General features: G+C 66.6%; 114 protein-coding genes (2 of these 114 cut by a window edge). 69 read left to right on the top strand and 45 right to left on the bottom strand.

The features are described from left to right. Positions 1-852: the 3' portion of an ABC transporter substrate-binding protein gene (locus H7F35_RS09735; protein ID WP_187112683.1), read on the top strand. 192 nt of this gene lie to the left of the window's left edge; 852 of the gene's 1,044 nt are visible here — the last part of the coding sequence; the start codon falls outside the window, past its left edge; the stop codon is at positions 850-852. A gap of 116 nt (positions 853-968) precedes the next feature. Here H7F35_RS09735 and H7F35_RS09730 read toward each other — a convergent pair whose 3' ends face one another. The 7 genes from H7F35_RS09730 to H7F35_RS09700 form a co-directional block, all read right to left on the bottom strand. Continuing rightward, on the bottom strand, positions 969-1,493 hold the full coding sequence (locus H7F35_RS09730; protein WP_187112682.1) for a DUF3761 domain-containing protein: 525 nt from the start codon (positions 1,491-1,493) through the stop codon (positions 969-971). Positions 1,494-1,570: 77 nt separating this feature from the next. Continuing rightward, positions 1,571-2,236, bottom strand: coding sequence for a hypothetical protein (locus tag H7F35_RS09725; RefSeq protein WP_261803580.1), 666 nt, complete (start codon positions 2,234-2,236; stop codon positions 1,571-1,573). Then, entirely contained in the window at positions 2,233-3,087 is an 855-nt protein-coding gene (locus H7F35_RS09720) for a hypothetical protein (RefSeq protein WP_261803579.1), read from the bottom strand. The genes H7F35_RS09725 and H7F35_RS09720 overlap by 4 nt, the downstream gene beginning before the upstream one ends. Then, on the bottom strand, positions 3,084-3,575 hold the full coding sequence (locus H7F35_RS09715; RefSeq protein WP_187112681.1) for a hypothetical protein: 492 nt from the start codon (positions 3,573-3,575) through the stop codon (positions 3,084-3,086). The genes H7F35_RS09720 and H7F35_RS09715 overlap by 4 nt, the downstream gene beginning before the upstream one ends. Further along, positions 3,572-4,204, bottom strand: a complete 633-nt coding sequence (locus tag H7F35_RS09710; protein ID WP_187112680.1) for a hypothetical protein — start codon at positions 4,202-4,204, stop codon at positions 3,572-3,574. The genes H7F35_RS09715 and H7F35_RS09710 overlap by 4 nt, the downstream gene beginning before the upstream one ends. Continuing rightward, positions 4,204-4,818: a hypothetical protein gene (locus H7F35_RS09705; protein ID WP_187112679.1), complete on the bottom strand. Its 615-nt coding sequence runs from the start codon at positions 4,816-4,818 to the stop codon at positions 4,204-4,206. Before H7F35_RS09705 ends, H7F35_RS09710 begins: the two co-directional genes overlap by 1 nt. A 92-nt stretch (positions 4,819-4,910) precedes the next feature. Further along, the gene (locus H7F35_RS09700) at positions 4,911-7,172 is read right to left on the bottom strand and encodes an SdrD B-like domain-containing protein (protein WP_187112678.1); all 2,262 of its coding nucleotides are present in this window, start codon (positions 7,170-7,172) and stop codon (positions 4,911-4,913) included. A gap of 281 nt (positions 7,173-7,453) precedes the next feature. Here H7F35_RS09700 and htpG point away from each other — a divergent pair, with 281 nt between their 5' ends. The 9 genes from htpG to H7F35_RS09655 all read left to right on the top strand — a co-directional run bounded on the left by htpG (position 7,454) and on the right by H7F35_RS09655 (position 21,183). Further along, a complete protein-coding gene (gene htpG / locus H7F35_RS09695) occupies positions 7,454-9,499 on the top strand; it encodes a molecular chaperone HtpG (protein ID WP_187112677.1) in 2,046 nt (681 codons plus the stop codon). Further along, positions 9,499-10,071 carry a hypothetical protein gene (locus tag H7F35_RS09690; protein ID WP_261803578.1) on the top strand — a complete coding sequence of 191 codons (573 nt, stop codon included), beginning with the start codon at positions 9,499-9,501 and terminating at the stop codon, positions 10,069-10,071. Before htpG ends, H7F35_RS09690 begins: the two co-directional genes overlap by 1 nt. A 52-nt stretch (positions 10,072-10,123) precedes the next feature. After that, complete coding sequence (locus H7F35_RS09685; RefSeq protein ID WP_187112675.1) at positions 10,124-11,476, top strand: SWIM zinc finger domain-containing protein; 1,353 nt, start codon at positions 10,124-10,126, stop codon at positions 11,474-11,476. 55 nt (positions 11,477-11,531) lie between these two features. Next, positions 11,532-13,082, top strand: a complete 1,551-nt coding sequence (locus H7F35_RS09680) for a DUF5691 domain-containing protein (RefSeq protein ID WP_187112674.1) — start codon at positions 11,532-11,534, stop codon at positions 13,080-13,082. Continuing rightward, on the top strand, positions 13,079-14,158 hold the full coding sequence (locus H7F35_RS09675; protein ID WP_187112673.1) for an ATP-binding protein: 1,080 nt from the start codon (positions 13,079-13,081) through the stop codon (positions 14,156-14,158). The genes H7F35_RS09680 and H7F35_RS09675 overlap by 4 nt, the downstream gene beginning before the upstream one ends. A gap of 28 nt (positions 14,159-14,186) precedes the next feature. After that, a complete protein-coding gene (locus tag H7F35_RS09670; RefSeq protein WP_187112672.1) occupies positions 14,187-16,508 on the top strand; it encodes a DUF5682 family protein in 2,322 nt (773 codons plus the stop codon). Beyond that, positions 16,505-17,719 carry a VWA domain-containing protein gene (locus H7F35_RS09665; protein WP_187112671.1) on the top strand — a complete coding sequence of 405 codons (1,215 nt, stop codon included), beginning with the start codon at positions 16,505-16,507 and terminating at the stop codon, positions 17,717-17,719. Before H7F35_RS09670 ends, H7F35_RS09665 begins: the two co-directional genes overlap by 4 nt. A gap of 265 nt (positions 17,720-17,984) precedes the next feature. Next, a complete protein-coding gene (locus H7F35_RS09660; protein WP_187112670.1) occupies positions 17,985-18,977 on the top strand; it encodes a Bug family tripartite tricarboxylate transporter substrate binding protein in 993 nt (330 codons plus the stop codon). A 505-nt stretch (positions 18,978-19,482) separates the two neighbouring features. Beyond that, complete coding sequence (locus H7F35_RS09655; RefSeq protein ID WP_187112669.1) at positions 19,483-21,183, top strand: hypothetical protein; 1,701 nt, start codon at positions 19,483-19,485, stop codon at positions 21,181-21,183. On the opposite strand, the gene H7F35_RS09650 is transcribed toward H7F35_RS09655, so the two are convergent. The 4 genes from H7F35_RS09650 to H7F35_RS09635 are packed head-to-tail and all read right to left on the bottom strand — an operon-like array spanning position 21,173 to position 25,118. Further along, complete coding sequence (locus tag H7F35_RS09650) at positions 21,173-22,294, bottom strand: hypothetical protein (RefSeq protein WP_187112668.1); 1,122 nt, start codon at positions 22,292-22,294, stop codon at positions 21,173-21,175. The genes H7F35_RS09655 and H7F35_RS09650 overlap by 11 nt on opposite strands. Positions 22,295-22,298: 4 nt before the next feature. Next, positions 22,299-23,063 carry a hypothetical protein gene (locus tag H7F35_RS09645; RefSeq protein ID WP_187112667.1) on the bottom strand — a complete coding sequence of 255 codons (765 nt, stop codon included), beginning with the start codon at positions 23,061-23,063 and terminating at the stop codon, positions 22,299-22,301. Beyond that, entirely contained in the window at positions 23,053-24,060 is a 1,008-nt protein-coding gene (locus H7F35_RS09640) for a hypothetical protein (RefSeq protein ID WP_187112666.1), read from the bottom strand. The genes H7F35_RS09645 and H7F35_RS09640 overlap by 11 nt, the downstream gene beginning before the upstream one ends. A 32-nt stretch (positions 24,061-24,092) precedes the next feature. After that, complete coding sequence (locus H7F35_RS09635; RefSeq protein WP_187112665.1) at positions 24,093-25,118, bottom strand: glycosyltransferase; 1,026 nt, start codon at positions 25,116-25,118, stop codon at positions 24,093-24,095. Between the two features lie 96 nt (positions 25,119-25,214). Here H7F35_RS09635 and H7F35_RS09630 point away from each other — a divergent pair, with 96 nt between their 5' ends. After that, entirely contained in the window at positions 25,215-26,555 is a 1,341-nt protein-coding gene (locus H7F35_RS09630) for a UDP-glucose dehydrogenase family protein (RefSeq protein WP_187112664.1), read from the top strand. Here the strand turns inward: H7F35_RS09630 and H7F35_RS09625 are convergent. The 3 genes from H7F35_RS09625 to H7F35_RS09615 all read right to left on the bottom strand — a co-directional run bounded on the left by H7F35_RS09625 (position 26,541) and on the right by H7F35_RS09615 (position 30,768). After that, complete coding sequence (locus H7F35_RS09625; RefSeq protein WP_187112663.1) at positions 26,541-27,692, bottom strand: CaiB/BaiF CoA transferase family protein; 1,152 nt, start codon at positions 27,690-27,692, stop codon at positions 26,541-26,543. The two genes, H7F35_RS09630 and H7F35_RS09625, sit on opposite strands and share 15 nt — an antisense overlap. 335 nt (positions 27,693-28,027) lie before the next feature. Continuing rightward, complete coding sequence (locus H7F35_RS09620; RefSeq protein WP_187112662.1) at positions 28,028-29,005, bottom strand: Bug family tripartite tricarboxylate transporter substrate binding protein; 978 nt, start codon at positions 29,003-29,005, stop codon at positions 28,028-28,030. A 35-nt stretch (positions 29,006-29,040) separates the two neighbouring features. Further along, complete coding sequence (locus H7F35_RS09615; RefSeq protein WP_187112661.1) at positions 29,041-30,768, bottom strand: acyl-CoA dehydrogenase family protein; 1,728 nt, start codon at positions 30,766-30,768, stop codon at positions 29,041-29,043. 92 nt (positions 30,769-30,860) lie between these two features. On the opposite strand from H7F35_RS09615, the gene H7F35_RS09610 reads away from it, so the two are divergent. Further along, positions 30,861-31,763 carry a LysR family transcriptional regulator gene (locus tag H7F35_RS09610; protein ID WP_187112660.1) on the top strand — a complete coding sequence of 301 codons (903 nt, stop codon included), beginning with the start codon at positions 30,861-30,863 and terminating at the stop codon, positions 31,761-31,763. Here the strand turns inward: H7F35_RS09610 and H7F35_RS09605 are convergent. The 4 genes from H7F35_RS09605 to H7F35_RS09590 all read right to left on the bottom strand — a co-directional run bounded on the left by H7F35_RS09605 (position 31,754) and on the right by H7F35_RS09590 (position 35,097). Further along, positions 31,754-32,788 carry a serine/threonine protein kinase gene (locus H7F35_RS09605; RefSeq protein ID WP_187112659.1) on the bottom strand — a complete coding sequence of 345 codons (1,035 nt, stop codon included), beginning with the start codon at positions 32,786-32,788 and terminating at the stop codon, positions 31,754-31,756. The genes H7F35_RS09610 and H7F35_RS09605 overlap by 10 nt on opposite strands. Before the next feature lie 33 nt (positions 32,789-32,821). Continuing rightward, positions 32,822-33,937: a DUF2855 family protein gene (locus tag H7F35_RS09600; protein ID WP_187112658.1), complete on the bottom strand. Its 1,116-nt coding sequence runs from the start codon at positions 33,935-33,937 to the stop codon at positions 32,822-32,824. 187 nt (positions 33,938-34,124) lie between these two features. Further along, the gene (locus H7F35_RS09595; RefSeq protein ID WP_187112657.1) at positions 34,125-34,550 is read right to left on the bottom strand and encodes an organic hydroperoxide resistance protein; all 426 of its coding nucleotides are present in this window, start codon (positions 34,548-34,550) and stop codon (positions 34,125-34,127) included. Positions 34,551-34,641: 91 nt separating this feature from the next. Then, entirely contained in the window at positions 34,642-35,097 is a 456-nt protein-coding gene (locus H7F35_RS09590; RefSeq protein WP_187112656.1) for a MarR family winged helix-turn-helix transcriptional regulator, read from the bottom strand. A gap of 127 nt (positions 35,098-35,224) precedes the next feature. Here H7F35_RS09590 and H7F35_RS09585 point away from each other — a divergent pair, with 127 nt between their 5' ends. Continuing rightward, positions 35,225-36,820, top strand: a complete 1,596-nt coding sequence (locus H7F35_RS09585) for a glycosyltransferase family 39 protein (protein WP_261803577.1) — start codon at positions 35,225-35,227, stop codon at positions 36,818-36,820. Positions 36,821-36,850: 30 nt separating this feature from the next. On the opposite strand, the gene H7F35_RS09580 is transcribed toward H7F35_RS09585, so the two are convergent. Together H7F35_RS09580 and H7F35_RS09575 are read right to left on the bottom strand one after the other, a co-directional pair. Continuing rightward, positions 36,851-37,699, bottom strand: coding sequence for an ABC transporter permease (locus H7F35_RS09580; RefSeq protein WP_187112655.1), 849 nt, complete (start codon positions 37,697-37,699; stop codon positions 36,851-36,853). Positions 37,700-37,702: 3 nt separating this feature from the next. Continuing rightward, complete coding sequence (locus tag H7F35_RS09575; RefSeq protein ID WP_187112654.1) at positions 37,703-38,644, bottom strand: ATP-binding cassette domain-containing protein; 942 nt, start codon at positions 38,642-38,644, stop codon at positions 37,703-37,705. A gap of 173 nt (positions 38,645-38,817) precedes the next feature. Here H7F35_RS09575 and H7F35_RS09570 point away from each other — a divergent pair, with 173 nt between their 5' ends. Both H7F35_RS09570 and H7F35_RS09565 read left to right on the top strand, forming a co-directional pair. After that, the gene (locus tag H7F35_RS09570) at positions 38,818-39,660 is read left to right on the top strand and encodes a hypothetical protein (RefSeq protein ID WP_187112653.1); all 843 of its coding nucleotides are present in this window, start codon (positions 38,818-38,820) and stop codon (positions 39,658-39,660) included. Continuing rightward, entirely contained in the window at positions 39,657-40,337 is a 681-nt protein-coding gene (locus H7F35_RS09565; protein WP_187112652.1) for a hypothetical protein, read from the top strand. The genes H7F35_RS09570 and H7F35_RS09565 overlap by 4 nt, the downstream gene beginning before the upstream one ends. A 5-nt stretch (positions 40,338-40,342) precedes the next feature. Here H7F35_RS09565 and H7F35_RS09560 read toward each other — a convergent pair whose 3' ends face one another. Continuing rightward, complete coding sequence (locus tag H7F35_RS09560; protein WP_187112651.1) at positions 40,343-41,233, bottom strand: LysR family transcriptional regulator; 891 nt, start codon at positions 41,231-41,233, stop codon at positions 40,343-40,345. Between the two features lie 111 nt (positions 41,234-41,344). Here H7F35_RS09560 and H7F35_RS09555 point away from each other — a divergent pair, with 111 nt between their 5' ends. Next, a complete protein-coding gene (locus tag H7F35_RS09555; protein WP_187112650.1) occupies positions 41,345-42,007 on the top strand; it encodes a glutathione S-transferase family protein in 663 nt (220 codons plus the stop codon). Further along, positions 42,004-42,975, top strand: coding sequence for a pyridoxamine 5'-phosphate oxidase family protein (locus H7F35_RS09550; RefSeq protein WP_187112649.1), 972 nt, complete (start codon positions 42,004-42,006; stop codon positions 42,973-42,975). The genes H7F35_RS09555 and H7F35_RS09550 overlap by 4 nt, the downstream gene beginning before the upstream one ends. 18 nt (positions 42,976-42,993) lie before the next feature. Here the strand turns inward: H7F35_RS09550 and H7F35_RS09545 are convergent, their stop codons facing one another. Next, entirely contained in the window at positions 42,994-44,163 is a 1,170-nt protein-coding gene (locus H7F35_RS09545; protein ID WP_187112648.1) for a cytochrome P450, read from the bottom strand. A gap of 82 nt (positions 44,164-44,245) precedes the next feature. Between H7F35_RS09545 and H7F35_RS09540 the strand changes: the two genes are divergently transcribed. Next, complete coding sequence (locus H7F35_RS09540; RefSeq protein WP_187114210.1) at positions 44,246-44,950, top strand: ArsR/SmtB family transcription factor; 705 nt, start codon at positions 44,246-44,248, stop codon at positions 44,948-44,950. Positions 44,951-44,974: 24 nt separating this feature from the next. On the opposite strand, the gene H7F35_RS09535 is transcribed toward H7F35_RS09540, so the two are convergent. The 7 genes from H7F35_RS09535 to H7F35_RS09505 all read right to left on the bottom strand — a co-directional run bounded on the left by H7F35_RS09535 (position 44,975) and on the right by H7F35_RS09505 (position 52,298). Then, on the bottom strand, positions 44,975-45,985 hold the full coding sequence (locus H7F35_RS09535) for a Bug family tripartite tricarboxylate transporter substrate binding protein (protein WP_187112647.1): 1,011 nt from the start codon (positions 45,983-45,985) through the stop codon (positions 44,975-44,977). A 114-nt stretch (positions 45,986-46,099) separates the two neighbouring features. Then, positions 46,100-47,617: an AMP nucleosidase gene (locus tag H7F35_RS09530; RefSeq protein WP_187112646.1), complete on the bottom strand. Its 1,518-nt coding sequence runs from the start codon at positions 47,615-47,617 to the stop codon at positions 46,100-46,102. Between the two features lie 356 nt (positions 47,618-47,973). After that, positions 47,974-48,522: a TIGR00725 family protein gene (locus H7F35_RS09525; protein ID WP_187112645.1), complete on the bottom strand. Its 549-nt coding sequence runs from the start codon at positions 48,520-48,522 to the stop codon at positions 47,974-47,976. Next, positions 48,473-49,294, bottom strand: a complete 822-nt coding sequence (locus H7F35_RS09520; RefSeq protein ID WP_187112644.1) for an ABC transporter permease — start codon at positions 49,292-49,294, stop codon at positions 48,473-48,475. Before H7F35_RS09520 ends, H7F35_RS09525 begins: the two co-directional genes overlap by 50 nt. A 19-nt stretch (positions 49,295-49,313) precedes the next feature. After that, complete coding sequence (locus H7F35_RS09515) at positions 49,314-50,390, bottom strand: extracellular solute-binding protein (RefSeq protein WP_187112643.1); 1,077 nt, start codon at positions 50,388-50,390, stop codon at positions 49,314-49,316. Between the two features lie 32 nt (positions 50,391-50,422). Continuing rightward, a complete protein-coding gene (locus tag H7F35_RS09510) occupies positions 50,423-51,451 on the bottom strand; it encodes an ABC transporter ATP-binding protein (protein WP_187112642.1) in 1,029 nt (342 codons plus the stop codon). Between the two features lie 61 nt (positions 51,452-51,512). Next, positions 51,513-52,298: an ABC transporter permease gene (locus H7F35_RS09505; protein ID WP_187112641.1), complete on the bottom strand. Its 786-nt coding sequence runs from the start codon at positions 52,296-52,298 to the stop codon at positions 51,513-51,515. 165 nt (positions 52,299-52,463) lie between these two features. Here H7F35_RS09505 and H7F35_RS09500 point away from each other — a divergent pair, with 165 nt between their 5' ends. Both H7F35_RS09500 and H7F35_RS09495 read left to right on the top strand, forming a co-directional pair. Further along, a complete protein-coding gene (locus tag H7F35_RS09500) occupies positions 52,464-53,372 on the top strand; it encodes a LysR substrate-binding domain-containing protein (RefSeq protein WP_187112640.1) in 909 nt (302 codons plus the stop codon). A gap of 57 nt (positions 53,373-53,429) precedes the next feature. Beyond that, entirely contained in the window at positions 53,430-54,332 is a 903-nt protein-coding gene (locus H7F35_RS09495) for a ketopantoate reductase family protein (RefSeq protein WP_187112639.1), read from the top strand. A 114-nt stretch (positions 54,333-54,446) separates the two neighbouring features. Here H7F35_RS09495 and gorA read toward each other — a convergent pair whose 3' ends face one another. Further along, a complete protein-coding gene (gene gorA / locus H7F35_RS09490) occupies positions 54,447-55,805 on the bottom strand; it encodes a glutathione-disulfide reductase (RefSeq protein ID WP_187112638.1) in 1,359 nt (452 codons plus the stop codon). A gap of 105 nt (positions 55,806-55,910) precedes the next feature. Here gorA and H7F35_RS09485 point away from each other — a divergent pair, with 105 nt between their 5' ends. Beyond that, on the top strand, positions 55,911-56,330 hold the full coding sequence (locus tag H7F35_RS09485; protein WP_315970475.1) for a zinc ribbon domain-containing protein: 420 nt from the start codon (positions 55,911-55,913) through the stop codon (positions 56,328-56,330). A gap of 68 nt (positions 56,331-56,398) precedes the next feature. Next, the gene (locus H7F35_RS09480) at positions 56,399-58,468 is read left to right on the top strand and encodes a PEP/pyruvate-binding domain-containing protein (protein WP_187112637.1); all 2,070 of its coding nucleotides are present in this window, start codon (positions 56,399-56,401) and stop codon (positions 58,466-58,468) included. 6 nt (positions 58,469-58,474) lie between these two features. Here the strand turns inward: H7F35_RS09480 and ubiG are convergent, their stop codons facing one another. Together ubiG and H7F35_RS09470 are read right to left on the bottom strand one after the other, a co-directional pair. Next, complete coding sequence (gene ubiG / locus H7F35_RS09475) at positions 58,475-59,176, bottom strand: bifunctional 2-polyprenyl-6-hydroxyphenol methylase/3-demethylubiquinol 3-O-methyltransferase UbiG (RefSeq protein WP_187112636.1); 702 nt, start codon at positions 59,174-59,176, stop codon at positions 58,475-58,477. A gap of 20 nt (positions 59,177-59,196) precedes the next feature. Further along, positions 59,197-59,583, bottom strand: a complete 387-nt coding sequence (locus tag H7F35_RS09470; protein WP_187112635.1) for a thiol-disulfide oxidoreductase DCC family protein — start codon at positions 59,581-59,583, stop codon at positions 59,197-59,199. 93 nt (positions 59,584-59,676) lie between these two features. Between H7F35_RS09470 and H7F35_RS09465 the strand changes: the two genes are divergently transcribed. Further along, positions 59,677-60,000 (top strand): metalloregulator ArsR/SmtB family transcription factor, encoded by a 324-nt coding sequence (locus H7F35_RS09465; protein ID WP_187112634.1) that lies wholly within the window; start codon positions 59,677-59,679, stop codon positions 59,998-60,000. A 272-nt stretch (positions 60,001-60,272) separates the two neighbouring features. Then, the gene (locus H7F35_RS09460) at positions 60,273-60,683 is read left to right on the top strand and encodes a rhodanese-like domain-containing protein (RefSeq protein ID WP_187112633.1); all 411 of its coding nucleotides are present in this window, start codon (positions 60,273-60,275) and stop codon (positions 60,681-60,683) included. A 349-nt stretch (positions 60,684-61,032) separates the two neighbouring features. Here H7F35_RS09460 and lysM read toward each other — a convergent pair whose 3' ends face one another. After that, positions 61,033-61,497 (bottom strand): peptidoglycan-binding protein LysM, encoded by a 465-nt coding sequence (lysM, locus tag H7F35_RS09455; protein WP_187112632.1) that lies wholly within the window; start codon positions 61,495-61,497, stop codon positions 61,033-61,035. 134 nt (positions 61,498-61,631) lie between these two features. On the opposite strand from lysM, the gene H7F35_RS09450 reads away from it, so the two are divergent. Further along, a complete protein-coding gene (locus H7F35_RS09450) occupies positions 61,632-62,408 on the top strand; it encodes a type III pantothenate kinase (RefSeq protein WP_187112631.1) in 777 nt (258 codons plus the stop codon). A gap of 34 nt (positions 62,409-62,442) precedes the next feature. On the opposite strand, the gene H7F35_RS09445 is transcribed toward H7F35_RS09450, so the two are convergent. From H7F35_RS09445 to H7F35_RS09435, 3 genes are read right to left on the bottom strand one after another with little or no spacing between them, the layout of a single operon-like run. Continuing rightward, the gene (locus tag H7F35_RS09445) at positions 62,443-63,777 is read right to left on the bottom strand and encodes a serine hydrolase domain-containing protein (RefSeq protein WP_187112630.1); all 1,335 of its coding nucleotides are present in this window, start codon (positions 63,775-63,777) and stop codon (positions 62,443-62,445) included. A gap of 35 nt (positions 63,778-63,812) precedes the next feature. Continuing rightward, positions 63,813-64,628, bottom strand: coding sequence for a crotonase/enoyl-CoA hydratase family protein (locus tag H7F35_RS09440; protein WP_187112629.1), 816 nt, complete (start codon positions 64,626-64,628; stop codon positions 63,813-63,815). A 35-nt stretch (positions 64,629-64,663) separates the two neighbouring features. Next, a complete protein-coding gene (locus H7F35_RS09435) occupies positions 64,664-65,512 on the bottom strand; it encodes a 3-hydroxybutyryl-CoA dehydrogenase (protein ID WP_187112628.1) in 849 nt (282 codons plus the stop codon). Between the two features lie 174 nt (positions 65,513-65,686). On the opposite strand from H7F35_RS09435, the gene purT reads away from it, so the two are divergent. The 10 genes from purT to H7F35_RS09385 all read left to right on the top strand — a co-directional run bounded on the left by purT (position 65,687) and on the right by H7F35_RS09385 (position 76,536). Then, positions 65,687-66,889, top strand: coding sequence for a formate-dependent phosphoribosylglycinamide formyltransferase (purT, locus tag H7F35_RS09430; RefSeq protein ID WP_187112627.1), 1,203 nt, complete (start codon positions 65,687-65,689; stop codon positions 66,887-66,889). 165 nt (positions 66,890-67,054) lie between these two features. Further along, positions 67,055-67,996, top strand: coding sequence for an alpha/beta hydrolase (locus tag H7F35_RS09425; RefSeq protein ID WP_187112626.1), 942 nt, complete (start codon positions 67,055-67,057; stop codon positions 67,994-67,996). Positions 67,997-68,106: 110 nt separating this feature from the next. After that, the gene (locus H7F35_RS09420) at positions 68,107-68,937 is read left to right on the top strand and encodes a helix-turn-helix domain-containing protein (protein ID WP_187112625.1); all 831 of its coding nucleotides are present in this window, start codon (positions 68,107-68,109) and stop codon (positions 68,935-68,937) included. A 15-nt stretch (positions 68,938-68,952) separates the two neighbouring features. Beyond that, entirely contained in the window at positions 68,953-69,828 is an 876-nt protein-coding gene (locus H7F35_RS09415) for a branched-chain amino acid ABC transporter permease (RefSeq protein ID WP_187112624.1), read from the top strand. Between the two features lie 7 nt (positions 69,829-69,835). Continuing rightward, positions 69,836-70,912 carry a branched-chain amino acid ABC transporter permease gene (locus tag H7F35_RS09410; RefSeq protein ID WP_187112623.1) on the top strand — a complete coding sequence of 359 codons (1,077 nt, stop codon included), beginning with the start codon at positions 69,836-69,838 and terminating at the stop codon, positions 70,910-70,912. Beyond that, complete coding sequence (locus tag H7F35_RS09405; protein WP_187112622.1) at positions 70,909-71,730, top strand: ABC transporter ATP-binding protein; 822 nt, start codon at positions 70,909-70,911, stop codon at positions 71,728-71,730. The genes H7F35_RS09410 and H7F35_RS09405 overlap by 4 nt, the downstream gene beginning before the upstream one ends. 343 nt (positions 71,731-72,073) lie before the next feature. Further along, entirely contained in the window at positions 72,074-72,847 is a 774-nt protein-coding gene (locus tag H7F35_RS09400; protein ID WP_187112621.1) for an ABC transporter ATP-binding protein, read from the top strand. 5 nt (positions 72,848-72,852) lie between these two features. Then, complete coding sequence (locus H7F35_RS09395; RefSeq protein ID WP_187112620.1) at positions 72,853-74,709, top strand: AMP-dependent synthetase/ligase; 1,857 nt, start codon at positions 72,853-72,855, stop codon at positions 74,707-74,709. 54 nt (positions 74,710-74,763) lie between these two features. Next, positions 74,764-75,930: an ABC transporter substrate-binding protein gene (locus H7F35_RS09390; RefSeq protein ID WP_187112619.1), complete on the top strand. Its 1,167-nt coding sequence runs from the start codon at positions 74,764-74,766 to the stop codon at positions 75,928-75,930. 144 nt (positions 75,931-76,074) lie between these two features. Further along, entirely contained in the window at positions 76,075-76,536 is a 462-nt protein-coding gene (locus H7F35_RS09385) for an EVE domain-containing protein (RefSeq protein ID WP_187112618.1), read from the top strand. A gap of 23 nt (positions 76,537-76,559) precedes the next feature. Here the strand turns inward: H7F35_RS09385 and H7F35_RS09380 are convergent, their stop codons facing one another. Next, on the bottom strand, positions 76,560-77,213 hold the full coding sequence (locus tag H7F35_RS09380; RefSeq protein ID WP_187112617.1) for a MarC family protein: 654 nt from the start codon (positions 77,211-77,213) through the stop codon (positions 76,560-76,562). A 2-nt stretch (positions 77,214-77,215) separates the two neighbouring features. Further along, on the bottom strand, positions 77,216-77,962 hold the full coding sequence (locus H7F35_RS09375) for an SDR family oxidoreductase (RefSeq protein ID WP_187112616.1): 747 nt from the start codon (positions 77,960-77,962) through the stop codon (positions 77,216-77,218). Positions 77,963-78,035: 73 nt separating this feature from the next. Between H7F35_RS09375 and H7F35_RS09370 the strand changes: the two genes are divergently transcribed. Together H7F35_RS09370 and H7F35_RS09365 are read left to right on the top strand one after the other, a co-directional pair. Continuing rightward, positions 78,036-78,641 carry a 2-hydroxychromene-2-carboxylate isomerase gene (locus H7F35_RS09370; protein ID WP_187112615.1) on the top strand — a complete coding sequence of 202 codons (606 nt, stop codon included), beginning with the start codon at positions 78,036-78,038 and terminating at the stop codon, positions 78,639-78,641. Between the two features lie 49 nt (positions 78,642-78,690). Further along, positions 78,691-79,374 carry a dienelactone hydrolase family protein gene (locus H7F35_RS09365; protein WP_187112614.1) on the top strand — a complete coding sequence of 228 codons (684 nt, stop codon included), beginning with the start codon at positions 78,691-78,693 and terminating at the stop codon, positions 79,372-79,374. Between the two features lie 49 nt (positions 79,375-79,423). Here the strand turns inward: H7F35_RS09365 and H7F35_RS09360 are convergent, their stop codons facing one another. Next, positions 79,424-80,329, bottom strand: coding sequence for a LysR family transcriptional regulator (locus H7F35_RS09360; RefSeq protein WP_187112613.1), 906 nt, complete (start codon positions 80,327-80,329; stop codon positions 79,424-79,426). Between the two features lie 174 nt (positions 80,330-80,503). Between H7F35_RS09360 and H7F35_RS09355 the strand changes: the two genes are divergently transcribed. Together H7F35_RS09355 and H7F35_RS09350 are read left to right on the top strand one after the other, a co-directional pair. Next, the gene (locus tag H7F35_RS09355; protein ID WP_187112612.1) at positions 80,504-80,830 is read left to right on the top strand and encodes an alpha/beta hydrolase; all 327 of its coding nucleotides are present in this window, start codon (positions 80,504-80,506) and stop codon (positions 80,828-80,830) included. 222 nt (positions 80,831-81,052) lie between these two features. After that, positions 81,053-81,421, top strand: a complete 369-nt coding sequence (locus tag H7F35_RS09350; RefSeq protein ID WP_187112611.1) for a DUF4148 domain-containing protein — start codon at positions 81,053-81,055, stop codon at positions 81,419-81,421. A 92-nt stretch (positions 81,422-81,513) separates the two neighbouring features. On the opposite strand, the gene H7F35_RS09345 is transcribed toward H7F35_RS09350, so the two are convergent. The 3 genes from H7F35_RS09345 to H7F35_RS09335 form a co-directional block, all read right to left on the bottom strand. Continuing rightward, positions 81,514-82,668: a magnesium transporter CorA family protein gene (locus H7F35_RS09345; protein ID WP_187112610.1), complete on the bottom strand. Its 1,155-nt coding sequence runs from the start codon at positions 82,666-82,668 to the stop codon at positions 81,514-81,516. 70 nt (positions 82,669-82,738) lie between these two features. Continuing rightward, entirely contained in the window at positions 82,739-83,728 is a 990-nt protein-coding gene (gene hemB, locus H7F35_RS09340) for a porphobilinogen synthase (RefSeq protein WP_187112609.1), read from the bottom strand. 94 nt (positions 83,729-83,822) lie between these two features. Beyond that, positions 83,823-84,119 carry a hypothetical protein gene (locus H7F35_RS09335; protein WP_187114525.1) on the bottom strand — a complete coding sequence of 99 codons (297 nt, stop codon included), beginning with the start codon at positions 84,117-84,119 and terminating at the stop codon, positions 83,823-83,825. Between H7F35_RS09335 and H7F35_RS09330 the strand changes: the two genes are divergently transcribed. The 23 genes from H7F35_RS09330 (at position 84,096) to H7F35_RS09220 (ending at position 101,154) form a co-directional block, all read left to right on the top strand. Further along, positions 84,096-84,524: a CopD family protein gene (locus tag H7F35_RS09330; RefSeq protein WP_187112608.1), complete on the top strand. Its 429-nt coding sequence runs from the start codon at positions 84,096-84,098 to the stop codon at positions 84,522-84,524. The two genes, H7F35_RS09335 and H7F35_RS09330, sit on opposite strands and share 24 nt — an antisense overlap. 14 nt (positions 84,525-84,538) lie before the next feature. Continuing rightward, positions 84,539-85,666, top strand: coding sequence for a VanZ family protein (locus H7F35_RS09325; protein WP_187112607.1), 1,128 nt, complete (start codon positions 84,539-84,541; stop codon positions 85,664-85,666). A 24-nt stretch (positions 85,667-85,690) separates the two neighbouring features. After that, complete coding sequence (locus tag H7F35_RS09320) at positions 85,691-86,044, top strand: (2Fe-2S) ferredoxin domain-containing protein (protein ID WP_187112606.1); 354 nt, start codon at positions 85,691-85,693, stop codon at positions 86,042-86,044. Between the two features lie 72 nt (positions 86,045-86,116). Beyond that, on the top strand, positions 86,117-86,749 hold the full coding sequence (locus tag H7F35_RS09315; RefSeq protein WP_187112605.1) for an alpha/beta hydrolase: 633 nt from the start codon (positions 86,117-86,119) through the stop codon (positions 86,747-86,749). 42 nt (positions 86,750-86,791) lie between these two features. After that, positions 86,792-87,961 carry a D-alanyl-D-alanine carboxypeptidase family protein gene (locus tag H7F35_RS09310; RefSeq protein WP_187112604.1) on the top strand — a complete coding sequence of 390 codons (1,170 nt, stop codon included), beginning with the start codon at positions 86,792-86,794 and terminating at the stop codon, positions 87,959-87,961. Positions 87,962-88,146: 185 nt separating this feature from the next. Then, entirely contained in the window at positions 88,147-88,524 is a 378-nt protein-coding gene (gene rpsL / locus H7F35_RS09305) for a 30S ribosomal protein S12 (RefSeq protein ID WP_013543948.1), read from the top strand. Positions 88,525-88,673: 149 nt separating this feature from the next. Next, complete coding sequence (rpsG, locus tag H7F35_RS09300) at positions 88,674-89,147, top strand: 30S ribosomal protein S7 (protein ID WP_101491328.1); 474 nt, start codon at positions 88,674-88,676, stop codon at positions 89,145-89,147. A gap of 96 nt (positions 89,148-89,243) precedes the next feature. After that, a complete protein-coding gene (gene fusA, locus H7F35_RS09295) occupies positions 89,244-91,343 on the top strand; it encodes an elongation factor G (RefSeq protein WP_187112603.1) in 2,100 nt (699 codons plus the stop codon). A 168-nt stretch (positions 91,344-91,511) separates the two neighbouring features. Then, entirely contained in the window at positions 91,512-92,705 is a 1,194-nt protein-coding gene (gene tuf, locus H7F35_RS09290) for an elongation factor Tu (protein ID WP_187112602.1), read from the top strand. Between the two features lie 21 nt (positions 92,706-92,726). Continuing rightward, complete coding sequence (rpsJ, locus tag H7F35_RS09285; RefSeq protein WP_007838118.1) at positions 92,727-93,041, top strand: 30S ribosomal protein S10; 315 nt, start codon at positions 92,727-92,729, stop codon at positions 93,039-93,041. A 143-nt stretch (positions 93,042-93,184) separates the two neighbouring features. Next, positions 93,185-94,771 (top strand): hypothetical protein, encoded by a 1,587-nt coding sequence (locus H7F35_RS09280; protein ID WP_187112601.1) that lies wholly within the window; start codon positions 93,185-93,187, stop codon positions 94,769-94,771. A gap of 11 nt (positions 94,772-94,782) precedes the next feature. Then, positions 94,783-95,319, top strand: a complete 537-nt coding sequence (locus tag H7F35_RS09275) for a hypothetical protein (protein WP_187112600.1) — start codon at positions 94,783-94,785, stop codon at positions 95,317-95,319. A 224-nt stretch (positions 95,320-95,543) separates the two neighbouring features. Continuing rightward, positions 95,544-96,224: a 50S ribosomal protein L3 gene (rplC, locus tag H7F35_RS09270; RefSeq protein WP_187114208.1), complete on the top strand. Its 681-nt coding sequence runs from the start codon at positions 95,544-95,546 to the stop codon at positions 96,222-96,224. Continuing rightward, complete coding sequence (gene rplD / locus H7F35_RS09265; protein ID WP_013543942.1) at positions 96,224-96,844, top strand: 50S ribosomal protein L4; 621 nt, start codon at positions 96,224-96,226, stop codon at positions 96,842-96,844. The genes rplC and rplD overlap by 1 nt, the downstream gene beginning before the upstream one ends. Further along, complete coding sequence (rplW, locus tag H7F35_RS09260) at positions 96,841-97,176, top strand: 50S ribosomal protein L23 (protein WP_007838129.1); 336 nt, start codon at positions 96,841-96,843, stop codon at positions 97,174-97,176. Before rplD ends, rplW begins: the two co-directional genes overlap by 4 nt. 2 nt (positions 97,177-97,178) lie before the next feature. After that, positions 97,179-98,003 (top strand): 50S ribosomal protein L2, encoded by an 825-nt coding sequence (gene rplB, locus H7F35_RS09255; protein ID WP_093247294.1) that lies wholly within the window; start codon positions 97,179-97,181, stop codon positions 98,001-98,003. 10 nt (positions 98,004-98,013) lie between these two features. Beyond that, positions 98,014-98,292, top strand: a complete 279-nt coding sequence (rpsS, locus tag H7F35_RS09250; protein ID WP_007838132.1) for a 30S ribosomal protein S19 — start codon at positions 98,014-98,016, stop codon at positions 98,290-98,292. Positions 98,293-98,301: 9 nt separating this feature from the next. Continuing rightward, positions 98,302-98,634 (top strand): 50S ribosomal protein L22, encoded by a 333-nt coding sequence (gene rplV, locus H7F35_RS09245; protein WP_007838134.1) that lies wholly within the window; start codon positions 98,302-98,304, stop codon positions 98,632-98,634. A gap of 17 nt (positions 98,635-98,651) precedes the next feature. Then, positions 98,652-99,578, top strand: coding sequence for a 30S ribosomal protein S3 (gene rpsC, locus H7F35_RS09240; protein WP_187112599.1), 927 nt, complete (start codon positions 98,652-98,654; stop codon positions 99,576-99,578). Between the two features lie 28 nt (positions 99,579-99,606). After that, on the top strand, positions 99,607-100,023 hold the full coding sequence (gene rplP, locus H7F35_RS09235; protein ID WP_021012789.1) for a 50S ribosomal protein L16: 417 nt from the start codon (positions 99,607-99,609) through the stop codon (positions 100,021-100,023). 55 nt (positions 100,024-100,078) lie between these two features. After that, complete coding sequence (gene rpmC / locus H7F35_RS09230) at positions 100,079-100,288, top strand: 50S ribosomal protein L29 (RefSeq protein WP_093443910.1); 210 nt, start codon at positions 100,079-100,081, stop codon at positions 100,286-100,288. A 9-nt stretch (positions 100,289-100,297) separates the two neighbouring features. After that, positions 100,298-100,567: a 30S ribosomal protein S17 gene (gene rpsQ / locus H7F35_RS09225; protein ID WP_187112598.1), complete on the top strand. Its 270-nt coding sequence runs from the start codon at positions 100,298-100,300 to the stop codon at positions 100,565-100,567. Between the two features lie 80 nt (positions 100,568-100,647). Then, positions 100,648-101,154, top strand: coding sequence for a peroxiredoxin (locus H7F35_RS09220; protein ID WP_187112597.1), 507 nt, complete (start codon positions 100,648-100,650; stop codon positions 101,152-101,154). A 13-nt stretch (positions 101,155-101,167) separates the two neighbouring features. On the opposite strand, the gene H7F35_RS09215 is transcribed toward H7F35_RS09220, so the two are convergent. Next, positions 101,168-101,755 (bottom strand): GNAT family N-acetyltransferase, encoded by a 588-nt coding sequence (locus tag H7F35_RS09215; RefSeq protein WP_187112596.1) that lies wholly within the window; start codon positions 101,753-101,755, stop codon positions 101,168-101,170. Beyond that, positions 101,752-102,462 carry a cytochrome b/b6 domain-containing protein gene (locus tag H7F35_RS09210; RefSeq protein ID WP_187112595.1) on the bottom strand — a complete coding sequence of 237 codons (711 nt, stop codon included), beginning with the start codon at positions 102,460-102,462 and terminating at the stop codon, positions 101,752-101,754. The genes H7F35_RS09215 and H7F35_RS09210 overlap by 4 nt, the downstream gene beginning before the upstream one ends. Positions 102,463-102,629: 167 nt before the next feature. Between H7F35_RS09210 and H7F35_RS09205 the strand changes: the two genes are divergently transcribed. Continuing rightward, positions 102,630-103,076 carry a c-type cytochrome gene (locus H7F35_RS09205; protein ID WP_187112594.1) on the top strand — a complete coding sequence of 149 codons (447 nt, stop codon included), beginning with the start codon at positions 102,630-102,632 and terminating at the stop codon, positions 103,074-103,076. A 60-nt stretch (positions 103,077-103,136) separates the two neighbouring features. Here the strand turns inward: H7F35_RS09205 and H7F35_RS09200 are convergent, their stop codons facing one another. Beyond that, positions 103,137-103,634: a TlpA disulfide reductase family protein gene (locus tag H7F35_RS09200; RefSeq protein ID WP_187112593.1), complete on the bottom strand. Its 498-nt coding sequence runs from the start codon at positions 103,632-103,634 to the stop codon at positions 103,137-103,139. Positions 103,635-103,733: 99 nt separating this feature from the next. Here H7F35_RS09200 and H7F35_RS09195 point away from each other — a divergent pair, with 99 nt between their 5' ends. From H7F35_RS09195 to H7F35_RS09170, 6 genes are all read left to right on the top strand, one after another. Further along, a complete protein-coding gene (locus H7F35_RS09195; protein ID WP_187112592.1) occupies positions 103,734-104,270 on the top strand; it encodes a hypothetical protein in 537 nt (178 codons plus the stop codon). A 215-nt stretch (positions 104,271-104,485) separates the two neighbouring features. Further along, entirely contained in the window at positions 104,486-104,941 is a 456-nt protein-coding gene (locus H7F35_RS09190) for a PTS sugar transporter subunit IIA (RefSeq protein ID WP_093247285.1), read from the top strand. Next, positions 104,910-105,179 (top strand): HPr family phosphocarrier protein, encoded by a 270-nt coding sequence (locus H7F35_RS09185; protein WP_187112591.1) that lies wholly within the window; start codon positions 104,910-104,912, stop codon positions 105,177-105,179. The genes H7F35_RS09190 and H7F35_RS09185 overlap by 32 nt, the downstream gene beginning before the upstream one ends. A 2-nt stretch (positions 105,180-105,181) precedes the next feature. Continuing rightward, positions 105,182-106,369 (top strand): hypothetical protein, encoded by a 1,188-nt coding sequence (locus H7F35_RS09180; protein ID WP_187112590.1) that lies wholly within the window; start codon positions 105,182-105,184, stop codon positions 106,367-106,369. Continuing rightward, entirely contained in the window at positions 106,366-108,165 is a 1,800-nt protein-coding gene (gene ptsP / locus H7F35_RS09175; RefSeq protein ID WP_187112589.1) for a phosphoenolpyruvate--protein phosphotransferase, read from the top strand. Before H7F35_RS09180 ends, ptsP begins: the two co-directional genes overlap by 4 nt. Before the next feature lie 64 nt (positions 108,166-108,229). Continuing rightward, a protein-coding gene (locus H7F35_RS09170) for a YoaK family protein (protein ID WP_187112588.1) crosses the window boundary here: on the top strand, positions 108,230-108,577 show its 5' portion. 372 nt of this gene lie beyond the right edge of the window; 348 of the gene's 720 nt are visible here — the first part of the coding sequence; the start codon lies at positions 108,230-108,232; its stop codon lies off the right edge, out of view.

Raw genomic sequence — 108,577 nt, 5'->3', positions numbered from 1 at the left:
GGCACCGGCGAGATCGGTGCGCAACTGCGTGCCGAGGCCGCCAACCCCAAGACCGACATCTGGTGGGGCGGCACCGGCGATCCGTTCCTGCAGGCGGCCGAGCAGGGCCTGCTCGACGCCTACCGGCCGGCCTACATCAACGACCTGCACGAATGGTCGGTGCGGCAGTACGCGATGTCGCAGAACATGGTGGGCGGCTTCTACACCAGCGCCATCGGTTTCGGCTTCAACACCGACCTGCTCAAGAAAAAGAAGCTGCACGAGCCCAGGTGCTGGGCCGATCTCATCAAGCCCGAATACAAGGGCGAGATCGAGATCTCGCACCCGGCCTCCAGCGGCACGGCCTACACCGTCATCGCGGGTCTGGTGCAGCAGATGGGCGAGGACGAGGCCTTCGACTACCTGAAGAAGCTGCACCGTAACATCACCAGCTACACCCGCAGCGGCCAGGCGCAGGCGCCCAACGTGGCCAAGGGCGAGGTGGCGATCGGCGTGAGCTTCATCTTCGGCTTCGAGCGCTGGCGCTTCGACAAATTTCCGGTGAAGACCGCCGCACCGTGCGAAGGCACGAGCTATGAAGTTGGCGGCATTGCACTGGTGAAGGGCGCACGCAACAAGGAGAACGCCAAGCGCTACTACGACTGGCTCATGAGCCCCGCGGGCCAGTCCATCGGCGCGAAGGCGGGCAGCCTTCAGACGCCGGCCAACAAGACTTTCAAGCCCGATGCCCGCATCGCGTCGATGGCCGATGTGAAGCTCATCAAGTACGACTTCGAGAAGTATGGGAAAGCGGCCGAGCGCAAGCGCCTGATCGACCGCTGGACCCGCGAGGTCGAGTCCCAGCCGAAGTAGCCGACGCTAGGCTCTTTTCGTGAAACACCGCGGAACCGGCTTTGCCGGGCCGCTGGTGTTGCCCCCGGTAGGGGGTTGGAGAAGCGACACGAAGTGCGCGAAGCCTGGGGGCGAGCCTATGAACAGGTTTTGTTGTGCGAGGCGTGCATGCCCTTGGCCTTCGCATCGGCTTCGCTCAGGTACTCGCCCTTCTTGGTCTTGCCGTAGTAGCGGTCGCCCATGCAGTGATAGACCTTGGTTTCGTCGTTGGCCCACACCTTGCCGGCACCGCCGCCGGGTGCGGCTGCCATCTTCGTGAGGTCGGGCGCGCCCGGTGTCTTGGTCGCCGTGCCGGTGCTCGGGGCCACGCCGGTCTTGTCGACGCTGGCCGACTGGGTTTCCACGGCGGGAGCGGCTGCAGCAGGCGCAGCGGCGGCGGCTGCCGGCGCTGCCTTGGCGTCGGCGGTCTTGCCGAACCAGGTCTTGATGCCCTTGTGACCCCGGCAGGCGCCGGATTTGGTGTCGGGCGAGGCATAGCTGCCGTCCTTGCATTGCACGGTGGTGCCGGCGGGCGCGTCAGCGGGCACCTGCGCCTGGGCGGCAAAGGCGGCCAGCCCGAGGCAAGCGGCGATCCACAGCATCTTCTTGGGGTTCTTGTTCATGCAAAGCTCCTGAGGGGTTGAAAGGCAACTGCGCAGCTTTGGGGATCAATCCCAGCGGAAGCTGACTTGGCGCAGATTCAGGGCGAGCTGGCGGTAAAAGTCACCACGCCCAGGTAGGTGCCGGCGGTGCGGCTGGCCAGGTTGGCGTACAGGAAGGTCCAGTTCGCGGTGCGCAGGGTGACGAGGCCGGTGGCGTCGGTGGAGGCCACGTTGACGGTGGCGCCGCTGCCCGTGACCGGAATCACCGGCGCGGGCAGGTTGCCGTCGCTCGATGTGATGGTGATTTCCGACATCGGGATGGTGTGCGCGCCGTTCGTGAGCGGCGTGGTCACCGTGGCGTGCAGGCCGATCTGCCCGGCGTTGCTGCGTACCTCGACCGGCAGGATGTTGCCGCTCGGCGTCACGCCCAGTGTGGGCGCGGCGCCGCTCCAGTTCACCGGCTTGTTGTTGCCGGCCGTCGGCGTGGTGGGGCCGCCGGGAATCGTCGGCGCCACCGTGAAGCTCACGCTGCTCGTGGTGCCACCCGGCGTGGGCCAGGCGCCGTCGCCGATGCGAAAGAAGATGAACTTGTCGATCGCGAGGGTGAAGTTCAGCGCCACGGTGCCCGTGGTCAGCGGCACCGAACTGCTCGGGCCCGCGGTGCTGGAGGCGGCGTGCGCGGCCATCGGTGCGACGGCCGCCGTCGCCAGCAGGCAGGCAGCGGCAACCGCACCATGCAGGCGCAGGCCGCTGCCGTGTTTCACTTCAGCTCCACGTCCACTTTGAAGCTGCCCTTTTCCCAGTCCAGCGCGCCACTGGCCTTCACCGGGTAGACGGGCGGCGGCGCGGGTGGCCCGCCGTCGCCCTTGGGCACCAGCGCCAGCGTGCGGGTCTGGCCGGGCAGGATCGGCGTGCCTTCGGGCACCAGCTCGAAGGCGCGGCCCTTGCTGTCGGTCGCGTCCAGGCTGCCTTCGAGCCGGCCGTGCGCGTCGCCGGTGTTGGCCACCGTGATGAGCGCGCGGCGGGCACCGGTGGCTTCGCTGCTGGCGATCTGCCGGATCTCGAGCTTGGGTTCGGCGCCGTTGAGCAGCACATACACCGCCACCGCGATGCGGCCCGTGACCGGCAGGTTCAGGCTCGCGCCGCCGCCGCGGATGACGGTCTGCTGCGCGGGCTCCGTGCCTTCGATGGCGATCATGAAGCGGCACTCGCCGCGCGGTGCATCGGCTGGCGGATCGACCTGGAAGCGGAACGACTTCTTGCTGCGCGCCGGCACGGAGACGATGCGCCGCTCGAGCATCACCCACGGCCGGCAACTGCCGGGCAGCAGCTCGTCGTGATAGCTGATGTCGCCTTCGGGCGAATAGCTCCAGTCGATGCTGCGGATCGCCACCTCGGTCGTGGCCGACCCCAGGTTGTGGATGTCCAGCGACTGCCCCAGGCGGGTGCCGCCCTTGGCAGCAAGCTCGAAGCGCGACGGCGTGACGGCGATCTCGAACGGGGCGGCCACCGCGTGGTGCCCGGCCACGGCCGTAACCAGCAACGCGAGCACGGCAGCGGCGCGCAGCCGGCCGAAGCGAGGGTGGCGAGGGGGGGCGAAGGCGTCGTCGTTCATGGCAAGGTCTCGATCTCGAAGGTCGACTCGAAGCTCAGCGCCGCACCCGTGGGCACGCGCAGCTCGCGCGGGTCCACGCGCAGCGTCAGGTCGAAGGTTTCGTTCATCCACGGCGTCTGCACGACGCCGTTCCACACCTGCACCCGGTCGCCGGGGCGGCCCGAGCCGCTCGCGAAGGCGCCGTTGCCGCGCCAGTCGATGCGCAGGCCGGTCGGCGAGCGCAGGCCCACGATGGCCGGCGGGATCACGTAGAAGATGCGCGCGCGCCGTCCGGCGTAGGGCGCCGTGGCCAGCCGGTATTCGACGCGCCCGAAAGGCAGGACCAGCAGGTTGCCGTCCATGCCCTGGGCGCTGCTGAAATCGCCGCGCACCTGCGCGCGCGGCGAGGCCGAGTCGTCCAGCCGCGCCACCTGCGCCCAGGCCGCCACGGCCGTGCCAAGGCACGCCGCGCAGGCGGCCGTTCGCAGGCACAGGCGCCGCGCGCTCATTCCATCGACGCCGTGAAGCGCACGGTGCCCATGTAGGTGCCGCCGGGGTAGACGGTGTCGTTGGCGTACTTGAACTGCAGCGTCGTGGACGACAGTTGCCGGGACTGGTAGGTCCAGGTGCCGATGCCCAGCACGCACGGCAGGCCCAGCAGGCCGGTGCAGAAGGTGGCATTGGCGTTGTAGCTCGCGATCGTCTGGTTGGCCGTGGTGTCGAAGCTGCCGCTCTGGATGTCGCCCGACGCGGCGTTGTCGTTGCCCGTGGCGGTCCAGCTGACCTTGCTGAAGGGAATGGCAATCGAGCCGCAGCCGACCCATTGGCAGAGCAGCCCCGAGGACGAATCCACGCGCAGCGTCACCGGGCGCGCGGTGGTGTTGTTGGCGATCGGTCGCACCGGCGTGACCCAGACCGTGATCGACGGCGTGCCGGTCACCGGCGTGGGCGTGAGCCCGGCGTTGGCGCCGGTGACGCTGAAGGCCACGGTGTCGACCGTGGTGCCGGCCGAGCCCACGCGCAGCACGAGTCCGTAGCTGCTGCCCGTGTCCGTCACGATGGTGATGACGGCGCGCGCCGGCGCCGCCGCGCCCGCCAGCACCAATGCCGCCGCGCCCGCGACTGCGGCACCGCGCATCAGATGCCTTGCGCCGTGTAGGTGATGGTGTTGGTGTAAACGCCGGCGACCCAGGAAGAGGGTGTGCCGCCCAGCGTATAGGCCCAGGTGCTGGTGGCCACCACGTTGGAGTTGAACGAGGTCGAGGCGCAGGCGCCGAGGTTGGCGCCCGGATGCGGCAGATTGCCGGTCGCCGTCACGGCAAAGTCCCCGTTGGCCGGACCGCCGGCGGCGCTCCAGGCGCCCAGGGCGCAGTTGATGGTGCCCGCGCCCGCATTGGTCCACGCGTACACCGTGAGCGTGCCTCCCGCCGTGCTGGTGGTGACCGTGGGCGCGGTGCCGTTCCAGTCGACGTTGGTGTTGTTGACGCCGGCCAGCGGCGTGGTGGGGGTGGCGCCGGGAATGCTGAGGGCAGAGGTCCAGGCCACCGTGTCCACCGTGGCGTTGGTCGAGCCCACGCGCAGCAGGATGAGTTTGGGCACCGTCACGCTGAGGTTGACCTTGGCCTGCGCGGTGATCGTGCCCGTACCGGAGCCGTACTGGCTCTCCGCCAGGGCGCCACTGCCCGGCAGGGCCAGGGCGAATGCGGCCAGCGATATGGCCAGCAGGCGGGGGGTGGATTCTCTTCGGGTCATGGCGTCTCCTTTTATTGAACGCAGGTGGGAACAAACCGGACGAAAGCGCTGCTCATTCATGGATTCATTCATTCATTCATTCATTCATTCATTCATTCGGCCACCTTGACCACGGGGATCTCGGTGGTGGCCTGGCCACGCAGGGGCACGTCGACGCTCACGCCGCTGTCGCCCCTGGCACCCCATGGCAGGGGCACGCTCTCGAGCGTGAGCGTCAGCTGGTGGCGGCCGGTCGTGACCAGCGGAAACTCGAAGCGGCCGTCGCGGTCGGTGATGGCGCGGTAGCGGCCGTCGAGCAGCACCTCGACCCCGGCCACGCCGCCCTCGCCGGCCTGCTGCAGGCCGTCGCGGTTGGCATCGAAGAACACATGGCCCGACACGCTCCCGCCGCCCGCGCCGTTGCCGCGCATCCCGGCCGTCTGGTAGGCCGTGCCGGTGCTGCCCTCCCAGCGCAGGTAGATGTAGGCGGACTTCTCTTGACTGCGATAGAGGTTGGTGCCGGAAAACGTGGTCGGCACCAGCGCCGCGCGCGCCTGGTTGAAGCTGGCCGCGAAACCGAGGCGCCAGCCCGGCGCCAACTCCTTCTCGGCGGTGAGCGTGCCCGACAGGCCGCGGCTGGTGTACAGGCCACCGCTCTGCGAGGTGTAGCGCAGGTTGCCGCCCAGCTGCAGGCCGCCATCCATCCAGTAGCGGAACTGCACGCCGGCCGTCGGGTAGTTGCGCGCGATGCCGCCGCTGCGGTCGCGCGCGTAGCCGAGGGTGGTGGTGAGTTCGGGGCGCATCCTCTCGAAGCGCCCGCCGATCCAGTCCTGCTCCCATTGCAGTTCCTGGCCGGTGGCGGCCTCGTCGTTGCGCACGAGCAGTTCGTTGCGCCGCACCGTCAGCGTGAAGCGGCTGCGAGGCCAGTCGAAGAAACGTGTCTGGTAGAAGGCGTTGCCGTAGAGGCTGCGCGCATCGGACGCGATCGCGGCGTTGCTGACGGCGGCGGGGTCCGTGCTTTTGTCGTAGCGCGTGCGGTACACGTTCAGGCTGCCGCCGATCGAGGTGTCGCGGTCGAACAGGTACTGGAAGTTGCCGTTCACGCCCACCCGCGAATAGCCCGCGAGATGGTAGTTGGGGTCTGCCTGGTTGCGCTCCTGGTCCAGGCCCGCGCCCCAGCTCATGCGGCTCGTGCTGCGGTCCACGCGCCAGTAGGCGCCGCCCGTGCCGGTGGACAGCGCGTAGTCGCCGAAGTGCAGGTTCGGCCGCGCCGTGTACACGCCGAACTCGTGCCGGTAGAGCCCGGAACGCGCGCTCGCTTCGAGGAAAAGGCCCTGCGAGCCACCTGTTGCCACGCCCGCCGTGGGCGAGCTCACGCTGCTGCCCACCAATGTGGCGCGCGCCTTGAAGTCGCCGTCGCGCACCACCTCGCGGCCGTAGCCCAGCGAGGCGGCCCAGCTCGTGACGTCCTTGCGGCCGAAGCCCTGCGCCGTGAGCGGGTCGAAGTAGTAGGCCGGGACGTCGCGCGCCTGGTCCAGCTGCAGCGCCGTGAACCACGAATCGCCCAGCCGCTGCGTGAACCCGAGCCAGCCGAGCGTGCCCTGGCTCTTCTCGAAGCCTGGGTAGGGGCCGCCTGCCAGGTTGCCGCGCTGGCCGAAGCCGGCGCGCACGTCCAAGTCGGAATTGAAGATGCGCATCGAGGCGCCGCGCACCGTCGTCGAGCCCAGCGAGAGCCGGTAGTTGCGGCCCAGGCCGTCGGTCAGCTCGCTGTAGATATCGCCCACCGCGCTGTCGGCAAAGGTCTGCGTGGTGATCGGGAAGCCCAGGTTACGCAGCGTGAAGCGCCCGCTGGTGGGTTCGCGCGCATAGCCCAGCGCACCGATGCCGCCGCCGTCCACGAGGTTGTCGCCGCTCAGGTGGCGGCCGTCGGCCTGCAACACGAATTCGCCGTAGTTGAGCGTCTCGCGGCGGTATTCGAAGCGCTGGCCGAACTCGGTCGCGCGCTGGCTGCCGTAGCCGGAGGCCGACGCGGAGCCGAAGCCGATGCGGCTTTCCACCATCCAGGCGCGAAAGCCCTGCGGCTGTTCGGCCTCCGGCGCGGCATCGTCGGCCGGCTCGGTGCCCGGGTTCATGAAACGGTCTTCGTAAGCCTTGGGGGCGGACTCGATGAGCGCCTTCAGCTTCGCCTGCTCTGCCTGGGCGCGGTTCATCGATTCGATGTGCGCATCAGCCACGACAGGCCCGGTGGCGGATTGGGCGAGTGCCGGCGGGAGCCCGCACAGGGCCATCGCGCATCCGAGCCACACCTGCACCACAGTCGGGCGCCAGATGGCTCTGGCGGGGTCGACCGCGGTCCGCAGTGTCACTCGAATCATCAAACGACATCCCTGGTTCCCGGGGCATTGCTGCCCAGTTCAGTTTCGGAACCTAGGATATTGGATAAATGTTAACTACGGTAACTTTCCGTGTTACAGCGTGGTCGGAGGGCCGTCGGAGCCTGTGGATAACTCTTCCGGCGAATGAGCAATTTTTTCCGGACCTAACCCCGCGCGGTTGTTTAGGTAGACAAAGGCCTTACCTGAGAAAGTTCGCGCGGCATCACCGTATGGCCGCGTTGCCGACTTAGAATTTTTTCGATCCGATATCTCTCTTTCCAATGGCTGATTCCTCCAATACCAAACTCCCGTTCCAGGCTGAAGTCGCGCAACTGCTGCACCTCGTCACGCATGCGCTTTATTCCAACAAGGAAATCTTCCTGCGCGAGCTGATCTCGAACGCATCGGACGCGTGCGACAAGCTGCGCTTCGAGGCGCTCGACCATCCCGAGCTGTACGAAGACCAGCCCGAGCTCGACGTGCGCCTGTCCTTCGACAAGGCCGCCCGCACCCTCACCATCACCGACAAGGGCATCGGCCTGTCGCGCCAGGAGGCCATCGACAACCTCGGCACGATCGCCAAGAGCGGCACCAAGGACTTCATGAGCAAGCTCAGCGGCGACCAGAAGGCCGACGCGCAGCTCATCGGCCAGTTCGGCGTGGGCTTTTACTCGGGCTTCATCGTGGCCGACAAGATCAGCGTCGAGTCGCGCCGCGCGGGCCTTCCGGCCGACCAGGGCGTTCGTTGGGTCAGCGGTGGCGCCGGCGACTTCGAAGTGGCCGACATCACGCGCGCCGAGCGCGGCACCCGCATCACGCTGCACCTGCGCGACGATGCCGACGAATACCTCAACGCCTACAAGCTCAGGCAGATCGTCGGCAAGTACTCCGACCACATCTCGCTGTCGATCCTCATGGAAAAGGAAGAGTGGAAGGAAGGCGAGAACGACCAGCCCGGCGACATGGTGAAAACCGGCGAGTGGGAAACGGTCAACAAGGCCAACGCCCTGTGGAGCCGCCCCAAGAAGGACATCACCGCCGAGCAGTACGAAGAGTTCTACAAGAGCATCAGCCACGACTACGAGGCGCCGCTCGCCTGGAGCCACAACCGCGTCGAAGGCAGCACCGAATACACGCAACTGCTGTACATCCCCGCGAAGGCCCCCTTCGACCTGTGGAACCGCGACAAGGGCGCGGGCGTCAAGCTGTACGTCAAGCGCGTCTTCATCATGGACGACGCCGAGGCGCTGCTGCCCAGCTACCTGCGCTTCGTCAAGGGCGTGATCGACTCGGCCGACCTGCCGCTGAATGTGAGCCGTGAGCTGCTGCAGGAAAGCCGCGACGTGAAGGCCATCCGCGAAGGCAGCACCAAGCGCGTGCTCTCCATGCTCGAAGACCTGGCCAAGAAGCAGAAGACCGCCCCCGAGAGCGCCGAAGGCAAGATCGACGTGGGTTCGGGCGAGTCGGTGCCGGCGCCCGAGCCGACCGAAGCGCTGAGCGACATCAGCGACGTGGTCGACAAGAACGCCACGCCGGCCGCCGAGGCTGCGGCCGCGCACGCCGACGAATCGGGCAAGTACGCCAAGTTCTACGCCGAGTTCGGCGCGGTGCTCAAGGAAGGCCTGGGCGAGGACATGGGCAACCGCGACCGCATCGCCAAGCTGCTGCGCTTCGCATCGAGCACCACCGACGGCGTGAGCGTGAGCTTTGCCGACTACAAGGCGCGCATGAAGGAAGGCCAGGACGCGATCTACTACATCACGGCCGACACGCTCGCCGGCGCCAAGAACAGCCCGCAGCTCGAAGTCTTCAAGAAGAAGGGCATCGAAGTGCTGCTCATGACCGACCGTGTGGACGAGTGGTCGCTCAACTACCTCACCGAGTTCGACGGCACGCCGCTGCAAAGCGTGGCCAAGGGCGCGGTCGACCTGGGCAAGCTGCAGGACGAGTCCGAGAAGAAGGCCGCCGAAGAGGCCGCCGAATCCTTCAAGCCGATGCTCGAACGGCTCAAGGAAGCCCTCAAGGACAAGGCCGACGATGTGCGCGTGACCACGCGCCTGGTCGACTCGCCCGCCTGCCTCGTGGTGCAGGACGGCGGCATGAGCACGCAGCTCGCGCGCATGCTCAAGCAGGCCGGCCAGCCCGCGCCCGACCTGAAGCCGGTGCTCGAAGTCAACGCCGACCATCCGCTGGTGAAGAAGCTCGAAAGCTCCGCGCATTTCGACGACCTCGCGAACATCCTGTTCGACCAGGCGCTGCTCGCCGAAGGCGGCCTGCCGGCCGACCCCGCCGCTTACGTGAGGCGCGTCAACGCGCTGCTGGTGTGATGGCACGGCCGCGCATCCGTGCAGCAGCAACGGCCACCGTTCCGGCGGCGGTGCTGCTGCTCCTGATGAGCGGCTGTTCTCACTACCAGATCGGCATTCCGCTGGTTCCCGGGCTCTCGCTGGGCCTGGGTGCCACCAGGGACGGCAGTTTCTCGATGGGCCTGAACACCGGCTTCGGCCCGCTCGGCGCGGGCGTGGCTGTCAACAACGGCGGCGTGGTGTCGGGGTCTGCCGGCGTCGGCGTGGGGGTTGCCCTCGGACCGGTGGGCACGGGCGTCGGTGTCGGCAAGAGCGTGGTGCTGCACGATCCCAAGACCGGGGCGGTGGTGCCGGCTGCAAATACGGCCACCACGGCGAGCGCCGGCACCGAGCCTGTCGCGCCGATGCCGGTCGCATCGGCCGCGCCCGTCACGATCACCAAAGCCGGCGTCACCAAGGTCGCCGCTGGCAGCACTGCGTCGCCATCGACGCAACAGCCGGCGGTGCGCATCTCCCGCCGCACGCCGACCGTGGCCAACGCCACGGTCCCGGCGGGCGAAGCCGGCACGCCCGGCAATCCCATCGCGCCTTGATGGGCGCGCCTTTCAATCCATCCGCGCCGCGGGCCGGCGCGAGGGTGCCCCGATGAGTCTCAGCACAGAAGCCGTTCTTGCGCTTGCGCCCGACGATGCGTCGGCCAAGGCTGCCAAGGGCCTGCTCGCACCGGCCAAGTGGCCCACGCTCGCCTACTCCGACGATGCTGTCTGGGGTGAGTGCCAGGGCAGCGGCAGCAAGCCCTACCAGGCCCAGGTCGACCTGACGGGCCCGGTGTTCCGCTGCTCCTGCCCGAGCCGCAAGTTCCCCTGCAAGCACGGCCTGGCGCTGATGCTGCTGCGCGCCCAGAGCGAGGCCAGCTTCACCGCCGGCACGCCGCCGCCCTGGGTGGCCGACTGGCTCGCCTCGCGCCGCGAGAAGGCCGAGAAGAAGGAAGCGCGTGCCGCCGAGCCGGCCGCCGCACCCGATCCCGCCGCGGCCGCCAAGCGCGACGCGCAGCGCTGGAAGCGCATCGACACCGGCGTGCAGGAGCTTGCACGCTGGCTCGACGACCAGACGCAGCGCGGCCTGGCCTCGCTCGGCAGCGAGCAACAGCAGGCCTGGGGCTCGATGGCCGCGCGCATGGTCGATGCGCAGGCGCCCGGCCTGGGCCAGCGCATCACGCAGGCGGCCGAACTCATCGGTGCCGGCGAAGGCTGGCCGGCACGGCTGCTCGACCGGCTGGGCCGGCTGCAACTGATCGTCGATGCGGTGCCGCGCCGCGACACGCTGTCGGCCGCCACGCTGGCCGACCTGCGCACCGCCCTCGGCTGGCCGCAGGACCGCGATGCCCTGCTCGTGGACGGCGAGCGCATCAGCGACCAATGGCTCGTGCTGGGCCAGTGCACCGACGAGCGCGACAGCAAGCTGGTCGAGCGCCACGTGTGGCTGCAAGGCCGCGCGAGCGGCCGGCGTGCGCTGCTGCTCGACTATTCGCATGGCGGCCGTGGCTTCGAAACCGCCTGGATCAGCGGCAGCGAGCGCGCCGCAGTGCTGTGCTTCTACCCCGGCCATGCCTCGCAGCGCGCGCTGCTGGCCGAGCAACTGGCCGACGCGCCCGCTGCATCGGCCGGGTCCGCTCAGGACACCTCCGACGAATGGCAACGCATGGCACAACAGATCGCCGCCAACCCCTGGCAACCGCTGCTGCCGATGGTGTGGGCCGAGGCCGTGCCAGCGCGGCACGGCGACCAATGGTGGCTGCGCCTGGACGCCGCGCCGCAGGCCTTGCCGATGCAACTGGCCACGCAGGAAGCGTGGCAACTGATGGCGCATTCGGGCGGCGCGCCGCTGCGCGTTTTTGGCGAGTGGGACGGAGAACAGTTCGCGCCGCTCACCGCCTGGGCCTCGGGCGCCGCAGTCGGAAGTGCGCCGGTCTGGGCCCTTGCGGGAGTGCGTACATGAACCGCCGGGCCGCTCCCAAGGCGTATGCCGCAGCGCGCAGCGCGAAGGTCATCGAATGAGTCACTGGAACACATTGCTGCAGACCGCGCTGGTCGGCACAGCCCGCCAGCCCGTGCCGGCAGCCGAAGGCATGGCGGGCGAATTTGGCGGGCTTCTGCAGGCGATACAAGGCGGCGAAGCACAGGGCCAACTGTTGCGCGCTGCAGGTGCCGTGGCCATCGGCCGCCGTGCCGGCTTCGTGGCACCGGGCCTGTCGCCATCCGACGCGCCGGTCGCCGCCGCAGACGAGCGGCCCGTATTGAAAGAACCCGCGCTGCAGGCGGCCATCGCCGATGCGCTTGCCAGCGGCCCGCTGCGCCTGCAGCACGAAGGCCTTGCCGCGTTGACCGCCGCCGGCCTGCGCCTGCCGCACAACCTCTTGCCCACCGCGCTCGACGCCGGCCGCCGTGCCATCGACGTGCGCTCGGCCGTGATCCCCGCGCTCGGCGAGCGCGGCCTCTGGCTGGCCGCACACAACGACGACTGGCGCTATGCCGTCGGCGCCAGCGAGCAGGCCGATGCGCAGACGCGCTGGGACGAGGGCAGCCTCGAACAACGCCGCGCGGTGCTCGCCGAGCAGCGCCGCAGTGAGCCTGCCGCCGCACGCGAACGTCTCGCTGCTGAACTGCCGCAACTTCCCGCCAAGGAGCGCGCTGCGCTGCTCGGCGCTCTGGCCGAGAACATCGGCCCCGACGACGAAGCACTGCTCGATGCCCAGCTCAAGGACCGCGCCCGCGACGTGCGCCAGGTCGCGGGCGAACTTCTGCAGCGGCTGCCCGCAAGCGCCCACGTGCAGCGCATCGAAGCCTTTCTCGCGCCGCTGCTGTTGCAAGCAGGCGGCGCATGGCAGATGAACGCCCCCGAGGCCGCCGACCCGCGCTGGAAGGACGACGCCATCGACCCCGCGCGCCCTACCCACGAAAGCCTCGGCGAACGCGCCTGGTGGCTCTACCAGCTCGTGCGGCAAACGCCGCTCGCGTGGTGGACCGCGCGCACCGGCATGACACCCGCCGCGCTGCTCGGCTGGGCCACGAAGAGCGACTGGAAAGACGCCCTGTTCCGCGGCTGGAACGAGGCCATCCTCGCCGTGTCCGATGTCGACTGGTGCGATGCGATGCTCGACCACCATCACACCCAATACAGCCAGCGCGCCTGGGTCGGCCAGTTGCTGGCGCTGCTGCCCCGCGAACGGCGCGAGCGCCACTGGTTGATCGAACTCGGCCTGGCGGGCAGCGGCGTGCAGAACGTGATCGCCTTTGCTGACCAGGCCTGCGCGCCCGGCGAAACACCATCGGCCGAACTCTCGCTCCAGCTCGCGGCCGCGCTGCGCACCCGCGTCGAGCGCGGCGACCTCGCCAACGACTACGTGCTGCGCCAGGTGCTCGGCAACGCGGCCGCGCTGCTGCACGCCAGCGCGCTGCACCTGCTGGCCGGCCTGCCGCGCACGGCCGAGGAAAGCCCCGGCCTGGCCAGCGCATTGAGCGACACCGCGCGCATCGTGCGTGCGCGCCAGTTGTTTTCTTCTCTTCTTCCCCAGTCAACCTCTTCATCCCAAGGCCGTCCATGAGCAATGTCCTGCGCCAGCATGCCGAACATCAATTCGCCGAAGAACTCGATGCGCTCCAGAAGGTCGACGACCGCCAGCGCCCGGCCAACTGGAAGCTCTCGCCCTGGGCCGTGCTCACCTACCTGATGGGCGGCAAGCTGGCCAACGGCTTCGAGGTCAGCCCCAAGTACATCGGCAATTCGCGCCTGATGGAAATCGCCGTGTCCACGCTCGCCACCGACCGCGCACTGCTGCTCTACGGCGTGCCGGGCACGGCAAAGTCGTGGGTGTCCGAGCACCTGGCCGCGGCCGTCAGCGGCGACTCGACCATGCTGATCCAGGGCACCGCCGGCACCAGCGAAGAGCAGTTGCGCTACGGCTGGAACTACGCCGAGCTGCTGGCCAACGGACCGTCGGAAAAAGCACTGGTGCCCAGCCCGCTGGTGCACGCCATGCGCCTGGGCAAGATCGCGCGCGTCGAAGAGCTCACGCGCATTCCGGCCGACGTGCAGGACACGCTGATCACCGTTCTGTCCGAAAAGACGCTGCCCATTCCCGAACTCGGCAGCGAGGTGCAGGCCGTGCGCGGCTTCTCGGTGATTGCCACCGCCAACAACCGCGACAAGGGCGTGAACGAGCTGTCGAGCGCGCTCAAGCGCCGCTTCAACACCGTGGTGCTGCCCGTGCCTTCGAGCGAGGCCGAGGAAGTGCAGATCGTGGTCAAGCGGGTGGCCGAGCTGGGCCGTGCGCTCGCGTTGCCGGCGGAGCCACCGGCGCTGCAGGAAGTGCGCCGCGTGGTGCAGATCTTTCGCGAGCTGCGCAACGGCCAGACCGAAGACGGCAAGACCCGCATCAAGTCGCCCAGCTCCACGCTCTCCACGGCAGAGGCCATCTCCGTCATCAACAGCGGCATGGCGCTGGCCGGCCACTTCGGCGACGGCGTGCTGCGCTCGGCCGACGTGGCCTCGGGCCTGATCGGCGCGGTCATCAAGGACCCGGTGCAGGACCACGTGGTGTGGAAGGAATACCTGGAGACCGTGGTGAAGGAGCGCACCGACTGGAAGGACCTGTACCGCGCCTGCCGTGAGCAGCTCTGAGCCCTGCGCGCCGATCACGCGATTGCACATGGCTTCACCGCTGCACTACTTCGGCATCCGCCACCACGGGCCCGGCTGCGCGCGCAGCCTGCTGCGCGCCTTCGAGTCGCTGCAGCCCGACTGCATCCTGGTCGAAGGGCCACCCGAGGCCGAGCCGCTGCTGTCCTTCATGGCGCATGCGGACCTGCGTCCGCCCGTCGCGGTGCTGGTTCATGCGAGCGAAGACACAGGCCTTGCGGCCTTCTACCCCTTCGCCGAGTTCTCGCCTGAATGGCAGGCGCTGCAATGGGGCGTGAAGCACGCGTTGCCCACGCGCTTCATCGACCTGCCACAGGCGCACCGCATGGCCATCGAACAGGCCGCGCGTGCGGCCGATGAGGCCAAGGCCGAAGCACCCGTCGAAACACCGCTCGACGATGACGAGACCGACACGGTGCCCGCATCCGAAACGGTCGAAGAGCCCATCGCCACCGCACTGCCCGACGACCCCTTCGACTGGCTGGCCCACGCCGCCGGCTATGCCGACGGCGAGAGCTGGTGGAACCACATGGTCGAGGAGCGCGGCGACGGCCAAGACCTGTTCGGCGCCATCGCCGAAGCCATGACGGCAGTGCGCGCTGAAACGCCTGAAGACCGCCGCGGCCAGCGCGCGATGGAGCGCGAGCAGTTGCGCGAAGCCTTCATGCGCCAGTCGATCCGCGAAGCCGTCAAGGCCGGCCACCAGCGCATCGCCGTGGTCTGCGGCGCATGGCACGTGCCCGCGTTGCAGGGCACGGTCACTGCGAAGGCCGATGCCGCCCTGCTCAAGGGCCTGCCCAAGCTCAAGGTGCTCGCCACCTGGGTGCCGTGGACCTATCGCCACCTCACGAGCGCCAGCGGCTACGGCGCGGGCATCGATTCGCCGGGCTGGTACGAACACCTGTGGCAGCAGGGTGAGCAAGTGGCCGGCCGCACGACCGGCTGGCTCGCGCGCGTGGCACGGCTGCTGCGCGAACACGACCTCGACTGCTCCTCCGCCCACCTGATCGAAGCCACCCGTCTGGCCGAAACGCTGGCCGCGCTGCGCGAGCGTCCCGCGCCCGGCCTGCCCGAACTCGACGAAGCCGTGCGCAGCGTGATCTGCATGGGCGAGCAGGCGCCGCTCACGCTGATCCGCGAGCGCCTCACCGTGGGCGACCGCATGGGACAGGTGCCGGCCGACGTGCCCACCGTGCCGCTGCAGCGCGACATCGAGCAGGCGCAAAAAAGCCTGCGCCTGAAGCCCGAGGCGACCGCGAAAACACTCGACCTCGACCTGCGCCAGGCCAACGACCTGGCGCGCAGCCATCTGCTGCACCGGCTGCGGCTGCTCGACCTGGACTGGGGCGAACCCAGGGCCGGCCAGCGCGCGAGCCGCGGCACCTTCCACGAGGTGTGGCAGTTGCAGTGGCAGCCCGAGTTCGCGCTGCGCATCATCGAAGCCAGCCGTTTCGGCGCCACCGTGGCCCACGCCGCGAGCGCGCGCGTGATGGAACGCCTGGCCGCCGAGACTTCGCTCACCGCGCTGGCCGAGCAGGTCGACACCGTGCTGCTGGCCGACCTGCCCGTGGCCGTGCAGGCCGTGACCCGCGCGCTCGAAGACCGCGCCGCGCTCACCGGCGACGCAGTGCAGCTCATCGGCGCCGTGCCGCCGCTGGCCAACGTGTTCCGCTATGGCAGCGTGCGCCAGACCGACAGTGCGCTGCTCTCGCATGTGCTCGACAGCCTGATCGTGCGCGGTGCCATCGGCCTGCCCATTGCATGCGGCGCGCTCGACGCCGAGGCCTCGGAAGCACTGCGTACCTGCCTCATCGCGGCGCACGATGCCGTGCGCCTGCGCGACGGCGAAGAAACCACCGCTGCCTGGCGTGCCGCGCTGCGGTCCATCGCCTTCGGCGAAAGCGCCGCCTCGCTGCTGCGCGGTGTGAGCTGCCGGCTGCTGCTCGACGATGCACAGCTCGACAGCGACGGTGCCGCGCAACAACTCGCGCGCAACCTGTCGGCCGGTGCACCGCCGACCGAGGCGGCCGCGTGGCTCGAAGGTTTTCTCAACCGCAACGCGATGGTGCTGCTGCACGACGAGGCGGTCTGGTCGCTGGTCGACCGCTGGCTCTCCGGGCTCGGCGAAGAACACTTCGTGCAGGTGCTGCCGCTGGTGCGCCGCAGCTTCGCGGATTTTTCAGGCGCCGACCGGCGTGCGCTCGGCGAGCGCGCAAAACGCGGCGCGGTGGGCGGCACGGCACAGGTCGCCACGGCCGCCTCCGATTGGGACGAAGCGCGCGCGGTGCTCGCACTGCCGCTGTTGCGGGAACTGCTGGGAGTCAAGGCATGAGCGTGAATCAGGACCCTGTCGATACAGAAGAAGCGGCACTGCCACCCACCGACCGCCTGCAGCGCTGGCGCCTCGTGCTCGGCAGCGAAGCCAATGCCAGTTGCGGCGCCATCGACGGCCGTGTGCGCGAGATCGACATGGCGCTCGCCGCGCTCTACGAATCCGACGGCCGGCGCGGCCTGGGCCAGGGCGGCCAGCGCGGTGGCCGCGGCGATTCGGCGCCCAGCGTGGCGCGCTGGCTCGGCGACATCCGCAAGTACTTTCCGAGCCAGGTGGTGCAGGTGATGCAGCGTGACGCGATGGAGCGGCTCAACCTGCGCCAGATGCTGCTGCAGCCCGAGATGCTCGAAAGCGCGCAGCCCGACGTGCACCTGGTCGCCAACCTCGTGGCGCTGTCCAGCGTGATCCCGGCCGGCACCAAGGACACCGCGCGCGCCGTGGTGCGCAAGGTGGTCGACGAACTCATGAAGCGGCTGGAAGAGCCGATGCGCAGCGCCGTGAGCGGCGCGCTCAACCGCAGCCAGCGCAACCGCCGCCCGCGCCATTCCGAGATCGACTGGAACCGCACCATCCGCGCCAACCTGCGCCACTGGCAGCCCGAGTACCGCACCGTGGTGCCGCAGACGCTGGTGGGCTACGGCCGCAAGGCGCGCCAGCCGCAGCGCGAGGTGATCCTGTGCATCGACCAGAGCGGCTCCATGGCCGCCTCGGTGGTCTATTCGAGCATCTTCGGCGCCGTCATGGCCAGCCTGCCCGCGGTGGCGACCAAGCTGGTGGTGTTCGACACCGCCGTGGTCGACATGACCGAGCAGCTGCAGGACCCGGTGGACCTGCTGTTCGGCGTGCAACTGGGCGGCGGCACCGACATCAACGGCGCGGTCGGCTATTGCCAGACCCTGGTGCGCGAGCCGCGCAACGCCATCCTGATCCTGATCTCCGATCTCTACGAAGGCGGCGTGGAAGACGGGCTGCTGCGCCGCGCCCACGAGCTGGTCGAGGCCGGCGTGCAGTTCATCGCGCTGCTGGCGCTCAGCGACGAAGGCGCGCCGGCCTACGACCGCGACCTTGCCGCCAAGCTGGCTGCCTTGGGTGTGCCCTCGTTCGCCTGCACGCCCGACGCCTTCCCGGGCCTGATGGCGGCCGCCATCAAGCGCGAGGACGTGGCGACCTGGGCGGCGGGCCAAGGCCTGAAGACGAGCAGGGCGGCCTAGGGCCTGTTCACACTACACAAGGGGTCGCGAAGCTCGCCACAGCCCGCCCATCAAGGAGCGCAACGCCGAGGGGCGAGCTTCCCTTCGGGTTGCTTCGCCAAGGGGCCGTCTGCGGCGTTGCCCGTGCTTGCAAGGCACCGGCCTTGCTGCGCCCGGGCGCCTTGCAGCCAGCCCCTTGGCGAAGCAACACGACCCCTTGCGTAGTGTGAACAGGCCCTGATCCCGTCCTAATATCGGGGCCGGCCTCCGCTGGAGACAGATGCCCATGATCCGCAAACTGCCGCTGCATGTTCTGGCCATGGCCCTGATGGCGATGGTCGCTGCGGTGTTGCCCGCCGCCGTGCAGGCCCAGCAGTTCGCCTACCCCGCCAAGCCCATCCGCTGGATCGTGCCCTACCCGGCCGGTGCCGGCGCCGACATCGTTGCGCGCACCATCGGCACCCAACTGGCCGTCGATGCGGGCCAGCCGGTGATCATCGAGAACCGTGCGGGCGGCAACACCGCGCTCGGCGCCATCGAGGTGGCGCGCGCACCGGCCGATGGCTACACGCTGCTGTCGGCCGACAACGGCACGCTGGTGTTCAACCCCGCGCTGTACCGCAACCTCAGCTACAACCCCGTGCGCGACTTCGCCCCCGTCACCTTGCTGGGCCGGCTGCCGATGGTGCTGCTGGTCGGGCCGTCCAGCGGCGTCAAGGACGCGCGGGCTTTCATCGAGGACGCGCGCGCCTTTCCCGGCAAGGTCAGCTTTGCCTCGGCCGGCACTGGCAGCCCGCAGCACCTGGCGATGGAACTGCTGGAACGGCAAGCAGGGCTGGAGATGGTGCACGTGCCTTACCGGGGCGCTGCACCCGCGCTGGCCGATGTGGCGGGCGGCCAGCTGCCGGTGATGATGTGCGACCTGGCGGCCGCCCGCCGCTTCATCCAGAGCGGCAAGCTGCGCGCGCTGGCGGTGGCCCATTCCACCCGCCTTGCGCAGTTGCCCGGCGTGCCGACTTTCGCGGAGCTGGGCATGCCGCAGGTCGAGGCCGCTGCGCTCATGGGCCTCGTGGTGCCGGCCGGCACGCCGCCCGAGGTGGTGGCGCAGTTGCAGCAATCGGTGGCGAGCGCCATCCACAACCCGGCCGTGCGACGCAAGCTGGCCGAGTTCGGCGTGGAGCCCGTGGGTGACGCGCCTGCCCAGTTCGCGGCGCTGCTGGAGGACGAGTCTGCACGCTGGCGGCCGCTGATTCGCGAGCTGAATCTGTCGCTCGACTGAGGGGCTGTCTGCGGCCTGTTTGGTGTTGGGGGTGCTTTTCAGGGCGTCGCTCCCGCCGACACGGTGCTCTTTTTCGCGAATGTCCCCCGCTTCGCTCCTCCTTTATTTCGCGAAAAAGAGCCCCGTATCGACGTGAGCGGTCAGAGCCGTCGTTGATCGGCGATCCACCAGCAGCGTGTCCCTGTGCGAATGACGCCGGGTGCTCCCCGCAGCGAAATAAAGGAGGAGCGAAGCGGGGGACATTCGCGGAGGGGAGCACCCGGTGTCATTCGCACGCGCCCCGAACAGCAACGTCCCCAAAGCCCCTGCGTGAGCCAGAACTCTGACCGCCGGAGGCACTCGCGGTGCTTGTGTATCGCCCCGCTTTACGGAGCCTTTGCATGAACTTTGCTTGGGCTCCATGCCTTCCTCATTCTTTGCTAAGAGTTGCTGCCTAGATTGGCACATCGCTCAGGAAAGGTCGGCGGGATGGTCTGCAAAGGGCAGGCCACACCCCCCGAAACCGATGACAACTCGCCGGTTCCATCACGTTATTTTTGCGGACGATTTCTTCCGCTCGCCCGCCAACGGGCTTCAGTACCACGTCGCAAACCGGCGATTTCTCCGTGGCTTTTTCGATTCCGCATTGGGCCGGCTGGGCCTGCCGATGCGTGAAGTGGCGCCGCTGTCCGAAGGCGGGCGCATCGACGTCGCGCGCCTCATGGACCGGCTCGAACTGCCCTGCACGCAAGCCGGCTGGGCCCGCGCCTGTGTGGCCGACCTGCTGCCACTGGCCGGGCGCGACGGCATGCCGGCGTTCGACCCTGGCTGCCTCGTGATCGGCTGGGGCCTCACGCCGGCGCTGCAGCATTGCATCCACCGCAGCGGCGCGAGCTACCTGGACATCGAGATCGATCCGCGCCGTTTCACCGAACACCTGCACTTCTGCGCCCGCACCAACGACCCCGTCATCGAGGCCGCGCTGCGGGCCCGCTGCGTGGACGAAGAACTGTTCTGGAACCACGCGGCCGTGCTCAAGGGCTACTTCGCACGGCGTGGCGCCGCCTCGCTGTTCGACCCCCGCCTGCGCGTGGGCCTGTTCTTCGGCCAGAGCCTGGTGGACCTGTCGCTGGTCAGTGGCGGGCGCACCATGCACCCGGCCAGCGTCGTCGCGCCGCTGCGCGAACTGGCGCAAAGCGTCGATCTGCTGGTCATCAAGCCGCACCCCTATGAGCCCGCGCTGCATGACCTCGCGCCGATTGCGCGCGCCATTCCGAACGTGGCCTGGACGCACGAAAACACCTATGCGCTGCTGTCGGCGTCGAACGTGCATTTCGCCGCCAGCCTGTCGTCGAGCGTGCTGACCGAGGCGCGCTACTTCCGCAAGCCCGGCCATGCGCTGATCGAGGCCGACCGCAACGCGGCCGGCCAACTGCCGCTGGCCTGCTCGGACTGGATCGCGATCGGCGCCGGACTCGGCGCGATGGACTTCATGGCGGCCGCATGCGCAGGCGGCGACGAAGAAAAAGGCCGCGACGCGGCGCCCAGCACCGCGGCCTGGCCCGCTGCGACCATCGAGCGTGCATTCGGTGCGCGCTGGGGCTTCGACGCGCAGGCCCCCGGCCTGGGCGAAGTGTCCGAGCTGCAGTTGGGGCGACCCTACATGTTTCACCCCGGCAGCCCCGCGCTCGGCTGGCTCAGCCACGGCTGGTCGGGGTTCCACGACGAAGGCGTGCGCAGCCAGGGCGAGCTGGCCTGCCTCGTGATTCCGCTGCCGGCGCTGTCGCCGTCGTCGTCGCACCAGCAGCCGCATCGCCTCGAAGTCCGCATCGACTTTCGCAGCAACGCCAAGGCCACCAGCGTCCATGCGATGTTCGATGGCGTGGTGCTGCCGGGGCAGCGCACGATCGGTGCGCGGCGGCGCAGTCTGGTCTTCGAGTTGCCGCCCACCGCGGGGCGCAAGTGCCTGGTGCTGCAGTTCGTGGTCGCCGATGCCGGAACTGCCGCAGTCGCCGGTGCCCCGGTGACCCTGCGGCGGCTCATGGCAGCCCGGCCGAGCTTTGCGATCCGCCGGCTGCAGGTGTCGCTGCGCATGGGCCGGGGCGTGATCTCGGCACCGCCGAAGGTCACGGCCTCGAAGCAGTGGTCCGAGATGTACCCGGTGCGCGCGGTTGCGCGGGTGTTTCGCGCGCTGGTCGATTCGGCGCGCGGGGTTATCAGCGGCTAGGCGGCGCGACCAGCGCAGACAGCAGCGTGACCCAGTGCTGCAGCCGGTCGATGGCTCCCTGCCGGCCCTGCGCGGCGTTCGTCGCGCTCTCCGGCAATGCCAGCAATTCGCCAGCCGCCGCCGTCACGGCCCGTGCAAACTTCTGCGCATCGCCGCGCCACACCACCACACGGTGCGCCAGACCCAACTGCGTCGCGCGTCCCGCATTGATCGCCTGCTCCGGCTGGTCGGTCAGTAGAAGCAGGATGGGCTTGCGGTAGACCGCGGCGATCGAGAGCGCCGCCATGCCCGGCGCCGAGACGATGAAGGCGCCACGTGCGGCGGTCTCGATCCAGTGTTCGTCGCGCGCATGCCAATGTGGCCGATGGGCATAGCCCTCGCCGACAAGGTGTGCCGGCAGGCCCGCGGCGGCCAGGCCTTGCTCCAGGCCATCGGCCAGCGCGGGTTCCTCGAAGTGCGGGTTGAGGTACACGGCGGCCGGCCGCGTTGCGCTGTCTTCTTCGCCGTAAGCGGGTGCCACCACCGCGATGGGCGTGGCCAGCCGGTGGCCGCCGCGTCCGTCGTGCTGCGGCGCGTCGTAGGCGAAGTCGTGTTCGATGCGCGCCCGGCTGCGGTCGATCTGCCAGGCCACGATGCCGCCGAACACCTTCGCGATGGGGCCCGGCATGCGGCCGCGGAAATTGGTCTGCAGCGCATGCCGCAGGCTGGCGCCGTACACATGCACCACCTTGCGACGCCATCCCGGCAGCCAGCCCATGAACAGCAGCGCGGGGTGGAAGGAGTCGTTCACCACCAGGTCCGCGTCGCGGAACCAGCCGCGCAGCCGCACGACGTCGCGCAGCATGCGTTCGGGGCGGAACATGTAGTGGGCGACGTTGCGGTCGGTCTCGCGGCGCAGCATGTTCTGCTCGTGGTCGAACTGCACCGCATAGTGGCGCGAGAGCACCGGTGCGTCGATGCCGAAGCCGGCCAGGAAGCGCGCGCCTTCGTCCGACGTGGTGAGCACCTGCACCTGCGCGCCGGCAGCCCGCAGTGCGTGCGTGAGCAACTGCGCGCGCATCAGGTGGCCGCGCGCGTCCGCGGTCGCGAGGTAGACGATGCGCGGCGGCATCGACTCAGGCGTGCACCGGTCGCGCCGCGCCGGGGCGCAGCCGCAGCGCCACGCCGGCGAGGAACATGCCGACCGCGCCGGTGATGCCGAAGCCGCGCTCGGTGTCGCGCACCTCGCGCATCAGTTGCGCCAGCCGCGCCTGCTCGTGCGGCGCCACGCAGCGCTGCAGCGTGTGGCTGCACAGGCGGATGTGGCGGTCTTCATCGGCCAGCACGCGCGACAGCAGCGGGTGCAGCGCATGCGTGGGCCCGATCAGTGCGCAGTGCCGCTGCAGGATGCGCGAAGCCATCTGCTCCGCCGACAAGCCGATGGCATAGGCCGGCACCAGACCGCCCTGCGCGAAGTGCGGCGCATGCTGGCGGATCAGCCCCTGCCAGCGTGCGAGCTTGCGGCGGCTCAGCCAGTCGGGTCGCGGCGCTTCTTCAGGCGATGCGGCGGCCTGCGCGCTGCCGCCGCGCTCGACGATGGCTTCGGCGAAAAGGCGTGCATGCAGTTGCTCGTCGGCCAGGTGCTGGTCAAGCTGGCGTGCGAGCCAGTCGGGCGGGTTGATGCGCAGCTCGCGCTGCAGCGCCTGCTCGGACGATTCTTCGCCGACGAGGTAGAAACGCAGCAGCAGCATCTCGCCCGCATTGCTCGCATGCAACTGGCGCAGCGCGGCCCGCTTGACGTGGTGTACCAGCCGGGCCTGCAGCGCCGGCCAGCCGCGCAACACGGGCGGTGCGAGGCAGTCGAAGCCGGCTGCCGGTATCAACGAAGTGTCAGCGTCCATCGGCCTTGGTCGTCACGGCCTGCGGCTGCTGTTGCTGCCAGCCCAGCACGAGGCCGATGAAGCTGTCCTGCAGGAAGGCACGCGCGGCTGCATCGGCACCCGCGAATTCGCGCTGCTGGCCGTCGTAGCGCACATAGCCCTTGCCGTTGATGGCGCCGAGCACCAGCTTCTCGTTCTTGCGAAAGCCCCGCTGCAACAGCGGTTGCAGCAGCGACTGCGATTCGAGCCCGTACAGGAACAAATCGCGCTGCACCACCTGGCGCGGGATCTTGCCGCTCAGGGCCTGCAGTTCCAGCGTCCAGTTGCCTTGCTGCATGGCTGCTGCCAGCTCGCGCCCCTTGGCCGCCGGTGCGTGGAAGCGCGCACGCGCCACCGACTTCGAGGCCTTGCTCAGCCCCAGCCCGATGGTGATGTCGGCATCCTTCGCGCCGCCGGTGCGGTTGTCGTCCACTTGCACCAGCACATTGGCAAGGCGCGCGGTCAGCGAGGGCTTGGCCAGCGCTTCGCTGATCTGCGCGGGCGTGAGCACCACGCGCTCGGCGTTGCCGTCATTCACGACGACCTGGTACGGATCGATGCGGATGTCGCCGAACTCGTCGCCGATGGGCGAATGCGCGTGGCTGCTCACCGACCAGTCGGTGCCCGAGCGGCTCAGCAGTGCATGAAAGGTCAGTGGCACGCGCTGGCCGCTGCGCGCCTGGCCGGAGCCTTGCAGCAGCACGTCGCCCACGATGGTTTTCTCGCCATAGCTGTGCGTGTTCGTGAAGCGGATGGTGTGCGCAGCGCTGTCGAGCGCGGCGCGTGTGTCGGCGTCGTCCAGCGCGAGGCGGTTGCAGTCGCTGGCGGCAGCGAGTGCTCCGAAGGGGCAGCCGCTGTCGGACTTGAAGTTGAAGACACCGCGGCCGGTGAAGTCGGCGGCACTGGCAACGGTGAAGGCACCTGCGAGCGCGAGGCCCAGGGCGACATGGCGCACGGAAAGCAGAGAGCGGATTTGCATGATCTTGTTTGTTGTTTTTCTAGATGGAGCCATCAAGGCCGGTGATACGAGAGCGCTTGCGCGTCTGCGTTTGTTTTTCCTGTCGTGTGCAGGCCGATGCCACGCGCGAACGCGCCCAGCATGTCGACCGCCGAGAACCCCAGGATCAACGCCACGCCCGCCACCCAGCGCAGGCCGTGCAGGGGGGGCAAGTCCTGGTGATTGAGCGCGCGCACGCTGAAGCCCAGCCGCGTGAACAGCACGCACAGCGGCCCGATAGGGCCGCTCTTCGCGAGCCACTGCCAGCGCGCCGACACATAGCTGCGCAGCAGGTGCGGCGTGAGCGAATAAGTGTCCTGCCCGCGCATCCAGCGCAGCTTGAGCGCTTCGGCGCGCGTGTCGGGCAGGCGGTGTTCGGTGTGGGCCGCCGCTGCGTAGTGAATGGGCACGCCGGCCGTCTTCAGCCGCATGCCCAGCACCTGGCAGTGCGCGCGGTACACGCCGTCCAATGCTTGGTAGCTGTGCTGCTCGAACACGTCGCGCCGGAAGACCACGTTGTTCGCGTAGAAGTTGCTCGTGGCGCCCGCGTGATCGCCGTTGGGGAAATACATGAAGTCGATGGTCGTCAGCGCGGTGCCGACCACGCTGGCCGCATAGCTGGTACGGCCGGCCACCACGGCGGGCGCGTCGGGCTTCGTGAGCGGCATCAGCATCTGCAGCAGCCAGTCGTCGTCGGGCAGGCAGTCGGCATCGGCGAACACCACGTGGTCGCAGCGGGCCGCATCGGTGGCGGCGAAGCCGACGTTCTTGGCGTCGTAGTAGCCGGTGGCGGCATCGATGCGCACGAAATCGACCGGGCGGCCCGCGAGCGCGCTCACCGCATCGCAGGTGGCCGCGCTCAGTCCGTCGTGCGTGACGACCACCTGCGCCAGCGCCGTCAGCGGAAGTTTCTGCCTTGCCAGCAGGGCGACGAGGCGTTGCAGGCTGGTGCTTGTCTTGGCCTCGGCATCCGCTCCGCCGCGCAGGTTGTTGGTCTCCAGGACCAGCGCGCAACGCGCGGCAACTTGATCGGGCATCATCGAATTTTCCTGTCCGGACATTGTTTTGAAGGCTTGCATTCCGCTTTTATCGCACAACCGTGCGCGCCACCAGTGCCAAAAAGAACGGGGGCACCCATGAAAGTCAGCATCTTCGGTGCCGGCTATGTGGGCCTGAGCTTCGCCGCTTGCCTGGCGGAGGCGGGGCACGAGGTGCTGTGCGCGGACGCGGATGCGGCGCGAGTCGAGGGTTTGCAGCGCGGCCTCATGCCACTGCATGAGCCGGATCTGGAAGCGCTGGTGGCGGCCGGCATCGCGGCGGGGCGACTGAGGTTCACCGCCGACGAGCGTGTTGCCAGCCTGCATGGCGACATCCTCTTCATCGTGGTCAACACACCGGCCGATGCACAGGGTGACGTCGACCTGCAGCATGTGATGGCGGTGGCGCGCAGCATCGGCCGGCACCGCGACCGCGACGCGCTGGTCGTGTGCAAGTCCACCGCGCCGGTGGGAACGGCGGAGCAGGTCGAGGCTGCGATGCAGAGCGAGCTTTCGCACCGTGGTGCGCCGCATCGCATCGCGGTGGCGGTCAACCCCGAGTTCCTGCGCGAAGGCGCGGCCGTGCGCGATGGCCGCCAGCCCGACCGTGTGGTGATCGGCTCGCAAGACCCGTGGGCCATCGACCTGCTGACCCGGCTCTACGCGCCTTTCGTGCGCGACCCGGAACGGCAACTGCTCGTGATGGACCGCCGCTCGGCCGAACTCACCAAGTACGCCGCCAACGCGATGCTCGCCACCCGCATCAGCTTCATGAACGAAATGGCGCGCGTGGCCGAGCAGGCGGGTGCCGACATCGAGATGGTGCGGCGCGGCATCGGTGCCGACCGCCGCATCGGCCCCGACTTCCTGCAGGCGGGCGCAGGCTACGGCGGCTCGTGCCTTGCCAAGGATGTGCGGGCGCTGCGGCATGCGGCCGACCGCGATGGCCATGCGCTGCGCATTCTCTCGGCGGTCGAGGCCGTCAACCACGAACAGAAGGGACGGCTGTTCGATCTGATGACGCACCACTTCGAGGGCCGCATCGCCAACAGGACCATCGCTCTGTGGGGATTGGCCTTCAAGCCCGACACCGACGATATGCGCGATGCACCCAGCCTCGTGCTGCTGGAGCGGCTGTGGGCGGCCGGCGCATGCGTGCAGGTCTACGACCCGGCGGCGATGGCGAATGCGCGCGCCATCGTCGGCGAGCGCGGCGACGTGCGCTGGTGTGCGACTGCCGACGAGACGCTGCAGGGCGCCGATGCGCTCGCGCTGGTGACCGAATGGCGCGAATTCCGCCAGCCCGACTTCGCACGCATTGCGAACACGTTGAAGACGCCCGCCATCTTCGACGGCCGCAACCTCTATGACGCCGCCGAAGTCGAAGCCGCCGGCATCGCGTACTACGGCATCGGCAGGGGCCGCTCAGTCTTTCGCTGAAGCGGCACCTTCGTCCAAGGGTAGGAACGCGCTGCCCGGTGTGAGCGGCACATGGCGGTAGCTGGCCGGCGTGCGGCTCAGCTTCACCGGCGCGCCGATGCCCTGGTAGCCGTCTTCCATCTCGACCACCATCTCGCGGTGCAGCGTGTGTGGATGCTGCAGCGCATCCGCCACCGACAGCACGGGCGCGGCGGGCACACCGGCCGCCATCAGCAGATCGACCAGTTCGCGGCCATCGAAGACGGCCATCGCCGCTTCGAGCCGCTGCTTGAGCCCGTCGCGATGCACCGAGCGCGCACCGGCCGTGCGGTAGAGCGGATCGTCGGCCAGCTCGGGCAGGCCGATGCAGCGGCACAGGCTCGCGAACTGCCGGTCGTTGCCCACCGCCACGAACACCGGGGCGGTGCCGGTGGCCAGCGCGTCGTAGGGATAGATGTTGGGGTGCGCATTGCCCGTGCGGCGCGGCGCTGTGCCGTCCATGAACCAGTTGGCCGCATGCGGATGCAGCAGCGACAGGCCGCTGTCGTACAGCGCCGCTTCAACGAACTGCCCGCGCCCGCTGCGCTGACGTTCCTGCAGCGCGAGCAGCACGCCGATCACCGCGTTCAGCCCCGTCACCATGTCGACGACAGGAAGGCCCACGCGCAGCGGTCCGCCATCGGCTTCGCCATTGATGCTCATGATGCCGGTCATGGCCTGCACCGCCGCGTCGTAGCCGGGCAGCGCGCCCAACGGACCATCGGCGCCGAAGCCCGACACGCGGCACCACACGAGGCGCGGAAAGCGTTGCGACAGCGTCTCGTAGCCGATGCCCCAGCGCTCCATCGTGCCGGTCTTGAAGTTCTCGATCAGCACGTCGGCTTCGGCCACCAAGGCGAACAGCGCTTCGCGGCCTTCCTCTGTCGAGAAGTCCAGGTGCTGCACGCGCTTGTTGCGGTTGAGCCCGTGGTAGTACGAGGCGACGCCTTCCTTGAAAGGCGGGCCCCAGGTGCGCGTGTCGTCGCCCTGCGGTGGTTCGACTTTGAGCACGTCGGCGCCGTGGTCACCGAGGATCTGGCCGCAGTACGGGCCGCCGAGGATGCGGGAGATGTCGAGGACGCGGATGCCTGTGAGGGCGCCTTGGGGGGCTTGTGTCATTTCAGTGGTCCTTGTTTTTCGTTCGTTTGTGCGTTTGTTCGGGGCGAGTGCGAATGACGCCAGGTGCTCCCCTGTGCGAATGTCCCCCGCTTCGCTCCTCCTTTATTTCGCTGCGGGGAGCACCTGGCGTCATTCGCACAGGGGCACGCTGCTGGTGTACCGCTGAACAACCACCGCTCTGTCCAACGCTCGCGCCGATACGGGGCTTTTAGCTAAATAAAGGAGGAGCGAAGCGGGGGACATTCGCGAAAAAAAGCACCGCGTCGGCGGGAGCGTCGCCCTGAACAGCAGCGCCCTGAACAACAGCAACGCCCGCAAAGAACAACGCAGCAGAATCAATCGAGCTGCGCCCCCGACTTCTGCACAACGTCCTTCCACTTGGCCGACTCAGCCACGATGAACTGCCCCAGCTTCTGCGGCGACGTATCGGCCGATGCCTCAAGCCCTTGCGACGCGAACATCTGCTTCACCTTGGGTGAATTGAGAACTTCGGCAAACGCATGGTTGAGCTTGGCCACGCGGTCTGCAGGCGTGCCGGCCGGGGCGACGATGCCGAAGAACACGCTCACGTCGTAACCCTTGTAGCCCTGCTCCGAAATGGTGGGCACGTCGGGCAGTGCCTGCGAGCGCGCGAGCGTTGCCATGCCCAGTGCGCGCAGCTTGCCCGCCTTGACGTAGGGCAGCGCGGTGAGGATGTCGGTGAAGGTCATGCTGACCTGGTTGCCCAGCAGATCGTTGAGCGCCGGGCCCGTGCCCTTGTAGGGGATGTGCTGAAGATCGGTGCCCGCCACCGAGTTGAAGAGCACGCCCGCCAGATGCGACGACGCGCCGTTGCCCGACGAGGCATAGCTGAGCTTGCCCGGATTGGCCTTGGCATAGGCCACCAGCTCCGGCACGTTCTTCACCGGCAACGCAGGGTTGACCACCAGGATGTTCGGCAGGTAGCCCACCTGGATCACCGGCGCAAAGCTCTTCACCGGGTCGTAGTTGACCTTGCGGTACAGGCTCTTGTTGATGGCCAGTGGGCCCGAGGTGCCGAACATCAGCGTGTGCCCGTCGGCTTCGGCGCGGGCCACGTACTCGGCGCCGATGTTGCCGCCGGCGCCCGCGCGGTTCTCCACGATCATCGGTTGGCCGAGGCGGTCCTTCATCTCGGCGGCGAGCGTGCGGGCCATCGCGTCGGTGGGTCCACCGGGCGGGAAGGGCACGACCAGCATGATGGGCTTCGAGGGAAAGGCGTCGGCGGCCTGTGCGGTGGGCACGGCGGTCAACAGCGTGGCGCAGGCGGCCAGCAGAAAGGTGAGGCGTTTCAAGGGATGTCTCCGTTTTTTGTAGGGGGTGAAAAAATTCAGGCCAGCGCCGGGGCGGTGCGCACGGCCGTCGCATTCCAGTCGGCGGGTATGGCATCGGGCGCCAGCGGATCGCGCGGCAGCACGCGGTGCAGCAGCACCAGTTGTGCCCAGCGCAGGCGCGCGGCAGAGCCACCGTGTGCGGCCTCCCACGCCATCGCGATGGCGCTCGTGCAGTGGTACAGCGCCGACGCGGCCTGGCGCGCCAGCACGTCGCCGCCTTCGCGTGCGGCGGTCTCGGCCAGCGCAGCTGCGCGCGCCAGCGCATCGCGCAGCGCCTTCGCAAAGGCGGGCGCGAGCACCGCATCGTCGAGCAACTTTTCGCAGGACGCGCGCAGCACGGGCAGCGAGCCTTCGCGCTTCAGGGCGCGGATCACGTCGAGCGCCACGATGTTGCTGGTGCCTTCCCAGATCGAGCCCAGGTGCGCGTCGCGCACAAGGCGCGGGTCGCTCCACTCCTCGATGTAGCCGCAGCCGCCGCGCACTTCCATCGCATCGCCCGTCACCTTGCGTGCATCGCGGCAGGCGCGGAACTTGATGAGCGGCGTGAGGATGCGCAGCAGCGCATAGGCGTCCGGCTCGCCCGCATCGGAGCGGGCCAGCGCCAGCGCGGTCTGGCACACCATCGTGCGCGCCTGCTCGGCCGGCAGGCGCAGCTTGTCGAGCTGGCGCTGCATCAGCGGCATCTGGTCGATCGTGCGGCCGAAGGCGCGGCGCTCCGAGGCGATGTACTCGGCCTCGGCCACCGCGCGGCGCATCAGGCCGGCGGCGCGCACGCCGTTCGACAGGCGCGAGTTGTTCACCATGTCGGCCATCTGCACGAAGCCCCGGCCTTCTTCGCCCACGAGGTACGCCACCGCGCCTTCGAGCCGGATCTCGCCGCTGGCCATCGAGCGCGTGCCCAGCTTGTCCTTCAGGCGAATGATCCGGTAGTGGTTGAGGCTGCCGTCCTCGAGCCGGCGCGGCAGCAGGAACAGCGACACGCCCTTCATGCCCGCCACGCCGTCTTCGGCGCGTGCGAGCACCATCGCGAAATCGGCGTCGGGGTTGGAGCAGAACCACTTGTCGCCGGTCAGGCGCCAACTGCCGTCAGTCTCGGCTCGCGCCATCGTGGCGGTGGCGGCGATGTCGGAGCCGGCCGCCTGCTCGGTCATGAACATCGCGCCCTGCGCGAGTTCGTCGAAGTCGAGCGAGGTCAGACGTGGCAGGAAGCGCGCGACCAGCTCGGGGGTGCCGAACTTCTTGAGCGTGCGCGTGAGCGAATCGGTCATCGAGACCGGGCAGCACAGGCCGAACTCGGCCTGCACGAACAGATAGGTCAGCACGTACTTGACCAGCGGCGGCATCTTGCCGGCCCAGCCCAGCGTTTCGTCGCGGTGCGAGATCGCGGCCAGGCCGAATTCGCTGAGCGCCAGGCGCTCCATTTCCACATAGGCCGGATGCTTGATGACCTTCTGCTCGTCCAGCCCCGTGCGGGTGCGCTGCTTCAGCGTGGGCGGGTTGCGGTCGGCGGTGCCGGCCAGTTCGTCGAGCAGGCCGCCCGCCAAGCCGCCCAGGCGCTCGAAGTGCGGCTGCATATGGCGCCGCAGATCGTCGGGCAGGTAGAGCGCGAGCAGCGCGTGCAGCTCGGTGTCGGTGGTGAACAGGTTCTGACCGTGGCGGTCGGGGATCGGATGGGCGTGCGCGGCTTCTGGCGCGGCACCGGTGGTGGCAGCGTTCTCGGACATGCGGTTTGTCTCCTGGGTTCGCCGCATTGTTGAAGCCGCGACGATCCGTGTCTAATATCTAATTGGTCTTGTTCGATTTGATTTGACTATCCATGGAACTGCGACACCTGCGCTATTTCTCCGTCCTCGCCGAAGAACTGCACTTCGGGCGGGCGGCGCGGCGTTTGTCGATTTCGCAGCCGCCGTTGTCGGTGGCGATCCGTCAGCTCGAAGAGTCGGTGGGGGCGCGGCTGTTCGAGCGCAACAGCAAGGAAGTGCGCCTCACGCCCGCGGGCGAGGCGCTGCGCATCTCGGCGCGGCGGGTGCTGCTGCAGGCCGAAGAGGCCGCGCTCGAAGCGCGCGACGTGGCCACGGGCTCGGCGGGCCGGCTGCGCATCGGCTTTGTCGGCGCCATGCTCTACCGGGGCCTGCCGCAAGCGCTGCGCGCCTTCCAGGCCACGCACCCGGCGGTGCGCATCACCTTGAGCGAACTCAACTCCGGCGTGCAGATCGCCGAGCTGCTGAACGACCGGCTCGACCTGGGCTTTGCCCACACGCGCCGCGTACCGCCCGAACTGCAGCACCGGCTGCTGCTGTCGGAGCCTTTCGTGTGTTGCCTGCCCACGGGGCATGCGCTGGCGCGCAAGCGCGTGCTGGCGCCGGGCGACCTGCGCGACCAGCCTTTCGTGTTGTTCTCGCGCGAGGCTTCACCCGATTACCACGAGCGCATCCTGTCGATCTGCGCCGACGCGGGCTTCCTGCCCGAAGTGCGGCACGAGGTGCGCCACTGGCTGGCCGTGGTCTCGCTGGTGTCGCAAGGCATGGGCGTGGCGCTGGTGCCGCAGGCGATGCGGCACTCGGCGCTGCGCGGGGCGGTGTTTCGCCCGCTCGACCGCGCGGTGGCGCAGTCGGAGGCCTACGGGGTGTGGCGGACGGGGCCGCCGAACGTGCTGGTCGAGCGGCTGCTGCAGGGCGTGGCCGACAGCATCGCGGCCGCCGCTGAAGTTCAGGCGTAAAGCGGTTCTTCGGCCATCTGCTCGCACTGGTCTTCCAGCACGAGGATCTGCCCCTTCCAGTAGTCGCTCGAGCCGAACCACGGGAAGTTGATCGGGAAGATCGGGTCTTCCCAGCGCCGCGCCAGCCATGCGCTGTAGTGAATGAGCCGCAGCGTGCGCAGCGGCTCGATCAGTGCCAGCTCGCGGCGGTCGAATTCGCGGAACTGCTCGTAGCCGTCGAGCAGGCCCGACAACTGCGAGGTGCGTTGCGCACGGTCGCCCGACAGCAGCATCCACAGGTCCTGCACCGCGAAGCCGGTGCGCGCGTCGTCGAGGTCGACGAAGTGCGGGCCGCCGTTGGGGCGGTCGGTCGGCGTCCAGAGGATGTTGCCGGGGTGCACGTCGCCATGCAGGCGCAGCTTGCGTGGCTTGAAGTCGGAGGCCGGCGGCTGCAGCGCGAGGGCGGTCGCGCGGACCATGTCCAGCGCTTCGTTGCAGGTCTTTTCCCATTCGCGCTGCATGTCGAGCGGGATCTTGTCGTTCTCCAGCAGCCAGTCGCGCGAGTCGAGGCCGAAGGTCTGCAGGTCGAGCGCGGGGCGCGCCTCGAAAGGCTTGGCGCTGCCCACGGTGTGGATGCGCGCCAGGAAGCGGCCCACCCATTCGAGCACCTCGAAATCGTCCAGCTCGGGCGCGCGGCCGCCACGGTACGGGCTCACGCTGAAGGCGAAGCCGGCGTGGTGGTGCAGCGTGGTGCCGTTGAACGCCAGCGGCGGCACGGCCGGCACTTCGGCGGCGGCCAGTTCGAGCGAGAAGCCGTGCTCTTCGAGGATCTCGGCGTCGCTCCAGCGCCCGGGGCGGTAGAACTTGACCACCACGGCGCTGCGGTCTTCCAGGAACACCTGGTAGACCCGGTTTTCGTAGGAGTTCAGGCCGGTGAGCCGGCCATCGCCGTACAGGCCCAGCGTCGCGAGTGCGTCGAGCACCACGTCGGGCGTGAGGCTCTCATAGGGATGGGTGTTCGCGGGCGCTGCAGGGGAAAGGGTCATGCAGCGATTGTCGCCACTGCGACCCGAAGGGCGTCAATTGCCCGCCGGTTGTTTGTAAAGAGAAAGGACATGGCCGATGCGCGGGTCGCCCTTGCCCGCCAGCACCTGGGCGTAGGCGGCCTGCACGGCTTCGCCGCCGTGGTGATGCGACGCGTGCAGCCAGGGGCTTTTTGCGTCGGTCGCCTTGGCAATGAAGTGATGCCAGGCCGACACCATGCGCCGGCCGAATTCTTCGGCGCCCCATTCGGTGGTGCGCTTCTTGATCTGCGCGGGTGCGAAGAACAGCGTGGCGCGCGGGCCGCTCAGGTCCTTGCCCGCGCCCTTGGACGCCAGCTGCTCGACATGCGTGCCGCCGATGGAGCTGCTGTACTTGAGATGGGTGAAGCGCCCGTGGATCGCGTTGCGCAGCTCGCCGTTGCCGGCGAAGTCCACGTAGACGCAGGGTGTATCGGCCGCGATGGTGTCGAGCGCGTCGTAGGTCACCACGCGGTGGTAGCAACCCAGGCTTTCGCAGAAGGCCACGTTGCCCGGCGAGGTCAGGCCGATCACCTCGATGCCCTTGCGCTGGTGCAACTGGAAGGCCGTGCCGTAGGCCGTCTTGCTCGATGCGCTCGACAGCAGCATGGTGTGGGCGCCGAAGAAGTCGTTGTCGGCCATGAAGTCGTCGATGAGCCACGAGGTGATGAACAGCGGGCGCAGCAGCGACTGCGTGTCTTCCGAATCGGCGGTGTAGAGCGGGTCGGCGTTGCTGCGGAAGTACTGGTTGTAGACCGCAGGCAGCTCGGCGCGGTGCGGCGCCACGTCGGTGAAACGCTCGGGCGACAGCCGGCCGGGGTTGAGCACCGCGCTCGACGCCATCGGCCAGTAGCCATAGAGCCGCTCGCCCACCGGCACGCCCGGATGCAGCGACTGCACCACGCTCGCGAAGCCCCACACGGGGATCGTGCCCCAGCCTTCTTCGCCGCTCGGGAAGAACTGCCAGTAGCTCATCGCATCACCGAAGGCGGCGTAGGTGATGTTGTTCGAGGTGAGCGCAAAGCTGTCGACGCGCACGCGCACCTGGCCGTCCGCCAATGGCGCGTCGGTGGCGGTGTGCAGGCGCGTGGTGGCGAGCTGGTCTTTGCGAATCAGGAGGCTGGTGGTGCTCATGGTGTCGATCTCCACGGGTTGTGTGAGGTGCGGGCTTCGGGGCGTGCCGCGACATTAGCCAAGCTTGGTGAAAGGCGCTATCGCACCCGGCGTTTCGGCGTCACCCGTGAGACATGGATGGGCATGAAAAAAGCGACCCGGCTTGTGGCGGGGTCGCTTTCTTGCTGTGTGCGCCCGAGGGCCGGAATCAGACGATCGTGAGTTCGACGTCGATGTTGCCGCGCGTGGCGTTCGAGTACGGGCAGACCTGGTGGGCGGTGTCGACCAGCAGCTTCTTCTGTGCGTCGTCGAGGCCGGGCAGGCTGATCGCGAGCGCCACGGAGATGCCGTAGGCGGCGCCGCCATTCGTCGGGCCGAGGGAGACCTTCGAGTCGATCGACACGTCGTCCGGCACCTTCACGCTGATCTTCGGGCCGACGGCCTTCATCGCGCCGATGAAGCAGGCGGCGTAACCCACGGCGAACAGTTGTTCGGGGTTTGTGCCGGGCTTGCCGGAACCGGGCGAGCTCAGCTTGACGTCGATGGCGCCGTCGCTGGACTTGCCTGCGCCGTCACGGCCGCCGACGGTGTGGGCTTCTGCGGTGTAGAGCACTTTGTCGAGCTTGGTGGTCATGGTGATTCCTTTGAGATGAGGGAGGGTGGGAGGGGAAAAAAGCTTCTCTCTTTTCTGGATCGAAGCGGGGGAGAAAGAAACCGGTCGTCTGTCAGGCCGCCTTCTTGATGCGGTCGCGCAGGGTCTGGATCTGCTGGGTGAGCGCGATGAGTTCGGGCACCGAGCACTCGGTGGCGGCCATGAGGCAGCCCGGCACATCGGCAGCGCGCGTCTTGAGCTTGCGGCCGGTGGCGGTCAGGGTGATGTGCACACGGCGCTCGTCGGCCACGTCGCGCACCCGCGCCACATAGCCGTTGGCTTCGAGGCGCTTGAGCAGGGGAGTGAGCGTGCCGGAGTCGAGCGAGAGCCGTTCGCCGAGCGCGGAAACCATCGGGCCGTCCTGCTCCCAGAGGGCGAGCATGACGAGGTATTGGGGGTAGGTGAGCTGCAGCTTTTCGAGCACCGGCTTGTAGAGCCGGGTCATGGCCAACGAGGCGGAGTAAACGGCGAAGCACAGCTGGTTGTCCAGCTTGAGCATTTCGTCGGTTGAGACGGTGTCGGAGCGCATGGGTTGAATTGTAGTGAGCAATTGAATTGTGTGCAATGTAAAGTTAAGGTAAACGCCGTGCCACACTAGAAGCCTTTTGTTTCTCATCTTGCTTGCCGTTCCGGCCGGCAAGCCTGCCTGACTTCGTATGCGACCTTCCCTGATTCCGCCGAAGGGACCCACCCCGGCCTTCGCTGTGTCGCCGACCACCTTGCACCGCGACGTCTTGCTGGCCCTGGGTGCGATGCTGCTGCTGTGGACCTTGTCCATCACCTGCTTCTATCCAACCCCGCCCTGGGACAACGTCGAGGAGCTGTTCTGGGGCAGCAGCTTCGAGTGGAGCTACTACAAGCATCCACCGCTGCCGAGCTGGTTGATGGGCGTGCTGGTGCGCCTGGGCGGACGCCAGCCCTGGCTGACCTACGCGGCCGGCGTCGGCTGCGGCGTGGGCGCGCTCTACCTCGTCTGGCGGTGGTCGATCGAGATGGTCCATCCGGCGCGCGCGGCGCTGGCCGTGCTGCTCGGCTCGCTGGTGGCCTACCACGTGCAGCGCGCGGTTATCTACAACCACAACACCGTGCAACTGCTGCCGCTGGCCGGCTACTGGTGGATGCTGTGGCGCGTGCTTCATGCGCCGTCGTCGTCGCGGCTGCGGGACTGGGCATGGCTGGGCGTCTTCGCGGCGCTGTCGATGCTCACCAAGTACAGCGCGGTGGTGCAGTTCGCGGTCGGCGCGGCCTTCATCGTGCGGCAGGGCCTGTGGCGCGACGCGCAGGTGCGGCGCGGGCTCTTGCTGGCTGTCGGCGTGGCGGCGCTGCTGATGGCGCCGCACGTGTGGTGGGTGCTGGAGCACTCCGCGCGGACGATTGCATACGCGCGCCATTCGGTCCACGCGCCGGGTTCGCACGGACAAGGCTTTCGCCGTCTGTGGCACGTGGTCGTGGCGCAGGTGGCCCGGCTGTCGCCGATGCTGCTGCTGATCGGCTGGGCCTGGTTCACCCGCGCTTCGGTGGCGGCGCCGTCGCCTTCGGCTGGCACGCCGGGGCTGAACGCGTTCGACCGGCGCTTCCTGGCCTGGGCCACGCTGGGGCCCGCGTGCCTGGTGTTCCCCGCAGCGGTCCTGCTGAAGATTCCATTGGTCGCGTCCTGGCTCACCACCTTCTTCCTGCCGGCGGCGCTATGGGCCGTGGCCATGCTGCCTGGCCTCGAGGCGGAGCGCTGGGGCCGTCGCCGGTGGCGCGGCGTGGTGGCCACGGTGGTGGTGCTCCATGTGGCCGGCGCGCTCGGCCAGGGCTGGGTCGACGGCGTGCTGAGCAAGCGCTTGGGCTACATCACGCGCGCCAACCTGCCGGCACAGGAAGTCGCCGATGCCGTGCGCGCCATTTGGCGCGACCGCGCCGGCGACCGGCCGTTCAGGCTGCTGGTGGGCGACACCTGGTTCGCGGGCGCCGTGGCGCTGAAGATGGACCCGTCGATGCAACTGCTGATCGATGGCGACGAGCGCAACTCGCCATGGCTGGCCCCCGGCGTGCTGGAGCGCGAAGGCGGCATGGTGCTGATCCTCGACACGAGGGAGTTCCGTTCCGAGGGCATGCTGCTCGAACCCCGGATGGCCGCCGCCGATTGCCGTGGCACGCTGGACATTCCGTGGGCCGGCAACGACGAACTGCGCATGCGCTGGGGCATCGTGCTGCCGCAAGGCGACAGCGGGGCGAAGAACTGCGGGGCGGACGCGGGCAAGTAGCGCTGCAGCGGCTGTATCCGTGCAGGCGCGTCAGCCCCGGAACCGCTTGCGCGTCAGCGCCAGCGCGATCCAGAAGGCGACGACCGCATACACAGCCAGCACGCCCGCGTGCAGCCACCAATCGGTCGGCCACTGGTCCATGAAGAGCGGACGCACCAGCGCCACCGCATTGGTCAGCGGCAACCACGCCGCCACGGCCTTGACCGCCGAGGGCAGTTGTTCAAGCGGAAAGAACACCCCGCTCAAGAACATCATCGGCGTCATGAACAGCGTGAAGTAGTAGGTGAAGAAGTCGTAGCCCTTCGCCAGCGCATTGAAGATCAGCGCAATCGACGAGAAGGTGATGCCCGCACCGATCAGCACCATCCATGCGACGAACAGCTTCGGGCTGTGGCTGATGCCCAGCCCCAGCATCACGAACAGGATCGCAGTGACGGTGAAGATCGACTTGAACGCCGCCCACAGCATCTCCGCCAGCACGATGTCGTCCAGCCCCACGGGCGCGTTCATGATGCCGTCCCAGGTCTTTTGCACATGCATGCGCGAGAACGCCGAATACAGCGCCTCGAAGCTCGCCGCATTCATCGCGCTCATGCAGATCGAGCCGCTGGCCAGGAACAGGATGTAGGGCACCTTCACGCCGTCCACCGCCACCTGACCCACCAGCGCGCCCATTCCGTAGCCGAAGGCCACGAGCCAGATCAGCGGCTCGGCGATGTTGCCGATGAGGCTCGGTATCGCGAGCTTGCGCCACACCAGCAGGTTGCGCAGAAACACCGGCCACCAGCGCAGCGAGATCTCGGGCGCGCGCCACACCGAAGGCGCGGGCGGTGCGGCGTTCGTGATGCTGGTCGTTGTTGTTGAAGTCGTCGTGTTCATGGTCTAGCCGTCCTCGCGAATCTGCCGGCCGGTGAGCTTGAGGAAGAGGTCCTCCAGGTTGGCGGGCCGGTGAAAGGTGCGCAGCCCGCCGTGCTGCGTCAACGCATCGAGCAGCCGCCGCGCATCCTGTGTGTAGAAGAACACGGTCTCGCCGCTCACTTCCACGCGCGCCGCCATCGCCTTGAGTTCGGCCGACCCGGCCAGCGCCAGCGCACCGTTGCCATACACCTCGACCACATCGGGTTCCAGGTGCTCGGCAATCAGGTCGCGCGGGCGGCCTTCGGCGATCTTGCGGCCGTGGTCCAGCACCAGCAGGCGCGAACACAGGCGCTCGGCCTCGTCCATGAAGTGCGTGGTCAGCAGGATCGACTTGCCCTGCTGCAGCAAGACCTGGAGCCGCTCCCACATCAGGTGGCGCGCCTGCGGGTCGAGCCCGGTCGTCGGTTCGTCGAGCAGCAGCAGCTTCGGGTCGTTGACCAGCGCACGCGCCAGCGACAGGCGCCGGCGCATCCCGCCCGACAGTTCGCCCGGCTTCGCATCGGCCTTGTGCGAGAGCGCCGCAAACTCCAGCAACTGAGGCACGCGCGCACGCACATGCGCCTTGCTGAAGCCGAAGTAGCGGCCGTACACCACGAGGTTCTCGGCACAACTGAAGTCGGGGTCGAGCGTGTCGAACTGCGTGACTACGCCAAGCTGCGCCTTGATGGCCAGCGCATCGCGCGGCATCTGCAGGCCCAGTGCCTCGATCTGCCCGCCATCGGGCGCGGTGAGGCCCAGGCACATGCGGATCGTGGTGGTCTTGCCGGCGCCGTTCGGGCCGATCACGCCCAGGCATTCGCCCGGCGCAATCTCGAACGACAGGTCGTTGACGACCGTGTTGTCGCCGTAGCGCTTGTGCAGATGGCTGACGTGGAAGAGGGGAGGAGTGGGGGTGGAGGGCGGCACGCGGCCATTCTGACGCAGCCACGCATTGCGCGCCCCATCGCTTCAATCGATGGACAATCCGCCCGACTTGCGAGCAACTTCATGCGACGCGCATCGCACCCGTGGCGTCCGTCGCGCCCGTTGCAACGGCACAATCGACGCCGGATTGCAATTCTCGGGGGGAGGCCCAAAAGATGCTGCGTTTCCTGTTGGCGCTGTCGGTGCTGCTGTTGCTCGGCGCCTGCGCGCCCTTTCATCGCCCGTTGGCGGCCGCGGACCGGCACACGGTCCAGGAGGTCGACGTGCGCGTGGTCGTGGCGCAAGAAAGCTTCATGTTCTCCGCGAAGGCGCCCGGCGTGAGCGCGGCCACCGGCGGCGGCCTGATCGGTGCGCTGATCGATTCGTCGGTGCAGCAGTCGCGCCAGAAAGACATGAGCGCCGAGGTGCAGGCCATCGTCGGCCCGCTGCTCGACTACGACTACCGCGCCGAAGCCGGCCCTGCCATCAATGCGATGCTGGCCGAGCCGAGTGCGTTCCCGCTGAAGGTGCGCTCGTCGCAGGTGCTGACGGCCATGCCGCTCAAGGCCGAGCAGGACGCCCGCATCGCCGCCACCAAAGCCGGTCCCGCCTACATGGTGCTGCTGTTGCAGTACGCGCTCGAACCCGGGCTCGGCGCGTTCACCACCCGCACCTCGGCCATCCTCTGGCAGGGCGGCAACAGCGAGCCTTCGTACCGCGCCTCTGCCATCTTCCAGACGCCCGTCGGCGGCGGCACGCGCGCCACCGTCATCCGGCGCCTGACGGCCAACGACGGGCAGGTGCTGCGCTCGGTCATGCGCGACTCGATGACGCAGACCCTGCACCTCGTGGCCATGGACATCGCCGGTGCGCGCTCGGGTGCGGTGAAGACGTCGCGGTTCAACGTCAACGGCTCGTGGGTCACGCTGGCCGGCCAGGGCTTCGACGACCAAGCCGGCCGCGTGGTGTTCCGCGACCAGGACGGCGCCATGTATTCGCTGCGGAGCACGGCCCCATGAATCGACCTTATCGCGTGGCTGCCGCCATCCTCTGCACCACCTGCTTCCTGCCGGGCCCGGCGCATGCGCTGACCGAGGGCGAGCCGCTCAGCATGGTCTTCACGCCGTCGCCGGCGCCGACCGACCGCTCCGACGGCTCACCGGTCATGACGCAGCAGCCACTGGCACCCAGCTGCACGCTCTACCTGCCGAAGATCGAAGACACGCGCAGCAACAAGGCGAACGCCGGCAACCTGACCTTGATGCTGCCCACGGTCCATGCCACGCCCAGGTCCGTGCAGTCGCTGCGAAGCGGCGATGGCATCGCGTGGACGCGCGGCGCGCTGCAGTCGATGAACCGCTACGGCTTCCAGACCGTCCTCGGTGCGCCGGCCCCCACACCTGCCGGCGCGCGGCAGGTCACGGCCGACGTGGCGCTGCGCCTGGCGCACGCATGGTCCACCGACCTGAACCTCGTCTCGCATGTGGTGCTGCAGGTCAGCTACCGCATGCCGGGCGGCGAACCCGTTTCGCGCCAGTACCACGGCATGGGCACGGGCACCAACTGGGTCAATGGCAACGGCGAGTTCATGTCGGTGCTGAACCTCGGCCTCGAAGAAGCGGTGCGAAGCATGGCCAGCGATGCCGCACTCCTGTGCGACGGCAAGCCCTTGCCAGCGCCCGTCGCCGCGCTGTAGCCGCACTACATCCGCAGCCCGCAGAACTCCGCCTTCATCCAGTCGATGAAGGCGCGCGTGCGTGCCGGCAGCAGCCGCGCGTTCGGGTAGATCACGCTCACCGGCCTTGGCGGTGGCTCGAAGTCTTCGAGCACCAGCTTCAACCGGCCCTGTGCCACCAGCGGCAGCACCTGGTAGGAGAAGAAAGTGCCGAAGCCCATGCCTGCGGCGCAGGCCTCGATGGCGGGTGCGAGATGGTTGAATTCGAGCCGGCTGCCCAGAGTCACGTTCACGGTCCGGCCGCCTTCGTGGAACACCCATTGCAGGGGCGCATCGATGCGACCGCGCACACAGGGCGTACCCGCCAGATCGCGCGGATGCCGCGGGACGCCGTGAAGGGCGAGGTACGCCGGGCTTGCCACCACCACGCGGCGGATGGTGCCCAGCGACTGCGCCACCAGCGACGAGTCTTCCAGCGCACCGATGCGGATGCCCACGTCGATGCCTTCTTCCAGCAGGTTCACCGTGCGGTCGTACAGCAGCACGCTGCAGCGCACCTTGTCGTGGCGCTGCATGAAGCGGGTGATGGCGGGCGCCACGTACATATGACCGAACAGCACCGGCGCGGTGATGGTGAGCTGGCCCGCCGGTTCGCGCGCCTCGGCCTTCAGCGCGAGGTCGGCGGCATCGGCCGCGAGCAGCACGTCGCGCGCGCTGGGCAGGTAGTGGCGGCCCTCTTCGGTGAGCGAAAGGCGGCGCGTGGTGCGGTGGAAAAGGCGCACGCCCAGGTGCGCTTCGAGCGCCGCGAGCGAGCGCACCACCGCAGGCAGCGAGGTGCCGAGTGCCTCGGCGGCGCGCGTGAGGCTGCCCTGCTCGGCAATCTGCACGAAGGTCTGCATGGCCTTGAAACGATCCATGGCGCGATTAAACCGGAAAACGCAGCAGTCAAATACAGGAATGGCTATTCCTTCATACGGCGCAAGAGAGAAGAATCCGGAACAGGCCCAGCCCATTCACAGGATTCCCTCATGAACACCACCGCCGCCACTCACCGTCCCGCGCAGCCCATCAAGCTCTACGGCACCGCCCTCTCGGGCCACGTGCATCGCGTGCGGCTCCTTCTTTCGATGCTCGGGTTGCCCTTCGAGATCATCGAGCTCGACATGCGCAAGCGCGACAACCGCGCACCTGAGTTCCTGGCGCGCAACCCCTTCGGGCAGGTGCCGGTGATCGAGGACGGCGACCTCACGCTGGCCGATTCCAACGCGATCCTGGTCTACCTCAACGAACGCTACGCAGCCGATCCGGCGCGCTGGATGCCGCGCGATGCGGTCGGCATGGCGCGCGTGCAGCGCTGGTTCTCGGTGGCGGCCGGTCCGCTGGCATACGGCCCGGCGGCGGCGCGGATCATGGCGCTGTTCGGCCTGGCCGCCGATCCGGCCGAGACCGTGACGCGATCGCATGCCTTGCTCGCGGTGATGGAAATGCACCTGCAGCAGCAGCCCTTCCTTGCCGGCCCCACCGTCACGCTGGCCGACATCGCGAACTACGCCTATGTGGCGCATGCGCCCGAAGGCAGCGTGTCGCTCGACGGCTATCCGCATCTGCGCGACTGGCTGGTGCGTGTGGAGGCGCTGCCTGGGTTCGTGCCGATGGTGCGCACGGCCATCGGGCTTGCGGCGGTCGCATGATCGCCGCGCCGTTCCATGCGGGAGAGCGTGCGTTGCAGGCGCTGGCAGGTTCACGCGAGCAGATGGAGGCGGCCGGGCCGCGCGTGATCCGCGACTACATGCCGGACCAGCACCGCGCCTTCTTCGCGCAGTTGCCCTTTCTCGTGGTCGGCAGTCTCGATGCGAACCTGCAGCCCTGGGCCAGCGTGCTGGCCGCACCCGCAGGCTTTGCGCATTCGCCCGATGCGACGCACTTGCGTGTCGAAGCGCTGCCCACCGCGGGCGATCCACTGGCCGGGCAGTTGGCGCCGGGTGCCACGCTGGGCCTGCTCGGCATCGAGCCGCACACGCGGCGGCGCAACCGCATGAACGGCACCGTCGAATCGTTGGATGCCACGGGTTTCATGGTCGAGGTGCAGCAGAGCTTCGGCAATTGCCCCCGGTACATCCAGGCGCGCGAGCCGGTGTTCGCGGCGGCGCGCGGCAATGCTGCGCCAGTGCAGTGGCTCGACACGCTCGACCTGGCGGCACATCGCCTGATCGGCAGCGCGGACACGCTGTTCATCGCCACCGCCTATCCGCACGACGTGGCGGTGGGTGACGAGGCAGACGCCAGTTCGCACGGTGTCGACGTGTCGCATCGCGGCGGTCTTCCGGGCTTCGTGCGCATCGACGGTGATGACATGCTCACGGTGCCGGATTTCAACGGCAACCGCTTCTTCAACACGCTCGGCAACCTCGCGGCCCATCCGCGCGCGGGCCTGCTGTTCATCGACTTCGACAACGGCGAGCTGCTGCATGTGGCGGTCACGGCCGAGATCGTGTGGGACGGCCCCGAGGTCGCGGCCTTCGAAGGTGCGGAGCGCCTGATGCGCTTTCGCGTCGAACATGCGCTGCGCCGTCCGTTGGCGTTGCCGCTGCGATGGGGCGACGCGGAGTTGTCACCGCATCTGGCGCGCACGGGCCATTGGGCCTCCACGCGCGCCTGAGCGACCACCATCCGTTCTTCAGTGGAAGACGGGAATGCGCGCGGCCGATGGCCTGTAGTGCCAGCCGCGCGCCTGCTGTGCCTGCAGGTCGGGCGTGCGGCGCAGCAGCGCGTCGAGGCCCGCTGCCGCCAGCGTGCAGGCCAGCGCCTGTCCCGGGCAGGCATGCATGCCGTGGCCGAAGCCGAGCATGCGGCGCCGGGCGCGCACCCGCATGAAGACATCCGGATCGGGGTTGAGCGCCGGGTCGCGGTTGGCTGAGGCCAACATCACCAGTACCGTGTCGCCCACGGCCAACGGGGTGTCCGCGAGGGTGATCGGCTCTGCCACGAAGCGGCGCGTGTTCTGCGCCGAGGGGTCGTGCCTTGCCGTTTCTTCCACGATCGATTGCAGGCCATCGCGCGTGCGCAGGGTCGGGCGCAGCGAGGGTTCGCGCATCACCGCGATAAGGCTGTTGCCCAGCAGGCCCGCCGTGGCATCGCAGGTCTGCGAGAGCAGGCCCACGAGGTTCGCGAGCAGCGAGCGCGACAGCGGCGCACTGGCCGCGCTTTCGGTCAGCACGGCGGCGAGCAGCGTGCCATTGCGTGGTGCCGCATTCGCGGCCAGAGCCTCGAAGCGCGTCATCAGTTCGGCGGCGGCCACGCTCGCGCCCTGCAACTGCTCGGCCGTGGACAGTGGCGACAGGCAGGCGACGAAATCGCGCATCCAATGATCGACCTGCGGCAGTGTCTCGTCGGCAAAGCCGAGCAGGTGCGCCACCGCCTGCACGGGCATGGAGAAAATCGTGTCGGACAGCGGCTTCTCCGGCACCCGCTGCGCGACCTGCGATGCGGCCGCATGCACGGCATTCAGGTCGAGCCCGGCCAGGGCGCGTTGCAAGGCAGGCCGCTGGGCCTGGTGCGTCGCGCCTTCGTTCATGCGCACCAGATGCCCGAACACTTCACCCGCCGCGCTGCCGACGATGGCGCGCGGCACGGGCTCGGCGACGGGCCGCACGCGCAGGGCGCCGTGCGCGCCCAGCACCTGTTCGATGACATCGGCGCGGCTCGCAACCCACAGGCGCAGCTTTTCGTTCCACGCAAGCGCCGGTCCTGCGCGAAGGCTGGCGTAGTACGGGTAGGGATCGGCATGCGTGGCGGCCGCGACCGGGTCGACGGGCAGGTCGGTGGAGGTGGGGCTTGTGGTGTTCATGGCCGCAGTGTGCGATCGAAGCCGCCGCCACACTTCGCCCGTGAACGAAGTGTCGGATGCGCAGCCGTTCTACGATGGGCGCATGGACACGAACTCTTCCTCCTCTTCGCCGAGCGCGGACTTCCAGTTGGCACGGCTGGCCGGTGCCATCGCCGAGCCCGCGCGCGCCCGCATGCTGAACTGCCTGATGGATGGCCACGCGCGCACCGCCACCGAGCTGGCCACGGTGGCCGAGGTGGCAGCGTCCACGGCCAGCGCGCATCTGGCACGGCTGAAGGAAGAGCGATTGGTCGAGCTGCTGGTGCAAGGCAAGCACCGCTACTTCAGGCTGGCCAACGACGATGTCGCGGCCGCGCTCGAAAGCCTGATGGTGGTGGCCGGTGCGCCGCGTGCCGCCGAGTTCAAGCCGAACACGCCGAGTCGCCTGCGCAGCGCGCGCACCTGCTACGACCACATGGCCGGCACGGCCGGCGTGGCGCTGCACGACCGGCTGCATGCGCAGGGCTGGCTCAGTGGCCTGCAGAGCGGTTCGTACGAACTCACGGTCGAAGGTGCGATCGCGCTGGAAAGTCTGGGTGTCGAGGTTGATGCGGTGCGTCGCTCGCGGCGTCGCTTCGCCTGTGCCTGCCTGGATTGGAGCGAGCGGCGCCCGCATCTGGGCGGCGCACTCGGTGCGGCATGGCTGCAACTTTCGCTGCGCCGTGGCTGGGTGCGGCAGGAGCTGGATGGTCGCGCGCTCGCGCTGACGCCGAAGGCCCAGCGCGAGATGCCCGAGCTGTTTGCCTGAACCGGGAGAACCGGAAGACCGGTCTCAGGCCTTCAGCTTGAGCAGATAGATCAGCGGCCCGGCCATCGCCGTGTCGAGTTCGAGAAAGCTCTCGAAGTCCTTGCCCGCCATCCAGTACGGGTCCCAGTTGTTGCGCTTGATGGTCTTCACCCACAGGTCATGCGTGGTGGCGCGGCGCACCGCGTCGAGCAGCACGGCCTTGCGGTAGGGCGGCACCTTCTTGCCGGTCATCACGCCACGCCAGTTGGCAAGGTCGGCGTCCACGCCCTGCTCGCGCACCGAACTGATGCCCTGGAACGGCTGCTTGGACGACACGCCGATGGCGCGCAGCTTGCCGCTCGCCAGGCTGTCGCTGAATTCGCTGTAGCCCGAGATGCCGGCCACAGCCTTGCCGGTTTCAAGCGCCTCGACCACCTGCGCGCCGCCCGGATGCGCCTGATAGACCAGCGTGGAGGATGCGCCCGCCACGCGCGCCAGCATGCCGGCGTACATGTGGTCGACGCCGCCGGCCGAGCCGCCCGCGATGACCGTGTTGGCGGCATCGGCGCGCAGTTGCGCGATCAGGTCCTTGGGGGTCTTGATGGGTGAGTCGGCCTTCACCGCCACCACTTCGTAGTCGCTGGTCAGCCGTGCCACGGGCGAGACGTTGGCCATGGTCACGGTGGGCTTTTGCAGCGCCACTGCGCCGACCATTACCATCCCGCTGACCAGCAGCGCTTCGGGGTCGGCATCGTATTTCTCGACGTACTTGGCCAGGCCGATGGTGCCGCCTTTGCCGCCGATGTTCTCGTACACCACGTTGCCCACCGCGCCCGAGGCCAGCAAGGCGGCGCCGAGTGCGCGACCTGTCTGGTCCCAGCCACCGCCTTCATTGGCGGGAATGACGATGCGAAGCTTGGAGCTGAGCGGTGCGTCGGCGGCCCTGGCGGCGCCGGGCCACAGCGCGGTGTGCCCCGCGCCTGCGGCGGCGGCCGATGCCGCGATCCATGCCGAGAAACTGCGGCGGGAGAGGGGAGCGGACGTCGACTGGGGCATCTTGTTTCCGGTTGTCTGTGGGGAAACTGAATGATGTCCGCGAAATCTGCCAATCGTTCCCGCAAGCGGGCAGGGACAAACCCCGATGGACGCCCGCCGGCTGCAAGCACGTTCTTACTGGAACGCCACCTCGGCAAAGCTGCGCAGCTTGCGGCTGTGCAGCCGCGTCGAGCCCTCTTCGCGCAGGATGTCGATGGCCCGCATGCCGATGCGCAGGTGCTGCTCGACACGTTCGCGGTAGAAGTGGTTGGCCATGCCGGGCAGCTTGATTTCGCCGTGCAGCGGCTTGTCGCTCACGCACAGCAGGGTGCCGTAGGGCACGCGAAAACGGAAGCCGTTGGCCGCGATGGTCGCGCTTTCCATGTCGAGCGCCACCGCACGGCTCTGGCTGAAGCGGCGCTGCGGCTGGTTGCCGGGCAGCAGCTCCCAGTTGCGGTTGTCGGTGCTGGCCACGGTGCCGGTGCGCATGATCTTCTTCAGGTCGGGGCCCTCGTAGCGCGTGACGTCGGCCACGGCCTTTTCCAGCGCGAGCTGGATTTCGGACAGCGCGGGAATCGGCACCCACAGCGGCAGTTCCTCGTCGAGCACGTGGTCTTCACGCACATAGGCGTGGGCCAGCACGTAGTCGCCGAGCTGTTGCGTGTTGCGCAGGCCGGCGCAGTGGCCCAGCATCATCCAGGCATGCGGGCGCAGCACGGCGATGTGGTCGGTGATGGTCTTGGCGTTGGCCGGGCCCACGCCGATGTTGACCATGGTGGTGCCGCTGCAGTCTTCGCGCACCAGGTGGTAGGCGGGCATCTGCGGCAGCCGCGGCGGCGCGGTGCCCTGGCTGCCGTCGAGCAGGTGGGCGTAGCTGGTGCTGGCGCCAGCAGCCAGGCCGCGCCGGCGCGTGATCACGTTGCCGGGCTCGATGAAGGCCACGTACTCGCTGTTCTCGTCGGCCATGGCCTCGTGGCCCAGGCGCACGAACTCGTCGATGTAGAACTGGTAGTTGGTGAACAGCACGAAGTTCTGGAACCACTCGGGCGCGGTGCCGGTGTAGTGGCGCAGGCGGTGCAGCGAGTAGTCGACCCGCGCGGCCGTGAACAGCGACAGCGGCTGCGCCTCGCCATCGCGCGCTTCGTAGGTGCCGTTGGCGATGCCGTCGTCCATCACGCCCAGGTCGGGCAGGTCGAACGCGTCGCGCATGAGGGCACGGCGATCGCTGCTCATGGTGCCTTCGATGTGGTCGTTCTCGGCAAAGGAGAAGTGGATCGGAATGGGCTGCGTGCTGGTGCCGACCTCCAGCTCGACCTGGTGGTTTTCGAGCAGCAGGCGGAACTGGTCGAGGTAGTAGCGCGAGAACAGGTCGGGTCGCGTCAGCGTGGTTTCGTAGCGGCCCGGTCCGGCGACGAAGCCGTAGCTCAGGCCCGCGTTGGCCGGCGGCGTGTGGCGCGAGACGGTGTGCGTGTGCACCCGCACGAAGGGGTAGCAGGCGCGCACCCGGCCGGGCAGTGCTTCGCCGGCGACGAAGCGCAGCATCGATTCGCGCAGGTGGGCGATTCCGTCCTGGTAGATGGCCTTGACCTGTTCGAGGGCGGCGGCAGCATCGGTGAAGCGGGCGGGGGCAACGAAGGTGGGCATGTAGGGCATGACGGCATTGTGCAATGCCTGTCATGTCTTCTGCTTTGTCGTCTGCGGGGCTTGCTTGGGGGCGCTGTTGTTGTTCGGGTGCTGTCGTTCATTCAGGGCGTCGCTCACGCCGACACGGTGCTCTTTTTCGCGAATGTCCCCCGCTTCGCTCCTCCTTTATTTCGCGAAAAAGAGCCCCGTATCGACGTGAGCGCTCAGAGCCGTTGTTGATCGCAGGATCAATAGCAGCGTGCCCCTGTGCGAATGACGCGGGGTGCTCCCCGCAGCGAAATAAAGGAGGAGCGAAGCGGGGGACATTCGCACAGGGGAGCACCCGGTGTCATTCGCACTCGCCCCGAACAAAGCGACACCAAGCCTCAGGCCAGGAGGCAGTCCAACACCTTGCCCAACATGTCGTTCACGTCAACAGCCTGCACAGCCCCCGGCAGCTCGACATCGCCATGCATCACGAACACCGGCTTGCCCCACTTGAGCCCCATCGCCATCTCCGACAGCGTGCCCATGTTGCCGCCGATGGCGATCAGGCACACACCGCTGCGCGCGATGATCCCGTTGCGCATCTCGCCCATGCCCGTGGGAATGGCCACGCTGAGCCATTCGTTGGCGTTGCGGTCGTCGTCCTCGGGCAGGATGCCCACGGCAATGCCGCCCGCTTCGGTGGCACCGCGCGAGGCCGCGGCCATCACGCCACCACGCCCGCCGCAGATCACGGCCATGCCCGCGCCGGCCAACGCATGCGCCACCGCATACGCGGCTTCGCATTCGGCCGGGCCACCATCGCCGGGGCCGAGCATGGCCACCGGCTGGCGATGGCGAGTCGGACCCCATTGCTTCTGCGCCAGGCGCGTCAGCGCCTCAGTGACCGGCGCCGACAGCACCGCGCTCGCGCCTTCGCGTAACGACATCGCCTACTCCCATCACGATCACACACACCACCATCAGCACCAGCGACAAGGCCGCTGCCACCGCGAAATCCGAACCCCCATCACCCACCTGTGCCAACAGCATCAGCGGCAGGATGTTGAGCTGCGTACCCACCAGCGCCAGCGCCGTGCCGTAAGTGCCCATCGCAATCGCGGCCACCATGCAGGCGTTCGACAGCACCGAGGGCATCACCTCGGGCACCACCGTGTCCCAGAACGCGCGCGCCTTCGATGCACCCAGCGTGCGTGCTGCCTGTGCAGGGCGCAGGTCGAGGTTGGCGAACACCGGGTACAGCGACAGCGCCACGCGCGGGATCAGGTAATAGGCATAGGCAAAGCCCAGGCCCGACACGCTGTAGATCCAACTGCCGATGACCGCCGGATCGGCACCCAGCCCCGCGAGCAGTTGCGTCACGAAGCCCGCGCGCCCGAAGGCCAGGATGAAGCCGTAGGCAATCACCAATCCCGAGAAGGCCAGCGGCAGGCCCAGCAAGGTCATCATCCATTGGCGCCGGCCTTCAGGCTGACGCGCCAGTTCGATGGCGATGCAGGTGCCCACCAGCGCCGAGATCGCACCCGCCGCCAGGCCCAGGCCCAGCGTGTTGCGCAGCGCCCCGAAGAACAGCGGGTTGCCGAATAGCCGCCCGAAGGCGCTGCCGCCCTCGCCGAAGGCTTCGGGCAGCAGCGCCGCCAGCGGCACCGCGAAGAACAGCGCCATGAAGGCCCATGCAGGCCAGGCGCCAAAGCGTCGCATCACGTTCCTTAGTGCCTGCTTACTTGCCCAGCGCGGCTTGCGCCCAGAGCTTGTCCACTTCGGCCTTGCGCTCCGAAGCCTTCACCACGTCGAGCGGACGGATCTGCGGCGCGGCCGGCATCTTGGCGGCCACGTCAGCGCTCAGCGGCGTGCCCGGCACGGCCGGACGCACGAAGCCCTGCGCGAACAGCGACTGGCCCGCCTCGCTCATGATGAAGTTGAGCCACAGCTTGCCGGCGTTCGGGTTCGGGCCGTTCTTCACGAGGCTGATGGCGTAGGGCGCGGCCACGCTGGCCTCCTTCGGAATCACGACCTCGACCGCATCACCCATGCCGTCGACGTGCTTGGCCTTCAGGCCGTCGTTCTCGTAGCTGATCCACACGGGGATCTCGCCCTTGAGGAACTTGGCATACGGCGTCGTGCCTTCCACGCGCAGCACGTTGCCGGCCGAATGCAGCTTGCCCAGGTAATCGGTTCCGGGCTGCACGTTGTCGACGCTGCCGCCGTTGGCATAGGCCGCGGCAAAGGTCAGCACCTGGCCGATGCCGGTGGTGCGTGGATCGAGGTAGACCACCGTGCTCTTGAACTCGGGCTTGAGCAGGTCGGCCCAGCTCGTCGGCACGTTCTTCACCAGCTTCTTGTTGACCAGGAAAGCGATGTTGAGCGTGTGGATGGTGAACCAGCGGCCTTCGGCCTCGCGGAACACGGGCGGCAGCTTGTCGAAGTTGACGGGCTTGAAGGGCGCGACCACGTCCTTCTTCACCGCATCGACGGCCGAAGCAGCGAAGTAGTAGGCGGTGTCGGCCTGCGGGCGGCGCTTGGTCTTTTCGAGCGAGACCACGGTGGCGGCGGAGCCGATGTCGTTGTAGGTCAGCTCGATCTCGGGGTAGCGCTTCTTGAAGTCGCGGAACAGCGACTTCCAGTTGGCCCATTCGGGGCCGGTGTCGAAGGACACGCACAGGCCTTCCTTCTGCGCCTCGGCGTACAGCGCCTTCTCGCCCGCATACAGCTCGGGGCCGTCGAAGGCAAAGGCGGTGCGGGCCAATGACAGCACGGGCAGTGCGCCGGCGGCCTGGATCAGATGTCTGCGTTGCATGGTGGCTCCTTGGGAGGAAATGGAGGAAGAGATCAGTGGTCGAGCAAACGGAGGTGTTCGGGCGCGATGGCAATCGCTTGGGCAGCCGGCGCTGCCGACTCGGCAAGGAAGGGCTTGCCTGCGCCCTGCACCTCGAAGTCGTAGCGCGTGAGCGCACCCAGGTAGCGCTGCGCGCCGGTGTGCCCCGCGAGGCGGTTCACGCTGCCGGATGGCGGGTCGGGCTGGATGTGCTCGGGCCGCACCAGCACATGCACCGGCGTGCCGAAGGTGCGGCTGCCGGTGTCGGCGAAGAATTCGGCAAAGCCCATGTCGAGCCGGCCCGGCGACGCCACCTTCGCAGGCAGGATCGTCGAGAGCCCGACGAACTCCGCCACCACGCGGCTCGCGGGGTTCTCGTAAATCTCGCGCGGCGTGGCGATCTGCAGCAGCCGGCCGTCCTTGAGCATGGCCACGCGGTCGGCCATCACCAGCGCTTCTTCCTGGTCGTGCGTGACCAGCAGCGTGGTCGCGTTGAAGCGTTGCTGGATCGAACGGATCTGGTCGCGCAGGTGGCCGCGCACGCTGGCGTCCAGTGCCGACAGCGGCTCGTCGAGCAGCAGCGCGCGCGGGTCGATGGCCAGTGCGCGCGCCAGGGCCACGCGTTGCTGCTGGCCGCCCGAGAGTTGCGCCACGGCGCGCTGCGCGTACTCGCCCAGCCCCACGATGTCGAGCAGCTCCTGCGCACGCTTGTGCCGCTCGGTGGTCGCCACCTTGCGCAGCTTGAGCCCGTAGGCCACGTTGTCCAGCACGCTCAGGTGCGGGAACAGCGCGTAGCTCTGGAACACCATGCCGATGTGGCGCTGGTGCACCGGCGTGCGCGACATGTCTTCGCCGCCGAGCGCGATGCGTCCCGTGTGGCCGGTCTCCAGGCCCGCCGCCAGCTTGAGCAGCGTCGACTTGCCCGAGCCGCTGGGCCCGATCACCGCCACCAGCTCGCCGGTGCGCACGTCGAGCGACACGTCGTGCAGGCCGTGCGTGCTGCCCGGGTAGTTGTAGCTGACGTTATCGAACAGAAGACTCATTGGAGTACCTTCGTGCTTCGCACTGCGGTGCGAGCTTGCTTGGGGCGGGCCGGCGCGGCGCTCATGCGCGCTGCTTCACAAGGGAGGAAGAAAGAAGCGCCGACGCACTCGCCAGCACAAGAAGAATCACCGTGGCCGCGCAGGCAAAGCCCGTTGCGCCATAGAAGGCCTGCAGCAGCACCACCGGATAGGTACGGTTCTGGAAGCTCGTGAGCAGGTTCGACACACCGAACTCGCCCACCGAAATGGCCGCCACCATCACCAGCCCGCTGATCAGGCTCTGGCGCAGGCTGGGCATGACGATGCCGGTGAACTGCTGCCAGCCCGAGGCGCCGAGCGTGGCGGCCGCCTGTTCGAGCCGGCCCAGGTCGAGATGGCGCAGGTCGGTCAGCAGCGTGTTCGTGAGGTAGGGCAGCGTGAGGATCGCGTGCGCCGCAATCAGCAGTGGCATCGAACCGAGCCAGGGCGCCAGGTCGGTGTTGAACACAATCATGTAGCCGAAGGCCATGGTGATGGGCGGCACCGCCACCGGCGTGGCGCTCACGAGGCGCGCCGCCAGGCTGCCGCCGCGCCGCGCGCCGTGGTACAGCGCATAGGCCAGCGGCAGCGCCAGCACGGTGTTGATGGCGCAGGCCGACATGGCCACCACGAGGCTGCTGACGAAGGCCTTGCGAAAGGAAGTGTCGAGCCACAGGTCGACATACCACTGGCCCGTGATGCCGGTGGGCAGCAGCGTGTTGGTCCAGTTGCCGCCAAAGCTGCCGAGCAGCAGCAGGGCAATGGGCAGCAGCAGGTACAGGCCGTAGATGAGCGAGATGCCGCGAACCAAGGTTGTCTCCAGTGTCATGGACACCCGGCATACTTTCCGGATGCGCTACTGTCTGCGCAAGGCATGCCGCAGCGTTCCCAGGATTCTAGGAAGCACCTGAGAATCTATGGGTGAAAGTTGGATGACGACACTTGAGCAATTGGAAAATGTTTTTCACCAAGATTTCATCAACCGGCCCCATGCATGAAGCGTGACTGCCCCACCATCCAGGAGCTGCTGGCCTTCGATGCGGTGGCGCGCCACGAGAGCATCACGCTGGCAGCCGGCGCCCTGTGCATCACCGTGAGCGCGGTCAGCAAGCAGATCGCGGGGCTCGAAGCCTTCCTGGGCCGCGAGCTGCTGCAGAAGAACGGCCGCGGCGTGCAGCTCACGCCGCAGGGGCGCGTGTACTGGCAGAAGATTTCGGGCGGCCTGCGCGCCATCGAGACCGCGACCTTCGAGGCGCGCTCGGGCGATGCCGGCGCCGGCCTGCTCACGCTGGCGAGCGTGCCCACTTTCCTGACCAAGTGGCTCATTCCGCGCCTGCCGGCCTTCAGCCAGAAGAGCCGCCATGTGATGCTGAGCTTCAGCCGCCACCTGGAGCCGAGCGACGGCATCCCGGCCGGTGTCGATGCGGCGATTCGCTACGGCCCCGACGGCTGGCCCGGCGTGGTGTCCGAATACATCGCTGGGCGCGAGTTCGTGCTGATCGTGGCGCGCTCGCTGGTCGAAGGGCGCCATCGCATTGCGCAGCCGGCCGACATCGTGGGTCATACGCTGCTGCATCACGAAGGCGCGCCCACGGCCTGGCGGCAATGGGCCGCGCAGCATGGCGTGCCCGAGGTGCAGATCGTGGCCGGGCCACGCTTCGCGCAGTACTCGGCGCTGATCCAGGCGGCGCTCAACGGGCTGGGCATCGGGCTGGTGCCCAAGCTGCTGGTGCAGGAAGAACTTGCAGAAGGCGCGCTGCTCAGCCCCTGCGGCACGCCGGTGAGCGTGAACCAGGGCCACTACCTCTGCTACCGGCCCGACCGGCTCGACCTGCCGGCCTTCGCGGCGTTTCGCGAATGGTTGCTCGAAGAAGGTGTGGCATCGCGCGGGGCGGAAGCATGAAACAGCTCTCTTCGCTAACCTCTGCGACCGAACAGGAACAACCAAGGAAGTGAATCGATGAAAGTCGCAGTGATGGGTGCCGGCGCGGTCGGCTGCTACTACGGCGCCATGCTGGCGCGCGCGGGCCACGAGGTGGTGCTGATCGGGCGGCCCTCGCATGTGGAGGCCGTCAGGGCGCATGGCCTGCGGCTGGAGACGAAGGCGTTCGACGAGCACGTGCGGCTCGACGCGAGCACCGAAGCCAGCGCGGTGCAGGGCGCGGATCTCGTGCTGTTCTGCGTGAAGTCCACCGACAGTGAAGCGGCTGCGGCGCTGATCCAGCCGCACCTGTCGCCCGATGCGCTGGTGCTGACGCTGCAGAACGGCGTCGACAACGACGCGCGCGTGCGTTCGGTGCTGCCGTCGAATGAAGTGGCGGCCGCCGTGGTCTATGTGGCGACCGAGATGGCCGGCGCCGGCCATGTCAGGCATCACGGGCGTGGCGAGCTGGTGATCGCGCCATCGCGCGCCAGCGAGCAAGTGGCGCAGCACCTGATTGCTGCCGGCGTGCCCACGCAGATTTCAGGCAACGTGCGCGGCTCGCTCTGGGCCAAGCTGATCCTCAACTGCGCCTACAACGCGCTGTCGGCGGTCACGCAGTTGCCTTACGGCGAACTGGTGAAGGGCGTGGGCGTGGCCGATGTGATCCGCGACGTGGTCGCCGAATGCCTGGCCGTGGCGAAGGCCGAAGGCATCGACGTGGTGGGCGATACCGACGCCGCCATTCGCGGCATCGCCCAATCGATGCCCTCGCAATACTCATCGACCGCGCAAGACCTCGCACGCGGCAAGCTCAGCGAGATCGATCACCTCAACGGCCTTGTGGTGCGGCGCGGCGAAGCGCTGGGTGTGCCCACGCCCGCCAACCGCGTGCTGTTCGTGATGGTGAAGTTGCTCGAAGGAAAACAACAGCGTCGTTGATGGCCTTCTTGCGGGGAACACCGCGGAACCGGCTTTGCCGGACCGCAGGTGTTGCCCCCGGTAGGGGGTTGGAGAGAAGCGACACGAAGTGCGCGAAGCCTGGGGGCGAGCCGTTTACCCGGGCATCGGTTCGCGCATCGTCACAAACTCTTCGGCAGCGGTCGGGTGGATGCCGATGGTGCTGTCGAACATGGCCTTCGTCGCGCCGGCGCGCATCGCCACCGCAAAGCCCTGCACCACCTCACCCGCGTCCGCGCCCACCATGTGCAGGCCGACCACGTGGTCGCTTTTCTTGTCCACCACCAGCTTCATGAAGGTGCGCTCGCTGCGGCCCGAGAGCGTGTGGCGCAGCGACTTGAACTCGCTGGAGAACACCGTCACTTCGCCGAACTTCGCGCGCGCGTCGATCTCGCTGTAGCCGCAGGTGCCGATGTTCGGGTGGGTGAACACGGCCGTGGGAATGAACTCGTAGTCGAGGCGGCGCTTGCCCTTGCCGAAGAGTTCGTCGACCACCACCATCGCTTCGGCCAGCGCCACCGGCGTGAGCTGCACGCGGGTCGACACATCGCCCACCGCGTAGATCGACGGCACCGAGCTGCGGTAGTGCGCATCGACCGCAATCGCGCCCTTGTCATCGAGTTTCACGCCCACCGCTTCGAGGCCCAGGCCCTGCGTGTTGGGCACGCGGCCGGTGGCGAAGAGCACCGTGTCGGCCTCGATGTGCTGGCCACGCGCCAGCGTGACGGTGAGCCCGTGCGGCCCGCGAGAGATCGCCGAGGCCTCGCTGTTCAGCCGCACGTCGACGCCGGCCTTGCCCATCTCGCCCGCGAGGAACTGGCGCACGTCGTCGTCGAAGCCGGTGAGCAGATGCGCGCGGCGATGCAGTTGCGTGACCTTGGCGCCGAGGCCATTGAAGATCGATGCGAACTCGCAGGCGATGTAGCCGCCGCCGACCACCAGTAGGCGCTTGGGGAACGGATCGAGGTCGAACATCGCATCGGAGGTCACGATGTGCTCGCGGCCGGGGATGTCCGGCACGAAGGGCGTACCGCCGACGGCCACCAGCAGGTGGCGCGCCGTGTGGCGCTTGCCGTCGACTTCCACCGTGTGGCCGTCGACCAGTTGCGCCCAGCCGGTGATCAGCGTGACGCCCGAGTTCTTCAGCAGCGAGGCATAGATGCCGTTGAGCCGCGTGATCTCTTTCGCGCGCTGTGTCTTCAGGTGCGCCCAGTCGAAGCGCGGTGCCTCGGGCAGTTGCCAGCCGTAGCCTGCGGCTTCCTCGAAAGATTCGGCATAGCCGGCCGCATAGCTGTAGAGCTTTTTCGGAATGCAGCCCACGTTGACGCAGGTGCCGCCCAATTCAGCCGCTTCGGCCAGCCCCACGCGGGCGCCGGTCTGCGCTGCCATGCGCGCGGCGCGAACGCCACCGCTGCCGCCGCCAATGACGAAGAGATCGAAGTCGAATGTGCGCATGAAAAAGCTCCTTGACCGCCGACTCTAGCGGCCGGTCGATGACAGCGCTCCGGTCGGGACTTGTGCAGTAAGCCGCACTCCCCAAGGGCTATTGAAGGCATGTGCTTGACCCTGAAGCTGCTTCAAGGATTCCACTGGCATCAGGCCCTGCGGGAATCCTTCGCCATCGGCGACGTTGCCGCAGTCCTCAGTCAGCAGGAACGGGAGAAGCACATGGGCATGTTGGAAAGACTTTTCGGTGGTCATGGCGGTGGACGGCATGGCGGCGGTGGCGGCCATCACGGCTCCTCCGGTGGTTACGGCGGCTACGGAAACGGCGCGCCGCCGGCGAACGGTGGAGGCGATGGTGGCGGGGGCGCATGCCCTGCGTGCCGAACGGCCAACGCACCCGGCGCGCGCTTCTGCCAGCAATGCGGCACGTCGATGCTGCCGGCCGCATGCGGCAAGTGCGGCACCACGATGCAGGCCGGTGCGAAGTTCTGCGGCCAGTGCGGCCAGTCATCGGAGGCGGCGTCGCGCGTCTGAGCCGCAGGACGAGGCCACGCATCGGCCGCGAGCGAGAATCCGCGCTCGTCGGCAATGAGGGACTCTCCATGAAGAATGACCGCACCGCGCATCCAGCGGGCAAGGCACGTGATCAGGGCAATGCAGGAGCGATGAAGACGTTGGGCTGGGTTGCAGGCCTGGCGCTGTGCGCAATGGCCATCGCACCAGCCAGCGCCCAGCTCGCACGCAAGCCGTCTTACTACCAGCAGCAGAACCTGCCCCAGCCCGAAGGCCCCGCCGCGCAACTGGTGCCGCGCCCGGCCGTGCCGTCGTCGCTGCCCGCGCTGCGCAGCCAGGGCGACTTCGACACGCTGGCGCGCGTCTACGATGCCGGCACACCGATGCAATTGGCCCATGTGCTGTTCGTGATCGACCGGCAGGCCAAGCCGGCGCGCATGTACTACATCGACACGCCGCGCTACCAGTTGCACGTGCGCTTTCTGCGCGACACCCGGCTCGCGCCCAACACCATCAAGCGCGAGATCGACCGCAACTACCTCGTGCCCGACCGGCGCTTTCTGTTCGGCACGTTGAGCTGGCAGCAGAACATCGGCACCTTCACCTATGAGTTCTGGGAAGGCGACCAGCTCACCGCGTCGCTGCTGCGGCAGGCCGATGCACAGGTGAAGGACAGCTTCTTCGGCCCCGTGAAGTTCAAGACCAACTCCACGCTGCACGAGCGCGTTGCGAAAGAAGCCGGGCTCGACTATGTGAGCCAGGAGGCGCTGATCCGCGAGCAGCCCTACATGCCGATGAACCTCGGCACCGCCACCGGCCGCGTTCGCATCGTGGACGAAGCGGCGAGCGCGAACGCACTGAACGCGCTGCTGCCCGACGACATCGCCGTGCTGCGCCAGGTGCCGATCAGCCTGCCGCCTGTGGCGGGCGTGCTGACCGAGCGGCCATCGACCGCGCTGTCGCATGTCAACCTGCTCGCCAAGGGCTGGGGCATTCCGAACGCCTACGTGCGCGACGCAGCGGCTGTGCTGAAGGAGCATGCGGGCCAGTGGGTGGCCCTCAAGGTCGCAGCCTCCGGCTACCAGGTGCGCCGTCTCACGCCCGAAGAGATCGCGGCGTTGCCGCCGCGTGCCGTGCGCATCGCATCCAGCGGCGCCACGCCCGGCGGCGCGAAAGCCATCAAGCCCGACCTGCGCGAAAACCGCTTGCTGCCGCTGGCTTCACTGCGTGCCCGCAACAGCGCGCAATGCGGCACCAAGGCCGCGAACCTCGGCGCCATGCAGGCCGCGCACATTCCCGGCACCTCGGTGCCCGACGGCTTCTGCATTCCTTTCGCGCACTACGACCGCTTCATGCGCAGCAATGGCTTGGCCGATCGCATCGCACGCATGCAGCAGCAACCCGGCTTCGCGAGCGACCCGCAGTTGCGGCAGAAGGCGCTGGCGCAATTGCGCGACGAGATCGTCCAATGGCCGGTCGATGCATCCACTGCGGCGGCGTGGCGCGCCGCATGGCAGGCGCAGTTAGGCGGTGGCGGCGTGTTCGTGCGCAGCTCGTCCAATTCCGAAGACCTGCCCGGCTTCAGCGGCGCGGGGCTCTACACCACCATGCCCAACGTCAAGACCGGCGACGCGCTCGAAGTCGCGGTGAAGAAGGTCTGGGCCTCCGTGTTCAACCCCGAAGCCTGGGAGGCGCGCAGCGCCGCGGGCTTCGGTGCCGAGTCGGTGCTGATGGGCGTCTTCGTGCAGACCGCCATCGACTCCACCAACGCCGGCGTGATGATCACCCGCGACCCCTTCGACGCCGGCCACCCGCACGTCACCTACATCTCGGCCAAGCGCGGCATCGGCATCCGCGTGGTCGAAGGCAAACGCGTGGCGGAGCAGGTGATGTATTCGAGCTGGTCGAAGGCTATCCAGGTGCTGAGCCGCTCGGCCGAAGAGACTTCATTGCAGCTCGACAAGGATGGCGGTGTGAAGGAAGTGCCAGTGGAAGCTGGCCGCAATGTGCTGACCGACGAACTGGTGGTGCGGCTGGCGAACGTGGGTGCGGCAGTGAAGCGCACCTTCAACGCGGTCGATCAGGACATCGAATGGGCGACGGTGGGAGACAAGATCGTGCTGCTGCAGGCGCGGCCGTATGTGGAGCGGCGGCGCTGATGGCTGTCAGGCTTTTTGCATGGCAAGCAAGTACCCCACGCTCAAGGTGCGGTGCAGCCTGAAATTGCGGGTGAGCGGGTTGTAGCCCAGCCCGCGCTGGTCTCGCAGTTCAAGTCCGGCATGCACGGCGGCCTGCTTGAGTTCGTCGGGCCGGATGAGCTTGCCGTAATCGTGCGTGCCGCGCGGCAGGATGCGCAGCACCTGCTCCGCGCCGAAGATCGCAATCAGCCAGGCCCACGGCGTGCGGTTGATGGTGGAGAAGAAGACCCACCCGCCCGGCTTGGCCATTCTTGCGCAGGCTTCGATGACCGCGTTCGGTGACGGCACGTGCTCGAGCATTTCCATGCAGGTCACCACGTCGAATCGGGCCTCGCTTCCCTCGGACAGGGCTTCGGCGGAGATGGCTTGGTAAGCGACAGTCGCGCCGCTCGCTTGCGCATGGAGCGCGGCGACTTTCAGCGGCTTGTCCGCCAGATCGATGCCCAGCACGTCGGCGCCCTTGCGTGCCATCGACTCGGCAAGAATCCCGCCGCCGCAGCCGACGTCCAGCACCTTTCGCCCCTTCACCGGGCTCAGCCCGTCGATCCATTCCAGGCGAAGCGGATTGATCTCGTGCAGGGGCCTGAATTCCGACTGTGGGTCCCACCAGCGATCGGCCAGGGCTTGGAATTTGGCCAGTTCGGCGGGATCGAAGTTCACGAAGCTCATGTGTTTCTCCTTGTGGTTGCTTACCAGTGACCTCGCGAGCGATTCCAGCGGTACAGCTGTCGCGCGAATGCGTTGTAGAGCCATGTGCTGAACGTGCGCAGTCCGGGCCACTGCATGGGTCCGGCCAGCCAGCGCCATCGCGGCGACAGTGCCAGGACGCCGGCGATAGCGTCGGCGCCGATGCGCGTGTCGCCGGAGGTGTCGACCAGATGCAGGCGTTCGCGCACGTCCTCGAGTTGCAGGCCGAGGGGCGCCAGCACTTCCGGTCGAGCGTGCACGTCGATCCATTCCACGCTGTCGTCGGCGAGCCTGTCGCGCATCGCGCAGACGCCCGCATCGCAGACCGGGCAGGCGCTGTTGTAGTAGACGACCGTTCGGGGAGGGCTCAAGGCAGAGGGTTCTTGCATGTCGGCTCCTGTTGCGCCGATTCTGCCATTCATTTAGCTAAATGCCTAAATAGCTAATTAGCGAAACAACTACGCGAAGCGTAAGATCGACCGATGGAAAAAATCTTCGAAGCGCTCGCATCCACGCCTCGGCGCAAGATCCTGGCGTACCTCTCGGAGACAGAGCTCTCGGCTGGAGACATCGCCACGCGCTTCGACATGTCCAAGCCCTCGCTTTCCAAGCATCTGAAGATCCTGGAAGGCGCAGGGCTCGTGAAGGCCGAGAAGCGGGGGCAGTTCGTGTTCTACAGCCTGCAGCGCGAAAGTCTGGCCAACACGCTGACAGGCTTCGTGCAGGCCGTCTGCCCGGTGTCCAAGGCACTGAAGAAAGAGAGCCGGGCACTGGCCAGCCAGCGTTCCTCTGGCTCGAAGGCTTGAGTTCCGGTCGCGCCGACGGCGGCCGACTTGGTGGCGGTTGATGCCGAACCAAATCACGCCGAGCACCACGAGCGTGAGCGTGGCGAGTGGCAGTCTTCCTTCAGGGTGTTCGTTCTGGGAAACCCTGGCTGTCCCAGTCTTCGGGACGGAGGAAACAGCGACAAACAGAGGTTTCACGAACCGGTGAAAAATCCCACCGCCCGGCGGGCGACGTGTAAGGTAAAGACGGCCACAGGCCCGGACCAACCCTCTTGATTGAAGGACACAGAAAAATGAACGCAACGACTGAAGACAAAGGCTACGCCGGCGACGTGACGCCCGAGCAGGCCGCGCAGTGGCTGGCAAGCGGCGAGGCCGTGATGGTCGATGTGCGCACCGACGCCGAGCGCGAGTGGGTCGGCTTTGTGCCGGGCGCTGTGCCGTTGGCGTGGAAGCAGTGGCCGGGCATGGCGCTGAACCCGGCCTTCGACGACGGCGTGCGCGTTGCGGGCGAGGGCGGCAAGAAGCTCGTGCTGCTGTGCCGCAGCGGTGTGCGTTCCATTGCCGCTGCCAAGCGAGCTACCGAATTGGGTCTGGTGGCCTACAACATCCTCGAAGGCTTCGAGGGGAATCCTGACGCGGACGGGCATCGCGGGTTGATCGGTGGGTGGCGCAAGCGCGGGCTGCCCTGGAAGCAGAGCTAGCCGGGGTCCGTTCTGGGCGGCGCCCACGCCGACACGGGGCTCTTTTTCGCGAATGTCCCCCGCTTCGCTCCTCCTTTATTTAGCTAAAAAGAGCCCCGTATCGGCGCGAGCGTTGGACAGAGCAGTGGTTGATCAGCGGTACACCAGCAGCATCTCCATGTGCGAATGACGCCAGGTGCTCCCCGCAGCGAAATAAAGGAGGAGCGAAGCGGGGGACATTCGCGGAGGGGAGCACCTGGCGTCATTCGCACCCGCCCCGAACAACAGCGCCCAAAAACAAGCACGCCCCCAAACGAAAACAGGCCCGCCGATTTCTCGGAGGGCCTGTGAGTCGATCGCTTCGCGCGAATCAGCTCAGCGCAGGAATGCGCAGCTTCTGCCCCGGATAGATCTTGTCCGGGCTCGTCAGCATCGGCTTGTTCGCCTCGAAGATCGCGTTGTACTTGTTGGCATCGCCGTAGTACTTCTTCGAGATGGTCGACAGCGTGTCGCCCCTCACCACGTCGTGGTACTGCGCGGGCGGAGCGTCCGGTGCGACGAGGTTGTTGTCCACGCTCGTGACGTTGGCCACGTTGCCTGCGGCCAGCGAAGCCTTTTCGCTGGCTTCCTGCGAGGGCGCCTGGCCGGCGAGGGTGACCACGCCGCTGGTTGCAACGTAAGTCACCTCAAGGCCCGTGAGACCGAGGCTCTGCGTCTCGATGTAGGTCTTGATGGCGGTTGCGGCGGCAACGTTCGCGTCCGGCGTGGCGGCTTGCGCCGACGATCCGCCGAACAGTTTTTCACCGGCTTCCTTGATGAAACTCAGCAATCCCATGGTTTTCTCCTTGTGCCGTGGTGGATGGAATTTGCGAATGTAGCGGCCGAACGCGGTGGACCGGCGTAGGCCCATGCCGCGTGTGTCAAAGACGTGCCAGCAGGAATAACAACAAAGTCGCAATAATCCGGCGCATGGCATCCCCCTTCCTCGCAATCGACATCGGCAACACCCGCCTCAAATGGGCGCTCTACGACGGCGCCTATCCCGGCGCCGCGTTGCAGGCGCAGGGCGCCGAGTTTCTCGACCACATCGAACGGCTGGCCGATGGCCCCTGGGCCGACCTGCCCGCACCCGGCGCCATGCTGGGCTGCGTGGTGGCCGGCGACACCCTGCGGCGCCGCGCCGAAGACCAGATCGTCGAGCGCTTCGACTGCACACCGCGCTGGGTGGTGTCGAGCGCGGGCGAGGCCGGCATCGTGAACGGCTACGACCATCCGACACGCCTGGGTGCCGACCGCTTCGTGGCGATGATCGGCGCGCGCCACCGCATGCTCGCGCAAGGGCTTGCGCGGCCGATGGTGGTGGTGATGATCGGCACGGCCGTCACGGTCGAGGCGATCGACGCCAGCGGCAAGTTTCTCGGTGGCCTCATCCTGCCGGGCCACGGCATCATGCTGCGCGCATTGGAGTCGGGCACGGCGGGCCTGCACGTGCCCACCGGCGAGGTGCGCGAGTTCCCCACCAACACCAGCGATGCGCTGACCAGCGGCGGCACCTACGCCATTGCCGGTGCCGTCGAGCGCATGGTGCAGCACGTGCGTTCGCACTGCGGCGCCGAGCCGGCCTGCTACATGACCGGTGGCGCGGGCTGGAAGATGGCGCCCGTCATGAACGGGCACTTCGAGCTGGTCGAGAGCCTGATCATGGACGGGCTGCTGGTCATCGCACGCGAGCGTGCAACGACCTGAGTGAGACACCCGGGCCGCAAGGCCCGGGAACGCATCAGCGCATCAGCGCCTCGGCCATCGCCTGGAACGCCGGCAGCGTCAGCGGGTCATTGCCGCCGTTGGCCGCAATCGGGTGCGAGGCATAGCGCACGATCACCATTTCTGCCTTCGGGTCCACATAGATGCTCTGGCCGTGGATGCCGCGTGCCATGTAGGCACCATGCGGGTTGTTCGAGACCCACCACATGTCGCGGTACGACCAGCCCGGCAGCAGCGCATAGCCGGCCTTGACGAACTTGGCCGGATCGCCGCCGCGCCGGATGTCTGCCACCACCGCCTTCGGAATGGCTTGCTGCCCGTTGGACGCTCGCCCGTCGTTGCGCATGGTCTCGCCGAAGCGCGCCAGGTCGCGCAGCACGGTGTTCAGGCCGCCGCCGCCCGACTCGGTGCCGATGCGGTCGACCATGAAGTAGGCGTCCTGCTCGGCGCCGATGCGGCGCCAGATCTTCTCGCTCAGCAGGTCGGCCAGCGACTGGTTGCTGGCGCGGCGCACGATCCAGGCCAGCACTTCGGCGTTGACGGTCTTGTAGGCGAAGGCATCGCCGTGCTCGCCTTCCTTCTTCAGCGTGACGAGGAATTCGTAGAACGACTTCGGGCCGGTGTAGTTCTGGCCCTGCGTGAGCATGCCGCCGGCGCGCGCGTAGTCCCAGATCTCGGCCTTCGGGTCGGCGTAGTTCTCGGAGTAGTGCACGCCGACCGTCATGTCCATCACCTGGCGCACGGTGGCGTCGCCATAGGCCGTGTCTTTCAGCTCGGGCAGGTACTTGGTGACCGGCGCGGCCGGGTCCAGCTTGCCTTCGTCCGCAAGGATGGCGGCCAGCGTGCCCACGAAGGACTTGGTGACCGACATCGCGATGTGCGGCCGTTCGGGCGACAGCGCGCCGAAGTACTTCTCGTAGAGCACCTTGCCGCGGTGCATCACCAGAATGCCGTCGGTGTAGGTGCCCGAAATCATCTGGGCGAAGTTCATCGTCGCGTCACCTGTACCTCCCAGAGGCTTGAACGTGACCTTCTCGATGTCGAAGCGCGGCGTGGCCGATGGCAGCGGGCTGGCCGCGCCGGGGCCGCGCCACACGTTGGCGGTGGGCACCGTCTCGCGCACGTGCGAGAAGCTCCAGCGGGTGCGCGGAAACACGCCGCCGGCCGGGTTGTCGAAGGTGATCAGCTTGTCGGGTGCGGGCGGAAAGCCCTGCATCCAGCCCATGGCCTCGACCGAGGTGGCCGCGGGGTCGGGCAGCGCGGCGGGCGCGGGCGTCTGAGCGTTGGAGGTGTTCACGGCAAGCAGGGTGAAGGCGGCGGCAGCAAGCGCCGTGCGTGCAAAAAAGGTCATGGTGGTTTTTCCTGGGGTGTTCATCGACAACTGCATCAACGGCCGCTGAAGCGCGCGGGACGGCGCTCGACAAAGGAGCGAACGCCTTCGGCCGCGTCCTCGCTGTTCGACAGCCGCTTCTGTGTTTCGATGAACTCCGACACGGCCGCGAGCGGCCCCTGCTCGACGGCCTTGATGACGTTGAGCCGCGTGGCCACCACCGCCAGCGGCGCCTGCGCCGCGATGCGTTGCGCAATGGCGAGTGCCGCGTCGAGCTCCTGCCCGGCCGGCACCACCTTCTGCACGAAGTTGAGGCGGTACGCCTCGGCACTGTCGAACTCGTCCGCCGTCAGCAGGTGCAGCATCGCGTTGCCCACGCCCGCGCGCTCGGCCATGCGCAGCGTGGCGCCGCCTGTGGCCATGATGCCGCGCTGCACTTCCATCTGCGAGAAGCGGCAGTTGTCGGCCGCCACCACGATGTCGGCGCCCAGCATCAGCTCGATGCCGACCGTGAAGCAGATGCCCTTGACGGCCACCACCATCGGCTTGGTGCGGCGGCGGTAGTCGGGCAGGCCGAAGTCGTGCGGCTCCACCAGCCCGGCGGGAATCGCCTTCTCGCCGCGCTTCATGTACTCGGTCACCGCCGGCAGGTCGAGGCCCGCCGTGAAGTGGTCGCCGAAGGCATGCAGCACGCCCACGCGCAGCGTCGGGTCGTCGTCCAGGCGGGTGTAGGCCTCGGCCAGCTGCTTGAACATCGGCGGCGTCCAGCCGTTGCGCTTGGCGGGGCGGTTGATGCCGATCAGCAGCACGTGGTCGAGCACCTGGGTGTCGATGCAGCCTTCTGCGGGCGGGGAGGTGGGCGTGGCGGTCATTGAGTCTTTGTCTCCGGGTTCTTCTTGTTGTGGGCTCAGTAGGTGTAGACGCCGCGTCCGGTCTTGCGGCCCAGTTGGCCCGCAGCGACCATTTCCTTCAGCAGCGGGCAGGGGCGGTACTTGGAGTCGCCGAACTGGTCGAGGTACACCTCCATCACCGCCAGGCACACATCGAGGCCGATCATGTCGGCCAGCGCCAGCGGGCCGATGGGCTGGTTGCAGCCCAGCTTCATGCCGGCGTCGATGTCTTCTGCCGTGGCAATGCCTTCGGACAGCACGAAGAAGGCCTCGTTGATCATCGGCACCAGGATGCGGTTGACCACGAAGCCCGGCGCGTTCTTCACCGTGATCGGCGACTTGCCAAGGCGCACGGCGAGTTCCTTCACCGCGTCATGCGTGGCGTCGCTCGTGAGGTAGCCGCGAATCAGCTCCACCAGCGCCATCATCGGCACCGGGTTGAAGAAGTGCATGCCGATGAAGCGGTCGGGGCGCGAGGTGGCAGCCGCGAGCTGGGTGATCGAGATCGACGAGGTGTTCGAGGCAATGATCACCTCGGGCGCCAGCATGTCGTCGACCTGCTTGAGGATCTTGAGCTTGAGCGCGTGGTTCTCGGTGGCCGCTTCGATCACGAGTTGCGCGCTCTTCAGGTCGTCGTAGTTGGTCGAGCCCTTGATGAGCGCCAGCGCGGCGGCCTTCTGCTCGGCGGTGAGCTTTTCCTTCTTGATCAGGCGGTCGAGGCTGCCCGACACCGTGGCCAGGCCTTTGTCGACGGCCGCCTGGGCGATGTCGACCATCACCACCTTCACGCCGGCCACTGCGCAGGCCTGCGCGATGCCGTTGCCCATTGTTCCGGCACCGATGATGCCGACAGTCTGGATAGCCATGAAAAAACTCCTTGGGGAAATAAAAAAGAATGCGGGGAGCGGGTGGCGCGCGAGGCCGCCACCGCGGCAGGACATCGATTGTGAAGCAGCCCCACCGGGGCGCCGTTGCCGCGCGTGACACGGGTGGCTTACAGTGCGGCGGTTGCTTTTTCTTCTCTCTTTTCGACTTCGACCATGACCACCCTCGGCACCCCCCTTTCCCCCTCTGCCACCCGCGTGATGCTGCTCGGCTCCGGTGAGCTCGGCAAGGAGGTGCTGATTGCCCTGCAGCGCCTGGGCGTCGAGACCATCGCGGTCGACCGCTATGAGAACGCCCCCGGCCAGCAGGTGGCGCACCATGCGCGCACCATCACCATGAGCGACCCCGAGGCGCTCAAGGCGCTCATCGAGGCCGAAAAGCCCACGCTGGTGGTGCCCGAGATCGAGGCCATCGCCACGCAGATGCTGCAGCAGCTCGAAGACGCGGGCGTGGTGCGCGTCATTCCCACGGCCCGCGCCGCCCGCCTGACGATGGACCGCGAAGGCATCCGCCGCCTGGCCGCCGAAACGCTGGGCGTGCCGACCAGCCCCTACAAGTTCTGCGACTCGCTGGGCGAGCTGCAGGCCGCCATCGACGAAGGCATCGGCTACCCCTGCATCGTCAAGCCGGTGATGAGCAGCTCCGGCAAGGGCCAGAGCAAGATCGACGGCCCCGCCGACGTGCAGAAGGCCTGGGACTACGCCATGGCCGGTGGCCGCGTGAGCCACGGCCGCGTGATCGTCGAGGGCTTCATCGACTTCGACTACGAGATCACGCTGCTCACCGTCCGCGCGAAAGACGCGGCCGGTGCCGTGGAAACCAAGTTCTGCGACCCCATCGGCCACGTGCAGGTGAGCGGCGACTACGTGGAAAGCTGGCAGCCGCACCCCATGGCGCCGGCCGCGCTGCAGAAGGCGCAAGAGATCGCGCAGGCCGTCACGGCCGACCTGGGCGGGCAGGGCCTGTTCGGCGTCGAGCTGTTCGTGAAGGGCGACGAGGTCTGGTTCAGCGAAGTCAGCCCGCGCCCGCACGACACCGGCATGGTGACCATGGCCACGCAGTGGCAGAACGAATTCGAGCTGCATGCCCGCGCCATCCTCGGCCTGCCGGTCGACACCTCGCTCAAGAGCCCCGGCGCCAGCGCGGTGATCTATGGCGGTGTCGACGCCACCGGCATCGCCTTCGACGGCGTGGCCGAGGCGCTGCAGGTGCCCGGCAGCGACATCCGCCTGTTCGGCAAGCCCGAGAGCTTCGTCAAGCGCCGCATGGGCGTGGCGCTGGTGCATGCGGCCGATACCGACACGGCCCGCAAGCTGGCCAAAGAGGCCGCTTCGCGCGTGAAGCCGCGCAAGGCCTGAGGGAGCCTGTGCGACAGGTGTAGCCAGTTTTCGCAAGCCGCGCCGCACAGGCGCGTGCAATGGTGCGGACTCCTGCCAGAACGCCGGTGGATGCGGGTGCATGCGGATACCACGCATGCGCGATGCACTCCACACTGGGCGTTCGCTCGATCCACCGGAGACACCATGCTGCATCCCCAGGCGCGCGCCTTGCTCGACTTCATCGAGGCGCGCGGCATCCCGCCGACCCATACCCTGTCGCCCGCCGATGCGCGGGCTTTCTATCGCGAGCGGCGCACCGCCACGCAGCCGTTGCCCGCAGAGGTGGCCGAAGTGCGCGACCTCGCGGCGGACGGCCCGCACGGCACCATCCCGGTGCGCCTGTACCGGCCCTTGGGTTCGGGCGCCGGCCCGCTGCCGGTGCTGGTGTACTACCACGGTGGCGGCTGGGTCATCGGTGACCTCGACACGCACGACGTGGTGTGCCGCGAACTGGCCAACGGCGCCGGCTGCGCAGTGGTCGCGGTCGACTACCGCATGGGACCGGAGCACCGCTTTCCCGCTGCCGTCGACGACGTGCTGGCCGCCACCCGCTGGGTGCGCCGCGAGGCCGCGACGCTGGGGCTCGATGCGAGCCGCCTTGCCGTGGGCGGCGACAGCGCGGGCGGCAACCTCGCGGCCGTGGTGTCGATTGCCGCGCGCGATGCGGGCGACCTGCCCATCGCCTTCCAGTTGCTGATCTACCCGGCCACCGACATGCGCCGCGTGCACCCCTCGCACCAGAGCAACGGGCAGGGCTATCTGTTGACCAGCGACACCATCAAGTACTTCCACGATCACTACATCACCGACCCCAAGCATGACCTCGACTGGCGCGCTTCGCCGTTGCTGCACCCCGACCTGTCGAAGCTGCCGCCGGCACTGGTGATCACCGCCGGCTACGACCCGCTGCGCGACGAAGGGCTGGCCTACGCGGAGGCGCTCACCGCCGCGGGCAATCGCGCGATGTATGTCTGCTTCGAGCGGCAGATCCATGGCTTCGTGCCCATGGGCAAGGTGCTCGACGAGGCCAACACCGCGGTGGCGCTTTGCGCCACAGAGTTGCGGCGCGCGTTCGCGTCGGCCTAGGGAAAGTCCCCGCGCAAATGGGTGCCGCGCGGGCGGCTCGCGCCGCTACGATCCAGCGAACGCGACGCCATCCACCGGTTGGCAGTTGAACGATGCAGGAGACAAACACCATGCAGCGAACAAGGACGGCGCCGCCTCACAGCGGCGACGCACGGCAGGGCGAACGCCTGATGTGGCTGGCGCCGCAGCGCGTGTTCTACGCCGGGCTGCTCGGCGCGGCCGCCGAGCGCACGATGGGCGGCCATGGCGTGTACGTGTCGCCCACTGGTGCGCCGCCGAACCGCATCCGCATCGGTGGCGGGGCCTGGCAATCGGGCGAGCTGATCGTGGTGCCGCCGCATGTGCCGCACCATGTCGAGAGCGCGCATCCGCTGATCTTCAACCTGCTGATCGAATCCGAATCGGTCGACCCCGGGCGCATGCCCGCCTTCATGCAGCACTGCGGGCCGGTCGATGCACCCGAGTTCGTGCAGCGCGTGCGCAATGCCCATGCGCACCTGCTCGCCGCCTCGGGCCGCATGCTGAGCTTCGACGGTTTCGATTTCGACGCGCTGTTCTTCGGTGGGGCGCTGGCGCCGCGTGCGCTCGACGCGCGCATCCGCAAGGTCATCGACACCATCAACGCCGACCCGGCCGCACCCACCTCGGCCGAAGACTGCGCGGCCTCGGTGAACCTCTCGTTCTCGCGCTTCCTGCACCTGTTCAAGCAGGAAACCGGCATGGCGTTCCGCGCCTTCCGTGCCTGGAAGCGCGCGCGCAGCCTGCTGCGTTATGTGCGCCAGAGCGCCACGCTGACCGACATCGCGCTCGACACCGGCTACCCCGATTCGACGCACTTCAGTCATTCGATCCGCCAGGTCTACGGCCTCAAGCCCAGCGACATCGTGGCCGGCTCTCGCCGCCTCGCGCTGCACGACGCGGCCGGTGGCTTCCGACAGTAAGCACACAGGGGCCCCATGCAGATCCTCCAACTCCTGCTGTCGGGCATTGCACAAGGTTGCATCTACGGCCTGATCGCACTGGGCTTCGTGCTGATCTACAAGGCCACCGAAACGGTGAGCTTTGCGCAGGGCGACCTGATGATGCTCGGTGCCTTCGGCGCGTTCGCTGGCATGTCGCTGTTCGGCCTTCCCTTCTGGCTTGCGGCCATCCTCGCAGTGGTGGCAATGGCCGCCTTCGGCGTGCTGCTGGAGCTGGTGGTGATCCGCCCGATCCTGGGGCAGCCGCAGTTCTCCATCGTCATGCTCACCATCGGCATTGCGTATGTGGCGCGCGGCGTCATCACGATGGTGCCCGGCATCGGCACCGAGACCCACACGCTGGCCGTGCCCTACAAGGACCAGATCTGGAAGCTGGGCGAGCTGGTGGTCAACCTCGAACAACTGGCGATCATCATTGCCACGGCCATTCTTTGCGCGCTGCTGTTCGCGATGTTCCGCTACAGCAAGCTCGGCATCGCGATGCAGGCCTCGTCGCAGAACCAGCTCGCGGCCTACTACATGGGCATTCCGGTGAAACGGCTCAACGGGCTGGTGTGGGGGCTCGCGGCGGCCGTCGCCGCCATTGCCGGCATGCTGCTCGCGCCCATCACCTTCGTGCACGCGAACATGGGTTTCATCGGGCTCAAGGCCTTTCCGGCAGCGGTGGTGGGTGGCTTCGGCAGCCTGCCGGGCGCGATCGTCGGCGGGCTCGTCATCGGCATCGTCGAGTCGTTCGCGGGCTTCTACCTGCCCGATGGTTTCAAGGACACGGCGCCGTACATCGTGGTGCTGCTGATGCTCATGATCAAGCCCAACGGTCTGTTCGGCGAAAAGCTGCGCAAGAAGGTGTAAGTCTCACATGCGCTTCATCTTCAAGACCAGCTACGACCAGGACATCCGTCTCGCGCGGCACGGCGGCCACGTGCTCTGGTACAGCCTGCTCATTGCGTTCCTCGTTGCCGCGCCGTGGGCCATCGACGAGTACTGGCTGGCGCAGCTGACCTTCGTGCTGATCTACGGCATCGTCGGTCTGGGACTGATGCTGCTGGCGGGGTTCACTGGGCAGTTCTCCATCGGGCATGCGGCCTTTCTGGGGGCTGGGGCGTACACGCAGGGCGTGTTGACCAATCTCGGGGTGCCGTTTCCGCTGGCGCTGATTGCGGCTGCGGCGCTGTCGGCGGCGGTGGGCGTGGTGGTCGCCTTGCCGGCGCTGCGTGTGAAAGGCATCTACCTCGGCATTGCCACGCTGTCCTTCGGCTTCATCGTCGAAGAGGTGTTCGCGCGCTGGGAGAGCGTGACGGGCGGCAACGCCGGGCTGCACGTGAAGTCGCCGGAAATCTTCGGCTGGTCGCTGGGCTCGGGCGATGGCTTCTACTTTCTGTGCCTGGTGGTGGCGGTGCTGGCCACGCTCGGCATCCTGAACCTGCTGCGCTCGCCGACGGGGCGTGCCTTCGTCGCGATCCGCGATTCGGAAATCTCGGCGCAGAGCATGGGCATCCATCTCGCGCGCTACAAGACCATGTCGTTCGCGATCTCGGCGGCGCTCGCCGGTTTGGGCGGTGCGTTGTATGCACACAAGCTGAGCTTCATTTCGCCCGACCAGTTCAGCATCCTTCAATCGATCGACCTGCTGCTGATGGTGGTGATCGGCGGGCTGGGCTCGGTGCACGGCGCATTCCTCGGCGCGATCTTCCTGATCGCGATGCCGCAGTTGATCTCGATGGGCAAGGACTGGTTGCCGGCGGTCATCGGCCAGGCGCCGGGCCTGCAGGGGCTGGTGTATGGCCTGGTGCTGATCGCGTTCGTGCTGTTCGAGCCGCTGGGGCTGTACGGGCGCTGGCTGAAGATACGCACCTGGCTGCAGCTCTTTCCGTTCTACCGCAAGGGTTTGTTCAAGCGGCAGAAGTCGTTCACCAAGTCGGATCGGCTGAGATGAGCAGCAACGACATCCTCCTTTCCGCGAAGGACCTGAGCGTGCGCTTCGGCGGCGTGCTTGCGGTCAACAAGGTGAGCTTCGATGTGCGGCGCGGCGAGGTCTTCACTTTGATCGGACCGAACGGCGCGGGCAAGACGACAGTGTTCAACCTCATCAGCCGCATCTACACGCCGACCACCGGCGAGATCACGTGGCATGGCGAAGCGGGAGGCCCCATAGCGCTGACACAGCAGGCGCCGCATGCGATTGCCGCGCTCGGCATTGCGCGCACCTTCCAGAACATCGAACTCTTCGAACATGCGACGGTGCTGCACAACCTGCTGATCGGTCGGCACACGCACCGGCAAACGGGCTTCTGGAGCGAGGTCTTCTTCACGCCCGCCACGCGGCGTGCCGAGATTGCGGCGCGGGAGAAGGCGGAGCAGGTGATCGAGCTGCTGGACCTGCAGCACCATCGCGACTCGATGGTGGCGGGGCTGCCCTATGGCGTGCGCAAGGTGGTGGAACTGGCGCGTGCGCTGTGCACCGAGCCGAAGCTGCTGTTGCTCGATGAACCGTCATCCGGTTTGAATGTCGAAGAGACGGCCGACATGGCGTTCTGGATTCAGGACATCCAGCATGAACTGGGTGTGTCTGTGTTGATGGTCGAGCACGATATGTCTCTGGTGTCGAAGGTGTCGGACCGCGTGCTTGCGATGAACATGGGCGAGGTGCTGGCTACTGGCACGCCGCGCGAGGTACAGGCGGATTCGCGGGTGATCGAGGCCTATCTTGGGACTGTGGATGACGTGAGCAGTTTGAGGAGGGTGGTGGCGTGAGTGATCTGTTCGCTACCTCTTTGGAAGCGCCCGGTATGCGGCACGGTGTGTGCTCCCCCGCTGCGCCGGCCCTTCGGGCTTCCCTGCGGTGCTCGCGTTTCGCGGGGTCTCGCAGAACTCGCCTGCGGCTCAAACAGCTGCGAGCCCTGATCCGCGAAACGCTGCGCTCCTCGGCGGCGCAGAGGGGGCGCCCACCCCGCACCGCACACCGGGCTCGGCTGTGGGGTGTTCGCCCTGTGCTTGTCCACGGCGTTGGGGGCCCTGTCCCCGGTGGGCCGGTGACGTCGGCCCACCGGGGACAGGGACCCCAACGCCGTTCCCCGACGAACGAAGGCGCAAAAAAATGAGCGACGTCGTACTCCAGCTCCTGAACGTAGAAAGCGCCTACGGCCCCATCAAGGCCATCCGAGGCGTCAGCCTGAAAGTCAGGCAAGGCGAAATCGCGACGGTGCTCGGCTCCAACGGCGCAGGCAAGACAACGATCCTCAAGACCATCTCCGGCATCATCGACCCGCGAAAAGGCAGCATCGAATTCCAGGGCAAGGACATCACCGCCAAGGACCCCGCGTACATCGTCCAGCAAGGCCTGAGCCACGTACCCGAAGGCCGCGAAGTGTTCCCGCTGCTGTCGGTGAAAGGCAACCTGCTGATGGGCGCCTACACCCGCAAGGACCGCGACGGCGTGGCGCACGACATGGAGACCGTCTACACCTACTTCCCCATCCTGCGTGAACGCGCCACGCAGGATGCCGGCCTGCTCTCCGGCGGCCAGCAGCAGATGCTGGCGATCTCGCGCGCCATCATGGCTGCGCCGCATCTCATTCTTCTGGACGAACCGAGCCTCGGCCTCAGCCCCAAGCTGACGAAAGAAATCTTCGAGATCGTCGTGCGCATCAACCGCGAGCGCGGCACCACCATCCTGCTGGTCGAACAGAACGCCAACATGGCCCTCAATGCCGCCGACCACGGCTACGTGCTCGAGAACGGCCGCATCGTGATGGAAGACTCCTGCGAACGCCTGCGCGAAAAGGAAGACATCAAGGAGTTCTACCTCGGCGTGAAAGACGACGGCGTGCGCGGCGAGCGGCGCTGGAAAAAGAAGAAGACCTGGAGATAGGCGCCATGCAAGGACTCTGGGACGTCAACACCTTCGAACCCCGGCTCGACATCGTCGTGCCCGGCGACACCATTCCCGCCATGTTCTGGAACGCCGTGAAGCAACGCGGCGACACCGTCTGGATGCGGCAGAAAGAGCTGGGCATCTGGCGCACCTGGAGCTGGCACCAGACGGCCGACGCCGTGCGCGAGATCGCGGCCGGGCTCATGGCTATCGGCTTCGCGCCGGGCGAGTGCGCGTCCATCCTTTCCAACACCGTCATCGAATGGGTGCTGGCCGACCTGGCCGTGCTCAGTTGCGGCGGCGTGTCCAACGGCATCTACCCGACCGACGCGGCCTCGCAGGTGCACTACCTGTGCGAAGACTCGCGCACCACCATCCTCTTCGTGGAAGACGACGAGCAGCTCGACAAGGCGCTCGAAGTGCGCGCCGGCCTGCCGGGCCTGCGCCGCGTGATCGTGTTCGACATGGAGGGCCTGCGCGACCTCGACGACGCGGCGGTGATGAGCCTCGATGCGCTGCGCGCGCTCGGCCGCACGCACCTTGCCGGCGATCCGCAGGCCGTCGAGCGCCGCGTGGCGGCGTGCCGCCCGGAAGACCTCGCCATCCTCGTCTACACCTCGGGCACCACCGGCAAGCCCAAGGGCGCCATGCACAGCCACGCCGGGCTGGTCTACACCGCGCGCGGCTACAACACGCTCATCGCGCAGGACGAGAAAGACGAGCGCATGTGCTTCCTGCCGCTGTGCCACATCGCCGAGCGCATGGGCGGCGAGTACTTCGCGATGTACACCGGCTCCATCCTCAACTTCGTCGAGAACCCCGAGACGGTGCCGGAGAACGTGCGCGAGATCGCGCCTACCGTGTTCACGGCGGTGCCGCGCGTGTGGGAGAAGTTCTACTCGGGCGTGATGATCGCGCTGAAGGAAGCCAGCCCGCTGCAGCAGGCCGCCTACAAGTGGAGCATCGGCGTGGGCGAAACCATCGCGGCGAAAGTGCTGGCTGGCGAATCCGTCGGCGCGGGGCTCAAGCTCAAGTTCAGGCTCGCGCGGCTGCTGGCGCTGGACAACGCACGCAAGCTCATCGGCATCCACCGTGCGCGCTTTCTCGTGACGGGCGCGGCGCCGATCTCGCCCGAGCTGGTCAAGTGGTATCTGGCGCTCGGTGTGCCGATGCTGGAGGTGTGGGGCATGACCGAGTCGTGCGGCGCCTCGACGGCGGTGCCGGCCAGCCGCATCAAGCCCGGCTCCATCGGCCCGGCCACCGGCTACAACGAGGTGCGCATCGAGCCGACCACCGGCGAAATTCTGGTGCGCGGCCCCAATGTCTTCATGGGTTACCTCAACCTTCCCGAGAAGACCGCCGAGACCATCGATGCCGACGGCTGGCTGCACACCGGCGACGTCGGCGTGATGGACGAGGACGGGTATTTCCGCATCACCGACCGCATGAAAGACATCATCATCACGGCAGGCGGGAAGAACGTGACGCCGAGCGAGCTGGAGAACGAACTCAAGTTCAGCCTCTACATCACCGATGCCGTGGTGATCGGCGACAAGAAGCCCTACCTCACGGTGATCGTCATGATCGACCAGGAGAACGTCGAGAAGTTTGCGCAAGACAACGACGTGCCGTTCAGCAACTACGAGAGCCTGACGCGCACGCAGGAAGTGCTGGACCTGATCCAGGGCGAGATCGATCGCGTCAACGCCAGGTTTGCGCGTGTCGAGCAGATCAAGAAGTTCTTTCTGCTCGAAACGCAGCTCAGTGCCGAAGACGAAGAGCTCACGCCGACGATGAAGCTCAAGCGCAAGCTGGTGCAGACCAAGTACGCAGCGCGCATCGAGGCCATGTACCGCTGACCCGACCGAAACATTGCAGATCCGTTTTTTTCGTCAACCCGAGGAGACAACCGCATGAAGCTCAAGACATTGACGGCGCTGGCCGTGCTGGGCCTGGCCGCGACGCTCGCGTCCGCGCAGCAGCAACAGGGCGTGACCAAGGACGAGATCCGCATCGGCACCATTCAGGACTTGTCGGGCCCGCTCGCGGGCTTCGGCAAGCAGGCACGCAACGGCATGCAGTTGCGCGTGGACGAACTCAATGAGCAGGGCAACATCAATGGGCGCAAGCTCAAGCTCTTCGTCGAGGACTCGGGCTATGACCCGAAGAAGGCGGTGCTGGCGGCGCAGAAGCTGGTGAACCAGGAAAAGATTTTCATCATGGCCGGCCACATCGGCACGGCGCAGAACATGGCGGCGATGCCGGTGCAGTTCGACAAGAACATCATCAACTACATGCCGATCACCGCGGCGCGCGAAATGTACGAGCCGCTGAACCGGCTCAAGTATTCGTTTGCCGCCACCTACTTCGACCAGATCCGCCTGGCCCTGCCGAAGATGATCAAGGACAAGGGCGCCAAGAAGGTCTGCACGATCTACCAGGACGACGAGTTCGGGCTCGAAGTGCAGCGCGGCGCCGAGGCGGGTGTGAAGGCTGCGGGCATGGAGCTGGCCGAGAAGACCTCGTTCAAGCGCGGTGCCACCGACTTCAGCTCGCAGGTCGCGAAGATGAAGGCCGCCAACTGCGACCTCGTGGTGCTCGGCACCATCATCCGCGAGACCATCGGCACCGTGAGCGAAGCGCGCAAGACCGGCTTCAATCCGACCTTCATCGGTTCGAGCGCGGCGTACACCGACCTGATCCACAAGCTGGGCGGCAAGGCCATGGACGGCGTCTACGCCACGATGACGGTGCAGAACCCCTACACCGACGAGCAGTCGCAGCCGCTGCGCTTCTGGGCCAACAAGTACAAGACCAAGTTCAACGAAGACCCGACCGTGTTCTCGGTGTACGGCTACGTGATCATCGATTCGTTCATCAAGGCGGCGCAGAAGGCCGGGCCGAACCTCACGACCGACAGCTTCATCAAGGCGATGGACGGCATCACCTTCGAGCCCGACATGTTCGGCAGCCCGAAGAGCACCTACACCGCGACCAAGCGGCTGGGCAACGACCAGTCGCGGCTGTCGCAGATCAAGGACGGCAAGTGGGTCGTTGTGTCTGACTACGTGACGCCATAACTGGGCTCTCCCCCAGGCTTCGCGCACTGCGTGTCGCCCATCGCCGGGGGCAACACCAGCGGCCCGGCAAAGCCGGTTCCGCGGTGTTCCGCGGTCGAGGCGTCCAGGTTTATATTTGCGGCAAACTCTCAGCACGAGCCCGCCATGCCCCAGTACTGGTTGATGAAATCCGAGCCCGACGAGGTCTCGATCGACGACGCGCTCGCCGCGCCCGATGCCACCGTGGCGTGGACCGGCGTGCGCAACTACCAGGCGCGCAACTTCATGCGCGATGGCATGAAGCTCGGCGACGGCGTGCTGTTCTATCACTCGAGCTGCCCCGAGCCGGGCATTGCCGGCATCGCGCGGGTGGCCTCGGGCATCAAACCCGATCCCACGCAGTTCGACGCGAAGTCGCCGTACTACGACGCGGGTGCGAAGAAGGACGATCCGCGCTGGCTTCTGGTGGATGTGCAGGCGGTGCGCAAGACCCGCCTTCTGGCGCTGCCCGAGCTGCGCGCCAAACCCGAGCTGGCCGAGCTGATCGTGTTGCGCAAGGGCAACCGGCTGTCGATCACGCCGGTCGAGCCCGCGCACTGGCGGGTCATCGAGAAGATGCTGGGCTGATCGAACCAGCCGATCGGATCGGTTCAGCCGATCTTCGACAGGATCGGGAACAGCTTGCCCAGCCCGTCGGCCATCACTTCGACCGCGAGCGCCGCGAGTATCAAGCCCATCAGCCGCGTCATGATGTTGATGCCGGTCTTGCCGAGCACGCGCGCGATCGGCTGGGCGAGCGAAAAGGCGAGGGCGGTGGCCAGCGCGACCACCACGCCGTAGCCGACCAGCACCGCCAGTTCCCACAGGTGCTGCGCCTTGTCGGCGTAGATCACCACCGTGGAGATGGCGGCCGGCCCGGTGAGCAGCGGAATCGTGAGGGGCACCACCGCGATGGAGGCGCCCATCGACGCCTTCACTTCGGTGGCGCGCAGCTCTTCGACGTTGGTTTTGCTCTCGGCAGGTTGCGCGTTCAGCATCGAGAGCGAACTCATCAACAACAGCAGGCCGCCGCCGACCTGGAAGCTCGCGATCGAGATGCCGAAGAAGGACAGCAACTGCAGCCCGATCAGCGCGCTCACTGCGATGACGACGAATGCGCTGAACGCCGACATGCGCACCGTGTGGCGACGCTGGGCGTCGGTGTACCCCTGCGTGTAGTGGATGAAGAAGGGCACGATGGCCAGCGGATTGACGATGGCCACCAGCGTGACCAGCGGCTTGATCAGGTCCATCGAGGTGCTCATGGCTATCTGCCTCCGGTGACGTCGAGCAAAGCCATGGTGGTGTAGCTGGCCTCGGCCGAGAGCAACCACAGGACGGCACCGGCAATTTCTTCGGCGGTGCCGCTGCGCTTCATGGGCACGCCCGGGCCCATCTCGGCGGCGCGGCGGGGTTGGCCGCCGGAAGCGTGAATGTCGGTGTCGATCACGCCGGGGCGCACCGCGTTCACGCGGATGCCTTCGTCGGCCACTTCCTTGGCCAGGCCGATGGTGAAGGTGTCGATGGCGGCCTTGCTGGCCGCGTAGTCGACGTACTGGCCGGGCGAGCCGATGCGAGCGGCACCGCTGGAGATGTTGACGATGGCACCGCCCGTGCCGCCGTGCTTCGTGCTCATGCGGCGCACGGCTTCGCGCGCACAGACGAAGCTGCCGATCACGTTGATGCGGAACATGCGCTCCAGCCGCGCCACGCTCATTTCGTCGACGCGAGCCTTCACGTCGACCACGCCGGCGTTGTTGACCAACGCGGTGAGCCGGCCGAGCTTGGCGTCGACCTTCTCGAACATCGCGAGTACCTGCGCTTCGTCGCCCACGTCGGCCTGCACCGCGATGGCGGTGCCGCCGCCGGCGCGGATGGTGCGCACCACCTCGTCGGCGGCCAGCGAGTTGTTCGCGTAGTTGACGGCCACCGCATAGCCGCGCTTTGCCGCCAACAGGGCGGTGGCGGCGCCAATGCCGCGCCCGCCACCCGTGATCAAGAGCACCTGGTCCAAATCCCACCTCCTGCAGAGAAACTGCGTGTCAGTTAAAACCGTTGGCTTGGATTACATCATCGAGGGCCAGCGCATGAGCATCAGCAGAACGATTGACTACTACTTTGCGCCCCAGAGCCCGTGGACTTATCTGGGTCATACCCGGTTCGAGGCCATTGCCGCAGCAGCGGGCGCCACGGTGCGTGTGCGGCCCATCGACCTGGGCAGCGTGTTCCCGGTGTCCGGCGGACTGCCGCTGGGCAAGCGGGCGCCGCAGCGCCAAGCCTATCGGCTGGTCGATCTGGCGCGCTTCTCCCGCCATCTCGGCCTGCCGCTGAATCCCAAGCCGAAGTTCTTTCCGGTGGCGGGTGACGACGCGGCGCGGCTCATCATCGCGGTCGACATCAACGACGGAACCGAAGCCGCGATGCGCGTGTGCGCGGCGGTATTCGCGGCGGTCTGGGTGCAGGAGCGGAACATCGGCGATCCGAATGTGCTCGAAGCACTGGTCGCGGAATGCGGACTGCCGGCCAAGCGGGCCGAGCAGTCGCAGAGCCAGGCGGTGCAGGAGCGCTACGAGGCCTACACGCAGGAGGCCATCGACATCCAGGTGTTCGGCGCGCCGAGCTATGTGATCGACGGCGAAATCTTCTGGGGGCAGGACCGTCTTGACTTCGTCGAGCGCGCGCTGCGCCTGTAGCCACGGCATTTATTCATTCATTTTTTTGCCATCAAGGAGCAAGACAACCATGGGTCAATTCATCGATCTCACCGCCAAGGACGGGTTCAGCTTTCCTGCCTATGTGGCCGAGCCCGCAGGCAAGCCGCGCGGCGCGGTGGTCGTGGTGCAGGAAATCTTCGGCGTGAATTCGCACATCCGCGCGGTGGCTGATGGCTATGCGGCCGACGGCTATCTGGCGGTGGCACCGGCGACCTTTCATCGCGTGAAGCAGGACGTCGAACTGGGCTACAGCGACGACGACATGAAGAACGGTTTCGGCCTGAAGACCGCGGTCGAGGCACTGCCCGCGCCCGGCGTGCTGCAGGACATCGAGGCGGCCATTGCCTACGCATCGAAGGCCGGCAAGGTCGGCATCGTCGGCTATTGCTGGGGCGGCCTGCTGGTCTGGCGCGCGGCGAGCCTGCTGCCGGGCCTGGCCGCGGCAGCGCCGTACTACGGCGGCGGCATGACCACGCCGGAAGAAACCGCACGCCAGCCCAAGGTGCCGGTGCTCGCGCACTTCGGCAACCAGGACCACTGGATTCCGCTGGACACCATCGAGACCTTCAAGAAGGCGCATCCCGAGGTGGAAGTGCATGTCTATCCCGTGGGCCACGGGTTCAATTGCGACCAGCGCGCCTCGTACAACGCGGAAGCCGCCAAGCTGGCGCGCGAACGCACGCTGGCGTTCTTCGCCAAGCACGTCGGTTGAACCCACGCATCCGCGAACACGAAGCCCGGCCAGTGCCGGGCTTTTTCATTTATGGCTTGCGGGCGCCAGCTCCGTTGCCCACGCGGGTCTGCAGAAAGTCGAGCAGAGCGCGCAACGCCGCGCTGTTGTGGCGCCGCTGCAGGTACGCCGCCGACAGCCACATGTCCTTGCGCGCGTAGTCTTGCAGCACAGGCACCAGTTCGCCCTGGTCGATGTGCGATTGCACGAGCAGCGACGGCAGGTAGATCACGCCGAAGCCGTGCATCGCAACCCGGATCAGCGGCGCGCCCTCGGTGCAGTCCATGCGGCTCTTGACCGGCACGTCGAGCGGCTGGCCGCCATCGTCGAAACGCCACACCGGCTGCGCGCCCAGCAGTGAGTGCGTGAGTGCCTCGTGGCCCGCCAGGTCGCGCGGATGCTCGGGCTTGCCGTGCTTCTTCCAGTAGATCGGCGAGGCGCAGACCACCATGCTCATGGGGCGCAGCTTGCGCACGATCAGGTTGGCGTCTTCGACGGGGCCGCTGCGGATGTCGACGTCGATGCCTTCTTCCGCCAGGTCGACCGTGCGATTGGTCAGCTGCAGGCTGATGCTCACGTCGGGGTAGTAGCGCATGAAGTCGGCCAGCAGGTTGGGAAACTCGCCGTTGCCCATGCCGTGCGGGGCCGAAATGCGCAACCGGCCGCCGGGCTGGCTGGCGCGTTCCTGCAGCGCGGCCTGCGTGAGCTCCACCATTTCGAGCACGGGGGTGCTGCGTTCGAGCAGCAGTTGCCCCGCGTCGGTAAGGCTCACGGACCGCGTGGAGCGGTTGAGCAGACGCACGCCGAAGCGGGTTTCGAGCTCGGCCACGTACTTACTGACCGTGGCCTTCGACATGTCGAGTTTCTTGGCCGCCTGGGAAAAGCTGCCATGGGAGGCGACTTCCCGGAAGGTTCTGATCAGATCGAGACTGTCCATGTCAAAGAGCCCATTGTTTCCGTTTTGGGAACGCGATGGTTCGATTCTCCCGGGTTTTTCCTAACGGGATTGGGCGACACTTCGGTTACAGGCCGTCGTTTCAGCCAGCCTGCGTCGAACACAGGGTCTGCGCTCCGTGTCCGAAGGCCCGCTGAAACACCGGAAGGAACAGAAATGAAGACCTCGAAGATCATGGCCCCCGCCGTCTTGTCGATGCTGGCTGCCGCAAGCGCCCATGCCGAGGGCTACGAACCCGTGCAACCGCTCAAGGCCGTGACCAGCCGCTCTGAAGTGGCGAGCGAAGCCGCCGCGGCGGCGCATGGTGGCAATGTCTACGGCGATGTCGTCGCGGCGCCGCTGACCTCGCGGCCGAGCTTGCGCGATCGGGCGTCGATTCGCGCCGAGGCCGTGGCCACCGCGCATGCGCCGAACCAGAACCTGGACCGCCGCGCCTTCGCCAACAGCGAGGTTCCGCCGCAATTCCGAACGGCACGGCCGTAAGTCGAAAACTGCGCTGTTTTTCATGGACCGGGCCGATGCAAGTCGGCCCGGTTTTTTATTGCTTGCATGCCTTGATGTCGGCATTGTTTCAATAGAGGAAACACCGTGTCTCTGATTGGAGCGTTTGGGCTGCGTGATTCGCCCGGAAACTCGCGGCACAGGCAAGCGAACGTGCAAGCCTGGTGGAAAAACCATCCGACGAACACATTAGGAGAACTGATCATGAAGACCTCGCAAATCCTCGCCGCTGCCGCCCTGACCCTGCTTGCCGCCACCGGCGCCCAAGCCGAAACGTACCAAGGCGTGAACGCCGCTGTCTCGACCAAGAGCCGCGACGAAGTCAACGCTGAAGCCGTGCGCGCCGCATCGGCTCCGAACCAGAACGTGACCCGCGGTTCGCGCGGCGCGGAAACGGTCGCCGTGTCGCAAGACCGCGCCATCGTCGCAGCCGAAGCCGTTCGCACCTCGTACGCTCCTGACCAGAACGTGAGCTCGGGCTCGCGCGTCAACAGCAAGGTCATCTCGACGATGGCCAACCCCGCTGACGCACGCGTCCAGGCCCAACAAGGTTCGGGCGCTGTCGCCAAGTAATTGAAGCAGCCCTTCGGGGCGGCTGAAATGCGAAAAGGGCCACGCGAAAGCGTGGCCCTTTTTCTTTGGGCGCGGCGGATCGGGTCGGTGCGTCAGCGTGTGCGCGCGAGATAACGCTTGCGCCAGAAGATCAGAACCAGCGTCACCGCGATGACCAGCATCGACGTCATCGCGATCCAGAAGCCGTCGGCCTTGTGCACCAGCGGAATGAACTCGAAGTTCATGCCGAAGATGCCGGCAATGAGATTGAGCGGCAGGAACACGGCGGTAAGTACCGTCAGCACCCGCATGATGTCGTTGGCCCGGTGGCCCTGGACGCTGAAGTGCATCTGCACGGCCGTCTCGGCGTTCTGCTCCAGCCGGTGCACGTGGTGCACCACGCGCTCGATGTGCTCGAGCACGTCGCGGCTGCGGATCATGATCAGCTCGCGTTCGCGCAGTTCGGCTTCGCCCTTGGGCATGGGCAGGGTTTCGAGCGAGTCGATCCAGTCCTGCATGGCGGCGCGCTGGTCTTCGCAGATTTCGTCCAGGTGATGCAGCGACTGGCGTGCCTCCATCAGCGCGCCCCAGTTGGTGAAACGGCTGCGCGGGTCGATCAGCTCGGTCTGCCAGTGGTCGAGCTGCTTGGTGAGTTCGCGCCGCAGGTCGAGATAGCCGTCGACGATCTGGTTGATGACCCGCAGCATCAGGTCGGACGGGCTGGTCGGCAGGCGGGCCGAGGTGGCGCGCACGTCGAGCGCCGGCGCGCCGCGATCGTCGGGCGAGGCGGCGGCCAGCAGCCGTGTGGCGAAGGCGTCGCGCACGGCGCCGTCTTCGGGGTGCACCGACAGCAGCACGCGGTCGAACACCGCGAAGCCGACCGGTCGGGTGTCGACGCGGCGCAGCACGGGCGGGCCGCCGCGAGGCTGCGGCGGCTTGGACGCCGGGGGCATCTCGTTGCCATTGCCCGGGGCCGTCTGGCCCTGGGCGGTCGCGAGGCGCCGGAACACCAGCACGTCGTACTGCGAGGTGTAGTCGTAGTGCGATGGCAACTGGTCGTTGAGCAGGTCGGCCACGTGCAGGTCGACCAGCTGGGTCAGGCAGAGCGTCTGCAGGATCTGCTGGACCTCGGGCAGCGAGGCGCGGAATTCCTCGCGCGTGAGCGAGATCCAGAGGTAGCCGCTGGCGCCGCATGCGCCCGGCACCGTCAGCGGCGCCAGTGCCTGGTGCTCGCTGACCTGCGATCGGTTGATTTCGAAGATGCGCATGACGTCGCCCCCGTTGATTCTTCTTGTGCACCCGAACAGTCGCTAGCGGCCATTCAACGGGCGCATGGCGCTATTGTTTTTGTAGCAAGCGCGCGGCGTCGAGCGCGAAGTAGGTGAGCACGCCATCGGCGCCGGCGCGCTTGAAGGCCAGCAGGCTTTCGAGCACCACGGCGTCGTGGTCGAGCCAGCCGTTCTGGGCGGCGGCCTTGAGCATCGCGTACTCGCCGCTCACCTGGTAGGCGAAGGTCGGCACATGGAACTCGTCTTTCACGCGGCGCACGATGTCCAGGTAGGGCATGCCGGGCTTGACCATCACCATGTCGGCGCCTTCGGCGATGTCGAGCGCGACTTCACGCAGGGCCTCGTCGCTGTTGCCGGGGTCCATCTGGTAGACCTTCTTGTTGGCCTTGCCCAGCGTCGAGGCCGAGCCCACGGCGTCGCGGAAGGGGCCGTAGAAGGCGCTGGCGTACTTGGCGCTGTAGGCCATGATGAGCGTATGGATGTCGCCGCGCGCTTCCAGCGCGGTGCGGATGGCGCCGATGCGGCCGTCCATCATGTCGCTGGGTGCCACGATGTCCACGCCGGCTTGCGATTGTGTGAGTGCCTGCTTGACCAGCACTTCGACGGTCGGCTCGTTGAGGATGTAGCCGGTGTCGTCGAGCAGGCCGTCCTGGCCGTGGCTGGTGTAGGGGTCCAGCGCGACATCGGTCATCACGCCCAGTTCGGGGAACCGCGCCTTGAGCGCGGCCACCACGCGGGGAATCAGGCCGTCGGGGTTGAAGGCTTCGTCGCCGGAGGGCGTCTTGAGGCTGGCGTCGATCACGGGAAACAACGCCATCACGGGGATGCCGGCCGCCACGCATTGCTCGGCCACGGGCAGCAGCAGGTCGAGGCTCAGGCGGTCCATGCCGGGCATCGACGGCACGGCATCGCGGCGTTTCTCGCCTTCCTGCACAAACACCGGGTAGATGAGGTCATTGGCCGTCAACGCGTGTTCTCGCACCAGGTTGCGGGTGAAGGCATCGCGACGCAGGCGCCGCGGCCGGCCGGCGGGGAACATGGCTTGAGGAGAAAGTGATGACGTCATATATCCAAAATTGTGCCTGAAGCAACATTTCGCAGTACCGCGCTCCGCGAGTCAGGTTGTCTGACAACTACGGAAAATAGTAGAACAAAAGCTTTAGATTTTTTACTTTAAATGTCAAAGAAAGTGCTTCAGTCGCTTGAAACCTTGTTTCGTCTTTGTTAAATTCTGAAGCGGGCGGCTTGCCGCTCCCCGCTTTTCCTCCCTGAGCGGGTGCCTTGATGTGTGACAGCAAAAGGGCTTCCCAGCCCGACGTGAAGACGTCGGGCTTTTTTTTGTCCGAAGCCTTCCCGGATCGCCCCAAATCAGGGGCGTCGGCATGGTGCACTACTAAACTGCCGCCATGCTTTGGGTCAAATCTCTCCACATTGTTTTCATTGCAAGCTGGTTCGCGGGGTTGTTCTACCTCCCACGGATTTTTGTCAATCTTGCGATGGTTCCGCCCGAGTCGGTTGCCGAGCGTGAGCGCCTGCTGCTGATGGCGCGCAAGCTGATGCGATTCACGACGTTTCTTGCAATTCCGGCGTTGGGATTCGGCCTGTGGCTCTGGCTGGGCTATGGCATCGGGCGCGGGCCTGGCAACGGGTGGATGCATGCCAAGCTGGCGCTGGTGCTGGTGGCCGTCGGCTATCACCATGGCTGCGGCGTGTTGCTGCGCCGCTTCGTGGCGGGTGGCAACCGGCGCAACGACCGCTGGTACCGCTGGTTCAACGAGCTGCCCGTGCTGTTGTTGCTGGGCATCGTGATCCTGGTGGTCGTCAAGCCGTTCTGAACCCGGTGCACACGGTGGAGAGGTCGCACAAGTCCGCCGCGCTCCCCCTGGCGCTTGCCTACGCGGCGCTGATCGTCTACGCCAGCCTTTATCCTTTTGCCGACTGGCGCGACCAGGGCATTGCGCCCTGGGCCTATCTGTCGGCGCCATGGCCGAAGTACTGGACGGGCTTCGACCTGGCGATCAATGTCGTGGGCTACGTCCCCTTCGGCTTCCTGTGCGCCCTGACGGTGCTGCGCACCCGCCGCAGTGCCAGCGTGTGGCGCGCGGTGCTGCGTGCCACGGTGGCCGGCGCGGCGATTGCCTTTGCGATGGAGACGCTGCAGAGCTACCTGCCCGTCCGCATTCCGTCCAATGTCGACCTGGGGCTCAACACGGTCGGCACGATCGTCGGCGCCGTGTTGGCCGCGGCGCTGGAGCGGCTGGGTGCCGTCGCGCACTGGAGCCGTGCGCGTTCGCAGTGGTTCGTTGAAGACGCTCGTGGCGCACTGGTGCTGCTCGCGCTCTGGCCTTTTGCGCTGCTGTTCCCGGCGGCCGTCACTTTCGGGCTGGGACAGGTGTTCGAGCGGCTCGAGGTCGCGATCTCCGAGTGGCTGCTGGACACACCTTTCATCGACTGGTTGCCGCTGCGGCAGTTCGAGCTCGAGCCGCTGGTGCCGGCGGTGGAGCTGCTGTGCGTGATGCTTGGCGCGCTGGTGCCGTGCCTGCTGGGCTATCTGGTGGCGCGCTCGGTCGTTCAGCGCGCCGTGCTGCTGCCGCTGACCTTGTTGGCGGGCATCGCGGCCTCGGCGCTGTCGGCCGCATTGAGCTATGGGCCCACGCATGCATGGGCATGGCTGGACTTGCCTGTTCAGGTCGGCATGGCCGCCGCGCTCTTCGCCGGTGTGCTGCTGCTGTTCGCGCCGCGCCGCTTGTGCGCGGCCTTGTTGCTGGTGGGGCTCGTGCTCCAGTTGAGCCTGTTGAACCAGGCGCCCGAGAGTGCGTACTTCGCGCAGACATTGGCCACGTGGGAGCAGGGGCGCTTCATCCGCTTTCACGGGCTGGCGCAGTGGCTGGGGTGGGCCTGGCCGTTCGCAGTGCTGGCCTATGTGGTGGCTGCCCTGTCGCGCCGGGGGCGGCCCGGTGCGGTCACGACGGCCTGAGGGCTCGGTCACTAAAATCGTTCGATGCCCAGTTCCATCTCTGCCGTGCCGTCCGGCTACTACGGCCGCCATATCTTCTTTTGTCTCAACGAGCGCAAGAACGGCGAAGACTCCTGTGCCCTGCACAACGCACAGGAAGGTTTCGATCGCTGCAAGGCGAAGGTCAAGGAGGCGGGTCTTGCCGGGCCCGGCAAGGTGCGCGTGAACAAGGCCGGTTGCCTCGACCGCTGCGCGGGTGGACCGGTGGCGGTGGTGTATCCCGAAGCCGTCTGGTACACCTTCGTCGATGCCGAAGACATCGACGAGATCGTCGAGTCGCACCTGAAGAACGGGCAGGTCGTCGAGCGGCTTTTGCTGCCTGCCGACGTCGGCCGCTGAACTTTCCCGAAGATCCCGTGCTCGTACCGCGCACGACGCCGCCCGGTCGGCGGCCATCACATTGACAGTGCCATGAACTCCCAGACCGAAAAGATCAGCCTCCAGGGCGCCGCCGGCGTGATCGAGGTGCAGCGCGATCAACCGGCCGACGCTTCGCGCGGCATCGCGGTCATTGCCCATCCCCATCCGCTGTTCGGCGGCACGATGGACAACAAGGTCGTGCAGACACTGGCGCGTGCCTTTGTCGCCAGCGGCTGGACCTCGGTGCGCTTCAACTTCCGCGGCGTGGGCGCCAGCGAAGGCGTGCACGACGAAGGGCGTGGCGAGCTGGAAGACATGCTCAACGTCATCGGCCAGCTCGCGCCTGACGGGCCGTTGGCGATTGCCGGTTTTTCCTTCGGTGCTTTTGTGGCGAGCGGTGCTGCCGCCAAGTTTTGGGCCGAGCGCGACCTTCAGCAAATCGTGCTGGTAGGCACCGCCGCCTCGCGCTTCGCTGTAGCCACATTGCCGGCCGAGGCGCACGAGCGAATGCTGGTGATCCATGGCGAGGCTGACGACACCGTGCCGCTGTCCGCCGTGATGGATTGGGCGCGGCCGCAGTCACTTCCTGTCACAGTCGTCCCCGGGGGCGGACATTTCTTTCACGGACAATTGCCACTGCTCAAAAGTCTGGTTGTCCGCCATCTGCGCGCGGGCATTGCTTGAAAAGCCTCACAGGCTTTGTTTCCGTCTCTTTCCAAACTCCCCATGAATCGTTTTCTAGGCGCGCTCCGCGCGCTGGTCTTTGCCGCTATCGCATCCGTCAGTTTGATCGCCGCCGCCCAAGTGCCGGCGCCGCCCGAGGTTGCCGCGCGCAGCTACCTGCTGCTCGACGTGACCGCCAACCAGATCCTGGCGCAGAAGGACATCGACAGCCCGGTCGAGCCGGCCTCGCTGACCAAGCTGATGTCGGCGTACGTGGTGTTCGACGCGCTGCGCGCCAAGAAGATCACGCTCACCCAGACCTTTCCTGTCAGCCCGCGCGCCTGGAAGATGCCCGGCTCGCGCATGTTCATCGACCCCAAGATGCAGGTGCCGGTCGAAGACCTCATCAAGGGCTTGATCGTGCAGTCGGGCAACGACGCCACGGTGGCGCTGGCCGAGGGCGTGGGCGGCACGGTGGAGCACTTCGTCGAACTCATGAACGCCCAAGCCAAGGCGCTGGGCATGAAGAACACGAGCTACAAGAACCCCGAAGGTCTGACGGCACCCGGCCACACGACCACGGCCCGCGACCTGAGCATCCTTGCGACGCGCCTGGTGCGAGATTTCCCCGAGGAAGCCAAGTACTACGCGATCAAGAAGTACCGCTACCCCGGCACGCCGTCGACCAACGACACCAACCGCAACCTGCTGCTGTTCCGTGACCCGACCGTCGATGGCCTGAAGACCGGTCACACCGAGGCGGCTGGCTACTGCATGATCGCCACCGCCAAGCGGGACTTTCCCAACCTGACTGGCGGCCGCCGCCTGCTGTCGGTCGTGCTGGGCGCCTCGAGCGAGGCGGTGCGCGCCAACGAATCGCAAAAGCTGTTGAACTGGGGCTACACGGCGTACGACGCCGTCCGCCTGTTCGACGCTGGCCAGCCGGCGGCCACTCCGGCCGTCTGGAAGGGCAAAGCGAACGTCCTGAAGCTGGGCCGTCCGGAAGCCATCGTGGTCGCGGTGCCTGCCGGCAGCGCCAGCAAGATCAAGACGCAGGTGTCGCGCCCCGATCCGTTGGTGGCGCCGTTCACCAAGTACCAGCCCGTGGGCTCGCTCAAGGTCACCCTGGACGACCAGCCGTTGGCCGATGTACCGCTGGTCGCGCTGGAAGCGGTCGAGCAGGCGGGTGTCTTTGGCCGTGCCTGGGACGCCGTGCGCCTCTGGATCAAGTAAGGCTGAGGCCGCTCGGGCTCACGCCGATTTCTGCAGACGTTGCCGTTTCAGGCTCATTTGCTATACTCGTGGGCTTTTCGGAATTTTCCGAAGGGTTTCACGTTTTCGTCATCTCCCGGTTTCCTTGCGTCACGACAAGGGCGGCTTCACAGTCAAAACCGGGCTGTTTTGGGACTTATTCATTCATGCCAACCATCAATCAACTGGTGCGTCAGGGTCGAACGGTCGAAAAGATCAATTCGAAGAGCCCTGCCATGCAGAACTCGCCGCAACGTCGCGGTGTCTGCACCCGCGTCTACACCACGACGCCAAAGAAGCCCAACTCGGCGCTTCGTAAAGTTGCCAAGGTCCGTCTGACCAATGGCTTCGAAGTCATCTCCTACATCGGCGGCGAAGGCCACAACCTGCAGGAACACAGCGTTGTGCTGGTTCGCGGCGGTCGTGTCAAGGACTTGCCCGGTGTTCGCTACCACATCGTGCGCGGTTCGCTCGACTTGCAAGGCGTGAAAGACCGCAAGCAGTCGCGCTCCAAGTACGGCGCAAAGCGTCCCAAGAAGGCTTAAGCCTTCCTGTCGTCAGAAAACAAACGGTGTTCGATGGCCTTGGCGGGCTTGTCGAACGAAGTGACCCAATGTCGGGTCGAGTAAGTGAGAGTTCTAACTGGCTCTCGCGGTACCGGAAACGGTGCCAACTGAAGCAAAGAGGTTAAAAAATGCCACGTCGTCGCGAAGTCCCCAAACGTGAAATCCTGCCGGATCCCAAGTACGGCAATGTCGAGCTGTCCAAATTCATGAACGTGATCATGGAAGGCGGCAAGAAGGCTGTTGCCGAACGCATCATTTACGGTGCGCTCGAATTCATCGAAAAGAAGAATCCGGACAAGGACCCTCTCGAAGCATTCACCGTTGCCATCAACAACGTGAAGCCGATGGTCGAAGTGAAGTCGCGCCGCGTTGGCGGTGCGAACTATCAAGTGCCGGTCGAAGTGCGCCCTGTCCGTCGTCTCGCCCTGTCGATGCGCTGGATCAAGGAAGCTGCCCGCAAGCGCGGTGAAAAGTCGATGGCCCTGCGTCTGGCCAACGAACTGATGGAAGCCACGGAAGGCCGTGGCGGTGCCATGAAGAAGCGCGATGAAGTGCACCGCATGGCAGAAGCCAATCGGGCGTTCAGCCACTTCCGCTTCTAAAAATCAAACTTCGCTTGGGCGTTGGGTGTCGAGTGTCGGGCGTTGTGCCCGTGCTCGGGGCCCAGCGCTCAACGCATTTCAACCCGAAAGTAAATCATGTCCCGCAAGACCCCCATCGAGCGCTACCGCAACATCGGCATCTCCGCGCACATCGACGCTGGCAAGACCACGACGACCGAACGTATCCTGTTCTACACCGGTGTGAACCACAAGATCGGTGAAGTGCACGACGGTGCCGCCACGATGGACTGGATGGAGCAAGAGCAAGAGCGCGGCATCACGATCACCTCGGCTGCCACCACCTGCTTCTGGAAGGGCATGGCTGGCAAGTTCGAAGAACACCGCATCAACATCATCGACACCCCCGGCCACGTGGACTTCACCATTGAAGTCGAGCGCTCGATGCGCGTGCTGGACGGCGCTGTCATGGTGTACGACGCCGTCGGCGGCGTGCAGCCCCAGTCGGAAACCGTCTGGCGCCAGGCCAACAAGTACAAGGTTCCGCGTCTCGCGTTCGTCAACAAGATGGACCGCACCGGCGCCGACTTCCTGCGCGTGCGCCAGATGATGGTGGACCGCCTGAAGGCCAACCCCGTCGTGATCCAGATCCCGATCGGTGCCGAAGAGCACTTCCAGGGCATCGTCGACCTCGTGAAGATGAAGTCGATCATCTGGGACGAAGACAAGGGCATCACGTTCACCTACGGCGAAATCCCGGCCAACCTGGCCGCCGTCTGCGCCGAATACCGCGAAAAGCTCGTCGAAGCCGCTGCCGAAGCGAGCGAAGAGCTGATGAACAAGTACCTCGAAGGCAATGAGCTGACCGAAGCCGAAATCAAGGCTGCGATCCGCCAACGCACCATCGCTGGCGAAATCCAGCCGATGCTGTGCGGTTCGGCCTTCAAGAACAAGGGCGTGCAAGCCATGCTCGACGCCGTCGTCGAATACATGCCCGCACCGACGGACATCCCGCCGGTCAAGGGCATGGACGAAGACGAAGTGCCGACGACCCGCAAGGCCGACGACAGCGAAAAGTTCTCCGCGCTCGCATTCAAGCTCATGACCGACCCGTTCGTCGGCCAGCTGACCTTCGTGCGCGTCTACTCTGGCGTGCTGACCAAGGGCGACAGCGTCTACAACCCGGTGCGCGGCAAGAAAGAGCGCATTGGCCGGATCGTGCAGATGCACGCGAACAACCGCGTCGAAGTGAGCGAAATTCGCGCCGGCGACATCGCTGCCTGTATCGGCCTGAAGGAAGTGACCACGGGCGAAACCCTGTGCGATCCCACCGCCATCCTGACGCTCGAGCGCATGGTGTTCCCGGAATCGGTGATCTCGCAGGCTGTTGAGCCCAAGACCAAGGTCGACCAGGAAAAGATGGGCATCGCCCTGCAACGCCTGGCACAGGAAGACCCGTCGTTCCGCGTCAAGACCGACGAAGAATCGGGCCAGACCATCATCGCCGGCATGGGCGAGCTTCACCTCGAAATCATCGTGGACCGCATGAAGCGCGAGTTCGGCGTGGAAGCCAACGTGGGCAAGCCGCAAGTGGCCTACCGCGAAACGATCCGCAAGACCGTCGAAGATGCCGAAGGCAAGTTCGTTCGCCAGTCGGGCGGCAAGGGCCAGTACGGTCACGTCATCCTGAAGCTCGAGCCGCAAGAAGCTGGCAAGGGCTTCGAATTCGTCGACGCCATCAAGGGCGGTGTGGTTCCTCGCGAATACATCCCCGCAGTGGAAAAGGGCGTTGTTGAAGCGCTGACCCAGGGCGTGCTGGCGGGTTACCCCGTCGTCGACGTCAAGGTCACGCTGCATTTCGGCTCGTACCACGACGTGGACTCGAACGAAATGGCGTTCAAGATGGCCGCGATCTTCGGTTTCAAGGAAGGCGCCCGCAAGGCCAGCCCCGTGATCCTGGAGCCGATGATGGCCGTGGAAGTCGAAACGCCTGAAGACTACGCCGGCAACGTGATGGGTGACCTGTCCTCACGCCGCGGCATGGTGCAGGGCATGGAAGACATGATCGGTGGCGGCAAGGCCATCAAGGCCGAAGTGCCGCTGTCGGAAATGTTCGGCTACTCGACCACGCTGCGTTCGATGTCGCAAGGCCGCGCCACGTACACGATGGAGTTCAAGCACTACGCTGAAGCTCCGCGCAACGTTGCTGAAGCCATCGTGGCTGCTCGCGCAAAGTAAATCTGTTTGCGGGACAGACCAGGATTTGCGCAGCAAATCTGCTCTGTCCCCAACTGATTAACGAATCTGTCTGCGACCGTGTGCCCCTCGCTGCCCGTGGCGAAGGAATCAGCAATGCGGTGCAGACATTAAACCCATCACGGGCAGTGCTCTTTCAAGGATTGAAAAATGGCAAAAGGTAAGTTCACCCGCACCAAGCCCCACGTGAACGTGGGCACGATCGGTCACGTTGACCACGGCAAGACCACGCTGACGGCTGCAATCGCAACCGTTCTGTCGGCCAAGTTCGGCGGCGAAGCCAAGGCTTACGACCAGATCGATGCAGCGCCTGAAGAAAAGGCCCGCGGCATCACGATCAACACCGCCCACGTCGAGTACGAAACGGCCAACCGCCACTACGCTCACGTCGACTGCCCCGGCCACGCTGACTATGTGAAGAACATGATCACCGGCGCCGCCCAGATGGACGGTGCGATCCTGGTGTGCTCGGCCGCTGACGGCCCGATGCCCCAGACGCGTGAACACATCCTGCTGGCTCGCCAGGTGGGTGTGGGTTACATCATCGTTTTCCTGAACAAGTGCGACATGGTCGACGACGCCGAGCTGCTCGAGCTGGTCGAAATGGAAGTGCGCGAGCTGCTGGACAAGTACGAGTTCCCTGGCGACGACACCCCGATCATTCACGGCTCGGCCAAGCTCGCTCTCGAAGGCGACAAGGGCAAGCTGGGCGAAGAAGCCATCATGAAGCTGGCTGAAGCGCTCGACACCTACATCCCGACGCCTGAGCGCGCTGTGGACGGCACCTTCCTGATGCCCGTCGAAGACGTGTTCTCGATCTCGGGTCGCGGCACCGTGGTGACCGGCGCTGTCGAGCGTGGCGTGATCAAGGTCGGCGAAGAAATCGAGATCGTCGGCATTCGCCCGACCGTCAAGACCACCTGCACCGGCGTGGAAATGTTCCGCAAGCTGCTGGACCAAGGTCAAGCTGGCGACAACGTCGGCGTGCTGCTGCGCGGCACCAAGCGCGAAGAAGTCGAGCGCGGCCAAGTGCTGTGCAAGCCCGGCTCGATCAAGCCGCACGTGCACTTCACCGCCGAGGTGTATGTGCTGTCCAAGGACGAAGGTGGCCGTCACACGCCGTTCTTCAACAACTACCGTCCGCAGTTCTACTTCCGCACGACGGACGTGACCGGCGCGATCGAGTTGCCCGCAGACAAGGAAATGGTCATGCCTGGCGACAACGTCAGCATCACCGTCAAGCTGATCAACCCGATCGCGATGGAAGAAGGCCTGCGCTTCGCCATCCGTGAAGGCGGCCGTACCGTGGGTTCGGGCGTCGTGGCCAAGATCCTCGACATCTAAGCCGGACGCAAAGGAATCATCATGGCAACCAAGCAAAAAATCCGCATCCGCCTGAAGGCGTTCGACTACAAGCTGATCGACCAATCGGCAGCCGAAATCGTTGACACCGCCAAGCGCACCGGCGCGATCGTCAAGGGCCCCGTGCCCCTGCCGACCCGCATGAAGCGTTTCGACATCCTGCGTTCGCCGCACGTCAACAAGACGTCGCGCGACCAGCTCGAGATCCGCACGCACCAGCGCCTGATGGACATCGTCGACCCCACCGACAAGACCGTGGACGCGCTGATGAAGCTCGACCTGCCGGCCGGTGTGGACGTCGAGATCAAGCTGCAGTAATTCAGCTTCGCATCGCGTTCTGACACAGAGCCCGTCTGCAGAAATGCAGGCGGGTTTTGTGCTTTTTGGGGTGGCTGTGGCATCCTCGCGCACCGGCTTTTTTAAGCATGTTGGCCGGGGCTGAAAAGAGGGCAGCACAGACTATGAGAAACAAGTTCGCTTTTGCATTCGGTGCGGCAGCGTGCCTTGCGGCGGCACTGATTGCCGGCTGCGGTGGTGGGGGTGGAGGAGGAGGCGGTGGCGGCTTTCCCATTCTTCCGCCCGTGGCGGGAGTTCCCGTGACCCTGAGTGGCACGGCCACTTACGAATCCGTTCCGAATCCGAACGGAAGCCTTGTCTACGCCAGCACCTCGATCAAGCCGGTGCGTGGCGCCACGGTGGAGGCGGTCGATGCCACCTCTTCCGCTCAACTGGCGGTGGCAACCACGGACGACAGCGGCGCATACGCGCTGACCGTCCCGGCGAACACGACCGTCTTTGTGCGCGTGAGGGCTCAACTGACCCGCGCGGCCCCCGGGGCGAGCTGGGATGTCAGCGTGCGCGACAACACCCAGGCGAACGGCCTGTATTCCATGCAATCGTCCGCGTTTTCGTCGGGCGCGGTCGCATCGACGCACGATCTTCGTGCCAGTACCGGCTGGGATGGCTCCAGGTACGCCGGACAGCGTGTGGCGGCACCTTTCGCCATTCTCGATACGGTCTACACCGCCATGCAGAAGGTGCTGTCGGTTGCGCCGGCTTCGGCGTTTCCGGTGCTGCGCGTGTTCTGGAGTCCCAGCAATGCGCCGGCGAGCGGCAGTGTGGCGGCAGGCCAGATCGGCACCACTTTCTTCATCAACCGAAGCACCGGGCGCGAGATCTACGTGTTGGGCAAGGAAGACGTCGACACCGATGAATTCGACGCGCCGGTGATTGCGCACGAATGGGGGCACTACTACCAGTCCTCCTTCAGTCGCGATGATTCGCCTGGTGGTGATCACTCGGGGGACGATCGCGTTGACCGGCGCCTGGCGTTTTCCGAGGGTTGGGGCAATGCTTGGTCGGGCATCGCACTCAATCGGCGCAACTACGTGGATTCAAAGGGGGCCAAGCAAGCCGGGGGAGGAAGCCTGGACCTCACGGCCGGACCCTCGACCAATCCGGGTTGGTACCGGGAAACCTCGATCCAGTCGATTTTCTGGAACCTCAATCAACAGGTTGGCTTCGGGCCGATCCACAGCGTCATGACCAGCTTGCCCTTCCGCAGCGGGGCTGCCGTCACGTCGATCCACCCGTTTGCTGCGGCATTCGGCGTCGTGGCGCCGGACAGCAGGTCTGCGCTGGCTGGCTTGTTGACGGCTCAGGGCATCAATGCCGCGGCCAACGATTCTTATGGTGACCAGGAGGGGAATGCCGGGGGGCTGCCAGCAGTCCCGGGCGTGCTGCCAATGTATGGGGCGGCGATGACCGTGCCGGTGGTGACGACGGCCTGCGTTTCGAATGTGGCGGGCAGTAACAACAAGCTGGGAAGCTTTGCGTACCTTCGGTTCACGGCGCCGGCGAATCGTGATTACCAGTTCGCTGTCGACGGCGGTCCGGGCGGTGCCCTCCCTCAATTCGACATCTACCGTGGTGGATTGATCCCCCGATCGAGCAGCAAGGTCAGCCTCGGGGTCGGTGATTACGTTCTGGCGGTTGCGGACTCAGCCAACTCGGGAGCCAAGACATGTTTCAACGTCACCATTCAATAGGAAAGGGTGCCATGACCATTCGCTCAAACTCAATACTTGCTGCGGCGTGCATATCCCTGGGGGTGTTCGGCGTGCCAGCCCTGGCCGACGGCGTGCCAGCCCCGCGCAACGCCAAGCCTTCCGTGGCGGCACATCGCACGGCGCCTATGACGGTTGCGGCCCGCAAGCCCAATGATTCCGGTGTCACATTGCGGTACCAGCTCGAAGGCACACCGCAGGCGGGCAAGGCGACGGCCGTCGTGCTGCAGTTCGACGGCGTGAGCAACCCGGACGGCGCGACGGTTCGTCTTGCCGCCGACGCCGGCCTCACGCTTTCGGGTGCCAGCACGCTGGCGCTGCCAGCGGGCAAACGTACAAGTGCGACCGTCTCTGTGGTGAGCCAGGGCGAAGGCCTTGCTTACCTGAATGTATTCATTCAGCAGGGTGACGCTACAAGCGCCATTTCAATTCCCATCCAGACCGGCGCTGTGAGGCCCGCCTTGAAGGCGAGCGGGGACCTCAAGTCGACGCCGGACGGGGACAGCATCATCTCGATGCCTGCCAAATAGGCAAAACCGGGGCTGGAAGCCCCTGGAATGCGGCCCGAACAGGCCCCTTGCACCCTGCCCGTATAGCGGGCTATAATCTTTGGCTCTGCCCTTGTTGCGTCCGCATGGGTGTTGTTCGGGCAGAGATTTATCAACCTTCTTACGTAGCGCGGGAAACCGTGCAAACGCTGTCGCCAATTGAAGTGGCAGTGGCGAAAGAGGATTTCCATTTTTGGAGAAAACATATGAGTCTGAGCAACTCCCTCGGGTTGCTGGGCCGCAAGGTGGGGATGATGCGTCTCTTCACCGATGACGGGGACGCAGTTCCTGTCACGGTGGTGGATGTGTCCAACAACCGTGTGACCCAGATCAAGTCCCAAGAGACCGATGGCTACGTCGCCCTGCAGGTGACGTTCGGTTCGCGCAAAGCATCGCGCGTGACCAAGCCCGAAGCTGGCCACCTTGCCAAGGCAGGTGTCGAAGCTGGCGAAATCATCCAGGAATTCCGCGTTACCGCAGATACAGCAGGTCAGCACAAGGCTGGCGGCGTGATCACGGCCAGCAGCGTGTTTTCCGTGGGCCAGAAGGTGGACGTGCAAGGCACCTCCATCGGCAAGGGCTTCGCAGGCACGATCAAGCGCCACAACATGAAGTCGCAACGCGCGTCGCACGGTAACAGCCGTTCGCACAACGTTCCCGGCTCGATCGGCATGGCACAAGACCCCGGTCGCGTGTTCCCCGGCAAGCGCATGACGGGTCACCTCGGCGATGTGACCAAGACCACGCAAAACCTCGATGTGTTCCGCATCGACGAAGCGCGTCAACTGCTGCTCATCAAGGGCGCGATCCCGGGTTCGAAGGGTGGCTTTGTCACCGTGCGTCCCGCCATCAAGGCCAAGCCGCAAGCGGCTGAAGGAGCGAAGTAATGCAACTCGAACTCCTGAACGAACAAGGCCAGGCCGCGTCGAAGTACGACGCCCCCGAGACCGTGTTCGGCCGTGACTACAACGAAGACCTGGTTCACCAGATCGTCGTTGCATTCCAGGCCAACGCCCGCCAAGGCACGCGCGCCCAGAAGGACCGCGAACAGGTCAAGCACTCGACCAAGAAGCCTTTCAAGCAAAAGGGAACGGGCCGCGCCCGTGCCGGTATGACGTCTTCGCCGCTGTGGCGCGGGGGTGGCCGGATTTTCCCGAACATGCCTGACGAAAACTTCTCGCAGAAGATCAACAAGAAGATGTACCGCGCCGGCATGGCCGCCATCTTCTCGCAGCTCGCTCGCGAAGGCCGTCTGGCCGTGGTGGATTCGCTGACTGTGGATTCGCCCAAGACGAAGCCGCTGGCAGCCCGTTTCAAGGCAATGAATCTCGAGTCCGTGCTCGTGATCGCCGAAGAAGTCGACGAAAACCTGTACCTTGCCTCGCGCAATCTGGTCAACATCCTCGTGGTCGAACCCCGTTACGCCGATCCGGTGTCGCTGGTTCACTACAAGAAGGTGCTGGTCACCAAGGGTGCCGTCGACAAGCTCAAGGAGATGTTCGCATGAGCCGCGTGAACCCTACCGCCGCTGAACGTACGTTCGAAGAAGGCCGCCTGATGGCGGTGCTGGTCGCCCCGATCGTGTCCGAAAAGGCAACGATGGTCGGCGAGAAGTCGAACGCTGTCACTTTCAAGGTGCTGCAAGACGCCACCAAGCCCGAGATCAAGGCCGCTGTTGAACTGATGTTCAAGGTCGAAGTCCAGGGCGTGTCGGTGCTCAACACCAAGGGCAAGACCAAGCGCTTTGGCAAGTCCATCGGCCGCCGCGACAACGTTCGCAAGGCCTATGTGACGCTGAAGCCGGGTCAAGAGCTCAACCTCGTCGGGGAAGGCGCTTAATCATGGCCGTCATCAAGATGAAACCCACTTCGCCGGGCCAACGCGGCGCGGTGAAGATTTCGCGTGATCACCTGCACAAGGGTGCTCCTCACGCAGCCCTGCTGGAACCCCAGTTCCAGAAGGCCGGCCGTAACAACAACGGTCACATCACGATCCGTCATCGGGGCGGTGGTTCCAAGCACCACTACCGCGTTGTCGACTTCGTGCGCAACAAGGACGGCATCCCGGCCAAGGTCGAACGCATCGAATACGACCCGAACCGTACCGCCCACATCGCTCTGGTCTGCTACGCCGACGGCGAGCGCCGCTACATCATCGCCCCGCGCGGTCTTGAAGCTGGTGCAACGCTGCTGTCGGGCGCCGAAGCCCCGATTCGCGCCGGCAACACCCTGCCGATCCGCAACATTCCGGTCGGCTCGACGATCCACTGCATCGAACTGCAACCCGGCAAGGGCGCGCAGATCGCGCGTTCCGCCGGTACGTCGGCCACGCTGCTGGCTCGCGAAGGCGTCTACGCCCAGGTCCGCATGCGTTCGGGTGAGGTGCGTCGCATCCACATCGAATGCCGCGCAACCATCGGCGAAGTGGCCAACGAAGAACACAGCCTGCGCCAACTCGGCAAGGCAGGCGCCAAGCGCTGGAAGGGCATTCGCCCGACCGTCCGCGGCGTCGTGATGAACCCGGTCGACCACCCGCACGGTGGCGGCGAAGGCAAGACTGGCGAAGGCCGCCATCCTGTCGACCCATGGGGCAATCTGACCAAGGGCTATCGCACCCGTAACAACAAGCGCACGCAGGTCTTCATCGTGTCGCGTCGCAAGAAGTAAGGGATAGCCAATGACTCGCTCTCTCAAAAAGGGTCCTTTCGTCGACCACCATCTGGTGGCCAAGGCCGACAAGGCTGTGACGACCAAGGACAAGAAGCCGATCAAGACCTGGTCGCGCCGCTCGATGGTTCTGCCCGAGTTCATCGGTCTGACCATCGCTGTGCACAACGGCAAGCAACACGTGCCTGTGTACATCACCGACCAGATGGTCGGCCACAAGCTCGGCGAATTTGCGCTCACGCGCACGTTCAAGGGGCACCCCGCGGACAAAAAAGTCCAGAAGAAGTAAGGAACGACCATGTCTGAAACACGTGCAGTCCTCCGCGGTGTCCGCCTGTCGGTCGACAAGGGCCGTCTGGTCGCTGACCTGATCCGCGGCAAGAAGGTTGATCAAGCGCTCAACGTTCTGCAATTCACGCAGAAAAAGGCCGCTGTGATCATCAAGAAGGTGCTCGAGTCGGCGATTGCCAACGCCGAGCACAACGACGGTGCCGACATCGACGAGCTGAAGGTCAAGACCATCTACGTCGAGCAAGGTGCAACGCTCAAGCGCTTCACCGCGCGGGCCAAGGGTCGCGGCAATCGCATCAGCAAGCCCACGTGCCATGTGTACGTGACGGTTGGCAACTAAGAAGGCCTGGAAGAAATATGGGACAGAAAATCCACCCAACCGGGTTCCGCCTTGCGGTTACCCGTAACTGGTCCAGCCGCTGGTACGCAAGCGACCGCGATTTCGCGGGCATGCTGGCCGAAGACATCAAGGTTCGCGAATACCTGAAGAAGAAGCTGAAGAACGCTTCGGTGTCGCGCGTCATGATCGAACGTCCCGCCAAGAACGCACGCATCACGATCTACTCGGCACGTCCGGGCGTCGTGATCGGCAAGAAGGGCGAAGACATCGAGAACCTCAAGCGCGAACTGGGTCGCCAGCTCGGCGTGCCGGTTGCAGTCAACATCGAAGAAGTGCGCAAGCCCGAAATCGATGCGCAACTGATCGCCGACAGCATCACGCAACAGCTCGAAAAGCGGATCATGTTCCGCCGTGCCATGAAGCGCGCCATGCAAAACGCCATGCGTCTGGGTGCCCTGGGCATCAAGATCATGTCGTCGGGCCGCCTGAACGGCATCGAAATCGCTCGTTGCGAGTGGTATCGCGAAGGTCGCGTGCCGCTTCACACTCTGCGCGCCGACATCGACTACGGCACCTCGGAAGCCAAGACCACGTACGGCGTCATCGGCGTCAAGGTCTGGGTCTACAAGGGCGACACGCTGGGTCGTAACGACCTGCCGGCCGTCGAAACGCCGCGTCCGGACGACGAGCGTCGTCCGCGTGGTCCCCGCCGTGATGGCCGCCCTGGTGGCGACCGTCCGGGTGGCGACCGCCGTGGTCCTGGCCCCCGTGCCGGTGGCCGTGGCCCGATCGGTGGCAACACCGCACCGGCCGATGGCAGCGACAAGCCCGCAGAAGCTACTGGTGGAGCTCCGGCTGCACCGGGTGCAGACTCGAAACCCGCCGTTAAGCGCGTCCGCAAAGCCGCGCCAGCTGCAGCAGCTGACGGTGCCAAGACCGAGTGATCGGTCTTAGAACTACGGAGTATTAAAAATGCTGCAACCTGCACGCAGAAAGTTCCGCAAGGAACAAAAGGGCCGCAACACCGGCATCGCAACCCGGGGTAACTCGGTTGCCTTCGGTGACTTCGGTCTCAAATGCACCGACCGCGGTCGCCTCACGGCACGCCAGATCGAAGCCGCTCGCCGCGCAATTTCACGTCACGTGAAGCGCGGTGGCCGTATCTGGATCCGCGTGTTCCCGGACAAGCCAATCTCGACCAAGCCCGCAGAAGTGCGGATGGGTAACGGTAAGGGCAACCCCGAGTACTACGTCGCTGAAATCCAGCCTGGCAAGATCGTGTTCGAGATCGTCGGCGTGCCCGAAGAACTCGCTCGCGAAGCGTTCCGCCTGGCCGCCGCCAAGCTTCCGCTGCGCACGACGTTCGTCGCTCGCCAGCTCGGCGCCTGAGAGGAGAACACCCATGGCAACACGTAAGAAAAAAGAGACCGCGGCTCCGGCCAAGGTGACCAAGGCTGCAACCCTGCGCACGAAAGATGTCGCAGCACTGCAAGCCGAAGTCAAAGACCTGCAAAAGGCCCATTTCGGCCTGCGCATGCAAAAAGCCACGCAACAGCTGTCGAACACCTCGACGCTGCGCGTGACGCGCCGCGACATCGCGCGCGCCAAGACCATTCTTGCGCAGAAGCAGCAAGAAACCCAAGCCGCCAAATAAGGAGTGAACATGACGGAAGCTAAAAAATCCCTCAAGCGCACCTTGATCGGCAAGGTGGTCAGCGACAAGCGTGCCAAGACCGTGACCGTGCTGGTCGAGCGCCGTGTGAAGCACGAGCTCTACGGCAAGATCGTGGCCAAGACGAGCAAGTACCACGCGCATGACGAAAATGGCGTGTACAAGCTGGGCGACACCATCGAGATCACGGAAAGCCGTCCGATCTCGAAGACCAAGAACTGGGTTGTGACCCGCTTGGTCGAGAAGGCCGCACTGGTCTGATCGTCCCGAACCGAGTTTCAAACGACTCCACCGAAAACGGCCCACAATGTGGGCCGTTTTTCTTTTTCTGGAGCAATTGAATGATCAAAGTCGGCGACACCCTTCCTTCGGCCACCCTGCAGGAATATTCCGAGGTTGAAGGCGAAGGCTGCAGCATCGGCCCGAACGCCGTGGACGTCAGCAAGGCTTCGGCCGGCAAGACCATTGCGCTGTTCGCGCTGCCCGGTGCCTTCACGCCCACCTGCTCGGCCAAGCACGTGCCGGGCTATGTGCAGCACTTCGACGACTTCAAGGCCGCTGGCGTGGACGAGATCTGGTGCGTGAGCGTGAACGACGCCTTCGTGATGGGCGCCTGGGCGCGTGACCAGAAGACGGGCACGAAGGTCCGCATGCTAGCCGACGGCAGTGCCGATTTCGCCAAGGCCACCGGCCTCACGCTGGACCTGAACGGTCGCGGCATGGGCCTGCGCAGCAACCGCTATTCGATGCTCGTGAAAGACGGCAAGGTTGCGACGCTCAACGTCGAGGCGCCGGGCAAGTTCGAGGTCAGCGACGCCGACACGCTGCTGGCGCAAGCCCGCGGCTGAGCAGCGGCAGCCATCAAAGATCCACTTTGAGGTAGTGGGCCCCGGCGACGGGGTTGTGATAGTAGGGCGGCACTTCCGCGAAGCCCAAGTCTTCGTAGAGTGCCCGCGCCGATTCCATGTCGTCGAGCGTGTCGAGCAACACGCAGGCATAGCCCGCACTGCGTGCGGCATCGAGCGTGGCCTCCGCCAGTTGGCGGCCCAGGCCCAGTCCGCGAAAACCGGGGCGCACGTACAGGCGCTTCATCTCCGCCGCATTGGCGTAGTCCACGTTGTCCAGAGGCCGCAATGCGCAGCAGCCCGCGATATGCGCCAGCGTGCCGTCGGCACGCTGCAGCGTCGGGCACTGTCGCCCGGCGTCTTCCTTGATGTTGGCCGGATCGACCAGCGCCAGCAGCAGATTCCCGCGTGGCTCGGCGTATTCGCCGGGCAGCCCGGCGAGTTCACCATCGAAGTCCTGGAAGTCCAGGTCGATGTTCAGCGAGGCCGCGTAGTCGCGGAAGATCGCGCGCGTGGCCTCGATTTCGTGGGCTTCTTCGGGCACGAGCAGCACGACGGCGGGCATGTCCGACAGCGGCAGGGGGCGTGAAACAGAAGAGCTCATACGCGCAACGACGCCACCCAGAACGCCACCCCCCCGCACAACGCGAACAACACCAGCGCCCGCCAGCGCGATGCCGCGTCGTCGCGGCTTGCCACGACATCCGCGTTCGCGGCGGAGATGCGCTTGTCGCCCGTCACCATCGGCCGGATCAGGCGATGCCGCTTGACCAGCACATAGAACAGCACGGCCAGCACATGCAGGCTGACGAGCGCAATCACGATCCACTTGCCCTGCGCCTTGTGCCAGCCCGTGGCAAGGCTCACCACCGCGCCGGACACGAAGCGCGTGAGCGGCCCGGAGGCCGAGATCTCGTCGTCGGCCATCAGCCCGGTGGCAACCTGCAGCGCGAGGATGGCCAGCACCGCGAACACCGAGAGCGCACCCAGCGGCGTATGGCCGATCAAATGGTCCGGATGCGCCCGTCCGCGCAAATAGGCGACGACCGAACCGGGCCCATAGAAGAACGAGGCAAAGCGCGACCAGCGCCCGCCCACGAAGCCCCAGAGCAGCCGGAACAGCAGCAGGGCGAGCACTGTGTACCCCAGGCGGAAATGCCATTCCATGATGCCGTTCAGGCCCGTGCCGATCAGGCCGATCACGGCGACGGCCAGTGCCCAGTGGAACAGGCGCGTCGGCAGGTCCCAGACACGGGTGTGGGCGCCATCGCTGGCGCGTGCGTGGCGGGCGGCCACGGAGGAGTCGGTCATCGAAAGGGGCGCGGGGCGCGATGCTGCGGAAGGCGCAGATTAGCAAAGTCCGGGCTTCCTGCTGCTTCGGGTTGTTGCTATGCGCCCGCCATGGCCTGCCCCTACACTCGGCCGCAGCGCCGCGTTCGACGGCGTTTGCCCCACCCACACAAGAGGAAGGATCCACGATGAATCGATTTGCTTCGCTCGCCCTTGCCGCCGCCTGCGCTGCGGTGGCGCTGCCCGCCGCGGCCCAGTTCGCCAAGCCCGAGGACGCCATCAAGTACCGCCAGAGCGCGTTGTTCGTGATGAGCCAGCACTTCAGCCGCCTCGGCGCCATGGCCAACGGGCGCGCGCCCTACGACGCCACGGTCGCTGCCGCCAATGCCGAAGTGGTGGCCGACATGGCGAAGCTGCCCTGGGCGGGCTTCGGTCCCGGCACCGAGGGCGGCAAGGCCAAGCCCGAAGTCTGGAAGGAAGACGCTAAATTCAAGGAGCGCCAGCAGAAGCTGATCGAGGAAACCGGCAAGCTGGTGACGGCGGCCAAGGCCGGCAACCTCGATGCGCTCAAGGTCCAGTTCGGCCCGACCGCCGCAAGTTGCAAGGCTTGCCACGACAGCTTCCGCAACCAGTAAGCCCGTCGCTTCAAAAGACAAAAGGCGCCCCGAGGAGCGCCTTTTTTGTATTCGAAGCGATCAAGCCTCGGCGAGCAACTTCTCGATCAGCTTGTGCAGCTCGGCAAAGTCGGGCTCACCCACATAGCGCTTCACGATTTCGCCGCGCTTGTTGACCAGGTAGGTGGTCGGCGTGAGCTTCACGTCGCCCCAGGCCTGCGCCACGCTGCCGGTGTTGTCGATCGCCACCTTGAACGGCAGCTTGCGCGTTTCTGCGAAGTTGACGACGTAGCTCGGCGGGTCGTAGCTCATGGCCACCGCCAGCGTGTCGTAGCCCTGCGACTTGTACTTGTCGTAGGTCGCGATGACCTTGGGCATTTCGCCGACGCAGGTCACGCAACTGGTGGCCCAGAAGTTGACCAGCGTGACCTTGCCCTTCAGGTCGGCGGTGGTCTTCTGGGTGCCGTCGAGCAGCACGAAGGTCGAGGCCGGTGCTGCGGAGGTGCCGGTGCCGAGGTACACCCCCACGCCGACGGCCAATGCAAGAGCGACGGCGGCGGCAGCGATGTATTTTTTCATGGCAGCGAAGAGAGAAGGGCGGCGCGATTTTAGTTCCGCCGGCTGGATCGTGCTGGCGAGCGCCCCGGCGGCCCCGGGCGGCTCGATAATCGCTCCCCCATGCCGTCGCCCGCTCCTTTTTCCTGGCTTGCGCTGACCGCGGCAGCCCTGCTCGCTGCCTGCAGCCCCACCTTCAACTGGCGCGAAGTGCCGATCGCCGAATCGGGCCTGGTTGCGCTGCTGCCCTGCAAACCCGACCGCGCGAACCGTGCCCTGCCGCTGGGCGCCGAATCCGTGCAGGTCGACATGACCGGCTGCGAGACCGGCGGCGCCACCTTCGCCATTGCCCACGCCGCCGCCAACAGTCCCGTGCAGGCCGAGGCCTGGCTCAACGCCTGGCGCGCCGCCACACGCAGCCAACTGGCCGAGGCGCAAGTGGCCGAAGCACCCGCGACCCTGCCACGCGCGACCGCCGCACCCGCGCCGCTGCGGCTGGACGCGCAGCCATCGACGCAAGGCGCCGCGCCCGTTCAGGTGCTCTGGTTCGCCCAGTCGCAGAAAGACGGCACCGTGGCGCTCTACCAGGCCACCGTGCTGGGCAGGCCGTCCTCGCCCGAGGCGGCCAAGACCTTCTTCGAGAGCCTGCACCTCCCATGAACGGCGGCAGATCTCATGACCTGGTGCCTGCCCGCCGCGATGGCCATGTTTGCCATCATTTTGATAGCGGGTCCCGCAGCAGGGACGGGCGCAGGGCTCGACACGGTCGCCGCATTCCGTGCAGCACTGTCCGTTTTTCTGGGCTGCTGCGTTGTGTCCTATATCTACTTCCTCTGGGCGCCCCCGCATAATCGACGCGTCGTCCTTCGCCCCGCATGAACAGCATTCTCATCATCGCCCACTCACCGTTCGCGCAGGCGCTGCGGCAGTGCGCGCTGCATGTGTTTCCCGACTGCGAGCAGGCCGTCATTGCGCTCGACGTGCTGCCCAACGTGTCGCCCGAAGAAACGCTGGCCGCCGCGCGCATCACGCTCGCGCAGCAACTGCATGCGCCGCGCTCGCAGGTGCTGGTGCTGGCCGACGTGTTCGGCGCCACGCCCTGCAACGTGGCACAGAAGCTGGTGGACGGCGTGCGTTCGCGGCTGGTGGCGGGTGTCAACCTGCCGATGCTGCTGCGCGCCGTCACCTACCGGCACGAGCCGCTCGACACGCTCGTGCAGCGCGCCATCGCGGGCGGCACCGCGGGTGTCATGCAGGTGGCCGTGGCGGCTCCCCAGAACCAGGCAAAAAGAAAGCACAGTGATCAAGAAATCCGTGACCATCAGCAATAAGCTGGGCCTGCACGCACGCGCATCGGCCAAACTGACCAAGCTCGCAGGCAGCTTTCCCTGCGAGGTGTGGCTCTCTCGCGGCGACCGCCGCATCAACGCCAAGAGCATCATGGGCGTCATGATGCTGGCCGCCGGGCTCGGCTCCACCGTCGAGCTGGAGACCAACGGCGCCCAGGAAGAAGAAGCGATGAACGCCATCGTCCAGCTCATGGACGACAAGTTCGGCGAAGGCGAATGACCATGCGCGCTGCCTTGCCGGTCAAGAAAGCGTTGGCGCGCTGGATTCTGGGCTCGGTGGGCGTTCTGGCGATCGGATGCGCATGGGCGCAGGACGGCAAGCCGCAGGACCCTGCCGCGCTGAAGAAGGTGCTGGCCAGCGGAGGAGGCGTTTTCGAATCGCGCAACAGCGCGCTGCTCCTTTCGCCCAAGGGCAATTTCATCTTCAACATGGCCTTCGGTATGGCCGGGCGCGGCATCAACTCCGGCATGTCCGGCACGTGGCGCACCGAGAAAGGGACCGGCCATATCTGCCTGCTCCCGCCGTCACCGGAGCCGATGCTGTTTGCTGCACCTGGCGCACCCACGAACGGCAAGGCGAGCCTCGCGTTCCGCGGCGCCGATCTGAGGCGTGCCGCGATCGTCAAGGCCGGTGAACGCTTCGATGGACCGGCTGCGGTCAAGGAGGTCCGCGAACGCCTGTGGGACGACGAACCGCAAGCCGGGGCACCGCCACCGGCCATCAGCGTCGACATCGCCGCGAAGTTCGTTCATGTGGCCGTGCCGGTGGAGCGGACGGCAGCAAACATCGAGTACGTGACGCACAAGTTTGCCCTCGATGGAAAGACGGGCGGCTACTTGGTGGCGTACCGCAGCGGCACTTCGCCTTTCGACCCGGCAGCGGGCAACGCAAAGGAACTCTGCCTCGCCCCCGAGGAGCTGGCCTTCGAGCAGGCCCGTGTGCTGGCTGCGGGCGAGGCCACCGCAATCGATGAGCGCGTCAAGGCCGCGATCGACCCCGAGACCCTTGCCTCGCCAGACGGCAAGGAGTCCGGCTACCGCCGCATCCGTCCGGTGGCAAAGGCCAGCTTCTTCGCACCGCCATCCACCGTCACGTTGACGCTGCGAGAAACCGACACAGCCAAGCTTTTCAGGATCGCCACGCAAGTGCTCGATCAAGGCGGTGCATCCTTCAGCCAGTCCTCCAGGCAGGGGAAGGAATCCAGCGAAGCCAAGGGCCTGGTGCTCGGCTCGGCGGGCGGGCCCAACTCGGCGAGCGAATTCGATGTGCAGGTCCAAATCCTGGCGCAGGGCGAGGTGCGCGTGACGGCGCTTTCAAGGCGCGATCCCATCGCGGTCAACGCGGAATCGCCCATTGCGTCTTCGCTGGCCGGCCAGATTCAACGAGCGGTCGAGAGCGAAAAGAAGTGACCTTCGCAGTCCACGGTCTCCCCGTTGCCCGTGGCATTGCCATCGGGCGTGCGGTGCTGGTGGTGTCGAGCCGCATCGACGTGGCCCACTACTTCATCAAGCCCGAAGAGATCGACATCGAAATCGACCGCGTGCGCACCGCGCGCAACGCCGTCGCCGACGAGCTCATCAAGCTGCAGGCCAGCGTCGCGCAGATGGGCCCGAACGACGCGCCGCACGAGCTGGCCGCCTTGCTCGAAGTGCACCAGATGCTGCTGCAGGACGAAGCCCTGAGCGGCGGCGTCAAGCACTGGATCAGCGAGCGGCTCTACAACGCCGAATGGGCGTTGACCACGCAGCTCGAAATCATCGCGCGCCAGTTCGACGAGATGGAGGACGAGTACCTGCGCGAGCGCAAGGCCGACCTCGAACAGGTGGTCGAGCGCATCCTGCACCGCATGAAGGGCACCGCCGCCGTGCTGGCGCCGAGCCCGCCGCGCCGCAAGCGCGCCGCCCACACCGACGATGACGACGACCCCACCGCAGGCGACGGCATCGACGTGCCATTGGTGCTGATCGCGCACGACCTCTCGCCAGCCGACATGCTGCAGTTCAAGAAGAGCGTGTTCGCGGGCTTCGTGACCGACGTGGGCGGGCGCACCTCGCACACCGCCATCGTTGCGCGCAGCATGGACATCCCGGCCATCGTCGGCGCGCGCACCGCGAGCCAGCTCGTGCGCCAGGACGACTGGGTCATCATCGACGGCGACGCCGGCGTGATGATCATCGACCCCTCGCCGATCATCCTGGCCGAGTACGGCTTCAAGCAGCGCCAGGGCGACCTCGAACGAGGCCGCCTTGCGCGCCTGCGCCACAAGCCCGCCGTCACGCTCGACGGCCAGCGCGTCGAACTGCTCGCCAACATCGAGATGCCTGAAGACACCGTGGGCGCCGTCAAGGCCGGCGCGGTGGGCGTGGGGCTGTTCCGCAGCGAATTTCTCTTCATGGGCCGCGAGTCGTCGGCGCGCCAGACCCGCCTGCCCGACGAGGAAGAGCAGTACCAGGCCTACAAGCGCGCGGTCGAGGGCATGCAGGGCATGCCGGTCACCATCCGCACCATCGACGTGGGCGCCGACAAGCCGCTGGACAACAAGTCGGCCAACAAGCAGGAGCACCTGAACCCCGCGCTGGGCCTGCGCGCCATCCGCTGGAGCCTGGCCGACCCGGCCATGTTCCTCACGCAGTTGCGCGCCATCCTGCGTGCGGCGGCGCACGGCGAAATCCATCTGCTGATCCCGATGCTTGCGCACGCCAGCGAGATCCGCCAGACGCTCTCGCTGATCGACTTCGCGCGCGCCGAGCTGGACAACCGTGGCGCGGTGTACGGCCACGTGAAGCTCGGCGCCATGATCGAGATACCGGCCGCCGCGCTCACGTTGCGCATCTTCCTCAAGCACTTCGACTTTCTCTCCATCGGCACCAACGACCTGATCCAGTACACGCTGGCGATCGATCGGGCCGACGAGTCGGTGGCTCACCTGTACGACCCCGCGCATCCCGCCGTGCTGAAGCTGGTGGCCGACACCATCGCCGAGTGCCGGCGCCAGGGCAAGGGCGTGGCCGTGTGCGGCGAAATGGCGGGCGACGTGGCCTTCACGCGCCTGCTGCTGGGCCTGGGGCTGCGCAGTTTCTCGATGCACCCTTCGCGCATCCTCGCGGTCAAGCAGGAAGTGCTGCGGGCCGACACCAGCAAGCTCGAAGCCTGGGCCAAAGGCGTGCTCGAACTGGACGACCCGGGCGCGGCGCTCGCGGGCTGAGTCTTCGGCGCGCTGCCGGCAACGCGGCCATGATGGCCGACACACCGCAAAGGACACCGCGCGAATGACCAACGCCACGCCCTCGACCACAGCACCGGCAACCGCCGCCGACAGCCCGCCCGAGAGCGCATGGCGCGGCATGCTGCTGGCCTTCACCGGCGGCTTTGTCGACACGCTCGGGTTCGTGGCGCTGTTCGGATTGTTCACCGCGCACGTCACCGGCAACTTCGTGCTGATCGGCGCGGCCATGGCCGGCAGCGGGCATTCGGGCGTGGTTGGCAAACTGCTGGCATTGCCGGCCTTCGTGCTGGGCGTGGCGGCCACGCGGCTGTTTCAGTTGCGGCGCGAGCGACGCGGGCTCGACACCGCCGTTCCACTGGTGAGCACGCAGCTGGTGTGCCTGCTGGCCTTC

Origin of the sequence: Variovorax sp. PAMC26660 (genome assembly GCF_014302995.1) — a bacterium.
Lineage (GTDB): Bacteria > Pseudomonadota > Gammaproteobacteria > Burkholderiales > Burkholderiaceae_C > Variovorax.
Note: the sequence above shows the minus strand (reverse complement) of the source record. Positions and strands in the feature narration are given on the sequence as shown.

What these genes read in the sequence shown, in the direction of transcription:
- H7F35_RS09730 (WP_187112682.1), bottom strand. Translation starts at nt 1,493, where the DNA reads ATGAACAAGAACCCCAAGAAGATGCTGTGGATCGCCGCTTGCCTCGGG.
- H7F35_RS09720 (WP_261803579.1), bottom strand. Translation starts at nt 3,087, where the DNA reads ATGAACGACGACGCCTTCGCCCCCCCTCGCCACCCTCGCTTCGGCCGG.
- H7F35_RS09715 (WP_187112681.1), bottom strand. Translation starts at nt 3,575, where the DNA reads ATGAGCGCGCGGCGCCTGTGCCTGCGAACGGCCGCCTGCGCGGCGTGC.
- H7F35_RS09710 (WP_187112680.1), bottom strand. Translation starts at nt 4,204, where the DNA reads ATGCGCGGTGCCGCAGTCGCGGGCGCGGCGGCATTGGTGCTGGCGGGC.
- H7F35_RS09705 (WP_187112679.1), bottom strand. Translation starts at nt 4,818, where the DNA reads ATGACCCGAAGAGAATCCACCCCCCGCCTGCTGGCCATATCGCTGGCC.
- H7F35_RS09700 (WP_187112678.1), bottom strand. Translation starts at nt 7,172, where the DNA reads ATGATTCGAGTGACACTGCGGACCGCGGTCGACCCCGCCAGAGCCATC.
- htpG (WP_187112677.1), top strand. Translation starts at nt 7,454, where the DNA reads ATGGCTGATTCCTCCAATACCAAACTCCCGTTCCAGGCTGAAGTCGCG.
- H7F35_RS09690 (WP_261803578.1), top strand. Translation starts at nt 9,499, where the DNA reads ATGGCACGGCCGCGCATCCGTGCAGCAGCAACGGCCACCGTTCCGGCG.
- H7F35_RS09685 (WP_187112675.1), top strand. Translation starts at nt 10,124, where the DNA reads ATGAGTCTCAGCACAGAAGCCGTTCTTGCGCTTGCGCCCGACGATGCG.
- H7F35_RS09680 (WP_187112674.1), top strand. Translation starts at nt 11,532, where the DNA reads ATGAGTCACTGGAACACATTGCTGCAGACCGCGCTGGTCGGCACAGCC.
- H7F35_RS09675 (WP_187112673.1), top strand. Translation starts at nt 13,079, where the DNA reads ATGAGCAATGTCCTGCGCCAGCATGCCGAACATCAATTCGCCGAAGAA.
- H7F35_RS09670 (WP_187112672.1), top strand. Translation starts at nt 14,187, where the DNA reads ATGGCTTCACCGCTGCACTACTTCGGCATCCGCCACCACGGGCCCGGC.
- H7F35_RS09665 (WP_187112671.1), top strand. Translation starts at nt 16,505, where the DNA reads ATGAGCGTGAATCAGGACCCTGTCGATACAGAAGAAGCGGCACTGCCA.
- H7F35_RS09660 (WP_187112670.1), top strand. Translation starts at nt 17,985, where the DNA reads ATGATCCGCAAACTGCCGCTGCATGTTCTGGCCATGGCCCTGATGGCG.
- H7F35_RS09655 (WP_187112669.1), top strand. Translation starts at nt 19,483, where the DNA reads ATGACAACTCGCCGGTTCCATCACGTTATTTTTGCGGACGATTTCTTC.
- H7F35_RS09650 (WP_187112668.1), bottom strand. Translation starts at nt 22,294, where the DNA reads ATGCCGCCGCGCATCGTCTACCTCGCGACCGCGGACGCGCGCGGCCAC.
- H7F35_RS09645 (WP_187112667.1), bottom strand. Translation starts at nt 23,063, where the DNA reads ATGGACGCTGACACTTCGTTGATACCGGCAGCCGGCTTCGACTGCCTC.
- H7F35_RS09640 (WP_187112666.1), bottom strand. Translation starts at nt 24,060, where the DNA reads ATGCAAATCCGCTCTCTGCTTTCCGTGCGCCATGTCGCCCTGGGCCTC.
- H7F35_RS09635 (WP_187112665.1), bottom strand. Translation starts at nt 25,118, where the DNA reads ATGATGCCCGATCAAGTTGCCGCGCGTTGCGCGCTGGTCCTGGAGACC.
- H7F35_RS09630 (WP_187112664.1), top strand. Translation starts at nt 25,215, where the DNA reads ATGAAAGTCAGCATCTTCGGTGCCGGCTATGTGGGCCTGAGCTTCGCC.
- H7F35_RS09625 (WP_187112663.1), bottom strand. Translation starts at nt 27,692, where the DNA reads ATGACACAAGCCCCCCAAGGCGCCCTCACAGGCATCCGCGTCCTCGAC.
- H7F35_RS09615 (WP_187112661.1), bottom strand. Translation starts at nt 30,768, where the DNA reads ATGTCCGAGAACGCTGCCACCACCGGTGCCGCGCCAGAAGCCGCGCAC.
- H7F35_RS09610 (WP_187112660.1), top strand. Translation starts at nt 30,861, where the DNA reads ATGGAACTGCGACACCTGCGCTATTTCTCCGTCCTCGCCGAAGAACTG.
- H7F35_RS09605 (WP_187112659.1), bottom strand. Translation starts at nt 32,788, where the DNA reads ATGACCCTTTCCCCTGCAGCGCCCGCGAACACCCATCCCTATGAGAGC.
- H7F35_RS09600 (WP_187112658.1), bottom strand. Translation starts at nt 33,937, where the DNA reads ATGAGCACCACCAGCCTCCTGATTCGCAAAGACCAGCTCGCCACCACG.
- H7F35_RS09595 (WP_187112657.1), bottom strand. Translation starts at nt 34,550, where the DNA reads ATGACCACCAAGCTCGACAAAGTGCTCTACACCGCAGAAGCCCACACC.
- H7F35_RS09590 (WP_187112656.1), bottom strand. Translation starts at nt 35,097, where the DNA reads ATGCGCTCCGACACCGTCTCAACCGACGAAATGCTCAAGCTGGACAAC.
- H7F35_RS09585 (WP_261803577.1), top strand. Translation starts at nt 35,225, where the DNA reads ATGCGACCTTCCCTGATTCCGCCGAAGGGACCCACCCCGGCCTTCGCT.
- H7F35_RS09580 (WP_187112655.1), bottom strand. Translation starts at nt 37,699, where the DNA reads ATGAACACGACGACTTCAACAACAACGACCAGCATCACGAACGCCGCA.
- H7F35_RS09570 (WP_187112653.1), top strand. Translation starts at nt 38,818, where the DNA reads ATGCTGCGTTTCCTGTTGGCGCTGTCGGTGCTGCTGTTGCTCGGCGCC.
- H7F35_RS09565 (WP_187112652.1), top strand. Translation starts at nt 39,657, where the DNA reads ATGAATCGACCTTATCGCGTGGCTGCCGCCATCCTCTGCACCACCTGC.
- H7F35_RS09560 (WP_187112651.1), bottom strand. Translation starts at nt 41,233, where the DNA reads ATGGATCGTTTCAAGGCCATGCAGACCTTCGTGCAGATTGCCGAGCAG.
- H7F35_RS09555 (WP_187112650.1), top strand. Translation starts at nt 41,345, where the DNA reads ATGAACACCACCGCCGCCACTCACCGTCCCGCGCAGCCCATCAAGCTC.
- H7F35_RS09550 (WP_187112649.1), top strand. Translation starts at nt 42,004, where the DNA reads ATGATCGCCGCGCCGTTCCATGCGGGAGAGCGTGCGTTGCAGGCGCTG.
- H7F35_RS09545 (WP_187112648.1), bottom strand. Translation starts at nt 44,163, where the DNA reads ATGAACACCACAAGCCCCACCTCCACCGACCTGCCCGTCGACCCGGTC.
- H7F35_RS09540 (WP_187114210.1), top strand. Translation starts at nt 44,246, where the DNA reads ATGGACACGAACTCTTCCTCCTCTTCGCCGAGCGCGGACTTCCAGTTG.
- H7F35_RS09535 (WP_187112647.1), bottom strand. Translation starts at nt 45,985, where the DNA reads ATGCCCCAGTCGACGTCCGCTCCCCTCTCCCGCCGCAGTTTCTCGGCA.
- H7F35_RS09530 (WP_187112646.1), bottom strand. Translation starts at nt 47,617, where the DNA reads ATGCCCTACATGCCCACCTTCGTTGCCCCCGCCCGCTTCACCGATGCT.
- H7F35_RS09525 (WP_187112645.1), bottom strand. Translation starts at nt 48,522, where the DNA reads ATGTCGTTACGCGAAGGCGCGAGCGCGGTGCTGTCGGCGCCGGTCACT.
- H7F35_RS09520 (WP_187112644.1), bottom strand. Translation starts at nt 49,294, where the DNA reads ATGCGACGCTTTGGCGCCTGGCCTGCATGGGCCTTCATGGCGCTGTTC.
- H7F35_RS09515 (WP_187112643.1), bottom strand. Translation starts at nt 50,390, where the DNA reads ATGCAACGCAGACATCTGATCCAGGCCGCCGGCGCACTGCCCGTGCTG.
- H7F35_RS09510 (WP_187112642.1), bottom strand. Translation starts at nt 51,451, where the DNA reads ATGAGTCTTCTGTTCGATAACGTCAGCTACAACTACCCGGGCAGCACG.
- H7F35_RS09505 (WP_187112641.1), bottom strand. Translation starts at nt 52,298, where the DNA reads ATGACACTGGAGACAACCTTGGTTCGCGGCATCTCGCTCATCTACGGC.
- H7F35_RS09500 (WP_187112640.1), top strand. Translation starts at nt 52,464, where the DNA reads ATGAAGCGTGACTGCCCCACCATCCAGGAGCTGCTGGCCTTCGATGCG.
- H7F35_RS09495 (WP_187112639.1), top strand. Translation starts at nt 53,430, where the DNA reads ATGAAAGTCGCAGTGATGGGTGCCGGCGCGGTCGGCTGCTACTACGGC.
- gorA (WP_187112638.1), bottom strand. Translation starts at nt 55,805, where the DNA reads ATGCGCACATTCGACTTCGATCTCTTCGTCATTGGCGGCGGCAGCGGT.
- H7F35_RS09480 (WP_187112637.1), top strand. Translation starts at nt 56,399, where the DNA reads ATGAAGAATGACCGCACCGCGCATCCAGCGGGCAAGGCACGTGATCAG.
- ubiG (WP_187112636.1), bottom strand. Translation starts at nt 59,176, where the DNA reads ATGAGCTTCGTGAACTTCGATCCCGCCGAACTGGCCAAATTCCAAGCC.
- H7F35_RS09470 (WP_187112635.1), bottom strand. Translation starts at nt 59,583, where the DNA reads ATGCAAGAACCCTCTGCCTTGAGCCCTCCCCGAACGGTCGTCTACTAC.
- H7F35_RS09465 (WP_187112634.1), top strand. Translation starts at nt 59,677, where the DNA reads ATGGAAAAAATCTTCGAAGCGCTCGCATCCACGCCTCGGCGCAAGATC.
- H7F35_RS09460 (WP_187112633.1), top strand. Translation starts at nt 60,273, where the DNA reads ATGAACGCAACGACTGAAGACAAAGGCTACGCCGGCGACGTGACGCCC.
- lysM (WP_187112632.1), bottom strand. Translation starts at nt 61,497, where the DNA reads ATGGGATTGCTGAGTTTCATCAAGGAAGCCGGTGAAAAACTGTTCGGC.
- H7F35_RS09450 (WP_187112631.1), top strand. Translation starts at nt 61,632, where the DNA reads ATGGCATCCCCCTTCCTCGCAATCGACATCGGCAACACCCGCCTCAAA.
- H7F35_RS09445 (WP_187112630.1), bottom strand. Translation starts at nt 63,777, where the DNA reads ATGACCTTTTTTGCACGCACGGCGCTTGCTGCCGCCGCCTTCACCCTG.
- H7F35_RS09440 (WP_187112629.1), bottom strand. Translation starts at nt 64,628, where the DNA reads ATGACCGCCACGCCCACCTCCCCGCCCGCAGAAGGCTGCATCGACACC.
- H7F35_RS09435 (WP_187112628.1), bottom strand. Translation starts at nt 65,512, where the DNA reads ATGGCTATCCAGACTGTCGGCATCATCGGTGCCGGAACAATGGGCAAC.
- purT (WP_187112627.1), top strand. Translation starts at nt 65,687, where the DNA reads ATGACCACCCTCGGCACCCCCCTTTCCCCCTCTGCCACCCGCGTGATG.
- H7F35_RS09425 (WP_187112626.1), top strand. Translation starts at nt 67,055, where the DNA reads ATGCTGCATCCCCAGGCGCGCGCCTTGCTCGACTTCATCGAGGCGCGC.
- H7F35_RS09420 (WP_187112625.1), top strand. Translation starts at nt 68,107, where the DNA reads ATGCAGCGAACAAGGACGGCGCCGCCTCACAGCGGCGACGCACGGCAG.
- H7F35_RS09415 (WP_187112624.1), top strand. Translation starts at nt 68,953, where the DNA reads ATGCAGATCCTCCAACTCCTGCTGTCGGGCATTGCACAAGGTTGCATC.
- H7F35_RS09410 (WP_187112623.1), top strand. Translation starts at nt 69,836, where the DNA reads ATGCGCTTCATCTTCAAGACCAGCTACGACCAGGACATCCGTCTCGCG.
- H7F35_RS09405 (WP_187112622.1), top strand. Translation starts at nt 70,909, where the DNA reads ATGAGCAGCAACGACATCCTCCTTTCCGCGAAGGACCTGAGCGTGCGC.
- H7F35_RS09400 (WP_187112621.1), top strand. Translation starts at nt 72,074, where the DNA reads ATGAGCGACGTCGTACTCCAGCTCCTGAACGTAGAAAGCGCCTACGGC.
- H7F35_RS09395 (WP_187112620.1), top strand. Translation starts at nt 72,853, where the DNA reads ATGCAAGGACTCTGGGACGTCAACACCTTCGAACCCCGGCTCGACATC.
- H7F35_RS09390 (WP_187112619.1), top strand. Translation starts at nt 74,764, where the DNA reads ATGAAGCTCAAGACATTGACGGCGCTGGCCGTGCTGGGCCTGGCCGCG.
- H7F35_RS09385 (WP_187112618.1), top strand. Translation starts at nt 76,075, where the DNA reads ATGCCCCAGTACTGGTTGATGAAATCCGAGCCCGACGAGGTCTCGATC.
- H7F35_RS09380 (WP_187112617.1), bottom strand. Translation starts at nt 77,213, where the DNA reads ATGAGCACCTCGATGGACCTGATCAAGCCGCTGGTCACGCTGGTGGCC.
- H7F35_RS09370 (WP_187112615.1), top strand. Translation starts at nt 78,036, where the DNA reads ATGAGCATCAGCAGAACGATTGACTACTACTTTGCGCCCCAGAGCCCG.
- H7F35_RS09365 (WP_187112614.1), top strand. Translation starts at nt 78,691, where the DNA reads ATGGGTCAATTCATCGATCTCACCGCCAAGGACGGGTTCAGCTTTCCT.
- H7F35_RS09360 (WP_187112613.1), bottom strand. Translation starts at nt 80,329, where the DNA reads ATGGACAGTCTCGATCTGATCAGAACCTTCCGGGAAGTCGCCTCCCAT.
- H7F35_RS09355 (WP_187112612.1), top strand. Translation starts at nt 80,504, where the DNA reads ATGAAGACCTCGAAGATCATGGCCCCCGCCGTCTTGTCGATGCTGGCT.
- H7F35_RS09350 (WP_187112611.1), top strand. Translation starts at nt 81,053, where the DNA reads ATGAAGACCTCGCAAATCCTCGCCGCTGCCGCCCTGACCCTGCTTGCC.
- H7F35_RS09345 (WP_187112610.1), bottom strand. Translation starts at nt 82,668, where the DNA reads ATGCGCATCTTCGAAATCAACCGATCGCAGGTCAGCGAGCACCAGGCA.
- hemB (WP_187112609.1), bottom strand. Translation starts at nt 83,728, where the DNA reads ATGTTCCCCGCCGGCCGGCCGCGGCGCCTGCGTCGCGATGCCTTCACC.
- H7F35_RS09330 (WP_187112608.1), top strand. Translation starts at nt 84,096, where the DNA reads ATGCTTTGGGTCAAATCTCTCCACATTGTTTTCATTGCAAGCTGGTTC.
- H7F35_RS09320 (WP_187112606.1), top strand. Translation starts at nt 85,691, where the DNA reads ATGCCCAGTTCCATCTCTGCCGTGCCGTCCGGCTACTACGGCCGCCAT.
- H7F35_RS09315 (WP_187112605.1), top strand. Translation starts at nt 86,117, where the DNA reads ATGAACTCCCAGACCGAAAAGATCAGCCTCCAGGGCGCCGCCGGCGTG.
- H7F35_RS09310 (WP_187112604.1), top strand. Translation starts at nt 86,792, where the DNA reads ATGAATCGTTTTCTAGGCGCGCTCCGCGCGCTGGTCTTTGCCGCTATC.
- rpsL (WP_013543948.1), top strand. Translation starts at nt 88,147, where the DNA reads ATGCCAACCATCAATCAACTGGTGCGTCAGGGTCGAACGGTCGAAAAG.
- rpsG (WP_101491328.1), top strand. Translation starts at nt 88,674, where the DNA reads ATGCCACGTCGTCGCGAAGTCCCCAAACGTGAAATCCTGCCGGATCCC.
- fusA (WP_187112603.1), top strand. Translation starts at nt 89,244, where the DNA reads ATGTCCCGCAAGACCCCCATCGAGCGCTACCGCAACATCGGCATCTCC.
- tuf (WP_187112602.1), top strand. Translation starts at nt 91,512, where the DNA reads ATGGCAAAAGGTAAGTTCACCCGCACCAAGCCCCACGTGAACGTGGGC.
- rpsJ (WP_007838118.1), top strand. Translation starts at nt 92,727, where the DNA reads ATGGCAACCAAGCAAAAAATCCGCATCCGCCTGAAGGCGTTCGACTAC.
- H7F35_RS09280 (WP_187112601.1), top strand. Translation starts at nt 93,185, where the DNA reads ATGAGAAACAAGTTCGCTTTTGCATTCGGTGCGGCAGCGTGCCTTGCG.
- H7F35_RS09275 (WP_187112600.1), top strand. Translation starts at nt 94,783, where the DNA reads ATGACCATTCGCTCAAACTCAATACTTGCTGCGGCGTGCATATCCCTG.
- rplC (WP_187114208.1), top strand. Translation starts at nt 95,544, where the DNA reads ATGAGTCTGAGCAACTCCCTCGGGTTGCTGGGCCGCAAGGTGGGGATG.
- rplD (WP_013543942.1), top strand. Translation starts at nt 96,224, where the DNA reads ATGCAACTCGAACTCCTGAACGAACAAGGCCAGGCCGCGTCGAAGTAC.
- rplW (WP_007838129.1), top strand. Translation starts at nt 96,841, where the DNA reads ATGAGCCGCGTGAACCCTACCGCCGCTGAACGTACGTTCGAAGAAGGC.
- rplB (WP_093247294.1), top strand. Translation starts at nt 97,179, where the DNA reads ATGGCCGTCATCAAGATGAAACCCACTTCGCCGGGCCAACGCGGCGCG.
- rpsS (WP_007838132.1), top strand. Translation starts at nt 98,014, where the DNA reads ATGACTCGCTCTCTCAAAAAGGGTCCTTTCGTCGACCACCATCTGGTG.
- rplV (WP_007838134.1), top strand. Translation starts at nt 98,302, where the DNA reads ATGTCTGAAACACGTGCAGTCCTCCGCGGTGTCCGCCTGTCGGTCGAC.
- rpsC (WP_187112599.1), top strand. Translation starts at nt 98,652, where the DNA reads ATGGGACAGAAAATCCACCCAACCGGGTTCCGCCTTGCGGTTACCCGT.
- rplP (WP_021012789.1), top strand. Translation starts at nt 99,607, where the DNA reads ATGCTGCAACCTGCACGCAGAAAGTTCCGCAAGGAACAAAAGGGCCGC.
- rpsQ (WP_187112598.1), top strand. Translation starts at nt 100,298, where the DNA reads ATGACGGAAGCTAAAAAATCCCTCAAGCGCACCTTGATCGGCAAGGTG.
- H7F35_RS09220 (WP_187112597.1), top strand. Translation starts at nt 100,648, where the DNA reads ATGATCAAAGTCGGCGACACCCTTCCTTCGGCCACCCTGCAGGAATAT.
- H7F35_RS09215 (WP_187112596.1), bottom strand. Translation starts at nt 101,755, where the DNA reads ATGAGCTCTTCTGTTTCACGCCCCCTGCCGCTGTCGGACATGCCCGCC.
- H7F35_RS09210 (WP_187112595.1), bottom strand. Translation starts at nt 102,462, where the DNA reads ATGACCGACTCCTCCGTGGCCGCCCGCCACGCACGCGCCAGCGATGGC.
- H7F35_RS09205 (WP_187112594.1), top strand. Translation starts at nt 102,630, where the DNA reads ATGAATCGATTTGCTTCGCTCGCCCTTGCCGCCGCCTGCGCTGCGGTG.
- H7F35_RS09200 (WP_187112593.1), bottom strand. Translation starts at nt 103,634, where the DNA reads ATGAAAAAATACATCGCTGCCGCCGCCGTCGCTCTTGCATTGGCCGTC.
- H7F35_RS09195 (WP_187112592.1), top strand. Translation starts at nt 103,734, where the DNA reads ATGCCGTCGCCCGCTCCTTTTTCCTGGCTTGCGCTGACCGCGGCAGCC.
- H7F35_RS09190 (WP_093247285.1), top strand. Translation starts at nt 104,486, where the DNA reads ATGAACAGCATTCTCATCATCGCCCACTCACCGTTCGCGCAGGCGCTG.
- H7F35_RS09180 (WP_187112590.1), top strand. Translation starts at nt 105,182, where the DNA reads ATGCGCGCTGCCTTGCCGGTCAAGAAAGCGTTGGCGCGCTGGATTCTG.